Genomic DNA, 115,343 nt, shown 5'->3' on the forward strand with positions numbered 1-115,343 from the left:
CGCCGCCACCAGATGCAGCATCAGGTTATTGAGCAACTGGCAATCCTGCACGTTGAACGTGGGCGCAGTGGGCTGGCGGTAGAGCGTCAGGTGGTGGCTGAGGTGGGTTTGCGGGTCGATATGGATGACACATAGCAATTCACCTAGGCCGTGGCGTTGCGCTAGCCAGTTCAAGGCGCTGCCGCTGGCGGGGTCGCGCATATCGATAATTACTGCCTCGCCAGGCGAGGCATGCACCCGTGCAACGGTCACGTCCAGATGGCGGATTGACTGCCAGTCCGCCAGGTAGTCGGGCGGCAACTGGTAGAGGTAGCTGTTGTGCTCTTGCGGCAGACCGTTGATGACAGCCGAGCGCCCCCACCAGGCACTGTCGAAGGCCAGCAATTGGCTGACGCGTGCCAGGGCATGGCACTGGAAGTGTTCGATGTCCTGGTGTTGGGCCAAGCGTTGCAGGTCCAGGGTCAGGGTGCTGAAGGCCTGCAACAGGCCCGAGTAATCAAGACGGCTCATGGGTATTCCTCTGTGGGACTTTTTTTGTTGTTCTCGTCACAGGGTGAAGGCCGAAGTGTCGGGTTGACGGGGCAGGGCCTGAGCTGAGTATCGGCGCTGCGCATAGGGATCGCCATCGTTCAGATGCAGGATGGTGCTGGTTGGCTGGTAAGAAAACGCCCGACTCGTCAGCCAGGCGCTTAGCCTCTAAACTGGTCCGCCACTTGTCTTTCAAAGGATGAAATGCAATGCACCCACCTGAACCGTCTATCGTGATCCAGCGTTTTACCGAGGCCCACCTGGAGGGCGTCGCCTCGCTATACAACGAACCGGCTGTTTGCCGTCAGGTGCTGCAAATGCCTTTTCAGTCGGTTGAGATGTGGCGCAAGCGCCTGGTGATGGATAACGAGCGGCGCCTGCAACTGGTGGCGTTGCATGGCAGTGAGGTGATTGGCCAATTAGGGCTTGAGCAGTACCTGCGCGTACGCCAGAGCCACGTTGGTTCGTTGGGTATGGGCGTGGCGCCCGCCTGGCAGGGCAAGGGTGTCGGTTCGCGGCTGTTGGCGGCCGCGCTGGAGGTGGCCGACAACTGGATGAACCTGCGCCGTGTGGAGCTGACGGTCTACGCCGACAACGAGCCTGCGCACAACCTGTACCGCAAGTTCGGCTTCGAAGTGGAAGGGCGGCTGCGCGATTACGCCCTGCGCGACGGTATGTTTGTCGACACCCTGAGCATGGCGCGCCTGCGCACGTCGGCTTGATCCTGTAAAACTGTGGGAGCGGGCTTGCCCGCGAAGGCGGAGTGTCAGTCACTGAATCTTCAACTGAACCACCGCTATCGCAGGCAAGCCAGCTCCCACACGGCTCATGCATTGCCCACAGAGTCAGCGCCCGGTACAGATGCCCTGCAAGGCAAACCCCACCGCGGCCTGCGCGTGCAACGCGGTGGTGTCCAGCAGCGGCAGGGCGCTGTGTTCGGGCTGGATCAGCAGGCAGATTTCCGTGCAGCCAAGAATAATCGCCTGAGCGCCGCGTGCGGCGAGTGTCTGGATCGCCTGCTGATACACCTGGCGCGAGGCGTCGCTGATGACGCCCACGCACAACTCTTCATAGATGATTCGGTGCACCGCCTTGCGTTCATCCGCGTCTGGCACCAGCACGGTGAGCCCCTGGCCGGCGAGGCGCGATTTAAGGAAATCCTGCTCCATGGTGAACGCGGTACCCAACAAGCCCACCGTCAAGGTCCCGGCCTCCAGGGCCGCAGCCGCCGTGGCATCGGCAATATGCAGGAAGGGAATCGACACTGCCGCCTCAATGCGCGGTGCCACTAAATGCATGGTGTTGGTACACAGCACCACACAATCAGCCCCCCCGGCCTGCAAGCGTCGCGCGGCATCTTCCAGGATCAGCGCGGTATCGTCCCAACGCCCGGCATGCTGAGCCTGTTCCACCGGGCCGAAATCCACGCTGTACATCAACACTTGCGCCGACCGCAGCGGGCCGAGCTGGTCGCGCACACGCTGGTTGATAAGGCGGTAATACTCGGCGCTGGACTCCCAGCTCATGCCGCCGATAAGGCCGATGGTGTGCATGTGGTGCTCCGGACAAAAAGTGTGGCTTCACCTTACCCATTGAAGGCGGATGAGTCATACGCAGTTGCCAGCCAATTCACCGGAGCAGTTCAAATAACCTTGATCAACGATCACTTCTGATCAATACCCGGCGCTAAATTAAGGTGCGATGCCTCAACATTGGCTATACCTACCACTCGTTCTTACGATGATGCTCGCCAGGGAGTTCAATAATGAAATTAAGGCTAATGATCGGTACACTGTGCGTCGCTTCGCTCGGTATGGCCGGTTGCGCCAGCAAGGTGGTGCAACCGAATGAGTATTCAGGGTTTCTTTCCAACTACAGCCAGCTCAAGGAGGCCAAGTCACCCTCGGGGGCTGAGGTGATGCGCTGGGTTGATCCACAACTGGATTTGAACCGTTACACGGCGGTGTACATCGAGCCCACCCAGTTTTACCCCAAGCCCCAGGCCACTTCCCGCATTCCAGAGAGCACGTTGCGGGGAATCAACGACTATTACAACCAGGCGCTCAAGCGCGAGCTGGCTCAGTCATTGCCCGTGGCCAATGCCCCTGGCCCTGGAGTGATCGTGGTAAGGGCGGCGATTACCGCCGTGAGCAGCAAGACCGAGAGCCTCAAGCCTTATGAATTTATTCCCGTCGCCCTGGTGGCTGCGGCAGTGAGCACCGGCACCGGCATTCGCGACCAGGAGACCACCCTGGGCACCGAGGCGCAGTTTCTCGACGGCGCCACTCATAAAGTGCTGGCCCAAGTGGTGCGCAAAGGCACCGGCAAGCCGCTGGCTAATGACTCCCAAGTGATGAAGGCCGACGATGTGAAAAGCGTCATCGATGGTTGGGCGTCGGACCTGCACCAGTCCTACGTGAAGCTGAAAAAACACTGAGTCAAAAAAAGCACGGCGGGTCATCACCCGCCGTGCCTTTTTTTTCGCCGAGCTTATTTAAGCGGCGTCAACGCTGGTAGCTTCCACTGGCCGCCAGCGACTTCAGGCTTGGGCAGGTAAATGCGCAACACCGCGTAGAACGGGCCGGGCGGGGCCGGCAACCAGTTGCTCTGCTCAGCCTTGGGAGGTTCGTGGTGCTGCAGCGCCAGGGTCAAGCCACCATCGGCATCGAGCTTGAGGGTCGGCAGCATCTGCGAATTGATCAGGTAGCGCTTCTTGTGATTCGGCACCAGCAATTTGGTCTTTGCGTCATACATCGTCAGTGACCAGAACGCATCGGCCGGCGGCAGCTGGTCCTTGGCAAAATGCACGGTGTAGCTGTGGCGTGCACCATTAGCCGGCTTGCCCTCGCTGTCGATGACGTAGCTCAAGTGCGCGGCTTCATCACTGGAGTTGCCGAACATCCCCAGCTCGGCACCGGCGTAGCGGTACAGGTAGTTGTTTTGCAGGTGGTCGCGGCTGCCGTACAGGTCTGCGTCGGTCACTTGGTGGGTATCCACCTTGGCCTTCTTGAACGCGGCGAATTCGGCGCGGCCATCGGCGATGCCGTCCTCCAGGGCCTTGCGCTGCTCGGTAGTCAACTGCTTGACCTTGAACGGCGCGCCTGGGGCGATACCGATCTTGGCAAAGCGTGCCAGCAGATCTTTTTCGCTGTCCTGGGGCGCGGCGAAGGCCAGCATGAAGTTCAGGTAGTGAAACAGCTGCGGGCCTTCGGTCATGGTTGCCATCGGCTTGGGCCATTGGATCTTCGGCACAGTGGCAGGCGCGGGTTGCTTCACATAACTGCTCAGCGCCTGCACCTTGTAGCCGCTCTGGATCTGCTTGACCTTGCCCAGGTCTTTGTCATCAAACAGCTGCGTGCGGTAAAGGGCGTAGGCGATGTTGCTTTCGCTGTAGACCACACGGTCGATGTCCACCGGCTGCTGACCTTTCCAGTCTGGCCCGGCGATCATGTAGTGGCCGCCGTTATTGCCGGTACTGCGGGTACCCAGGTAGGCAAAATTCTGCGTATAGAGGTCGATCAACTGCACCGAGTAATAGCGCTTGTCTTCAATCTTGGGCAGGGTCAGCACCAGCGGCTCTCTACGCAGGTCCATCCACACGAACGAGTAGGGCGTGTCGACGTTGGGGGTGGTAACCGCGTTGTCCTTGGGGGTGAGCACCTGGGCGCCGTTGTCGATACGGTTAAACGGCGCCTTGAAGTGGGCACCGCCTTTATCAACGGCCTGGGTGTAGAGCGTCTTGTACATCTGCACCACCGGGAAGCCGTACAAGTAGGCTTCCTTGGCAATGGCCCTGGCTTCGCTGGGGCTTGCGGTGAAGTCAGCCCAGGCGCCGGAGCTCATGAGTATCCAGAGGCTCGCCAACAGCAGGCGCGTCGGTTTTCCAATCATGTTGTTGCGTCCTTCCTGAGTGCTATCTGAGAGCGTGGCGTGAAGGCGCTGAGTTTCCTGTTTTATTGGCCGGTCGTCACGTTAATCTCTGAAAAGGACGATGAGGAAGGGGCGTTAGAGCATGGATTTGACTTTGTCACGCAATTGATCAATGGAGAACGGCTTGCCAATCACCTGCATACCGGCGGGCACATCAATGTTTTCGGCATAGCCGCTGGCAAACAGGATAGGCAGGGTAGCGCGCAGTTCGCGGACTTTGGTTGCCAGTTGTTTGCCGTCCATGTCGGGCAGGCCGACGTCGGTCATCATCAGGTCGATGATCTGGTCGGTATTTTGCACCTGCGCCAGTGCTTCCCCAGCATCCGCGGCTTCGAGCACCGTGAACTCCAACTCTTCGAGGACATCGACGATCAGCATGCGCACGATGGCGTCGTCTTCGACTACAAGGATGGTGGAGGTGTGGGACATAGTGAACTTTCCTGAACAGTGAGAGCGCTGGGCTTAAAGGCAACTAGATTGTGAGTAATAACAATGCCAGCAAGTTCCGAAGCAATTGCTGGCATTGTGACCTTAGCGGCGCAAAAAGTCCCGTCCGCTTGCGTGCCGACTCACCAAGGTACCGGCGCCATGCGCTTGACCGCATCCGCTGCCAATCAACGCACAAACATAGCGTTGAGCGATGTTATTCGGGCAAACTTGCGGTTTTCCCGCATTTGGCCAAGGCATGCCCATGACACCCGCGTCGTCCGTCGATGAAAAAAGCTTTCGTACCCTGCTGAGCCGGAACGTGGCCCTGCCCTTGGGCGTGGGCGTGCTCAGCGCGGTGTTTTTCGTCTGCCTGATTACCTATTTGCTCTCGGTGATCCAGTGGGTGGAGCACACCGACCGCGTCATTAACAACCTCAATGAGACGTCCAAACTGACGGTTGACCTGGAAACAGGGATGCGCGGGTTCCTGATCACCGGTGACGAGCACTTCCTTGATCCGTACGAAGTGGCCAAGCCGCGGATCATTGCCGACCTGCGCAATCTGCAAGACCTGGTAGCCGACAATCCGCAGCAGGTTGACCGGCTCAAGCGCTTGGAAACCTTGCAGACCGAATGGAACACCTACGCGCAGTCGATGATTGAGCTGCAGCGCAACAGCGGTGATTACCGTGGCGCGGTCAAGGCGGGCCGGGGCAAGCGGCTCACTGATGAAATTCGCAAGGAATATGAGGACGCGGTGGCGATGGAACAACAGTTCCGTATCACCCGTAACGCAGAGGTTACCCGCACGACGGTGATCAGTGTCACGTTGTACCTGGCGTTTGTACTGGGGCTGAGTGGTTTTCTGGCCTACATCGGCAGGAAGAATTTAATTTCACTTTCAAAGAGTTACAGCGCAAACCTCGCGTCACAACAGAAGATTGCACGGCGCCTGGAGCAAACCGCCTGGCTGCGCAATGGCCAGACCGAGCTGGCCGAGCAAGTGCTGGGCCAACTGACCCTGAACATGCTGGGACGCAATATCCTGCAATTCTTCGCCCAGTACATGGGCTCTGCGGTCGCCGCGCTGTACGTGCGTGAAGAACACGGCGGCCTCAAGCGCGTGGCCACGTATGGTTTCTCCCGCGAGCAGGAACAGCAAGAACAGTCGATCTACAGCGACGAAGGCATCGTCGGGCAGGCCGCTCAGCTCAATCGTCTGATTCGCCTGGACGATGTGCCGGTGGATTACTTCAAGGTCAGTTCCGGTCTTGGCGAAGGGGCCACTCGCAGCATCCTGGTGATGCCGACCAGCGATGATGACCGTGTCAACGGCGTAGTCGAGCTGGGCTTCCTGCGCCCTCTGGATGAGCGTGATATCGAACTGCTGGAACTGATCGCCGGCAATATCGGCACCTCCATCGAAGCCGCGCGCTATCGCCAGCGCTTGCAGGAAGTGCTGGCCGAGACCCAGCAACTCAACGAAGAGCTGCAAGTGCAGCAGGAAGAGCTCAAGACCGCCAACGAAGAGCTCGAAGAGCAATCGCGCATCCTCAAGGAGTCCCAGGCTCACCTGGAAACCCAACAGGCTGAGCTTGAACAGACCAACGAGCAACTCGCCGAACAGACCCAGACCCTGGCCGAACAGCGCGACGCCATGGACCGCAAGAACATCGAGCTGAACCAGGCCCAGCTTGAGCTGGAAGACCGCGCCGATGAGTTGCAGCGCTCCAGCAAGTACAAATCCGAATTTCTTGCCAACATGTCCCATGAGCTGCGCACACCGCTCAACAGTTCGCTGATCCTGGCCAAACTGCTGGCGGATAACCCGCAGGAAAACCTCAGCGCCGAGCAGGTCAAGTTTGCCGAGTCGATCTATTCGGCCGGCAATGACTTGCTCAACCTGATCAACGACATCCTGGATATTTCCAAGGTCGAAGCCGGCAAGCTGGAAGTGCGCCCGGAAAACGCCAGCGTCGAGCGCCTGGTGGATGGCCTGCGTGGCATGTTCGAGCCGCTGGCAATGGACCGCAAACTGGGCTTCCAGGTGGACGTGCAACAAGGCTCGCCAACCCTGCTGTTTACTGATCGCCAACGCCTGGAGCAGATCCTCAAGAACCTGTTGTCCAACGCCATCAAGTTCACTGAACAGGGCGAGGTCAGCCTGTCGGTGTCCCGCGCGCCGGGGGAGGGCATTGCCTTTACCGTGCGCGATTCCGGCATTGGTATCGCCCCGGATCAACAGGAAAGCATCTTCGAAGCTTTCCGCCAGGCCGACGGCACCACCAATCGCCGTTACGGCGGTACAGGCCTGGGCTTGTCGATTTCCCGTGACCTGGCCACCTTGCTGGGCGGCTATATCAGTGTGACCAGCGAACCGGGCAAAGGCAGTATTTTCACGCTCGTATTGCCTGAACAGTATGTAGAACGCGACGAGGCCGCGGCGCCGATCGAGCCACCGCGCCAAGTGGTGGTCGCGCCGGCACCAACGCCCGTCAAGGTATCGCCGCTGCCGGTGGCTGACGCCGAGTTGATCCCGCGCTTTGCCGATGACCGCGAAAAAGCGCCGTTCAGCACTCGCTGCATCCTGGTAGTGGAAGACGAGCCGAATTTTGCGCGCATTCTGTTCGATCTTGCCCACGAGCTGGGTTACCACTGCCTGGTCGCCCACGGTGCCGACGAGGGCTACAGCCTCGCCGAGCAATACATCCCCGACGCGATTCTGCTGGACATGCGCCTGCCCGACCACTCAGGACTGACTGTGCTGCAACGCCTCAAGGAACACGCCAACACGCGCCACATCCCGGTGCACGTGATCTCTGTGGAAGACCGTGTCGAAGCCGCCATGCACATGGGTGCCATCGGTTATGCGGTCAAGCCCACCACCCGCGAAGAGCTCAAGGACGTGTTCGCGCGCCTGGAAGCCAAGTTGACCCAGAAGGTCAAGCGCATCCTGCTGGTGGAAGACGATGACCTGCAGCGCGACAGCATTGCCCGCCTGATCGGCGACGATGACATCGAGATCACTGCCGTAGGCTTCGCCCAAGAGGCCCTCGACCTGTTGCGCACCACCATCTACGACTGCATGATCATCGACCTCAAGCTGCCGGACATGCTCGGCAACGAGCTGCTCAAGCGCATGGCCACCGAGGACATCTGCTCGTTCCCGCCGGTGATCGTCTACACCGGGCGCAACCTGACCCGGGACGAAGAGGCCGAACTGCGCAAGTATTCACGCTCGATCATCATCAAGGGGGCCCGCTCGCCCGAGCGTCTGCTGGATGAAGTCACGCTGTTTCTGCACAAAGTCGAATCCCAGTTGTCCCATGACCGCCAGAAGATGCTCAAGACCGCCCGCAGCCGCGACAAGGTGTTCGAGGGGCGCAAAATCCTCTTGGTGGACGACGACGTGCGCAATATCTTCGCCCTGACCAGCGCCCTGGAACACAAAGGTGCTGTGGTGGTGATCGGGCGTAACGGCCAAGAGGCTATCGATAAACTCAATGAAGTCGAAGATATCGACCTGGTGCTGATGGACGTGATGATGCCGGAGATGGACGGTTACGAGGCCACCGCCTTGATCCGCCAGGACCCACGCTGGAAAAAACTGCCAATCATTGCCGTGACGGCCAAGGCCATGAAGGACGATCAGGAGCGTTGCCTGGCAGCAGGCTCAAACGATTACCTGGCCAAGCCGATTGACCTGGACCGCCTGTTCTCACTGATTCGCGTATGGCTACCGAAGATGGAACGCATTTAAGTGGAGCAGTGTTTCTTGGATAAGAGTAGCGATATTGAGCTGCGCCTGTTGATCGAGGCGATTTACCTCAAGTACAGCTACGACTTTCGCGACTATTCGGGCGCGTCGGTCAAACGCCGTGTGGCCCATGCCTTGCGTCAGTTCGACTGCGCGACCATTTCCGCACTGCAAGAGCGCGTGTTGCACGACCCTGCGGCGTTCATGCAGTTGCTGCAATTCTTGACCATCCCGGTGAGCGAGATGTTTCGCGACCCGTCGCACTTCCTCGCGATTCGCCAGGAAGTCGTGCCGCTGCTCAAGACCTACCCGTCGATCAAGATCTGGATCGCCGGCTGCAGCACAGGCGAGGAGGTGTACTCCATGGCCATCCTGCTGCGTGAAGAAGGCTTGCTGGAACGCACCATCATCTACGCCACGGACATCAACCCGGCGTCGCTGGATAAAGCCAAGCAGGGCATCTTTTCCCTGGAGAACGTGCGCGCCTATACCGCCAATTATCAGCAGGCCGGCGGGCAACGTTCATTTGCCGACTACTACACAGCAGCTTACGATTACGCGATCTTTGACAAGACATTGCGCGAGAACGTGACCTTTGCCGATCACAGCCTGGCGACCGACAGCGTATTTTCAGAAACGCAATTAATTTCATGCCGTAACGTATTGATTTATTTCAATAAAAAATTGCAAGATCGAGCGTTTGGCTTGTTTCATGAGTCGCTGTGTCATCGCGGCTTTTTGGTGCTGGGCAGCAAGGAAACCCTGGATTTTTCCGCCTACAGCAAGCAATTCGAACCCTTGGTCAAGCAGGAACGGATCTACCGAAAATCATGAGCGACGCGCCGGACACCCCGATTTCGGGGATCGAAGCCATCGTCGTCGGCGCGTCCGCCGGCGGCGTCGAGGCGTTGCTGAGTATTTTCGGCCAGTTGCCCAGTACCTTCGGCCTGCCGATCATTGCCGTGCTGCACCTGCCGGACGAGCGCCGCAGCCAATTGGCGGAAGTCTTTGCCCGGCGCCTGAACATCCCGGTCAAGGAGGCAAGGGACAAAGAAGCGCTGGAGGCGGGCACCTTGTACTTTGCCGGGCCCGGTTATCACCTGTCGGTAGAGCAGGACCGCAGCCTGTCCCTGAGCCAGGAAGACCGGGTGCACCATTCCAGACCCGCCATCGACTACCTGTTTTCCTCGGCGGCCGATGTGTATGGGCCTCGCCTGCTCGCCATTTTGTTGACTGGCGCCAACCAGGACGGCGCAAGTGGGCTGGCCCACGTCAAGCAATCGGGTGGCATTACCATCGTGCAGGACCCACAAGAGGCACGCATTGCCGTCATGCCCCTGGCGGCCCTGGCCTTGCACACACCTGACCATATTCTTTCCTTGAGCCGAATCGGCTCATTGCTGGCTTCCCTGGAACCCTTCCCATGTTAAGTACTGTCCAGGCCAAACTGCTGATCGTCGACGATCTGCCGGAAAACCTGCTGGCCCTAGAGGCGCTGATCAAGCGTGAGGATCGCCAGGTCTTCAAGGCATTGAGTGCCGATGAGGCGTTGTCCCTGTTGCTGGAACATGAATTCGCCATGGCGATCCTCGACGTGCAGATGCCTGGCATGAACGGGTTCGAGCTGGCCGAACTGATGCGCGGCACCGAAAAGACCAAGAACATCCCCATCGTGTTCGTCAGCGCCGCCGGGCGCGAACTCAACTACGCCTTCAAGGGTTATGAGAGCGGCGCGGTGGACTTCCTGCATAAGCCCTTGGATATCCATGCGGTCAAGAGCAAGGTCAATGTGTTCGTCGACCTGTATCGCCAGAGCAAGGCGATGAAGCTGCAAGTCGAGGAACTGGAGCGTAGCCGCCGCGAGCAGGAACTGTTGCTCACGCGCCTGCAGGCCACTCAGGCCGAACTGGAACAAGCGGTGCGCATGCGTGACGACTTCATGTCGATTGTCGCCCACGAAGTGCGTACACCCCTGAACGGGCTGATTCTGGAGACCCAGTTGCGCAAGATGCACCTGGCCCGGGACAACGCCGCCGCGTTCACTCTGGACAAGATGCACGCCATGGTTGACCGCGATGAGCGCCAGATCAAAAGCCTGATCCGTCTGATCGAAGACATGCTTGACGTGTCACGCATCCGTACCGGCAAGCTGTCCATACGTCCGGCGCGTTTTGACCTGGCGCAGTTGGTGCGCAACCTCGTGCACAACTTCGAGCCACAGGTCGCCGCGGCTGAATCGTCGATGCAGTTGGTGGCAGACGAGCCTGTAGAGGGCCACTGGGATGAATTCCGTATCGAGCAGGTGATCACCAACCTGCTGACCAACGCCCTGCGCTACGGGGCTAAAAGCCCGGTGGATGTACGGGTGTATACCGAGCATGGCGAGGCGCGCGTGGAAGTGCGCGACCGTGGCATTGGTATCAGTGAAGACAACCAGAAGCGTATTTTCCAGCAGTTCGAACGGGTTTCCGCCAATCATGCCGCCGCCGGCCTGGGCCTGGGATTGTTTATTTCCGAGCAGATAGTAGCGGCCCATGGCGGCACCATCGAGGTGGAGAGCCAAATAGGCGAGGGCGCCTTGTTTCGTGTGTGCTTGCCCCTTGAGGCGACCGCGTGAAATCAATCGTCAGCTCGACGCAACCTCTGCGTGACTCCATGGTCGTAACTGCAGCAATTGACCGGACAAAGGCTTCCCATGAGTGAAGATGCACAAGATGTCGTACTGATCGTCGAGGACGACGAATCCATTATGTTTGTGCTGGGTGAGTACCTGGCAGGCTTGGGCTACCGGGTCTTGAAGGCGATCGACGGGGAGCAGGCCTTCGAAATCCTTGCGACCAAACCGCACCTGGACTTGATGGTCACCGATTACCGCCTGCCGGGTGGAATTTCCGGGGTGCAGATCGCTGAGCCGGCGCTCAAGCTGCGACCGGAACTGAAAGTGATCTTTATCAGCGGCTATCCGCAGGAAATTCTCGACTGCAACAGCCCGATCACGCGCAACGCGCCGATTTTGGCCAAGCCGTTTGATCTGGATACGCTGCAGGAGCATATCCAGCGTTTATTGGCGTGATGATTCAAACGAGACGCGCAAGTTTTGTGCGATAGCAAAAGTTCTTCTCGAACCACCGAGAAGAACCTTTTTGAGGTATTGCGCGTTTTTCCCGCTTGACGACATCCTTTATGCCGAAGGCACGAAATCCTTCAAGGGAAGACCAAACGGCTGTTTACTGACAGGGTCAAGGGCATACCATTTGCCGTTTTTCTGGGTGGCAGCGATTGCTGTTGTTGTCCCTTGCATGTTGGCGTTGCCTATTGTGGCGTTCTCAACGTTCCTGAAGATCTTTACAGGGTCATACTTGATTTTAAACGAAGGTTGATTATTCCGTCCGGGACCACTGGTCGCCAAGTAAGTTATACCTTCTTGCACGAAGCCTTGCGCAATACCCTTTGGATCGATAGGGTTGAGTGCGCCTATGGCGCCACGCACCAATCTTTTTGCGGTACTTCCAAACGCAGACGAGCCCGCTCTGGCACCAGCGCCAGCGGCCCGCACCGCCCCACCGGCGCCGGCAAGAAGAAAGCCAAAAACATCAAACGCCACATCGATGAGGCCCTCGCGCCAGTTTCCTGCGATAAAGTTTTTGACGGCGTTATAACCCGGAATAAGCCCTACTACAAAATCTTCGATTTTTTGCCAGAAAGGGACTTCACCATCGAATGCAGTGGTGCCCCGCAGTGACTCTGCGTTATCCCGAATACTGATTTTTTTTACCAAGGCGTCAGCGATGTACTGTGTCTTTTCGCTGGCGAAGCTGTTGGGCGCGTTGTTGACGTTGTCGTTTGACCGAGGCGCTAGGACATCTTCCTTGTAGTCGCCATCCGGGACGATAGGAATAAGGCTCCGTGTGCGGACCACACTGTCACCTACGGGAGGGAGGGGGCCGGTCGACTTGTCAGGTATGCCAGGGATGGTTGCGGGTGTTTTATCATTCAAATCCTCACGTTTGCGAATAATATTATTTGGCCCATCTATTTCATAAGTATGAATGCCTTTACGGCCGCTTGCATCTACAAACTCGCTTTGCACAATGATGCTGTGGGGCGAAGGTTCTAACCCTACTGGTGTGGTCGAAGCGCCAGAGTAGGTAACGTCAACTTCTCTGGATACAGTGATTTTCCCATGCTCAATTATATTTCGGTCTTCAACAGGGAGTTTGGAAATCAAGTTCTTGACTTGCGTTTGCGTGGCTCGTTCAAAGCGATCGAATAAAACAGAAAGCTGTGCTTCGAAGGTAGACACTACGAAGCTGTTTGTAAATTTTCGCAAGGCGATGGTGCTAAGGTCGATATCTTTATCGCTGGATGTATAGCTATCCAAAGCGACATCCTTATGGTGTCGCTCCGCGTTAATCAATATATCTACCAATGAGTAGGGCCCTGGAAATTCCAAAAAGCCAGAGTCCTTTGGTGTCAGCACTTTTCGTTTGATTTGCTCTTCCGACAAGTGCGGATTTTGCTCTTTGATGCTGGCCACTGCCATTTCATGCAGCACAGGGAACGGCGTCGCAAACGTCTTGGAAGACTCATTCAACTGATGCATCTGCTCATTGAATGCAGCGCGCACCTTTGCCATATCTTCTTCTGAGTATTGATCTGTGCTGCTCCTGGTCAGCACACCATTGTAAACGCCCCAGTCTTTCAGGGCGTCCGTTTGAGCCTGCTGCTCAACCAGTTTGTCTGCCAGCGTTATTGGCGCCAGTTCATGTCGCATCATGACTTGGGCATACGTCATTCGGCTGGTCGAGCCAGGAGCCTCAGCCTCTATACGGGCTACTGCCGTAACGAAACTGACCCAAGAGTGGGTGCCCTTGGTCAATGTTTCGGGTATGTCTTTGACCAGGAGTTCCGGAGCCTTGCGGGCCAATAGAACTTCCATGGCCAGCACGCCGTTGTAATGGTTCGTCACTCCGGTTTCGCGCAAGTGATCAGACAACGTTGCGTATATGTCTTGGGCGTTCATTCCGGAGAGGTTCATGTTGGCGAGGTCGAAGCCTGCAACTTTAGTCCTGTTCGAATCGGGTGAAGTTGCGTTGATGCTGAGGGGGTCCAACGAGTCGTAGAGCGCTGTCAACATCCAATCAGCGATCACGTTAGGCGATGCAATTTCGCCAAATTCGCGCTCCGCCGCAAGGGCGAATTTTTTAACATTGGGAAACTCCAGGACGTTGTCAATGCCGCGGCTACGATCTTCCAGAAAGCTTGCACCGAAATTCTGTCGATATTCAACCCCGCGAGTCAAATAGGCGAGCAGGGTGTTTTCTGGCTGACCTTCCAAAAACTTACTGGTCATGGCGGCAAGTGCACGCCGATCATCATTGCTCATCGGCGTTGGCCATGAGTGCGCCCCACCTAGATTGCCATGCGCCGGTTTTTCAATGGGAGGGCTTGCCAACGACTGCGCAATGTTCTTTAACTCCGACGCATTAGTTGGAAGTACTATGCCATGCCCTACGAGGTAGTCGCGCAGTGTCACCGCCACATCCGGTTTCAGATTGTGGTCCCGGAAGTAGGAAGAGGTGGGATCTATCTCAACTGGCGTATCCAGAACATTTTGCAACCGTTGCTTAATGGTTAGCTGGAGCTTTTCGATAGTTTCTTCGTAACCAGATCTTTTTTGCCAGAATTGGAGCTCGGCCTCCAGGTCCTCAAGGTCCTTAGCTTTTTCGTTTACGACGTTTGATATTACCCCAATCACGGCATTTCGATTGTTCAGATCCCCCAACTCCGACACTTGATTATTCAGGTATTGCTGGGGAGGGAAATTAAACCTCTCATTGTAGGTGTCAGAATCCGGATCCTGCAGTTTATCAAGTAGCTGCTGGATGGATGCCTGTCGCTGAGAAGGCGATAGTATGCGGTCGGAGGGCACGGCATGACCATGAAACCGTGCGATGTCTGCGATCGTTGCGGTGGTCGCGGTGGATGCGGTATCGAAACTTACGACATTGCCGGGGCCTGCCAGCGTTTTGGCAACACTCATGAGCAGGGGCCAACCCGTAAAGCTGTGAATATCCAAGGATTTGGCGGTGGGCGTGGGCGGTGAAAAGTCGAAGGGGTTTCGCTGTTTGGCCCCCGTGGTCGTGACGTCGAGGGTACCGCTGTCGACATTGATAGTAAGCGGCTTTGATAGGTCTACATCATTCTGCTTGGCCCAGTCCTTGAACGCAGGGCTTCCAAGTAGTTTAAGCATCAGCGCACGCGTCTGCCCTAAGGACGAATTCCACGGGATTCTGTCAACTTCAACTTCGCGATAGTCTTGATTGTCACCCAACAAATCTCGCAACGTACCACCGTATATGCTGGCTAACCACTGATCCTTATCTTGCAGAGAGGTTTGTCTTGTTCCCGGAAGCTCTGTCGCGACCTCGAGGCGGGCAGATTGCGGTTGTGGAACGGCGTTTGCCAGTTGGGGCGTATAAAGCTCGGAAAAGCGTGAATTGGAAATGGCAGTCATCAGAAATATTCCTGGTCGATGTGGGTAGTGCGTTATTCGCCAACGTATGTGGAAAAAAACTCACATCGATTCCATCTGCTGCCTGCTAAACCGTGACGACTTATTGCCACATGTGGCCGCTCTACGCCTGGATCATCTCCCGCACCTTGGCCGTCAACAAATCAAACGTAAAAGGCTTGGTGATCAGTTGCATCCCCGGGTCCAGGAAGCCACCCCGCACCGCGGCGTGCTCGGCGTATCCGGTAATAAACAATACTTTGAGTTCCGGACGAATCTGCCGGCCGATTTCCGCTAGTTGTCGGCCGTTCATTCCCGGCAAACCGACGTCGCTGATCATCAGGTCGATGCGCTGTTCGGATTCAATGATCGGCACCGCCGCATTCGCGTCCCCAGCCTCGATAAACCCGTAACCCAGTTCTTTGAGCACCGCGCTGACCAACACCCGAACTGCGGGATCATCCTCGACGATCAAAACCGTTTCCCCTGCATTGGCAAACGGCAGCAATGTCGGGTTGAGCGGCTCCTGAGCTTGGGGCTCACCGATAAAGCGCGGCAGGAACAAACTGACCGTCGTACCTTTGCCGACTTCGCTGTGGATGGTCACATGCCCACGAGACTGGCGAGCGAAGCCGTAGATCATCGACAGCCCAAGACCGGTGCCTTGGCCGATGGGTTTGGTGGTAAAAAACGGATCGAACACGCGATCCATCAGTTGTTGCGGTATGCCGCAACCGTTGTCGCTGACACTCAGTTCTACGTAGTCGCCCGGGGTCAAGGTGCCGTAGGCGGCGGTAAAGACACTGTCGAGGTGACGATTGGTGGTCTCCACGGTCAGCGTGCCACCCGTGGGCATGGCGTCGCGCGCGTTGATCACCAGGTTGAGCAGGGCGCTTTCGAGCTGGTTCGGGTCGGCCTCGGCCGTCCACAAGGCGTCGCTCAGGCGCATGTCCAGGTTGATACTTTCGTTGATGCTGCGTTGCAATAATTCGCCCATGGACGTGACCAACTGGTTGATCTGCACAGGCTTGGAGTCCAGTGATTGTCGACGGGAGAACGCCAACAGTCGATGGGTGAGGCTCGCCGCGCGGTTGGCCGAGGTCACGTCCAGGTCGATCAGGCTGTCCAGGTCATCCAGTTTGCCCCGGGACACACGTCGGCGTAGCAGTTCCAGGCTACCGATAATGCCGGTAAGCATATTGTTGAAGTCATGGGCGATACCCCCGGTCAACTGGCCAACGGCTTCCATTTTCTGCGATTGACGCAGGGCTTCTTCATTGTGACGCAGTTGGGCGGTGCGTTCCTCCACTTGCTGCTCAAGCGTTTCCAAAGTGCGCTGGAGACGCAACTCACTCTCGCTCAAGTCAATCAACCGGTCCCGCGCTTCGTACTGGCGCCGTCGACCGCGCAGGGCCGCGCTCACCAGACTGATCAAGGTGATGGGATGGAACGGCCGCTCCAGAAACGTGACGTTGCCCAGCAAGCCGCTCAGCCGCGTCGAGCCGTTCTGCTCTTTGCCGCCATGCTGGGTCATCAGCACGATAGGCAGGTCGGACCAGGCCGGTTGCTGATGCAACAGCTCGAGTAACGGCTCAAGGTCGACGCCACGCAGTGCCTCAGCCGCAATGATGAGCAGCTTGCGTCAGCTCTTCGCACAGAGCGGCCAGGCTGTTGGCGACAATCCCGCTGTAACCGGCTTCGTTAAGCATCATCAGCGCCAATGAGCCATCGCGGCCCATGGGCGCCAGCACGATGGCACGCTCGTAGACGGGAGACAGGGCCGGCACTAGCCCTCATCCTTGAGCAGAGGGGAGCCGGCACCCATATAGGTTGGAATGCCCCGCAGCACACCCTGGAAGTTATCCAGGGGTACACCTACCGTCATACCGCGGCTGCCGATGCGATATTCACGAATGGTCGACTCGTGGGAGCCCGTTCTTTTTTTGATGACCGAAATGGCCCGGCGAACTTTACCCAGGGCCTCGAAATAACGCAGCAAGATCACGGTGTCGGCCAGGTAAGTGATGTCGACCGGCGTCTGCATGTCGCCGACCAGGCCGTGCTGGGCCACCGTCATGAAGGTGGCTGCACCACGGCGGTTAAGGTATAGCAGCAGTTCATGCATATGCAGGATCAGCGCGTTTTCTTCGGGCATGGCCGCCTGGTAGCCGTTGATACTGTCGATGACCACGGTCTTGATACCGCGCTCATCCACGCAGCGGCGAACCCGGTGGGAAAATTCGCCGGGGGAGAGTTCGGCCGCGTCGACCTGTTCGATCAGCAGGTTTCCGGTGTCCCGTAAGGCGGCGAGGTCGATGCCCATGTTCTTCATGCGCTCGAACAGCAGGCCCAGCTCTTCATCGAAGATGAACAGCGCAGCCTTTTCGCCACGGGCCACGGCGGCGGCAGCGAAGATCATCGAGATCAAAGACTTGCCGGTACCGGCCGGGCCGAGAATCAGGCTGCTGGAGCCGGTCTCGATCCCCCCGCCGAGCAGAGAATCCAACTCCTCGATACCGCTGCTCAAGGTTTGACGGTTGTAACCGCCGCGATGTTCGGCCGCCACCAGGCGCGGGAATACGTGAATGCCGTCGCCCATGATGGTGAAGTCGTGGAAGCCGCCACGGTATTTCTGGCCCCGGTACTTGACCACACGGATACGCCGACGCTCGGCGCCATAGTTGGGCGTCAGCTCCTCCAGGCGAATCACCCCGTGCGCAACGCTGTGCACGGTCTTATCCAGGGATTCGGTGGTCAAGTCATCCAGCAGTAACACGGTGGCGTCATAACGCACGAAGTAGTGCTTGATCGCCAGGATCTGCCGGCGATAGCGCAACGAGCTTTGCGCCAGAAGGCGGATCTCAGACAGGCTGTCGACCACCACGCGGGTCGGCTTGACCCGCTCTACCACTTCAAAGATCTGGCGGGTGGCTTCACCCAGCTCCAGGTCGGAGGAGTACAGCAGGCTTTGCTGGTGATCGGCGTTGAGCAGGCTTTCCGGTGGGGTCAGCTCGAAGATATGAATATGTTCATCCAAGTCCCAGCCGTGGGATTTGGCACCCTGGCGCAGTTCGTGCTCGGTTTCGGACAGGGTGATATATAAGCAACGTTCGCCGTTCTGCGCACCGGCCCGCAGAAAATGCAGGGCCACGGTGGTTTTACCGGTGCCGGGTTCGCCTTCGAGCAAAAACACGTGGCTTCGCGATAGCCCCCCGGCAAGAATGTCATCAAGACCTTCGACGCCGGTGGCCGCCTTTTCACTCAACAGCTGTTTGGATGTACTCAAGAAGTGCCCTCAGGTCACGTACAAGTAGAGGGGCACGCCGACTGGGACGCGCCATATTCACTTGACCGTAGTGGCCACTAGCGGTTCAACGTTTTGGATGAATTGTACGAAGAGAGGTCGCTTTACACGTTTTTGCGGTGCTGAGCTGATCGCCTATCAGAGGCCCTGTTGTAGCGCCGGATCATCCGGGTTCTGTTGCTCCAGTTGGGCGAGCAGCACCTGAACGTTCTGCAACTGCCCGGTCTCTTTCCAGTAATTGACCAGCAACACGCGGGCTTTGCGATTGGCGGGATGCCGCTGGACGATTTCTTCCAACTGGCGCTGGGCCGCCTCTACTTCGTCCTGGGCGTGCAGGGTGGTGGCCAGGTCATAGCGATAATCCGGGTTGTCCGGCGCAAGCTCCACCGCCTTGGACAGGCCGAGCAGGGCGTAGGGGCGCTCGCCATGGTGCAACAGCCACATGCCCAAGGCATGTTGCAGGTAGGCCGACTCCGGATGCGCCGCCAGTTGCCGGGCCAGCAGTTGGCGCGACTCGTCGGTCTTGCCTTGCTTGTCCAGCAGTTCGATTTGCGATACCACCGCTTGCAGGTTGTCCGGCTGCAAGCGCATTGCCTGCTCCAGGGCGTTTTGCGCCTCCGGCAGCAGGGCGCTGTGGATGTACAGGCGCGCCAATTGAATCCAGCCTTCAGCGGTTTCGGGCCGGGCCTTGAGCGTTGTCACGAATTCATCGAGCACCTGCTGCAGTGGGCCAAAGTACAAACCCAGTGTATCGGGCGACAGGCCCAGCAAGGCGTTGGCGGCGGCAAAGCGCACCGATTGTTCCGGATCGTCCAGCACCGGGCCGAGCAGTAAGGTGCGCTGGCCAGTGGGCACCAGGCCGACGATGCTGTGAATAGCGGCTTCGCGCACCAGCGCCGACTCATTGGCGAGGTCTTTATCGGCCAGCTTCAGCGCCTGGGGGCTGGGGTAATTGGGCAGCTCAGCATGCAAGGCGGCGCGGCGCTCGGGCGACAGGTCCGGCCGGCCCAACTGTTGGTACAACACACGTGCGGCGCCGGGCTCGCCGTTATGCGCCTGCTTCAAGGCCTTGGAATAGCCATGGGCGATGGCTGGGGGTACGGCCACTGCAGGGGTGCGGGAGAAAAACCAGGTGATCAGTACGATCAACAACAGGGCGCACAGGCCGATGATGGAGTAACGGCGTGACTTTGACATGCAGGCGTCCGAAAGCTTGGGCAGCAAAGTTCCAAGCTTCGGTCAGTGCGAGGCGAGTGTCAAACCCGCGTCAGGTCAGCACGTAGTCCGCTGGCTCCAACGCTGGCGGCAGGTTGACTTCACCAAGGGCGGCGAGGATCTCGCGCTCCAATGTCCGCAGGATAGCATCACACGGCAAGTCGTTTTCGTCGAAGCCGAAGGGGTCTTCCAATTCGTCGCCAATCGCATCCAGGCCAAAGAAGGTGTAGCTGACAATCGCGGTGAACACTGGCGTCAACCAGCCAAGTGGCTCGGCCATGGCGAATGGCAGCAAGATGCAGAACAGGTAAATGGTGCGGTGCAACAGCAGGGTGTAGGGAAAGGGCAGTGGCGTGGTCTTGATGCGCTCGCATGCCGCCTGCACCTGGCTCAGGCTGACTAGCCGGGCTTCCAGTTGGGTGTAGCGCCATTCGCTGATCACGCCCTGTTGTGCCAGGACCGAAAAGCGCGCACCGACCGTTTGCAGCACGCTGTCCGGCAAGTTGGGGTGGCCCACTGGCATGATGATCCAAGGGTGTATCGCCCGGGCTTGATCTTCATGGCGCAAATGCGCGACCAAGCCATGGGCAAAACCGCACAGGCCGCGCAGCAGGCCAGCACGCTCGGCGGTGTCCCCCAGCACCTGGGTCTCGCGAATCAGCGAGCGCACGTCAATGACCATTTGCCCCAGTTGCTTGCGGCCCTCCCACCAACGGTCGTAGCAGGCGTTGTTGCGAAAACTCATGAAAATCGACAGTGACAGGCCCAACAAGGTGAAGGGCGTAGCGTTGACCTTGGAAAAATAGGTGGGGTGCAGGGTTTCCACCAGCACGATGACCGAGGCCAACAGCGTGACCAGCAGGCTGCGCCAGGCAATGCGCTTGGCAATGGAGCCTTTGAGGGAGAACAGGATACCCAGGACGTTGGGTTTAGGGCGAACGATCATGGAGGGCTTCTGTGGCGTGCAGGCGGTCAGATTAGAAGCTGCTATGCATCGCGTCCAATCACTTGGATCGACCGCCTGATCAGTCGACTCAATGACTAACGTGGGAGCCGGGCAGTACATAACCCTGTGGGAGCTGGCTTGCCTGCGAAAGCGGTGGTGCAGTGACAGCTGTGGTGACTGACCCACCGCCTTCGCGGGCCAGCCCGCTCCCACCGAAAAGCGAAAAAGCCCCCCGCGTTTCGCTACGGACTGGCCAAACCAGTCAGCCAAGTTGAAAGCTTTGACCATTGCCGCTGCGCCGCTCTGGAGCGACTATTTCAGCGCTTTTCTCGAGTTGAAAACGTCCTGAAAATAAAAACACAGAAGGATAGGAAGCGATGCGTGAGTATTTGGCTGCCACCACCGAGTTTGATTACCAGCACACCGTCGACGCCGCACTGGCCGGCAACCTGCAAGCGCTCAATGCCTGCGTGGAATGCTGTGACCGTCACGCGTTGCCGGGGCGCATCGCGTTGTTCTGGGAGGGCAAGGACGGACGCAGCGCCACGTCAACCTTTACCGAACTGCAAGAGCAGGCCGCGCGTTTCGCCAACTTCCTCTTGGCCCAGGGCGTCAAGCGCGGTGACAAGGTGGCGGGCCTGTTGCCCCGTACTGCCGAATTGTTGGTGGTCGTGCTGGCGACGTGGCGCATCGGCGCGGTCTATCAGCCGCTGTTTACCGCGTTCGGACCCAAGGCAATTGAACATCGCTTGAACAGCTCGGGCGCAGCGCTGGTGGTCACCGATGCAGTGAACCGTCCCAAGCTGGCGGAAGTCGCCGACTGCCCGACCATCGTCACGGTCGCCGGAGCCAAGGGCGAAGGTATCGTGCGGGGCGACTACAGCTTCTGGGCCGAACTGCCCAGCTACTCTTCTCACTGCGAGCCGGTGCTGCTGGGCGCAGAGGAGCCGTTCCTGCTGATGTTCACCTCCGGCACCACCGGCCCGTCCAAGGCGCTGTCGGTACCGCTCAAGGCCATCGTCGCGTTCCAGGGCTACATGCGCGACGCCGTGGACTTGCGCCCCGAGGACGCATTCTGGAACGTTGCCGACCCTGGCTGGGCCTATGGCATCTATTTCGGCGTGACCGGGCCGTTGTCCATGGGGCACCCGATCACCTTCTACGATGGCCCGTTCACCCTGGAAAGCACCTGCCGGGTCATCAATAAATACGCGATCACCAACCTGACCGGTTCGCCCACGGCGTATCGGCTGTTGATTGCCGGTGGCGAACAGTTCGCCGGTTCGATCAAGGGCAAGCTGCGCATCGTCAGCAGCGCCGGTGAGCCTTTGAACCCGGAGGTGATCCGCTGGTTCGCCGACCACCTGGGCGTGACCATCCACGACCATTACGGCCAGACCGAGCTGGGCATGGTGCTGTGCAATCACCATGGTTTGGCGCATCCGGTGCACGTGGGCTCGGCGGGTTTTGCCTCGCCAGGGCATCGCATCGTGGTGCTGGATGACAACCATCAGGAGCTGCCAGCCGGCCAACCCGGCATCCTGGCCATCGACCGCGAGCAATCGCCTATGTGCTGGTTTGCCGGGTACGACGGCGTGAAAACCAAGGCGTTCGTCGGCAAGTACTACCTCAGCGGCGATACCGTGGAGCTGAACCCGGACGGCAGCATCAGCTTTGTCGGACGCAGCGACGACGTGATCACTACATCCGGCTACCGCGTGGGCCCCTTCGACGTGGAAAGCGCGTTGGTCGAACACCCGGCGGTGGTCGAGGCTGCCGTGGTCGGCAAGCCTTGCCCGGAGCGCACTGAGCTGGTCAAAGCCTTTGTGGTGATCAGCGAGCAATACCGCGCCACCCCGGAGCTGGCTGAAGAGCTGCGCCTGCATGTGCGCCAGCGCCTGGCCGCCCATGCGTACCCGCGGGAAATCGAATTTGTCAGCGACTTGCCCAAGACCCCGAGCGGCAAGCTGCAACGCTTTATTTTGCGCAATCAGGAAATAGCCAAGGCCCAGGCGGCCGTGGCTTGACCCTTTTAAAAGGAAACAACGATGCAGATTGAAAACAAGGTATTCCTGGTCAGCGGCGGCGCGTCGGGCCTCGGCGCGGCCACGGCCGAAATGCTGGTCGCCGCGGGTGCCAAGGTGATGCTGGTGGACTTGAACGCCGACGCCGTGACTGCCAAGGCCAAGCAACTGGGCGACAATGCCCGCAGCGCCGTGGCGGACATCAGCCAGGAAGCCGCTGCAGAAGCGGCCGTGACGGCGGCGGTCGAGGCCTTTGGGGGCTTGCACGGTCTGGTCAACTGCGCGGGTGTCGTGCGTGGCGAGAAGATCCTCGGCAAGAACGGCCCGCACGGCCTGGCGAGCTTTGCCCAGGTCATCAACGTCAACCTGATCGGCAGTTTCAACCTGCTGCGCCTGGCCGCTGCGGCGATCGCTGAAACCGAGGCGAATGCCGACGGCGAGCGGGGCATCATCATTAATACCGCCTCGGTGGCGGCATTCGATGGGCAGATCGGCCAGGCTGCGTACGCCGCGTCCAAGGGCGCGATCGCCAGCCTCACCTTGCCTGCCGCGCGGGAACTGGCGCGCTTTGGTATCCGGGTGATGACCATTGCACCCGGCATTTTCGAAACCCCGATGATGGCCGGCATGACCGACGAAGTCCGCAACTCCCTGACTGCCGGCGTGCCGTTCCCGCCACGCCTGGGCAAACCCGCCGAATATGCCGCGCTGGTACGCCACATCATTGAAAACAGCATGCTTAATGGTGAGGTGATCCGTCTCGACGGTGCCTTGCGCATGGCCGCCAAATAAGGAGCAATGGCTATGAACGATCCAATTGTTATTGTCAGCGCCGTGCGCACGCCCATGGGCGGGTTCCAGGGCGACCTCAAAAGCCTGACCGCGCCGCAACTGGGCGCAGCCGCCATTCGTGCGGCGGTCGAGCGTGCCGGTATCGCCACCGATGCCGTCGACGAAGTGCTGTTTGGCTGTGTACTGCCCGCCGGGCTTGGGCAAGCGCCTGCTCGCCAGGCTGCCTTGGGCGCCGGGCTGGACAAGGGCACGCGCTGCACCACCCTCAACAAAATGTGCGGTTCCGGCATGGAAGCGACGATTCTGGCCCACGATTCGCTGCGCGCTGGCAGTGTCGATGTAGTGATCGCTGGCGGCATGGAAAGCATGTCCAACGCCCCGTACCTGCTGGACCGTGCGCGCAGCGGCTACCGCATGGGCCACGGCAAGGTGCTGGACCATATGTTCCTCGACGGCCTTGAAGATGCCTACGACAAGGGGCGCCTGATGGGCACCTTTGCCGAGGACTGCGCCGAGCACAATGGTTTTACCCGTGAAGCTCAGGACGCGTTTGCCATCGCTTCCCTGACCCGCGCACAAGAGGCTATCACCCACGGCAGCTTTGCCAGTGAAATCGTCCCGGTGCAGGTCACCGTGGGCAAAGAACAAAAAACCATTCTGCACGATGAGCAACCGCCGAAAGCCAGGCTGGACAAGATTGCCAGCCTGAAACCGGCGTTCCGTGACGGCGGTACAGTGACAGCAGCCAACTCCAGCTCGATCTCCGATGGCGCCGCGGCGTTGTTGCTGATGCGTGAGTCCGAGGCGCTCAAGCGCGGCCTCAAGCCGTTAGCAGTGATCCACGGGCACGCCGCGTTTGCCGATGAGCCTGGGCTGTTTCCGGTGGCGCCGGTGGGGGCGATTCGCAAACTGATGAGCAAGACCGGCTGGAGCCTCGACGAGGTGGACCTGTTCGAAATCAACGAGGCCTTCGCCGTGGTCAGCCTGGTGACCATGAGCAAGCTGGAGATTCCCCATGACAAGGTCAACGTGCATGGTGGTGCCTGTGCATTGGGCCACCCCATTGGTGCCTCCGGCGCACGCATCCTGGTGACGTTGCTCGCGGCCCTGCGCCAGAAGGGCCTCAAGCGTGGCGTCGCCGCTATCTGCATTGGCGGCGGTGAAGCCACGGCCATGGCCGTTGAATGCTTGTATTGAGGATGACCTATGTTGCCCAATGACGAACAACTGCAGATCAGCGACGCCGCCCGGCAATTTGCCCAGGAACGTTTGAAACCCTTCGCCGCCGAGTGGGACCGCGAGCATCGTTTTCCCAAGGAGGCCATTGCGCAAATGGCCGAACTGGGCTTTTTCGGCATGCTGGTCCCGGAACAGTGGGGCGGTTGCGACACTGGCTACCTGGCCTACGCCATGGCCCTGGAAGAAATCGCCGCCGGCGACGGTGCCTGCTCCACGATCATGAGCGTGCACAACTCGGTGGGTTGTGTGCCGATCCTCAAGTTTGGCAATGACCAGCAGAAAGAGCAGTTCCTCACGCCCCTGGCCAGTGGCGCCATGCTCGGTGCCTTCGCGCTGACCGAACCCCAGGCAGGCTCCGATGCCAGCAGCCTGAAAACCCGGGCGCGCCTTGAAGGCGACCACTATGTACTCAACGGCTGCAAACAGTTCATCACCTCCGGGCAAAACGCCGGGATCGTGATTGTGTTTGCGGTCACCGACCCCGCCGCAGGCAAGCGTGGGATCAGCGCGTTTATCGTGCCCACCGATTCGCCCGGTTATACCGTGGCACGGGTGGAAGACAAGCTGGGGCAGCATGCCTCGGACACTTGCCAGATCCTGTTTGAAGACGTGAAAGTACCGGTGGCCAACCGTCTGGGCGAGGAGGGCGAGGGCTACAAAATCGCCTTGGCCAACCTGGAAGGTGGCCGCGTGGGCATCGCCTCCCAGTCGGTGGGCATGGCCCGTGCCGCCTTCGAAGCGGCCCGCGACTATGCCCGTGAGCGTGAAAGCTTTGGCAAGCCGTTGGTCGAACACCAGGCCGTGGCCTTTCGCCTGGCCGACATGGCCACCCAGATCGCCGTCGCCCGGCAGATGGTGCATTACGCCGCCGCCCTGCGTGACAGTGGCAAGCCGGCGCTGGTGGAAGCGTCCATGGCCAAGCTGTTTGCGTCCGAAATGGCCGAGAAAGTCTGCTCGGCCGCCTTGCAAACCCTGGGCGGTTACGGTTACCTGAACGACTTTCCCCTGGAGCGGATCTACCGCGATGTGCGGGTCTGCCAGATCTACGAAGGCACCAGCGATATTCAACGCATGGTCATCTCACGCAATCTTTAAGGAGCCGATACATGAGTTACGAAACCATCCTGCTTGACGTCCAGGGCCGTGTGGGGCTGATCACGCTTAACCGCCCCAACGCCCTGAACGCTTTGAATGCACAACTGGTCAGTGAGCTGAACCAGGCGCTGGACAGCCTGGAAGCCAACCCTGAAATTGGCTGCATCGTGCTGACTGGCTCGAAAAAAGCCTTCGCGGCCGGTGCCGACATCAAGGAAATGGCCGAGCTGACCTACCCGCAGATCTACATGGACGACTTGTTCAGCGACAGCGACCGCGTGGCCAACCGCCGCAAGCCGATCATCGCCGCCGTGAATGGCTTCGCCCTGGGCGGCGGCTGCGAACTGGCCTTGATGTGCGACTTTATCCTCGCCGGCGACACTGCCAAGTTCGGCCAGCCGGAAATCAACCTGGGCGTGCTGCCAGGCATGGGCGGCACCCAGCGCCTGACCCGTGCAGTGGGCAAGGCCAAGGCCATGGAGATGTGCCTGACCGGGCGTTTTATCGACGCGGTAGAGGCCGAGCGCTGCGGGATCGTGGCGCGCATCGTGCCCGCCGATGAATTGCTGGAAGAAGCGCTGAAAGTGGCCGCCCTGATCGCCGGTAAATCCGTACCGATCAGCATGATGGTCAAGGAAAGCGTGAACCGTGCGTTTGAAGTCAGCCTGTCCGAAGGCGTGCGCTTTGAGCGCCGGGTGTTCCATGCGGCGTTCGCGACCCAGGACCAGAAAGAAGGCATGACCGCGTTTGTGGCCAAGCGGGCGCCGCAATTCAAGGATAAGTAACCCCTGCCAAACGCCGCAAAGCAAAGGTGGGAGCTGGCATGCCTGCGATGGCATCGCCTCGGTTTAACTGATGTACCGAGGTGTCTGCATCGCAGGCAAGCCAGCTCCCACAGGGCTTTGGGTCATGCCCATCAGAGCTGGTAGTTTTTCAACTCCCTGGCAATCACCATCCGCTGAATCTCGCTGGTGCCTTCGTAAATCTGCGTGATCCGTGCGTCCCGGTAGTAACGCTCCACCGGGTAATCCTCCAGATACCCATACCCTCCATGAATCTGCATTGCCTTGGAGCAGACCCGCTCGGCCATTTCCGAGGCGAACAGCTTGGCCTGGGAGGCTTCGGACAAGCACGGTTTGCCGGCGGTGCGCAGGCGCGCGGCGTGGAGGATCAGCAGGCGCGCAGCGTTGAGCTGGGTTTGCATGTCGGCCAGCAGGTTGGCCACGCTCTGGTGTTCGATGATTGCCTTGTCGAACTGCACCCGATCACGGGCGTAGGCCAGCGCGGCTTCAAACGCGGCGCGGGCGATGCCCAGGGCCTGGGCGGCGATACCAATGCGGCCGCCTTCCAGGTTGGAGAGGGCGATGGCCAGCCCCTTGCCGCGCTCACCCAGCAGGTTGGCTTCGGGAACCTTGCATTGGTTGAGGGTGACGGCGCAGGTGTCTGACGCACGAATGCCCATCTTGTGCTCGGTGCGGTCGACCACGAAACCTGGGGTGTCGGTCGGCACCAGGAACGCCGAAATGCCTTTCTTGCCCAGTTCCGGGTCGGTCACGGCGAACACGATGGCCAATTTGGCGCGCTTGCCGTTGCTGACGAACTGTTTGGCGCCATTGATGACCCATTGGCCATCACGCAGTTCGGCGCGTGTGCGCAGGTTATGGGCTTCGGAGCCGGCCTGGGGCTCGGTCAGGCAGAAGCAACCGATGGCCTGGCCGCTGGCGAGTTCGGCCAGCCAGGTGTGTTTCTGTTCGGTGGTGCCGTAGTTGAGGATCGGCCCGCAACCGACTGAATTATGGATGCTCATCAAGGCGCCAGTGGCGCCGTCACCGGCGGATATTTCCTCCACGGCCAGGGCGTAGGCCACGTAATCGACATAGGTGCCACCCCATTCTTCCGGGACCACCATGCCCAGCAGGCCCAGCTCCCCCATCTTCGCCACCAGGGCGTCGTCGATCCAGCCGGCTTTTTCCCAGGCTTGGGCGTAGGGGGCGATTTCGCCACGGGCAAAATCCCGCGCCATGTCGCGGATCATCACTTGTTCTTCAGTGTATTCAAGATCTTGCATGGCTTATTTCTCAATCTGCGCGAAGTCGCGGAAGAAGCTCTCCACATGGCTGGCATCCAGCGCATGGAGGGTGGGCGGGCTCCACTTCGGCGTCTTGTCCTTGTCGATGATCAGGGCGCGAACCCCTTCGATCAAGTCGCCGCGCTCGAACCATTGGCGGTCCAGGTGCAGTTCGAGGGCAAAGCAGTGTTCCAGTGGCAGGTGGCGGCCACGGCGCAGCATCTCCAGGGTCACGGCCATGGCCAGGGGCGAGCGGGTCTGCATGAGGTTGGCGGTGGTCAGCGCCCAGTCATGGCTATCGGCCACGGTGACTTGTTGCAGTTGCTCGACGATGCTGGGCACGTCCGGCAACCCGAAAAAGTGGTCAATGGCCGGGCGCAAGGCCTCCAGCGGGGCGTCGGGCAATTGCTGCACGGCCAGCCTGGCAAGTGCGCCTTGCAAGTCCTTGAGGGGAGACTCGCTCCATTGCAGACGGTCGAGCTTCTGATCCAGTTCAACCAGTTTGGCGCTGTCGATATACCAGTCCGCCAGCCCGCAATACAAGGCATCCGCCGCGCGGATTTGCACGCCGGTCACCCCAAGGTAGGTGCCCAGTTCGCCAGGAATACGCGAGAGGAAATAACTGCCTCCCACATCCGGGAAGTACCCGATGGCCACTTCCGGCATTGCCAGGCGGCTGCGTTCGGTGACCACCCGCAGGTCCGCGCCTTGCACCAGGCCCATGCCACCGCCGAGTACGAAGCCGTCCATCAACGCCAGTACGGGTTTACGGTAATGGTGGATGGCAAGGTCGAGGGCATATTCCTCGACGAAGAAATCCTGGTGCAGGGTGTCGCCTTGCTTGAAGCTGTCGTACAGCGAACGGATGTCGCCACCGGCGCAAAAGGCCTTCTCACCGGCGCCGCGCAGGACGATGGCATAGACCTCAGGGTCGTCGGCCCAGACCTGCAAGTGCGCGGCCAATTGGCGGACCATGTTCAGGGTGATGGCGTTAAGGCCTGCGGGGCGGTTGAGGGTGAGGTGGCCGATATGGTTACGCACCTGTGCCAGAACTGCATCCTGCTGGATCTCGGCGTGGCTTGCTTGGGATGAAACCTGAGCAGTCATCTCTAACTCCCTGCTTTTATTGTTCTTTATCAAGACGTTCGCGGGCGAACTCTCTCGTGATCGTACCAGTGCAAATTTGCCTCGTACAACTTGGAATCATGCAGGTCGTTGTTGCATTTATGCAGTGTCGCTCAAACCACCCGGCTGGCCAGAACCTCACCGATACTGCGACGCCGGGCATGGCCCTCGGCGGCGTGGATCAGTTGTTCAAGCTCTGTCGGTTCGACATCGTAGAACTGCTCCATCTCGGCCAACGCTAGCTTGAGGTCGGCTGCCGTGATGCTCGGCTCGCTCACGGCGGTGGCAGTGCCCAGGATAACCGGGGCAGGCTCGGCAAGCCCCTTGGGATAACGCGTGCGCGTGGCATTGTTATAGGCCAGCGCGCAGGCGAGCAGGGCGCCGGCCCCTAGCATCACCGGCGCAAGCTCGTACCAGCCGAGGCCGACCGATGCCGGATCGGCCAGCACCAGGGTCATGGCCAGGCCGCCGGCCGGCGGGTGCAGGCAGCGCAGCCAGCAGATGAGGATCACCGTCATGCCTGCCGCCAGGCAGGCGCTGCCCAAGGTGCGCCCCAGGACGCGGGCGACCAGCAACGCGACGACGCCTGCACACAGGTAACTGCCGATTATCGACCAGGGTTGGGCCAGCGCCCCCGACGACACGGCAAACAGCAATACGGCCGATGCGCCAAGAGGGCCGAGCAGGTGCAGGGCCACCTCCATGCCGAACACCTGGGCACAGGCCCAGACACTGAACAGCGTGCCCAGGGCCATGCCGATGGCTGCACGGCTCCATTCGGCGGGACGGGTGTTGATTGCAGCGGGTAACCAGCGAGCGAGCATTGAAAGACGGTCCATAAACAGCGGGCGAAAAAAAAGGCCTGCCTGGTTTCCCGGAACAGCCCTTTGAAGGTTCCAACATTGGGGGAAGGAACCTGCGCAGTGTGCCGCGCTTGATCTGGTGGCGCCACTGCATATTAATGAACATTGAATGCAAAATAAATGCAGTTAACCGGCTTCGCCATAGGTTATCTGCCCGGTGGACGCGGATGCAGCGGGGTTGATTTTGCCCAGCACGCGACTATGGGTTTCTTCGTTGAACAGGCGCGCTTGCAAGTCTTCGCGCAGCCTGGGGTCGTCGGCCAACGGCCCCTTTAACGCCACCAGTGCGTCACGCAATGCCATCAAACGATCCAGCCTGGGTAAGGGTACGGTTAACAGGTCTTCTCGCACGGCATTGTCCTCTCAATGAAGTAAGCCATCGCGCGCGGGCAGCCTACAACGTCCTTGTTGTGAAGTGCCCTGACCCAAGCGTTTCAGGGCAGTCCTGACGATCGGGTGGTAGATAGTAAGTGCACGTGGCAGCGAGTCTACAGTTGGGCTCCGAGCACCGGAAGGGAAAGTGCACCAGCCATTACGCAAACAAATGTAGGTGTTTTCTTGGTACCTATGATGAAAGTCGCCCACTCGTGGAGGGAGTGGGCGTTCTTCTTACAGTGCAGCCGGAAAAGCACTCAAGGCGTCGAGGCTTTTGCCAAATGCAGCAACACATAGGGGGTTTTGTCGAACGCTGCGGTAAGCGTTGGCGTGATTGAACGCAGGCGCGGATCGTCCAGCGCCTGGAAATCAGCCTGGCTCATGACCAGCCATGCCGGCGCCTGGACCGGTTTCAATTCGGCGGGCAATTGGGTAAACAGCGGAACCTTGTCGCAATCGAAGTTGACCATGAATTTGATGGCTTTCGCGTCTTTGCCCAGTGCGTGCAACACCAGCGGCGCCGGTTGCTGTTGAACCTGCGCCTTGACGGCGAGGCTGAATGTGCGGGTGTCATATACCTGACGCTCCAGGGGTTCAACCACCATGATGTAGGTGGTCCAGAGGGCGAGTACGGCGGCCAAGGCGGGACCGTAGGTGCGCAGCCGCGAGCGGAACAATGCCAGCAGGGCCAGCACCTGAAGCAAGCCAAGCACGACGCAGATCAGCTCAAGGTCGGCCAGCGGTTCCGGATAGCGCCGCCGCGCCACCACCAAGCCAATGGCCAACAGCGTTGGCAACAGCGTCCAGATGCCCAGCATCAAGGCGCGCAGCCACGCAAACAGTCGCCCTTGTGTGACCGCGAAGGGATACGCGGCAATGATCGCGGCCATCGGCAACATCGGCAGGATATAGCGCGCTTTCTTGGCTTGGGGCACCGACAGCCCCAGCATCACCAACACACCGGCTGCCGCGCAGTAGAGCACCAGCTTCAATGCCGGGTCCGGCGCACGTCGACCGCCCATCAGCACCGCCAGCAGCACCAACAACGCGATTGGATAGGCCAGGGCGTAGTTGCCCAGGGAGCTGGTGAAGTAATACAGCACGCCACCGGAACCTTCGCTGCCATCCATGCGCCCCAGGAACTGCATGCGAATCACGTCATGCATAAAATCTTCGCCGCCGCTGAGCTTGGCCAGCAGCAGCAACAGGCCGACACACGCCGCCAGCAGCGCCAGTGCCAGCAGGCCGAAGCTGAACAGTTGGCGCCACTGGCGGTTGATCAGGTAGTAGCTGCACAACACGCCCGTAGGGATCACCAGGCCGATCGGGCCACGGATGGCAAACCCCAGCAGCACCAGCAAAAACACCCAATGCAGGCGCTTGGCTGCGGCGAAATGATCATGGGCGTAGCCCAGGTAGAACACCGCCAACGCCACGGCGGCGAGCATCTGGTCGAGGGAGACTGCACGGGTTTCGCTGATGAACGTACTGCTGAGCAGCAGCATCGCAATACTCAGCAGGCCCCAACGTGGCGAGTAGGGTGCAGTGAGGCGATAGACCAGCACCACAATCAGCGCCGACGCGACCGCAGTGGGCAGCCACGCCGTCAGGCTGGTGACCTGGCCCAAGGGCACCGACAGCAGCCACGTCAACAGGGTCGACGTCGCCAGGTAATCGGCATACGGCTGACCATAGGTGGTGGGAAAGAAACTCGGCCCGTGACGCAGCATTTCCTGGGCAAACAGCACAAAGCGCGAATCAAAGCCGATGATCGCCTGGTGCCAGTTGCCGACGATAAACAGCACCAGCGCCAAGAGCCCAAGCCCCAGCGACTGGTGGCGGATCGTTGCGCGCTGCGCGGACGGTAAGGCGATGTTCACCTAGCAAGCGTCCTTGACCTGTTCCACCCAGTTTTGCTGGGGGATCGGCAACTCGCAGGAATCGCCGCGGCCGATGGGGAAGTATTTGAAGCCTTTGCGCGCCAGGCGCTCGCCGTCGTACAGGTTACGGCCGTCGAAGATCACCGGGGTTTTCAGGCGCTGGTGAATCAGGTCAAAGTCCGGCGCCTTGAATTGCTGCCATTCGGTGCACACGATCAACGCATCGGCGCCGCCCAAGGTGGATTCCGGGGTGCCCATCAGCATCAGGCGCGGGTCATCGCCGTAGATGCGTTGGGTTTCCTGCATGGCTTCAGGGTCAAAGGCGCGCACATTGGCGCCGGCAGCCCACAGCGCTTCCATCAGCACGCGGCTGGGGGCATCACGCATGTCATCGGTGTTGGGCTTGAAGGCCAGGCCCCACAGGGCAAACGTCTTGCCCTTGAGGTTGCCCTGGAAGAACGCGTTGATGCGCTCGAACAACTTGCTCTTCTGGCGCTGGTTGATGGCTTCCACGGCTTCGAGCAGGTCGCTGGAGCAGTTGGCCTGCTTGGCGCTGTGGATCAGGGCGCGCATGTCTTTGGGGAAGCACGAGCCGCCATAACCGCAGCCGGGGTAGATAAAGTGGTAGCCGATGCGTGAGTCGGCACCGATGCCCAGGCGCACCGACTCAATGTCGGCACCCAGGTGTTCAGCCAACTCGGCGATCTGGTTGATGAAGCTGATCTTGGTGGCCAGCATGCAGTTGGCGGCGTACTTGGTCAGTTCTGCGCTGCGCAGGTCCATGAAGATGATGCGGTCGTGGTTGCGGTTGAACGGTGCGTACAGGTCGCGCATCACGTCGCGCACCTCTTCACGCTCGCAGCCGATGATGATCCGGTCCGGGCGGCGGCAGTCGGCAACGGCGGAGCCTTCCTTGAGGAATTCCGGGTTGGAGACGATATCGAACTGCAGCTCACGGCCGGCGGCACGCAGGTTATTGAGGATGTGGTCACGCAACGTGTCGCCGGTGCCTACCGGTACGGTGGATTTCTCCACCAGGATCACCGGCGCCACGCGATGGCGGGCAACTGCATCACCCACCGACAGCACGTATTTCAAGTCGGCCGAACCGTCTTCATCCGACGGCGTGCCCACAGCAATAAACAATACTTCACCGTGCTCGACGGCGAGTTTTTCGTCGTGGGTAAAGCGCAGGCGTCCGCTTTCCAGGTTGTCCTTGACCATGGCTGCCAGGCCCGGCTCGAAGATGGTCACATGCCCCTTCTGCAGCGACTCGACTTTGTGCTTGTCAACGTCCATGCAAATGACATCGTGACCGACTTCGGCTAATACCGTGGCCTGAACCAGACCAACGTAACCACTACCAAATACACTGATTTTCATGGGGTATTCCTGGGACTTGAGGTGCTAGCACGACGAGAGTTGATAACCAGTACGCCGAGGATGACCAAGGCCACCCCCAGAGTTTTTGAAAGCGAAAAATCTTCGTTGAACACCGGCAGGCTGGCGGCCAGCAAATACACCAGCGCGTAACTGATGCTGAGCAGCGAATAGGCGCGGCCCAGGGGTAAGTGCTTCAGTGCGCCGAGCCAGCACAGCATCGACAGCGCATAGGCGATGATCGCCAGGATCACCACGCCCAGGGCGCCGAGGTCGATGCTGTTATCCGTGAAGGCAGCCAGCCATTGGGTGGGCAGCGGCAGGCGCGTCATGCTCCAGCGCATGCCCAATTGGGCGCCACTCACCAGGCCGACACTGCCCAGGGCCAGGGCGAAACCCCGCATGCGGCTCATACCTGGCGCCCCAGCAAGACCACGCCGGCAATCACCAGCCCCACACCCAGCCAATGACGGGCATCAATGGGTTCGTGAAACACAAAGCGCGCCATCAGCGTGACCAGCACAAAATTCAGGCTGAGCATGGGGTAGGCAATGCCGACTTCCAGGCGCTGCAACACCAGCAGCCACACCAGCAAGCCCACGCCTAGGCACACCAGCGCCGACCACAACCACGGCGAGCGCAGTTTCGGTACCCAGCCGTCCGGCACGCCGCGCCAGCTCTCCACGGCGAATTTTTGCGAGACCTGGCCCATGCAGGTGAGCAGGCAGGCCGTGAGCAGTAGCAGCAGGGTGATCATGGCGCGACCTGCGGGAAAATCAGGATCACGATCTTGCCTTGCGCATAACGCTTGCCGTCAGTAGGCAGCAGCGCGAGTTCTTCCTTTTCGCCGGTGCTATTGACGCGCATCACCACGCCCACCGCACCGGTACGACGGGTTTCGGCCATCCACGTCTGGATGCGGTTACGGTCGACCAGACGCGGGGCCGTGTCCTCGTAAGCCAGGCCGTACTTGACCTCACCCGAGGTGTTGTACAGCGTGATATCCGGGCGTTTGAGGCGCCAGGACAGCGCCGACGCGGCGCCCAGGTCGTTGCTCAGCAGGGCAACGCTGGGCTGCAACTCGTCGATGTGATCAATGATGAACTGGTCCGGGGTCTTGTTGTAAACCACCGAATGGGGCAACGCCGCAGGCACCAGCAGCACCAGAAATCCACTGCCGATCAGCGGCGTGGCCCACAATGCCAAGGGGCGTGCCGCTTGCAGCAGATTGACCACGATCCAGCCGAACAAAAAGATGAACACCAGCACCAGGCTGACGGTTTCCTCACCCGGTTCGTAGACCGGCTTCTTCAACTGGAACCAGCTGAGGGCCAGCAACACCAGCACACCCATCACCAGGTTCAACCAGCCATTGATGCGCAGCACACGGCCGCGACCTTGAGCCAGTTTGTCGCTCAGGGCCGAGCCCATCAGCAAGGCCAGGGGGAGCATGCACGGCATGATGTAGGAGGGCAGCTTGCCTTTAGCCAGGCTGAAAAAGGCCAGGGGCATCAACAGCCACAGTAGCAGGAACGCGGTTTTCGGCACGCGCCGCTGCAGCCAGGCCTGCTTGAGCGCGGACGGCAACAGCGCGACCCACGGCAGTGCGAACCCTACCAGCAGCGGCAGGTAATACCAGAAGGGTTCGGCGTGCTGGGCGTCTTCACCGGCAAAGCGTTGGATGTGCTCGTGCCAGAAAAAGAAATGCCAGTAGTCCGGCTCTTGCAGGTGCACAGCCAACGCCCACGGCACGCTGACAGCAATCGCCACCACCACGGCAACAGGGCCAAATTTGCACAACTCGACAAAACGTTTTTGCCAGACGGCGTAGGGCAGGGCGACCAGTACCGGCAGCAACCAGGCCAGAAAGCCCTTGGTCATGAAGCCCATGCCGCATGCCAGGCCCAGCAAGGCCCAGGACCACAAGCGCGCACGCCGCGTGGTGCTGTCGAAACAGAACCACAAGGCCACGCCCGTCAGGTTGACCCAGAAGGTGAACTGCGGGTCCAGGTTGGCATAGCCGCCCAGCGCGGCCACGCTGACGAAGCTCATGTAGAGCAACGTGCTGACCAGGCTTTTTTGCGGATCATTCCACAACCGACGAGAGACCAGGTACACCAGCAAAATGCTCAAACCGGTGCTCAACGCCGAGGCAAACCGCACGCCGAACAGGTTCTGCCCGAAGATCGCCTGGCCCAGCGCGATCATCCAATAGCCTGCGGCGGGCTTTTCGAAGTAGCGAATGCCCATGAAGTGCGGCGCGGCCCACTTGCCGGTCAGCAGCATCTCCTGGCTGATTTGCGCATAGCGGGTCTCATCGGGAATCCACAGGCCATGGGTGGCCAACGGCAGCAGGTAGAACACGGCGAACGCCAGCAGGAGCAGGGGCAAAGCCCAGCGGCGGATCATGCCTGCTGCACTCCCAGCCAACCCTCGCGGCCGCTCAATGCGCCGCGCACCAGCTGTTGCTGGGGCAGGGTGGTCACATCCGCGGGCAACAGCTCGCCCAAGGGTTTGAACTCGATGCCGCGCTGCCCGGCCTGGGCGAGCAACTGGCGAAAATCATTGGCCATCAGAATCCCTTCTACTTCCGCGTGGATCGTGTAGACGTTCAGCTTTGACGCGTTGAACCGATCAAGAATGAAGCGGTTGAAATCGTTGGCAGCCACCGCCGGCCCGACGACTTCGTCGAAGGTCGGCAGGTCTACCGGAATTTGTGGGGTGCCCGCGCTGCCATCGGCCAGGGTTGGTCGAAACAGACTGGAGCCCCGGCAATCGCTGTTGTAGCGAAAGTTGAAGCCTTGCTTGGCTTGCACCACACGCTCATCGGCACGCCAGCCGGCGGCCGCTGAACAGTCGATGCGCTCGCCGAGAATGTCGCTCAAGGTGTCTACGCCGCGTCGAATCTGCTCGACCAGTTGTGCCTCGCTCCAACGCCCGGTGTTGGCCTGCCAGCCATGGTGGTCCCAGGCGTGCAGGCCGACTTCATGCCCGGCCGCCTTGGCCTGGCGCATCAAATGCCCCAGGTCTCGGCCAATCGGCTTGCCTGGCCAGGCAGTGCCGGCCAACAAGATGTCCCAGCCATACAGGCCGGCCGCGTTGGAGCGCAGCATCTTCCACAAAAACTGCGGGCGGATCAGGCGCCACAAGTGACGCCCCATGTTGTCCGGCCCTACACTGAAGAAGAACGTCGCCTTGACCCCGGCTTCGGCCAGGGAGTCGAGCAACCGTGGCACACCTTCACGGGTGCCGCGGTAGGTGTCGACGTCGATGCGAAGACCTGCCTGCATTACTTTTTATCCGCAATTTCAAGCATGGCTTCACGCAGGAAGAAATCGAGCGTGTTGCCGATGGTTTCGCTCATCTCTACGCTCGGCTCCCAGTTCAGCAGGCGCTTGGCGTTGTCGATGCTCGGCTTGCGGTGCGCCACGTCCTGGTAGCCCGTGCCGTAGAACGCCTTGCTCTCGACGTCGCGGAAACCAGCGAACGGCGGGAAGTTGTGGCGCAGCGGGTGGGCCTCGAACTGACGCAGCAGCTCTTCGCCCAACTGGCGGATGCTGGCTTCGTTTTCGGGGTTGCCGATGTTGATGATCTGCCCGTCGCAGACGCCATTGTCGTTATCAATGATGCGCGCCAGGGCTTCGATGCCGTCGGCAATGTCGGTGAAGCAACGCTTCTGCTCACCGCCGTCGAACAGACGGATCGGCGTGCCTTCCACCAGGTTCAGGATCAGCTGGGTAATGGCGCGGGAGCTGCCGATACGCGCCGAGTCCAGGCGGTCCAGGCGCGGGCCCATCCAGTTGAATGGCCGGAACAGGGTGAACTTCAGGCCCTTGTCGCCGTAGGCCCAGATCACGCGGTCCAGCAGTTGCTTGGAGACGGAGTAGATCCAGCGTTGCTTGTTGACCGGGCCCACTACCAGGTTGGAGGTGTCTTCGTCGAAATACTGGTCTTGGCACATGCCATAGACTTCGGAGGTCGACGGGAAAATCACGCGCTTGTTGTACTTGACGCAGTAGCGCACCAGCTTGAGGTTTTCTTCGAAGTCCAGTTCGAATACGCGCAGCGGGTTACGGGTGTATTCGATCGGCGTGGCGATGGCCACCAGCGGCAGCACCACGTCGCATTTCTTGATGTGGTACTCGATCCACTCGGTGTGGATGCTGATGTCGCCTTCCACGTAATGGAAGTTCGGGTGGCTGCGCAGGCGCTCGATGGCGTCGGAGCCGATGTCCAGGCCATAGACTTCGTAGCGGTCGTCACGCAGCAGGCGCTCGGACAAGTGGTTACCGATAAAACCGTTCACGCCCAGGATCAGCACACGGGTACGGCGCGGCTTGCGACCCGACTCGGCGCCGCGTAGCACGGAGCCATCCACCAGGCCCAGTTCATCGGCCAGGGACGGGCCGGCCAGGTACAGGCCGTTTTCGTTGCGCTGGCCGAACTTGACCACCAGGGAATCTTCACCGCAGGCAATGCGCAGCGGGTTGACGCTGATTACACGGCCAGGCGCCAGACCTTCGTTGCCCTTGACCACGTCGGCTTGCCACACGATCAGCTTGTGCTCGCCCACGGCGCAGAAGGCGCCCGGGTACGGCTGGGTCACTGCGCGTACCAGGTTGAACAGTTGCTCGGCAGGTTTTTTCCAGTCCAGCTTGCCATCGGCGGCGGTGCGACGACCGAAGTAGGTGGCTTTGCTGTCATCCTGGGCGGTTTCGATCAGCTTGCCCTGGGCCAGCTGTGGCAGGGCATCACGCAGCAGCGCCGTGGCCGCCTCACGCAGCTTGGCGTGCAGGCTCAGGCCGGTATCGGTGCGCTCGATGGTGACTTTCTGCTGGGCCAGGATGGCGCCGGCATCGGCACGCTTGACCATGCGATGCAGGGTCACACCGGTTTCGGTTTCGCCGTTGACCAGCACCCAGTTGGCCGGGGCGCGGCCACGGTATTTAGGCAGCAACGAGCCGTGCAGGTTGAACGCGCCTTTGCGGGCGGTGGCCAACAGCGGCTCGCTCAGCAGGTTGCGGTAGTAGAACGAGAAGATGTACTCCGGGTTCAGCTTGGCGATGCGTTCGATCCACAGCGGGTGGTTGGCGTCTTCCGGTGCATGCACCGGGATGCCATTGCGGGCGCAGAGTTGGGCGACGGAACCGTAGAAGTTGTTTTCCTTGGGGTCATCGGCATGGGTGAACACGGCGGCAATGTCGTAACCGGCGCTGAGCAGCGCTTCAATGCCTGCGCAGCCAATATCGTGGTAGGCGAATACAACAGCTTTTGAACTCATGACTGGACCTGATCCGAAGAAGAAGTAGAAGTATGGGAAGACACCAGGCCGTCGACCACGACGACTGGAGCCGGTGCTGCCGGTTGGTTGCGCAGCACTTTTTCAATAAAGAAGCGTGGGCGGGCGCGGACATCGCTGTACATGCGGCCCAGGTATTCGCCCAAAAGACCCATGCCGATGAACTGGCCACCGGTGAACACAAACAGCACCGCAAACAGCACGAACAGGCCATCGCCAGCCCAGTCGGCGCCGAAGGCCAGGCGCATGACGATCAGGGCAAAGGCAAACAGCACGCCCAGCGCCGCGAGGCTGAAGCCGACGATGGACAGCAGGCGCAAGGGCGTGGTGGTCATGCAGGTCAGCAGGTCGAACATCAGGCTGATCAGGCGCATGGCGCTGTATTTGGATTCGCCGTGCTCACGTTCGGCGTGGTGCACCAGGATTTCCGTGGTGTGGCGGGCAAAGCCGTTAGCCAGGATCGGGATGAACGTGCTGCGCTCACGGCAGGCGAGCATGGCGTCGACGATGGTGCGGCGGTAGGCGCGCAACATGCAGCCGTAGTCGGTCATGGCCACGCCGGTAGAGCGCTGCACGGCAAGGTTGATCAAGCGCGAGGGCCAGCGGCGGAAGGCCGAGTCCTGGCGGTTATTACGCACGGTGGCGACCACGTCGTAGCCCAGGGCGGCTTGCTCGACCAGGCGCGGGATTTCTTCCGGCGGGTTCTGCAGGTCGGCGTCAAGGGTGATCACCACTTCGCCACGGCACTGTTCAAAGCCGGCCATGATCGCCGCGTGCTGGCCGTAGTTGCGGTTAAGGATCACCGCCACCACATTGCTGCCGTCTTCGGCGGCGGCGTCTTCGAGCAGTTGGGCCGAATTGTCGCGGCTACCGTCATCCACCAGGATGATTTCGTATTCGTAAGCCAATTGCTTGCAGGCTGCCGTGGTGCGGCGCAGCAACTCAGGCAGGCTTTCTTGTTCGTTGTAGACCGGGATAACGATCGACACGCAATGAATAGGGTAGGGTTTCAAAGATTCATGACCTCGGGCTAAAGCGACTTCAAGCGTGAAAACAGCAGCGTTCATTGGGCAAAACTACAGCCCGCAGGATACAAAACGGGGCTAAAGATGATGCGTTTTCAATAGGTTAGTCGATAATCCACGGATTGCTCTCAAGTGTTGCCTACAAGGTTAAGCGCAAAAATGTGCAACGAATATGAAAGGCGGATGAAAAACTCGTTTATTTGACAGGCAGACAGCTAGGGTTCAGCTAAGTAATCAAGGCGTTACATGTAGGCCTCACAGGGCGATATCGGAGCTTCGTGCAAGACGCTTGGTTCAATCTGAGCGAGGCGATCAGCCCAATGTTTGCCCTTCAACAATCTTCTCTGCATTGGCGCTCAAGTGCCGGTAAAGTAAGCCCTCTCTTGCCAGGGTACTCGGATGAATAGCGTGCAGCTTTTACGCGGCCAGTTGCGGCCAGCGCTGATGGGATTGTTGATGACGGTGGCCTGTGTCACCAGCGTGCGGGCTGATCAGGGCGTCGCGCTGACCCCACTGGACCAGGTGCCGGACGGGGTGGAAGTGCGCGGCAAGCAGGTCGCCGCCTATACCTGGGATGACCGCCAAGGCAAAAACCTGCTGGTACTCGCCGAGCAAGTCGGTGAGCGCGATGACGATGGTACCCAGTCGGCCTTTGTCTACGCGGCGCAATACGTGCTGGGAGGCGAGCGCCCCAAGCGCGTGTGGATGCTGTACGACGATGTACAGCACTGCGAATTCGACGCCGGGCTGCGCTTTGACCGGGCTGCCACCAAGGTCACCGACCTGCTGGGCGACGGCAATACCCAGGCTACAGTCGGTTATTCGCGGGCCTGCACCAGTGATGTCAGCCCCAACGAATTCAAGCTGATCATGCATGCCGGCAAGTCCGAGAAGTATCGTCTGCGTGGCCTCGACCGCGTGGGCGCAAGTTGGTGGGATGAGGACGCGGGCGCCTTGCGCGGTATGCCACTGCCTACTGACTGCAGCGTCGTAGCGCAGCAAGCGTTGGTGAGCCAGTACAAGGAGCAGGGCACCGAACTGCCCCTGCCAGGCTGCTATGGCGACGAGAAGGACTTTGCCAAAGCGCCGGACAGTTACCTCGCTTTTATGCGCCAGCAGTGGTTCGCGCTGATGCAGCAACAGGACGCCGACTGGAGCCAGTCCCAGGCCCAGCCCCAGGCAGCCAGTGAGGACGACGATACAGCCCCGTGATTTTGTGCCAGGGCCGCTCCTGGGTTAGACTCGGCCTTCGCCAACCCACTAAATACATCGACTAATCAAATAGTTGGTCGATGTATTTAATCCAAAGGCTGATCTACCTTGACCGAGTCCATTCGCAACCCGCTGACCCTTTACCTCACCCGCCTGGCGCCTTCCAGCCAGTTGACCATGCGCTACGTGCTGCAGGATGCCGCCGACCGCCTGGGTTTCGAAGATCTCAACCTCGAAGAGATTGACTGGCACCTGCTGCAGCCCGAACACGTCATCGCACTGGTGGCTGCCTTGCGCGAGGACGGCTTAGCGCCGAACACTTCGTCGCTGTATGTGAATGCGGTGCGCGGGGTCATGAATGAAGCGTGGCGCATGAGCTTGATCAGCCAGGACCACCTGTTGAAGATGCGCTCGGTCAAGGCCACGCCCGGTACGCGCCTGGGCCAGGGCCGCAATCTGCGCCGCACCTTGATCCGCGAGATGCTCGACGTCTGCGCCGCCGACCCTCGGCCTCAGGGCCTGCGGGATGCCGCAGTGATCGGTCTGTTATATGGCTCGGGCATGCGCAAGTCGGAGTCGGTGAACCTGGACCTGGCACAGATCAACTTTGACGAGCGCAGCTTGCGCGTGATCGGCAAGGGCAACAAAGAGCTGGTCAAGTACGCGCCGGACTGGGCGTTTGCCAAGCTGCAGGCCTGGCTGGCGTTCCGCCGCGAGCACCTCAAGGAAGGCGAGCAGGACGACAGCTTCTTGTTCAACCGTATCCGGCGAGGCAGCCATATCACCCGGGAACGCATCACCAAGCATGCGATTTACTACATCGCGCGCCAGCGCGGCGATCAAGTGGGGGTCAAGATCATGCCCCATGATTTCCGTCGTTCGTTTATCACGCGGGTGATCGAGGAGCATGATTTGTCGATTGCGCAGAAACTGGCGCATCACACCAATATCCAGACCACCGCCAGCTATGACGTGCGTGACGACAATGAGCGGCGGCGGGCGGTGGATCGATTTGATTTGTAGGCTTGTGGATACACCACGATTCAAATGTGGGAGCTGGCTTGCCTGCGAAGAGGGCCTCACAGGCAACCAGAATGTTGAATCTGCCTGCTCCTCTGCTCAGGAGGAAGGCGGGACGCTTGGAACCAGGTGAGCCGGCAAGCGCCGCAACGTCCACAAGGTGGTCAGCATCGCGGCAAGCGCACACAGCGCAATGCCGATCAACATCGGCGCCGGTGTATGGTCGGCAAAGATCCCCACCAAGGTCATCGCCACAGCCGCCGTGACCATCTGGATCGCGCCCAGCAGTGCAGACGCAGAACCCGCCACCGCACCATGATCCTCCAGCGACAGTACCCCGGCCGCCGGCAATAGCAGGCCAAGAAAGCCAAAACCGATAAACAACAGCCCCATCATCAAGCCCAGGCTGTCACCCCACAGTGTAGTAGCCGCCAGCAAGCTCATGACCGCCGCCACGCCCACCACCGACCAGCGAATCAACGGCGCCAGGCCAAAGCGGGCGCTGAGGCGGGCGGTCAATTGGCTCATGGCAAAAAACGAAGCCGCGTTGAACGCAAAGCACAGGCTGAACTGGGTCGGTGTCAGGCCAAAAAATTCGATGTACACGAAGGGCGCGCTGCCGATGAACACGAAAAAGGTGGCCAGGCCAAACCCGCACACCACCGACAAACCCGTAAAGACCGGGTCGCGGAGGAGGGCGCCATAACTGCCGAACGCCTGGCCCAGTGTCTTGCCCAGGCGGCGCTCGGCCGGGTGGGTTTCTGGCAGTTGTACGGCGGTCATCACCAGACACAGCACGGCCACCACCGCCAACACGGCAAACACTTCGCGCCAGCTCCAGATCGAAATCACCAGGCTACCGGCCAGCGGCGCGAGGATCGGCGAAACACTCATCACCAGCATCAACAAAGCCATCAGACGCGCCGCTTCATGGCCGGTATACAGGTCACGGACAATCGCCCGTGGGATCACCATGCCCGCACAGGCACCGAACGCTTGTATGGCTCGAAAGCCGATCAGCACTTCGATAGTCGGGGCCAGTGCGCAGCCGACGCTGCCAATGGCAAAGATCACCAAACCTGCATAAATCGGAGGTTTACGCCCGAACACGTCGCTGAGTGGGCCGTAGAACAACTGGCACACGCCGATAATCATGAAGAACACCGTCAAACTCATCTGCACGGCCGCCGGCGAGGCCTGGAGGCTGGCGCCCAGGGTCGGCAGCGCCGGCAGGTAGATGTCGATGGCAAACGGGCCGACGGCGGTGATCAAGCCCAGCAACAGGGCGAGGCGGGCGATACGTTGAGGCATTTGGCAGATCCAGGTAGAGCAACGGACGGTCAGCTTAAGGGAACCGCGCAGATCCGCAAACTTAGGCTTCACTAACAAGCAACAGCTGCCGATACAGCTAGCAACGACACTGAAACGGTTGGGCTCCCAACCGGCGGTCCTGGCACGGGGTACCACTATGACGATCAAATTACGCTTGGTGCTGTTGATTGCGACCGGGTTGCTCACCGCTCTGATCATGAGCCTGGCTGGCTACCTGGGCAATACGCGGATGGCCGATGCGGTACAGGACAACGACGTCAGCATGACGGTACTGCGCAACCACATGGAAGCCGACATGATGCACGACGCCCTGCGTGCGGATGTACTGTCGGCGATGTTGGTCGGGCTGGGCAAAAGCACCAGTACGGCGGCCGAGGTCAACAGCTCGATCAAGGAGCATGCCGAGCACTTTCGCGAGGTGCTGGCGGACAATCTCAAGCTGCCGTTGGACGCCTCGATCAAGGCCAGCCTGGAAAAAATCAAACCCAGCCTGGACACCTACATCAGTGCCGGCGAGCGCATCGTCGCGCTGGCCCTGGAGAATCCAGAGGCCGCACGAGGCGAACTGCAGACCTTCAATGCCGCGTTCAGCCAGTTGGAAGAACAAATGGCGGCGTTGAGCGAACTGATCGAAAACAATACCCAACTCACCAGCACCGGTACCCGGCAAACCATCAGTAACGCTAACTGGACCTTGATTATCGTATTGGGGGCGAGCCTGCTATTGCTGCTTGCGCAAGGACGTTGGGTGACCCTGAGCATCATGGGGCCGTTGCGCACCGCCAGCCGTATTGCCCAGAGCATTGCCCATGGCAACCTGAGCGAGCCGATTGCCGAACCCAAGAACCAGGACGAAGCCAGTGCACTGATTCGCAGCCTGGCGACGATGCAGCGGGATTTGCGCGGCATGATCGAAGTGGTTCGCAGCAACGCCCATGGCGTCAATGGCATGAGCGAGCGCCTCAGCCAGGGTTGCCATGAAGTGGCAGGCAGCAGCCAGCAACAAAGCGTCGCCGCCAGCACCATGGCCGCCGCCGCGAGCGAAATGACCGCCAGCATCGAAGAAATCACCCGTCACGCCCAACGTGCCCTGGACATGGCCAGCCAGGCTGAAACCCTGGCCAAGGACGGCGGCCGGGTTATCCACCAGGTGGTCAGCGACATGGATGGCATCGCCCGTTCTGCCCAACAGTCAGCCCAAGTGATCCGCACGCTGGACAAGGAGTCCGAGGCGATCTACAGCATTATCCAGGTGATCAAGGGGATTGCCGACCAGACCAACCTGCTGGCCCTGAACGCCGCCATCGAAGCCGCCCGCGCCGGTGAACAAGGGCGCGGCTTTGCGGTCGTGGCCGACGAAGTGCGCAGCCTGGCCGGACGCACCAGCGCCTCCACCCAGGAAATAGCCAGCATGGTCGGGAGTATCCAGCAGAACACCCGTGAAGCGGTGATCAGCATGGAGGAGGGCGTTGCCCAAGTGGACAAGGGCATGGCGGTGACTGCCGAGGTGGAGCGCGCCATTCGCGAGATCCTCCAGGCTACGCTGAGTACCACTGAATTGGTCAACGATATTTCACGCACGATTAGTGAGCAGAGCCTGGCCAGTAATGAGATCGCTCATCAGGTGGAGAGAATTGCGGGGATGTCGGAAAGTAACAGTCGGGTGATTGGCGAGACGGCGTCGACGACGGATGAATTGTCGAGTTTGGCGGGGAAGCTTTCGCAGTCGGTGGATCGGTTTAGGCTTTGATCTGGGGCAACAGCTTATAACTCAACTAAATAGTCATTTAGTTTAGTTATGCACAAACGCTATTAAAAAGGAGGAGGGTAGCTCAGCAGATGAACTCGGGGTAGCTCATCCTTGCTCGTTATCTTCCAAATTTGAACGCTATCTCTCAAGGATTTGAAATTAGCACCCAGTGAAATCACGTGTAGTCGGTAACAAGTCACGTCGTTTATGGGCTGCAACCATCAAGCGTGTGGATGGTTGAATTGATCCTACGCACGAACTGCCGTCAGGATTATCGTGCCGTTAGGTTTTACTTCCAGATCGAGTGTGTCGCCGCAGGCCAACTTGATGGCCGACAGGAGATCGTCAGTCAGCGGTATGATCAAATCGCCAGTGCCATCAGCTGCATCCTGGCATTTTACTTTCCAGCGTATTTTTAGCCTTAGGTTTCGGGTTTATTATTTTCTCCAGGTGGTCAGATGACAGAGGCAATTTATGATTATGACCCAGCAGACTCGCTGGTTGATTCAGAGGCCGTAGCTGTATTTTTGGCTGATGCACACGACACCGGTGATGCAGCTTTCATTGCCGAGGCTATGGCCGTTGTTGCACGCGCCAAGATTCGTATCGAGGCAGATGGCCAAGCCCAGGATTCATCGTTCTGAACCTGTGTTGCTAGTAGCAACACCTGAGCGCTGATCACCAGGTGAAATGTAGCCTCCAGAGCTCCCCAGCTCCGCATAGGACGGTTCGCATAATGTATATTATGTTAAATGAAGTGTTATGCCTTATAGGTTCATGAGCTACGTAAGTCACTGATTCGACTGTGACCCCCACTGATTTATCGGAAACGTGGACGACTTAATCGGAAAGCATTCCACGCCAACCAGTTAGGTTGCACAACTGACGTACTATCTCAACCCGGCTACGCCTTTTCTGTCAGTACTAAATTGGAAAAAACCGCTCTGTAGCCCCTGATTTTTGGTGCCCACCGCCTGCGACCAAATCTCTCCTTGGTGTGCCGCGTGACGAAAGTAAATTGGAAAATGGAACTCAGCCATACTGGCCCCAGCGCAAATCCTTGTTCTCAATGAACTTATTCTCGCGCAAATATTAAAGCTGCTCCTGTACTCTGGGCGATTGACGAAAGTTAATCGGACAAAAATTCGTCTGCACGGCTGACGCCGCCCAGATGTTTGCTTTCATAGCACCTGCTGTATAGATTCAGATGCTGAGATCTCTAAGGCTCAAGGCTGTTAGCCGTTCGCAATGGCCGGCCTACATTTGGATGCATATATGGTTCTGATGTTTCATGGACTGCTGACGCAGCCTGACTCGCATGCCGAGGGCTCCAGCGAACGGTCTTGTGCAGAAAAAGAGCTGGTGCGTATTTACCTCCAAAGTCTTCCGTCGGCTTTACGTGCTCAGGAAAGCTATGCGTTGATGACTGATTATGCGCTGGCCACCAGGGCTCAGCCCGCTCAGGCGCGCTGGGATCAATCAGTTTTAGAAAAGTTTTTGCTTTGGAGCTTCATTGTTAAAACGAAGCCCCTGGCGGAACTAAATAATAGCGATGTGCAAGATTTTTTGAGCTTCTGCAATACCCCTCCTGAGTCATGGATATCAAAGAGCAACGATAGATTCGTAAAAGAATTTGGCCTTCTAAAAGCCAACCCAGAATGGCGTCCATTTCACTCTCCCTTATGCGAGCATGGGGTCAGGTGGGTTATTAACCGATTTTTTAGTTTTAACTCTGAAGCCATCGGCCTTGTCATTTGTCCTGCTAGTAGACCCGAAACTCCTCATGTGAATACATGCAGTTGCACTGATGCAGAGCCGTTGTGCTGCGAATACCTTGATGCGTTAAAAGAAATCACGAACGGAAAGAAAGGACTAGAGCTCGGCTTGTTTATGTTCGCCACCTCGTTTTATCTTAAAGTACCCTTGAGGGATTGCCTTAACTATTTAACTTTCGATTGCTTTGATTTTTCGGACAAAACCAATGGAAGATTCAAAGTCAACACAGGTAACGGATCTATTTCCGGAAGAGTCCCTGAACATTATATGGAATATTTTTTGCGCTGGAGACAGATTTCCCAACTGCTGCCCTACCCTACACCTGATGAAATGCAACCATTGTTTCATCGGCGAGCAAAAAATTACCCGACAGCTTATCTTCCAAAAATTGACGTAAATGGTTTGCTTCCCACGAAACTCTTAAGAGCTTTTAATGAGGGTTGCGCACGGTGTCGTAAGCCGGAAGGTCAACTCCTGAGTAGTTTTGATAGAAGCAAAAAATACAGAAATAAAGTCGCTAATAAACAGGAGGCTTTTTCTACTATTGAACGGCTCCACCAAGAGTCTAATAACATTAACCATGACACCTCTGCTACTGCAGTCCCTTTATACCTTGTAAAAGAAGGAGTCACGGCGCAATTGCCTGAAAAAGTAATAACTCACTTTTTAACCTCCTTTAATCCAGCTAGCAGTAAGGAGATTTGCTCGGCTGGAGCGTCACTGTTTTGTTTGTTTGTTCGGGGGGAGCCGAACTATCTGAATCTTCGCGCGTTTGAAAAGCTTACTCTTTGGTCGATCCTGGTAGCTGGTAAGAGCCCGGCAGATCTAGATGCGTCAGATGCTAAATCGTTCTATCTATTCTGCTTGAATCCTCCAGCGCAGTGGATCAGCACGAGGATATATTCCCGATCAAGCATATTGTGGCGGCCGTTTCTTAAGCTTCGGCCGGGCAAAGCTAACAATGTGCCTCGCGCCGGCATGATCGTGAGATGGTGCAATGCTTGCTACATCCAGCTGGTGCAGGCTGGTATTTTGCGCTCAAACCCATTTCAACGTTTAAACAAATATATTAACTAAAAAGCCAATGGGTATGGACTGTTTTGCGCAGTAGCAAGTAATGCCAGTGATCTTGCTCGCATGCCGCCCCTCTTGGTAATGGGCAGCTGTTCTGACTGCCCTCCCCGGCGTCATTAAGGTACAGCAGTTGGTTGCGCACAGAGCATTTCGCTGTCCTAGGCACCTCACCACATCTGCTGCCTACCCAGCCCTTGGTAGTCCCTAAAACGACAAAAGCGCCGCACTATTGTAGCGACTCGCCCAAGGCACCGGTTTTAGGAAGCTGGTACTAGATCAATGTCTGGTTGAAGGTCGGCGCAAAATCTGTGTCCTGCGCGCATGATCGCTACGGCTCGGACAGTGAGCGGTACCACTCAGCATAGGGCGTGTTAATAGCCTTGTGGCGGTTGTAGTCTGGACTGCCGTCGCTCCACCATACCGGGCCCCTCTCCCTAGTGCCCATTTCGCCTGATCTACTTCTGATCGAGCGGTGCGCATCTGGTCTGCATGATTTGTTGCCCTCGCTTCTTTGACGGCTCTGCGCGCCTCCATCAGCATCTGCACCAGCTGCCGGCGCTGGTATCAGCTAGCGCGGGATTGCTTGAGCTAATACATCAGAGACACCACCGACGGCTCACAAGCTGCACAGGAGAGATATACGGAGCGAGGTGAATGTAATGAGTCTTCATAAGTCCTTTTGAGTACATTTGTACTCCATCACTATTCCGGTCACCAAGTCCCTAACAACCTCCACTCGTGACTAGGGCAAGCATGCACGTGGAGCGCTTTGTTCGCGATCACGTATCGCGGTGAAGCCAGACGCAGGAGCTCCTGAGGGCTGGGCACGGCTGTTGTGAACCAAGCCCCGACTGCGTCTGGGTCTTGGCACTCCGGGCTTACATCCTTGTGGTTGCGCACTCCGCTTGCCTCATGGCTTCGATTCATGAGTGCCCGGGCAGACATCATGCGCCGTGTTGCGACGAAGCTTGCTCCATGGGCATCATGAAATTAAACAACAACAATAAAGGCAGCCCCTATGATCTCCCCAATCGCCACCGTATTCGCCTTCATCCCGCAGCAAACTGGTGCCTCGAAAGCTCCCCAATGTAGCGACAAGCTGGACAGCCAAGTGGTATCGATCTTCCAGGCGATTGGTATTTCCTATTCGATCCTGGACAGAATGATTGCCCACGACGCCAGCTGTGCGGATGCGGCTGCGGAATTCTTTGTGACAACGCTTATGAAGGACGGTTGGTCATGGAACACATCGCACCGGTTAGTGACAGAGACAGACTGGCAGCAACGGATGTATCGAGCATGGAGCGTTTTGAGCACCGAGAACCGCGGAATCGCAGCGGCGCTAGACTATGAGGTGTACCAGAACTATTGGCCAAATCTGGAGTTTTGCGCGGATGGGTTTGAAGGGAAGATGGAGAGTTGGATAGCCGGGGCTTGAAGGCGCCGCACGCTAGATCGTTTGCCCAGTCATCTGCCACTGACAAGGCACTTTGGAAAATACGAGCCCCCTACTCTCCTGAGCGCTCAAGCCTCGGTCGAGCAAGCTCATGACCGGGGAAGTGCTCAGTCCAGGTGCCCCCCCCCCGGCTCGAAAATGATCGGATACCAGTCACGGAAAGCCTGCACGCATGATCACATTCAACACTAGGCAGGCCACCCAAGCGGTGGATGCTCCCCCCGCACTAGAGCCAACGCTTTGGTGCAGCCGGGAAAAACTAAGCCATAGCTTAGATTCTCTAGTCAACTGTGACAAAACCGCAAAAAATAAGGTAAATCTTAGTTTTCAGCTTCTGATCGTAGGCAGTGGGTTGCCTGACAGAATGCGTACAAGGCTCTCCCAGCACTCAACATTTGCTCGGTCGCGGTGAGCCCTTCAAGACCGCAGCTTGAGTCCAGGGCCTAATCGACGCATTCCCCACCTACCCTCGCTTGCGAAGTATGCGCTTGGCCGTTGGCTCATTTCTGACGATGAGCAGCTCGGAGTCCAAGACTGTGCGCGAAATAAATGCAAGCGTGCGAAGCGTAGGCTGGGCATCGATTGCCCGCGCGACCTCATCTGGGTTGACCGACTTGTGCCCGATCAGGCGCCGGCTTCTGCTTTTACGGAGCGCGTCGACGATCAGTTGGCCAAGTTGGCGAATCCCGCTCTCATCCAGATCCCGGGTGGCTCGTTGATCCCGGGAGGTACCTAGAAGATCACTCATCATGTGGGTTTTGACTCGCGATGGGTCATCCGAACACAGGTAGGCCACAGGATGGCTATTGAACACAACGTAGTGCTCATCATCGTCAGGCAGCACGCCGATATCATTGGGGCGGAACCCGAAAGAGTTGTCGACGATTTGCTTCGACAGGTAATGCGTATTGAGCTCGGCGCTTAGATGGAACGCAGGGGCCACGTAGTAGACTTCACTGCCCGTGCTTTCGAGCTCCAGTAGCAAATCATGCTGCGCGGAATGCCGTAACGCATGGAGGTGCCAACGGTAGTAGGCGCCCCCCATCAGCGTATATTCCTTGCAGTTTGTGCGCTCCAAGCGATGGCTCAGCTTGAACTGCAGAAACAGTGGCGATCCGAAAGGAATCTTCACGTCGTAGCCGCCACCCGGTTTTCCCTCCTTCTGCAGTGAAGGAAACTCAGGGGCAGCCACTACATGAGTGCTAGGCGCTGTGATCAGCTCGTTGGTGAAGGCGAAGCCGTAGGAAAATTCTGACATCTCGGGTTTCATTATTGCTGCGTCCTTGCTGTTGGTCATTCATGGCAAAGCATCGGGCTTTAATGTCTGCATAGTGGCGGTCGGTGACTAAGGGGCAGGTGCTGACGCTGCAAGCTCCAGAATTGACCAGCCAGCTTTCTCAAGCGCAACCCTGCGCTTTACACCAGTAGCGCCCTCCCCCAATGAACTCTGCCGTATGGCCAAGCACAACATGTGCGACGGACGGGTCATCCCGACGTACATCAGCATCATGTCTTTCTTCGCTGTTTCCTGGGGCCTCTTGGTAGCTGCTTTTTTTCCCTCAAGACATGGCATGAGTTTCTGGATGAAGTGACTGCCCCTGAAGGTCTCCAGGATTATCGTCGCGGCGTGTGTCTTACCCTTTTCCGAGTGAATGGATGACATCCGGATGTCGACGCCGGCAGAGACATCCTGGAACCTGTAGGTGTTTACAAGGGAACCCCCTGTTTCTCCGGCTTCGGTGGCAACGGGAGCGGGCTCATAAGCAAGGTATTGGCGCCCCAGGAGTTCAGCTGCCACACCCTCAGAATCATAGAGCGCGGCAGCCAGTACCATGAGTTTCGGTGCGATGACCTTGACCCAATCCTGCTGCGTGATTTCGGACGGCACAAACAGCATCTGCTGGAGACAATCGCGGTATTGAGCGAAGGCTTCGTGCTTAATCATGAATTTCTCATGCACAGCGGCTTGGTGCCGACCTCGGATCTGAACAAGGCTGCGAGGGAAAGCCAGCTCACCGAGGTTGATCAGACACGAGGCCAGTAGCTCAACGGCCGAGTTGGCCGTGGGCTCCTTCATCGCATAGCGGCGTGCTATATGTGCGCCCTCGGCGAACGTGCGGGGCTTAAACGACGTCTTAGTCGTGTCAGACCGATAGGATGGCCAATAATGCTCCAAGGCTTTCGGGTACTGGTTGGGTTTGAAGTTCTCAAGCCGATGCACGGCGCCGACGGCGAACACACCTTTTTCGCGGATATCTTCCGGCAGATGTTTCAGCACCAGCTTGCCGAATTCGTCCAGCACTCCGGTTGCATCCTCGTCCGGAAAGACGATGATCGTGTGCGGGATGGTGCTGGGTTCCCCTTCAGTCCGCAGCCCTTTCAAGCCATCCGTTATCGGGACATAGGCAAACGTGTTGGCAATCGATGCAATGGCCTGATCAAAGCGGAAGCTGCTGGCGATCTCCAACTGACGTTTTGGGTCAGGGAACGGATCTGATAGTGGTGTCTTCCTGTCGAAGATTTCCTGGTTTGGGTCGCCGACGCGGATGACCCGAACATCTGGATCATCGTGAGGAAAGACGCGTTGCAGTATGCCCGCCTGGTCAGGTTGGGTGTCCTGCATCTCATCGATCAACACGCACGGGAAGCGCAGACGCAATGCGCCGCACACGCCTGGTTCTTGGTCGAGTAAGGCGTGGCCCAGCACGAACACTTCATCGAAGCAGAAGTAACCTGCCTTGGCAGCGCCACCCAGCGATTTCACCACACTTTTGTAGGTGGCGGTGTGCGGTGCAAAGCCGATATTTTCATCCCCGAGTGGATGATCGAAATCGGCAGACCGGACTCGCAGGCTGTGGAGGCTTTTGTGCTTCATCTCAAAGGCCGTCTTTGCACCGAAGTGCTCGCTATCCGTCAGCTTTCTTCGGCGTGCCTTGTGCGTGAGGTCATCGTCAATGGCCAGCAGTGCAATCCCTTTCGAGCGCAGCCATGGCGAAGCCAAGAATCGTCCGGTGAAACCATGGATAGTGTCGATATAGTGAGGGAAGCGCAGCAGCCGTTGACCTACTTCCGTACCGCCGAGGCGTTTCTCGATCTCTTCCCTGGCCGCGTTGGTGTGTGAAAGCACGCAGATACCCTGCATACGGCTCTTCCAGTGACGAGCCAGGATGGCCAATTTCGCCACGACCAGCGTCGTCTTGCCGCTTCCCGGGCAAGCCGCTACATCGATGGTATCCATGGACTTCAAGAAATCACGACGAGGCTCGTCCAGCGTTTCCAGCCCCATAAGCTTGATGACCCAATCCACATCGGCATCAGTGATGGGGGCGACCAGTTGGCTAAGCTTCATTCGGCGACCTCATCCAGCGGATCAGCTGAGCCTGCCGGTGCTGCCGGCACCACGAGGTTGTGAGCTGGGCTAGAGGTTGTGGTCAGTGCGGCACCTCCGGTTGCGTACTCGATCGCGTGGACAACATAAGTGGGCAGCAGCCCACGCAGCGTCGTGGCGTCCAGGGTTTTGTTTTCAAACCGCTGGTCGATCAAATCGATCAGGTGCTGGGCTGCGATCGCTTTAGAAGCTCTTTTGAACAGTTTGTAGATCGCGGAACACCGAGCATCCTCGGTGGTATAGGTGGTCTGGATCTTGTCGAAAGCTGTCCGCGCCTTCTTCAGCAGCGTGATCTTGGTCTCCTTGCCTTCGTCGATCTTTTCCTCATTGATGGCAAGGTATGCGGCATGGTGGACTTCCTGCGAAAGACCCTTGAACGCTAGGTCGTACTCAAGCGTCCAGTGATCTGCAACGTATGTGCGCACGCATTGCCCGTCACTTTCTGCTCGCTTGTCGCGGTGCTCCTTGAGGCCTTTTTCAAGGTCAGGCGCAGTGGCACCGAAGTCTTTCATCGCGCGCCAGCGTCGATCGGATTTGTCTGGCCATACAGCCCCTTTTACTCCCTTCAGGCTCAAAATCTCGGGTGCACAGTCCGGCATCACGTCCATGTCTGTAATGCAGGCGGTAGGCACCGATATCTCCCCCTTAGAAGTGTCTTTCCGCTGCAGGATTTTCGAATACCGGCGCAGGCCGACGCCGCCCACGTTGATAATCGATACACCATGCTTGGTGAGATCTTTGCCAAGTCGCCGAGCGAGTGACGGCAGCAGAATGGCCTCGGCATCACCTTCTACGACCAGTAGCCCCTTCGCGAAGAACAGACCCGCTTTGGTAACGTCCAGGAAGCGGCTGAGGAAGCGATAGTCGTCAGGAGCAAGGCAGGTTTGTTCTTCCGCAAGGGAGAACGCTTGCTGCCGCTGCATCAGAACCAAGTTCTGCAACGGAATTTTGGAGCTTAGGTTGGGGCTGTGCGTGGTCAATATGACTTGAACCGGCCTCAAACCTGTAGCTGGCTGAGCCGCAGCCTCAAGAAACTCCATCAATTGGAGTTGGCGCTGAGGATGTAGGTGCGCTTCTGGCTCTTCGATGAGGAGCAACGGAAGTCCGTCGGGCTCTTTGCCGAGCAACAGTAGCTCACAGGCCATGAACAGCACGTTGTTCGAGCCCAGCCCATAAACGCCGCGGGCTTCACCTGTGGCGTGATCCAACAGCCCCAGCTCCAAACGCTCTAGGATCTGTTTGAGTTTGGCGGGATCCGTTCCCGCCTCCCCGAAACCAATGCGACTTGTCAGTGGCTGACCAGCAAGGGAGAGCGGACGCAGGTAGGTGTCGTTGATTTCTTTCTGCGCGGAGACGATGGCGCCGTGGCTGTTCACCAGGTGGCGAAGATAGTCGCCCATGCCTGCAATGCTGAGGGCCTCAGCGTCAGCAAGGTCAGCTGGAAGCGCTGCAGGATCAAAGGCGCTGCCGGCGTCAATGTTCGGGAAACTACTGAGTACCTGAGACAGGCGGGAGTTTCTACCCGGCGACATCTCTCGTTCTGCGTCGCGTAGCGGTTTCAGGTACGCGGTGGCCAGTAGTTGCCGTACACCCACGTCCAACGACGGGCCTTCTCCGTTTTCACCCGAGCGAACCGAGATGTCGACCCATTTACGGGTGGAGGCGGAGGCAACGATGCGGCGAGCCGACCAGTGAACGTATAGCCTCCCAACGCCACCCTTGTAGGTCACATACTCAGCGAAAGCGCCGAGTTCCGCGGGGCTCAGTCCTTCCAGCGTACACCTGAGGGTGATGGCTTCCGCCTGGGTGCCATCGTTGGCGATGTGAAAGTCCTCGATCTGTAGCCTGAGATACTCAGCATCACGTGTCTGCAGAACGTAGCGAATCGCATCGATGACTGCCGTTTTGCCCGCGTCGTTTTCACCTACGAGGGCTGTCACGCCTTCGTTGAACTGGATGTTCAACGCATGACCGCCTTGGCCGAACTGGCGGAAGTTTTCGATTTTCAAAGCCGAAAGGTACACAGCGCTACCCTCACCTGATTCAGTGGCAGGGAGAGGGTCGCTGAGCGTCAACCTGACCGATGCTATCCCTCCCTGGATGCGCTAGCTATATGCCATGAAAAAGCCATTGATGCTAGACGATTCATCCGGTTGCTGCCGGATCGTGATAATTCGGCATACTCGCGTGGGCGTATAGCCGCTGCGAGTATCAGTGCGGCACAAATTGATGGCGGCGTAGCCCGCGCAAGACGTCAAGGTTCATTTACGATGCTGTCGGCCCAAGCCGGTCGCGAACAGGCCGAAAGCATCAATACGCACAGGAGCTTTTCGTTTGGCAGCAAAAACACTAACAGCCCGCGAGGCCTATCAAATCCTGCGAGACATTGCCCAAGGGGTTCGCACCATGCGCCGCATTGGCCAGCAGTCGTGGGCTGAGATCTGCTGTGGCTTGATGACTGTCGAGGCCGACGGCTGGGTGTTCACGTTCTACAACGATTGCGACACCCTCGATTACTGCGACAGACTGCTAAAGCCCCGAGGGACGTGCTTACGTTTTCGACTCGCTGCAGTCGTACAGTACCGACCCTGTGGAGCTGTTGAGCACTAGGGAGCAGGTCACGTTAGAAAAGTTGCTGAGAGACGCCTAGACGCCCCGCACTCAGCATAGATCGAGAAGGAACTAACCTCACCCAGGGCGACTCAGGAGGCGCACGGCCAATTCGCCCGATGGGCATATGGAGGTTTACATCATCAGGGTGTGGCTGGCTTGGCAGCCCTGAGCCGAATCAGGCTCGACATCTGACACGCCTCTAGAGCGCTGTTCGCTGACAATCAGGCGACAAACCCGTGATCCAAGCGCCTGATTAACTCGATAGCCATGTCCGTCTCCAGCCTGGTCGTGACCATAGCGGCAGGAGCTTTGCCGCCAAATGCTTTTACCGGACGTGACATCCAGTGCATGGCTGCGTCGATATCGCCGCTATACAAACGCTTCGCTGCGTCGAGCACTTCTAAATAACGGGCCTGTTGATCGGGGGGCAAAGTGCTCATGAGTACGCTCCTTCTGCGGTCTGATCCTAGACTACACCATCGCCATCCGCTCACTGTCTCCCCCTTATAGGCGAGCCTGGTGTCAGTTTCAGGCGTGCCTATTACTACGATCCCGGCATGTGGTTACGGTGGCCTGAGGCTGGCGTCTCAGGAAATGTGTAAACCAGTTTTTTGACGTGTAAAGCGGGGTGATTTACACATCAAAAAATTGGTTTACACACCGGGTCGAGGGCGGTTTCAAGCTAGATCTTCACTTCTCTCCCGGATTCCCTCCCCTTATCCCACTGCGTATCAGCACGCATTGACTCAAGCCCACAACACCATGGTTTTGTCATTCGCATGCTCGCTGCAATTGCTCAGCAAACAGAGGCAGATAAAGCTCAGACTCGGCTGTTTGCCACCAAACCTTGTTCTCATCCTTGTCGGTGAAGGCCAGCAGATCGTGCGCCAGAAAGACCTCAAAGCCCGCCCTGGCGACCTTATCTTCGGCGGTGAACGCGTAAAGCCCGACTTGGGAAAGTAGCTTTTTGACGATCAGCGGCAGCAACCAGGCGGAGAAAATGAGATGGTTATGGCGAGGCCAGATGCTTCCCTTCTCACCATTTGCGAGGCCATGAGCTGCGGCGTTACGAGCGGCACAGAAATCGTGAACCCAGGCGTCGAGCGGGCGATTTACGTGCTTGTCCCAGTGCTTGCACCACCACTGTTCGTCCTGGCTCCCTTTATGCCAGATGGGCTGGTTCGGTAGCTCGTCGAAGTGTTCGTTGATGGCCCTGCGGAAGGCAGCTTTGTCATGCGGAACGTCAAGCAGTGTGTCTATAGCGACCCGCATCAGGATCAGTTCGGATCGTTCATCTATGGATGGCGCATCGGTATTGGCTCTGAGGAAGGAAACGACCGCCTCGTCGATACGTTCCTTAAGTTCCCCAACAGGTAGCCTGAGTAGTGCTTCAAGCAACGGGATGTCGAGCGTAATCCGCGAGCTGTTGTCGACGTGGTACGGCCGAATGAACTTCAGCCCTCCCCTATCCATCCTGATAATGAATGGGCATGAAGCGCACAGGAGAGGATGATCATGACTGGGCTTACGCGGGAAAACCCTACGACCATTGCCTACGTAGTGAAATGCTATCTGAGCAACGCGATCAGTACGCTGGAGCTACAAACGTGGGCGGCTGATGTTGCAGGATCAGGGGCAGCGCATCCCGACTACTTACTAGATCTGACTACTTTTGACGCTCCGCGCTTCCACGTTTATGAAGCCTTGGGTTTTAGCCCTAGCCGAACATTTTCAGCCGAAGAAAACGATGCGATTTATGGCATTGCATACCTCCGTGACCGCGAGGTATATGAATCCGTAGATAAGGCCCGAGCGTTACAGGCCTTGCATCAAAACCCGAGTGTTCGTACGTAATTTGCAGCCGTTTTTCCGTTCCTGCTTCGCGGGTAAACCCGCTCCCACAGCGTTCTTGCCAGCCTCGAAAATGAGCAAGAGCAGCTCTTTCGCAATGGTCATTAACGGTCAGTCGCGAATGGCTGCTAACGCCCCATTGCGGACATTCATCCCAAGGCTGTGGGTTCACAGTTTGCCCAGGATTCGGGGCGCTCGTTATGACGTTTTCAACGTGAGCGCGCAACCGTCCTCACAGAGTGCTTTGACTCGACCGTGCTTTACTGCGTTGACAAGAGCAGAATGCATCCACTAAGAATGGTATCATCGGGCCTACTTGTATGTTTGCTTCTTTAGTTTTTGGCGCCCCTCTGCCTTCAGCCCCAACTGACAGCAACAGCGGCGGGTCAAATCTACAGACAGACTGCACCAACAATTAAAGTATCTGGCTAGGTAGCCGAAAACTGCTTAAGCACCACGGATTGGAATCTCTCATGAGCATGTTCGACGACGTCATTGAAGCAATTCTCTCGCCTTTCACAATTATAACTGACGCTTGGGACAAGATCGTAATCAAGATTGCGGGGAAGCGAATCGCCGTGCTTGGAGCTAGGGGTGCAGGAAAAAGCACTTTGCTACATTTTCTGAGCACTGGCACCCTCAATACAGTGAATGCCCAAACAGTTTCGACTGAGAGAGTTGCGTCCAATCGACTTTCTTTGCAAGATTTAAAATTCGAACTCAAAGCAACGCTTGACGTCCCTGGTGGCGCAGATGCTAAAGAGGATTGGCATAGGCTATACAACACAGCTGACTACGCCCTGTACCTAATCAAAGCCTCTTCTATTGATGTTAGTCGCGTCCAGCGAGACCTAGGGCTTGCTGAAGTGTGGCATAAAGCGCTGAAGGATAGCGGCAAGAAGGCACCGATTCTTATAGTGATAGTCACTCACATGGATAAAATTGATGGCTATCTTACTGCCAGTTCTGCCGTCAAGGGAGACTTTAGAGATAACTTCATAAGGGTGCAGCTTGAGGCCGGGCTTTCTAAGCTAAATACACGACCAAAAGTAATCCTCGGATCATTTGATGTCGACTCCAGAATGAAGTCGACAGTTCAGCATTTAATCCAGGTAATGGGGTCTATATGAAAGCTCTAGCGTTTTACGCACAGGCGCTCGACAATAGGTCTAGCGACACTATGCTCAACGAAAACAGCGAGATAATTTCGGTCTCAGAACAGAGGCAGAAAACCTTGTCGAAGATATCCCATGTGACTGCAGACGGGAAACTAGCAGCCTCTGGAGATGGATGGAAAATATTCCATCTTAAAAATTATTTCGTAGCGCAGATAATAACATCCGAAAGTGATTCGCTCGGAAGAGCCGCACCGATAGTGTGTTTGATTGATAGTCAAAATAATCATGACGATTTTGATGTTGATGTTCAAATGAAAACTTTTCTATCTCGAGTAAACCGGACAGTCGATGCACCAAGACTAGATGAGCTTCTCCAGAATCTGCGAATTCACCAAAAAAAAAGATCTCAACGCGATTCTTTGGCAGGAACCACGAGATGGATCCAAGAAATAATCAGCTGGATAGTTAGATTCATTCGTAGTCGCCACTAGTAAACGAGAGTAAAAATCTGAATGTCATTGTTTCCAGAAAATCACTCCAAGCGCAGAGCGATCTTAGTCCTTAACGAGTCAGATATCGAGCACTGTCGCTACGACCTGCCACCAGATGAGCGGAGTTTTCTATATAGTGAGGAAGCGTTTGTTTTGCCGACCTCCGCGCTATCTTCAAAAGAAGAATGCCCTGCCTTAACTAACATCCTTGATTCTGATCAGGTAAGGCATGGCAATATACTTATCCAAAGCCCTTACGATAGAGACGTATATGCTGAACTATCGGAGGCTAAAGAAGTATTTTCAATGGAAAAAATGCGTCACTTTACTAGGCTTTGCCAGATTCTAGGCGCGTCAAAGGTGCAGATCAAGCAAGTGGACATTACAAAAGAAGGGGCCACCTCCACTCTCAATCTAGAAGGCCGCACTACTCTAGCGACAGCCGAAGTATCTTTTGAAAGCTCAATTTCAAAAGTTCTAAAAAACGTATTTTCAATTAGCAGTAGCTATTCCGGCGGACAACCTGACATTGTAGGGGCAGAGCAGTACCTTCGTAAAAACCTGCTTTGGAATGACTCTGTGCTACGTGGGCTTGTCGATCAGCGCGGGCATCAAAGCAACCAAATAAAGGATCAAAATATTTGTATCAACCTGACACGTGAAGCCAACAAAAGCCTGAGCGTGGCCGCAAAGTTAAATTTACCAATAAAAAATATTGGAATTCAGGCAAACTATAGAGAGGTTGCTAGCGCCTCTGAAGAGTTAAGCTTAACAATGAACGTGGTTTTTTAATGCCGCACTTACTTCTGAGACAGTTTGTTGGTCGCCCTGGCTCGCTAGCGGTTAACCCTTCCTACGTTTCGTAAACAGCCATCCTCCTCAGTTTTATACGGTTGTCAGCTGATAGCCGAGTGCCCCCCACCAAGGATAGCGTTGGGTCGATATCAGCCGATCACGACTGACCGCTTCGGGTCGGAAGCGGGCGCCTCACAAGGCAGCCTCCCTCTTGCCCCTCAGTTGCTGCCGTTGCGTTTCAGGGTCATCTTGAATGAGAACTTTCCATTCACATCGGGCTTGTCGTCAGTGGTAGTGACTTTGCCATTGGCGCCGCCATCGATCGAAAGCGCGTAGTCCTTATGCATGACCATTGCCGCCAATCCAAGCACGCCGACGGTGGCAAGCGCAGCAACGGCAACCGCAGCTGCGCCGCCACTGATACCGGTAGCACCTACCGCACCCGCAGCAGCTCCGAAGGCCACCAGACCGCTTGCTCCGGCAACACCACCAGAAATAGCCCCCACCGGGTTCCAGAAGCTGGCCGCGGCTACCCCTGCTCCGCCTGCTATCAATGCAAGCTTCGTGTACGTCACGGACTTGATCACACGTACCGCCAAAGCAAGCTTGCGATCGGTGATTACGATGCTGTCTGCCTTGTCGTTCAGGGCGCTTTTCAGCTCTTTAGCATTCCCTACGAATCGCGTACTGCTCACTTCGGTAGTCCTTGGAAATAATGGTCAAAGGTGGCAACGGTGCATCATTTTACGGCAAAAGGCTATCATCCTCTTGGAGCACCGATCCAAGGCTGCCAACGGCCAAGAGCGGACAATCTATGGACGCGGCAAGGGCGTACCTAAATTTCGTACCACACTTGATAAGGCGTCATATGGAACTGATTCTGCTTCCGAAAAAATCCGAGAATCTCAGCCTCGATGGAATTTACCACCGCGCACTGAGCCGCTCGAAAGAGCTATACATCGTAAGTGCTTACCTTACCGAGTGGGGTATTAAAGAGTCGCTTGGCGACCAATGTGAGTCTTTCCTTTTCATCGTCGGAAAAGATTTTGGCATCACCCGCAAGAGCGCCTGTCGGGCCGTCATGGAATGGCTCCCAGCCGACCGCCATCAAGAGTTCATGGTAGCGGAGTCGATCAATGGCTTTCATCCGAAGGCCATGTTCTGGCGTGAGCACGATGGAAAGTGCTACGCGCTGCTTGGATCCTCCAACTTGACCAAGGCAGCATTCTCCACGAACTTCGAGGCCAACGGTTTTGCCTGCATATCTGACGAGCAGTTTCAACTGGCGTCTGAGTGGATCGAAAGAGTTTTCGAAGTGAGCGTGACCCTGAATGAAACTTGGCTTGATAGGTATCAGGAGGCTCGCCAACCTGCGAACGCGGGTGGCTCGAAAGCGGATGACCCCAAAGAAACCCAAGAGGCATATCACCTGCCACTGCCGGCGATACGCAAGCTCAAAGGTTATAAGCCGTACCTCACTCGGCGGCGCGACCAGATGAAAGCTTTTAGAAGGAATAAGACCAATTTGGTGTCGCTGATTCGTAGTACAAGCAAGGCCAGGATCTGGAACCAGACTCGAATTGATGATTTCTACAACAACCTCTGTGCATTGTGGTACATGGGGGAACAGGGAAGTCGCTTTCAAGGCAAAGGGTGGGAGCGTACGGGTCGTAATAGCGACTTTCGCGAATTTTCAAAAAGCCTTATTCGGGTGCTCGACGCCCCGTTCGCAGGTCGTGACCGAGTAGTGATTCAGGAGATAAATCGCCTCACGTCAATTGGATTGACAACTAGAGGCGCGTTGTTCTCCGAGATGCTCTGTCAGTTTTTCCCGAAACACTACTACGTATTAAATCGCCCAATACGAGGCTGGTTTGAAGGTCTGGACATTACGTTCCCAAGAGGTCTCAGCAATGGAGAGCGCTACGTCGATTGTGCTCGTCTTCTCCGTGCGGCTCTGAAGCGGGCAGATGGCTACCCAGCAGCAAATCTGGCCGAGCTCGATTGCATCATCTGGTTCGCTAGCACCCTGGATGGTTGAAAGGGCTCGACATCTGCCTGCAACCTGATAGCAGCTCACGGCCGATATCTTCGATGCCGAAGGGCTGCAATGGGTCGATTTCTGCCGGTCAAGACGTACCCTTGTGCTGGTCAATGCACTAGCCCACGCAAATGACCAGCTTTGTACAGCTGGTAATCGATGGCAGCTGATAGAAATGGCCGGCCTTAAGACGAAGGCGTTAGATTTCTGTCGCCGATCGCTTGTGAGCTGCCCCACACGACCGTAGCTGGAACTCAGGGTCTAAAGGCATAAGCCTCGCAAACGATCCTCGCTCACTCTCCAGATATTTCAATGAACGCCTGGACGAGCGGCTTAGAAATCGTGAACCCAGGCGACGCTGTATGGTGGTCGCTAAGCTGCTACCTTCAACGGTCAGGCTAGAGCCATCCGTTCTCAGATGTCATGGATGAAGGCCTGGTAGTTGCGATGATGACGTCGTCCTCTGGTGTCACCGTTGCCAGGTACCCCTCAGATTTCATCGCGCCCACCAACCTCTGGTTTGACTCAGTGTTTCTTACCTTAATCTTCTTGACCTTCGCGCTCACGGTTTTGAAGTCCTCATCGTCGAGCAACCCAAGAGCTGCAGCAACGTCCGGCCACTTCATCCCAGCCAGACATTGTGTCAGCATTTCAGAGCGCTGTTCCGGGGTGAGGCTTGCGTTGCGAACCAGATGTCGCAGCACAGGCGTCAGCGAATCAGCAAACCTTTCGCCAGATTGGTTGGCAAGCATAGATACACGGCCGAGCTCTGGAACCGCATCCGGTTTGCTTTCAATCGTCTCCAGGCTAAGCCCTGACCACATCTGAATTTTCTGTGTGAGTGGCAACGCTTTGCTTTTGCTCAGCGTGAGCATCGAGTCGAGTTGGAGCGAGCCGATATCGATCTCGGCTTTTGCTAGATCCCACCGTTCAACCAGGTACTGGCCTTCGAGGTGTGGGCAAGTACTCAATACGATGTCCCTGACCTCCGAGCTGTATGGAAGGAATGATGAGGCCACCAGCATGACCCAGCGGCCCGCAGGTAAGACCGCTTTGATCATTGATAGATCTTGGAGCACGACTCCATCGAGCAATACCTTGAGCACGTCATTACTGATGCTGGGTGAGCTCAGAAGATACTGTTGCAGCGCCCAGTCTGCGCTCGTTGAATGCCACAGCGTTCCCTTGAGAGACCCTGCATTCCGAGCGATGAAGGCGGTGAACACCGTTGTAGGTTCCGATCCGATTTCTTCGCCCGAAACGTGGTCGTCTGGCGCAATGAGTTTCTCAAAAAAGATCCACACAGCGTCAGCTTTGGCCACCAGGCGATCACTTCCAAGTGCCTTTGCCCAAAGATGTCTCGGGGCGTCATTGAGTGTGTGCAAGTCACAGGTCGTGTGATCGAAGAGTCGATTTGTCAGGTCGTCATCTGCGTCCAGTTCTGCTAGTAAACTGGCCAAAGAATCGCTTGATTCATCCAGGACAGCAGACTGACCTAGCAATGCGCTACCAAGTTCGTCGGCGTGAGATAGCAGATAGTCACCGAGCCCATTGATGCCCAAAGCCTGCAGTCTACGCAGAGACACGATGCCCACATCTGCAGGTTCGGATTTGGCGTCTTGAGAATGCTGCCCAGCTTCCGACTTCGCGCATATCAGCGATAGCATTCGCAGGTTGATCTTGATGCAGCGCCAGTCGATCAGCCTTTCGAGGTCTGCGAGACTCATCATATGGCCCAGTGAGGCAAACTGGACTGGGTAAGCCCTGAGCCACGCCCAAGCTCCCACATCGCTCTCTAATCCTGGCATCAGTTGTGAAGCATCCTCCAGCCAATCGATCGTAGGAACCAGATTCGTTGAAGCGTCACCGGCCAGGGTCTTGAAGTCGGATTCTGATAGGTTGTCGGCGATTACTTTGACGAGGGACTGACGAGCCTCGCTTCCTTCAAACACGCCGCCAGCGTCCCCCGTGTCCCTGGCGTCGAAAAGGCTCTGAAACAGTTTGGGTTCTAGGCGGTACACGGCGCGGATAAATTCAGCCGCTTCTGTTCGGTTCAAAAGATCGCGTACGGCGACGGCCATTCGTTCGGGGTGTTCGTTGAGGCCGCTCTTAAGTATGTGGCTTAGCTGGTCATCTGCTGAGTTAGTGGCGAACGAGGTTGGTCGGGCGCTGAGACAGGCGATCAAGTCGACGATGATCCCTCTACCCTCGTCCAGCTCGTCGCTCTTAAGCTTCTCCAGCACGGTACTCGGGCTATCGACAGGCGTGGATACCTCAGGCAGCACACCACGCCTCAGCGAAAGGATCAGATCTTTGTCACCAGGTGTCAGCGAACCTTGATAGAAATAACCAAGGTAGTCCGTGTAGTCGGCGTCGAGGAAACCGTGCAGCATCAGATAGCTCACGACGTTCAAGCCTGGAAGTTTGTTTCTTACGACCTCCCCATAGCTTTTTTTGACGGCAGTACTGAAGGACATCCGGATGACCTGATCCGATTCCCTCTGCACCGCTGCAATTTCGTCCGCGATTGTGCCAAGTCGCCGCCCTAGCAAAGCATGACGCCGCTCATAAGACGTAGCGTTGAGCACTTCAGTCATTGAAACGCCACTAGCTGAGCGATTAAACATCTGACTGTACTGATTCAGGGCAACGGTTGACAGCTGAATGGCTTGATTTTTCAGTGAGTCGAATACCTCTTCGGTTACAAATTGCTGTGCCGTGTAATAGGTTCCACCGATTTGAACGTGGGTGGCTATCTCAGTGCCGGTCAAACGAAGGATCGTGAACCAAACGTAAGCCCTCAGCTCAGCGACATTGTTGGCCAGTTCGAAGACCCGGTCATCTCGCTCACGCCGCAAGTCATCAAGTCGCTTGGCATTGGCGCTGTTCTCCTGGGTTTTCCAGGCAGCCAGTCCCTTGATGACGCCATAAATCGCCCCTCGGCGTTTTACCAGGTCGGCGTACGCGCCGGGATGCAGATTTCGAATGGCGACAATCGCAAACAGCTTGTCTGGCTCTAGGCGTAAGCCGCTGGCAAGGATATTTGAAAACATATCGAATTCATTGACGATATTTTTCACCAGCCGGAGGTCGTCGATGTAGTAGCAGACTGTCTCCACCAGTCGACGGTCGAGATGTTCGCCCAAGGGTTTCGATTTGAAGGTTCGATGGTTCAGCAGCTCCATCATCTTTTCTTGGGAGTTTTCCGAGTTGATGACGGGGATCACTGGGACGATGAGGTCAAAAAACTTAGTTTTCTCGCCGACGACGAACATTTCATCGCGCAGCGCGTAGACGAAATAGACGGGGCGTTTCACCTGAGGTGATTGCTTTATAATGAAATTGATTTCTCGCAACCGGGTGAAGACGTCATGGATGCCGAACCGGTCAAGATCCTCAATGATCACCACGTCAATGCTGCTGCGTTCAAAGCAGTAAATGATCTCATCGATATTTTTGTGCAGGACGGAGCCATGGTGGGTGGTCTCCAGTTTCCCGCCTTTGAGCGTCAACCCATCGATACTGAACAGCGAACACAGCCTCAGACACGTGTGTAGCAGGAATATGCACCCTAACACGGCGATCCCGACGGCCAGCGGGCTCGGGATCAACAGCAGCCATTCCATGAGCCAAGTCGGTTCGATCTTCGGCAGCTTTTCTGCCACAGGAACGTAAAGTCTCAGCGCTGCCAAAATGAGGGCGCCATAGCAGAGCGTTTTCCACCAGATCTTCAGGCCGGAAGCCTGATCTATCCTCTTAAGGCGAGTCTTGGGAAGCGTCTTTGCCGGGACGGCGTACAGGAGCTGCTGGACGATCGTCTCCTCGATCCGAGCAACGAGATCGGATTCAGCCTTGTTTGCCTCGGATTTAGATTCTTGCCCTGCTTTGGTGGAGGATTCGGAGGGCCGAGAAGATTCCGAGGCCACGTCGTTATCGCTAACAAGCTCAGACGCTCCTGAGATTTCGTTATCCTTGCCGAAGGTAGCCAACGAAACAAACGCATAGACAAACTCTGGGTGGCGGTGGACGAAGGTGCGAAGCACGCTGCTCTTCCCTGCCCCGTACTCCCCCGTAATAGCGATGTTCCTGACTTGATCGTTCCTCAGACCGTTCAATAACTCACGCTCATACCGCTGTATCTTCCCAGGCTCAATGAGCACAGGGGTTAGCGGCTGGAACAGATTTTCATGAGTAGGTGTGGCCAAGAACGCATATGCGGCCTTATAAGCAGCGACGACCGCGCAAGGGTATCGCTTCAGGGAGGCCAGCTTGCGGCGAATCTCGTTGTTCCAGACGATATAGGCATGTAATGCCCGGTGATAAATGGCGCGCAAGCGAATGAACATCCGTGTCTCCAAGCAGGCTGGCGGCTACCAGGCATTCATCTCCCGAAGACTGAATGATCGATCTTGGGTCTGAGCGGGAAGGTGAACTTCCGGTGAGCCTGATACGAGGATTGGGATGATAGCTCACGGCCATCTTCGCCTGCGAACCCTTTGTTCACCAGGCAAGAGCTAGGCGCTAGCTTACTTCTGCACGATCCGCATGCATGATCAGGCCGGGAGAGGATTAATCAGGCTGAAAAGAACGTTATTTGGGCCGGCCTAGCCGGTGCTGCCGGATCGAGAATCTTGGGAGCTTGGACGTTGTGTGCATATGGAGTGTCGGTGAGCAGCTAGTCGTCAACAGAAGATTCCCATAAGCATGCGCGGTGAATGACTTGTTGCCCGCGCATATACTCGCCGCACTACCTATAGGGGTAACAAATGTCCAGACTCGCAGAATTCCGTGCGTTGGAGCAACAACTCGCAGCACAGTTGGCCGAACTCGAGGCCCTCAAAAACCATGATGGCCTGAAGCGCGAAATCGAGTTTGAAAAAAAGCTCCGCGCCCTTCTTTCTGAGTACGGATATAGCTTGCGTAATGTTGTGGCCATTCTTGACCCGCAATCTGCTACTCGACGCGCGCCAGCCGTTGTGGCTGAAAAAAGTACCCGCAAACCTCGCCAGACTAAGGTTTACAAGAACCCCCACTCAGGTGAGCTCGTGGAGACCAAGGGTGGTAACCACAAGACCCTTAAAGAGTGGAAAAGCCAGTACGGTGCTGACGAGGTCGAAAGCTGGTTAGCTAAGTAAATCTTCCCGCGCAAAAATAAGGGGCCTTCCAAGGGCTCCTTTTTTCTTACCAAGAAAATTGGATGTCTCCCCAAGCTGCTTTACACCCCGACTACCCCGCGTCCCCGCCCTGCCCTCCCTAAGGCCACCGCACCAACTCCAGCTCCTTGAGCCGGATGGCCATCGCCGAATCCGAGACACCGAATTGCTGGGCCAGCGAAACTAGGTGCTGGTTGTTGAACCGGGTGCATCGCGCCAGCGCCAGCTCACGTTCTCCCGACTCTTTCGGGGAGTAGAGAAGCCGATCCGGATTGTTGGGGTCGAGGTGATAGGCAATCACGTCACTGAAGCGCAATTGCCCCTTGCAACAGAACATGAACTCGAACCGTTCCCTCACCAGCTTCTGAGGCATGAGGAAGCAGGCGGCGAAGCGATCGGCTTGTCTCTCTGCAGGTGCACGTGGTGTTTGCAGATGACTGCCGTCAAAAGCGCGGTCGCGGTGCATGATAGTGTCTTCGTGGAGCACAAGATGGCCGATCTCATGCGCGCCGGTGAAGAGCTGGACTTTGTCACCAAACTCAGTCGCGACGGCGATCTTGTTCGATTGACGGTCAATCAGGCCCGCGATACGAGTACCGGTGTTGTGCCGATTGAAATGGGTGTCTCCCAGGGTGGGATGCTCATGGTAGTCGTAGCCGCAGACCATGGCAGCGATCCGGGGGCTGCGCATCATCATAGGCGGAATATCTTGATCTGGCCACAGGTAACGGCGATCACGGTAAATCTGCATGAGCAGATCGGTCGCTGCTTTCTCGATATGGGCTTCGTTCATGGCAAAACACCAGATGTAGGCTCTCAAGAACAATTTAGCCCAATATGTAGTGCTTTCAATATGTGCCTAACCCAATATATAGGTTTTGCCGATGAACGGTATGGCTGGTAATGGCCCGCTAAACTCCGATGGGTTCCGAGATCCCTTATAAGATCCGAGCTCTCGTTAGGAACCAGCCACGCTATCGAAACCCATGGTATTTCCTGTCCTGCGACCAAGGAACATAGTGGACTGGGTCGATCTCGGTGCTGAAGCGGACTCCCTGGATTTTGTGAATCACAATGCATTCTCGAGCTAGACGCAGGCTTGGCTCCGGCGGAGGTACCAGAGGGACGTACCGGGAGGATTGATCTGAGTCTTTAGGTTCCGCTTCCCAGTACTCTGGGTAATACACCAACCTATCTTCATCCGGCTCCCAGAGACTCACATACTCAGCCTTTTGTGTGTCCTCAAGCCTTTCTACCCCACTGGCCTTGTTGAAAAGAATGACGTTCTGCCCCGGTGACGTATCCTGTTGCACCTGCACAGAGGGAAATAAGATACCGTCGAGATTCAGCTTTTCATGGGTTGCTAGGAAATCGGCAATTGCTTGCGTGATCAGATACCCGCTTTCCGCCGAGTCCGGCATAACTGGCATCGTCAGCTGGCGCTGTAAGTCTTTCAGAAACGCGCAGCGTTCGGTGAGGCTCCTGCGAGTTGGATTGAAGTAGCTCAACCCCCGATGCGGACGCATTGAAGCCAGGTCGTTCAGGTTGAGAAGCCTCAGAGGCCGGATTACGTCGAACCGCGCGGTAACTACGATGCTGCCAACCGGAGGGCGCACCTCCGCAATTGCCGTGTGGTCATCTGTTGCGCCGTAAAAAACCGAAATTCCCTTGGCGTTCATTCGGCCAGGAGATCCCTTGCCTCCTGGTACCGGGCCGAGATGCTTTTCAGGGTGAGTCAGCGCTTCCTCCATGCTCTGCTCATCCTGAAACACCCTACCCCGTTGGAATGAGGAGATTTGAAAACCTTGGCCTGCGATCACAATGGCTGACCGGTCATCCTTCGAGCGCAAATCTTCAATGCCGTCGAAGACCATGGTCAGGATTGATCCCACCAAGGGATTTGCCAATCGGGATTCAAACTGCAGACTGTGCTCCATTTTGCGCCAACCTTTAGTCAACTCGGACGAAGCCTCTGTTTCCTCTTCGAAATAAGGATCGTCATCATGTGGGCAGCTCCAAGAGTCGAGCAGGCGCTCATGGATGTCAGAAAGCAGGGTCTCATCGGAACCCAGCATGCGCTCCAGCACGTCGTACAGACTTTCACCGATCGGTGGGTAACCATGATGAATCACTGAATTCGGTTGCTGAACTTCACGGAACGAGGCGTGGATTGCCGTTTCGCAGAGTTCCACCAGCTCATCCATGTCCATGACTGGGAGCTCTCCGTCGCAGTAGTCACACTCGCTGATATCGTTCTCCGAAGCATGATCCTGCAGGAAGGTTTCGGTAAGGCAATTGGTACACACCACTTGACGCATCACTTGCTCCTTTGCTGCATTACACGGCGGCTATCTACTTCTAGGCGAAGGCCTCTCGCTGATTTAAGCATTCACCCATCGGGTGCCGCCCTGCCAATGGTTAGGAGCTGCCATCTCTACTGAAGGTCAGCTCCTCAACGGCCCCAAGTCAATCGCCAGGCAGCGAAGGTCAGCAACCTGTGCAACCATGGTGTCGCTGGCCTCGTGATAGGTGAAGGTGCCCAGGAAATAGAACGTGAAGTACCTTACCAGCCGTGCCTGATCGAGAATTTCGTTCACATAGCGCCTTGATCGGTGCTGAGTCATGACCTCATCAGAGACCTGGAGAGAGGCATCTTTGTCCGCAACCTTGTCATAGAAGTTGAATACGAAGCCGGCCCCTTCACGCGGCTCAATCCGCCCACCGCCGTTGTAGACGTATCCTGCAGTGTCAGGCCTGGCCCAAGCCACCTTCTTGAAGTACGAACGCAACGGTATTTCACCACGCCCTGTCACGTTGATCGTTACCTCGGGAAAGAGGTCTTTCAAGGCTTCGCGTGTGTCGTGGTAGTAATCCACTAGCTCACGCAGGTCACCGCTTCGGTGCTTCCGATCGGATCGGGTGCCTTCTGCGCCGCCACCGCCCAGTCGACGAATAGCTCCTGCCTCGTCCTCGTCGCCTAGTGCGGCTCGAGGTGGACGTACCACGGGTTGTTCTGGCTGTGTCGGGGGAACAAAGATATCGATTACCGAAGTGAGTTGGCGTTTTGCCAAGCGTGTGCGGGTCTGTAACTCCGTCTCTCCGGGCAACGGCGCATCGCCACCTTCGTCCTCATCTGGCAGCATCCACTCGCAGTCCGCATGATGGTCATAGTGCTCGTTGTCTTTGTAATGCGGAGATTTGACGCGCGCTTTTTCGGTCGGGTGGATGTAGTAATTGACGGCTGTGATTTTTGGCACCACCTTGAGCGCCCTGCATTCCGGTGATGAGCACTGGAACAGAAAACGGCTACGTGGCTGGTTTTGGTTGAAATAGGCCTGATGAGCACCGCCAATGGTTAATTCTTTGGCCAAATCCACACAGTATGCCCGGGTGATCCTTCGCTTCGTTCGCATCGGCAGTCTCAACGCAAAAGCTCGAGACTAACTCGCCCGGGTTGGAGCGCCAAGGCCCGAGCTAGAGTTATCAGCTAATACCTTGGTCGAAGACGGTGTCACCGAAAAGGTGGCGTTGGTCGAGGGTTTGGTCTGTTTGCTGACCAAACCCTCGCCTGGGGTTCGCAGGTTAAGAGGCGACTTTTTCCGGTTCGCCAACCACGGCCGGGTCGCCTTCTTCCGTAGTGAGCGGATCCTCAGCAGCGGCTTCATGGTTTGACGCTGGCTGGGCCCAGTACACCATTGCTACCCATCTCAACATGAACCACCAGGCGTAAACGGCGTCCGCCGAATAAAAGTCGTTATCGTCCATCAACCCGTGCGCGAACGTGTTACGCAGGTTTGGCCCAAATGCACTACAAAACAGGGCTTTCATCTCAAATACGGTGTCGACGCCGAACACTTCATCAACACCCTCGACATCCAGAAGCGTGCTAAGGCCATTTTCGTTTTCAATACCCTCCAAATCTGTGTTGGAGGTTTTCAGTCCGGCGACCTTCATGTGGAACCGGACTATATTTTCCAGTTGCGGGATCAGGAAGTGCACTGCCATGCCAAAGTCACCAACCATCCCCCAGTACAGCCCCTTGCCGACCATTAGCGCCCGTTCAGGTGGCACCAGGGCCGAGGCCTTGGCAAGATCAACCAGATTCAGCTCTTTGTAGCAGTGTTCCTGCTGCATAACGCCCAGCGCTGGAATCACGCCGCCGTGCACGGTGAGATTACGTGTGATAGCGTGGTTCTTGACCATCTCTGCCCAAATACGCTCCTCGTTATCCTGAGAGGACTCACCGGCTAATGACATAGGTTTGGTCTTGGCGATGACTCGTCCACCCTTGTCAAGATATGTCGCTCCACTGAGCGCGCTGACCAATCCTATGCGCAGTATCTTTAAGGCAGCCTGCCGAGCTCCGTCTTTCTTAGCAAAGGGGTACAGCGTGGCAAGCGCATGGAGTGCTTCACTCGGGGACTTACCCGTGACTTTTTCTAAGGCATCATTCACCAAGCCTGAGATATCAGTAGGCGGCGTCGAGATCACATGCATCATTCCCACCGTGCGATTGCCTGCGTCAGCGATGCGTTGAGGCAAGCGAACCAGTAACTCAGTCACGCCAAGCTGATCCCTGAATCTCTGCGGTACATTTCTGTAAATCTGTAACGCCTTCTCGAGATGGTTCAAGGCGATCAATGGCTGCACCCCATCTCCCTCCCCGCGCACCTCCGCCTCTGCCACCCAAGTATTGGCGAGGGCTGCCGTCATGCGTGCCGCCGAAGCTAGGTCTTTAGCCGCACGGTAAGCGTCCTTGCTCAACTCATAGCAGCGTCGAGCTCGCAAAATATTGCCTGTGCGCTCTGAATCTCGGCCTACTTCCTCCAACCTGGACGGCAGATCTGCTGCTTGGCTGTGAACCACACGGTGCTCCAGTACTAAAGCAGCGATTGGCGCCAGCATTGGGGATGGGGCATCGAACTCTTGGTCGAGTGCCTCGAATAAACGATTCGACAGTTGCTCTGTGATGTCCTTGCCAGGCCTCCCTATCCTCGGTGCCAGCGTTAACGCACGACTCCAGCAATCTGCCCCGCCGCGCCACCAGGTATCTTCATCCAAGGGAACTGTCTGATACCCTGCCAAAGCCGCTTGGGCATGCTTGATGTGGCGTCGTCCAGGAGTGATCCATAGGACTTCTGCAAGGCGTGCCTTGACGAGGCTGGTGCTGAGCTCATCGATCGCGGATTCGAGGAAGTCGAGCTCATCACCCGTTATATCGGTAAATGCCAGCGACCGTTTGTTTTCTAGAATCGCGAAAGGGCTAAAGAGCTCGTTCGGATTCGAGGGGTTGAGCATCATGGAGCAAAGATCGGACAGGAGCCAAAGCACCCGGGCCTGTGCGAATTCCTCAATGGCTAGCTTTGCTCGCGCTGCGTCAGCCAGAGCACGCCAAATGTCCTCGTAGTGAGCTGGCACGCCATTGAGCGCAGTGGCTAGATCAATGGCGTTTAGTGCATCCAGAGTCAGTGGTGTAGCTTCAGGGTAACGATAGAACTCTTTTAACACAGCGGATCCTCATGAGGCGGCGGCTTAGAGCGGCTCATGCGCTCGGAACGTCATCATAGTCGCTATTCTTGGATGCTGTGGCTTACGAACGCAGGCTATGCAGTGATCGCCATATGCGGTCACGGGCGGAGACATCGCCTCGCTCATTTAGCCTCTAGCAATACGACTTCAAGGAGGCCACACCATGCCCATCAGCTCCGTAGTGAATCGGCTGCGCCAGGCGAACCATGTGACTGTTTTCACCGGCGCCGGCGTATCAGCGGAGAGTGGCATCCCTACATTCCGTGATGCGCTGACTGGGTTATGGGAGCGATTTAATCCTGTCAAGTTGGCGACAGCGGAGGTCTACCGAGCGGATCCAGGCCTATGCTGGGGCTGGTAAGATGGCGCAGGTCGAAGGTGCTTCAGGCCGCGCCGAATGCGGCGCACCAAGCAATCGTTCAGCTTGCGAGTCTCGTCCCGAAAGCTGGAGCATGGGCTTTCAAGCCCAACTGTCGACAAGCTGATAGCCATCAGTGATGCGATGGGGGTGAGTCCTCTGACACTGTTCACATTGACGTTAAGCGTGAATAGCGGTCAGCCCATTGATGCCCTAGTGCAGCGACTCAAAGCTGACATTGCAGACCTCGAAACAAGGACGCACTAAAAAGCCTGGGCGTCTCATCGCTTCCAGATATACGCGCGACAAGGCCTGCTCCAGTCCGTCGGAACAAAGTTGCCAGCTGTTCATCTCAAGCCGAACTGTGCTTCGCTGAGTAGTGGAAGGAATCACCGCTTCGGGGTTAAAGCCCTAGATCAATCGAGAACAGGGTGTCTCTGAGTTCTGCAGGCACGGCTTGGTCATTTACGAGGCGTTTCAGCACGTGATAGCTCACATGAGACCGCAGTCGCTGCCGGACGGGGATGTAACTGCTATCCGTGCGCGGCAAACTCGCCTTAGGCGGGACGCGCTCAAGCACTGCGAAGGCTATGGCACCAACGTCTAGCTCGTAGATGCGAGTCAAGCTGTCCAGGCCAGGGCTTCTGCGATAGCTGATCACTGCATCAGTCACTATCGACGTGAGAGAATCGCGGTAATACGCCGCGGCGGAAATCCACACCTGCGCTTCCTGTTCAACCTTCAATGCCTGCTCTCATGGCTTTCATTCGGCGCGCAATATTCTGCTAAAGCGTGGTTGAGCGCCAGCACGCCAGTTGCACCTCGACCATCCCGGAGCCCTCGAACATGCACATTCAACTGGATCTGAACTACAACGATCGCGACGCGTTGCTGCGCCACTGCCAGGAGTTTGTTCCTGCAAGCGGGGACGCCCGCGAGGATGCCCGGCTGGCCGATTCCTTGGAAGCGCTAGCCGTTGCGCTGGAAGAAGCCCTGCTCATGAAGGATGAGTGAAATCCTGAAGCACTGACTCAGGAGGCTCAATCTGACGGGCTACTGGCGTGCAGTCATCACGCTCCACGGTCAGTCAATATCTGGCAAAAGCGAATGAATGAGCCAGTATTGAACGAAAGGCTCCAATCGTCGCGTGTAAACAGGTACTGACCAAGCGATCAGCGGGGCGCTAGCGACTCCTGGGATTACAGGAGCATCACCACTTGGATAGAGAAGCATACCGGAGAAATCTCCTGTGGCGGCTTGCCGACGCAGCGTCCAAGTGCGCGCGCAATCGTGTTGAGGGATTCGAGCTGCTCAGGCAGGCCAGCGCCTGCTTACACCGACTGCACCCTGACCATGTAGTAATGACGGCACAAGAGTTGGAAGCCAATTTTCGTGTCCACTGGAGACCTGGCTGCCAGATGATATTCGCGGGGAACTCACCGGTGTGCTCCTCGCCCCCTCCAATGCCCCTACGCTTATCGTTGAAGCAGGTCAAGATAAGCAGTGGTTACTCCTTCTCGGGTGTCCCCAACCACTGACTGCCTGTGAACATGTAAAGCGACGATCGAGTTTCGAAAAATCAAGACTGTGCGAGCTCCTCGCGCGTAATTAGATGTTCCCTAGAGCTTCGATATCTCAAGCCCTAAGCTTTCATTTGGAATGGTTGTCATCTCTAGCCCCGAGGCCCATCCAGACTGCGCAATGGTGCAGCTGCCACCGATAGATCCCACATTATCCAAGATGATGGGCATCACATTCTTTTTGATAACGTGTATGCGCTTCTTCAAGAAATCGTGAGGATTTTCCTTCCGTTCTTCACCGAACAGTACACCTGTTTTCTTTTTGACGGAAATCGGAGTGAAAAACTCAGGATCCTCCTCAATAGCATCCATGGCTTTAGGGATTACACTAGCGTCCCCAATGCAGACCAAGCTCCAGGGCAATACCGAAAAACGCTGTATGATAGGCAGGCCTTCCGCAAATTCTTTGCACTTAATTACTTGTGCACCTTTAGTTCTTCGATGCTTTACAGTTTGCTCCCCGAACAGGATTAGCTCTATATCCGGATTTTGCATTGCATTCTGGCAGAAATCCTGCGCGCACGATTTAACAATGCGCTCCAAAATATTTGCCAAGAAATTAATTGTGATTGGAATTAGCTCATCATCAGAAAAATTGTAATCATCCCAGTACGAGCCATTGCGAAGCCCCCTACCCTCGTCTTCTCGTTGGTACACCGTCGGTTTTCCATTGGTTTTGTCACGATCGAGCACCAGTTTGCGTGACACTATTGAAGTGAACGCATTGAAAATATTGGTTATAAGGGTATAGTTTCCGGCATAAGAAAAATAAAAATCCCCTCCGACATACTCAGAAAACCCGGTTACCCTGTGCATTGCTATCCTGGGGATTTTATAGGAAGCTTTAAACGGAAGAATTTTCTTGGTGTCTTCTACAACGCGCAGGTTGCCTCTACTGATTAGCCCATCCGAAATCGCAAAAAAACTGTTATTGGTATAGTGAAAAGCGACTATCGTCATAGCTGGCCTTTATCTGAATTGTTGATGAAGCTCGAAGATTCATACTAAATGAATTTGCAACCAGCAATTCCACTCATCCATCCGCTTTGGAGCTGCTGATTCTTTTTTCATAGAAAATTAATTATCTATCTTTACTTCCGTCTGCTATTAAGTTCCCATTGCCAACCGTTTCATTTGGTACGCGCGATGTCTTCAGATGAGCTTCTGCGATTTCGAGCCTTTCGAGCAAATCACCCTCCCGAAGCTTCGCTGCTGCGAGCTCGGAGTGGGCGTTACCGATCTCTTTAGCCATGGCTTCTAACTGCTCAACCAGCAGTTCTTTCGCTCCCTCGGCTCGCGCTGTCGCAGAATTGGCAATACCGATGTCACCACGCAGGGCTTCTACGTCCTCACGACGCTGTGAGGCTTCCTTGGCAAGCTGACGGTTCTCGGCAATGAAACGCTCGTTGTCCCGGATCAATCGGGAAATCTCCTCCTGCTTGACCATGAGCGTCTGCTGAAGGACGGTCAGCTCCTGCTGCATTTGATAGACCTGGGACTCATGGCGGCTCAAATCCTGGTCTCGCTGCTCCTTAACCGAAGCTCGATAGTGTTCGAGAGCCTCCCGGGCGTGCGCATGCTTTTGTTCCAAGGACTGGATCTGCGCATCCTTTTCACCAACCCGAACTTCCAAATCAGAGCAGCTCTGGCTGAGCCTGGCGTTGCGCGTGAGCTCGGCTTGCAGTGAGGAATGAGTCGTTTTGAGCTCCTCATCTTGCGTTTGCAGGGCTGCCTGCAATGTAGAGATCTTGTATTTCGCTTGCTCCAACTGACTTTGAAGTGTACCGACCTCCTGGTTCATCGCCTGGCGCTCTAGATCAAAGGAGGCCCGTTCATGTACCAGCGCCTCGTTCCCTTCCTCCAGCAAGCGCTCCAGCATTTTGCCCACGAGCTCACTCAACTCATCGCTGAGCCTTGAAGGAGATGCGGATGGGCGAGGGTCGTGAGCCTCTATTTCCTTCAAGTAGCGCTGAATTGTCGTCTTTGAGCCGGTATTTCCAAGCTCTATCCGAATCGCGTCAATGCTTGGATTCTGGCCTCGGGCAACCAGCGCTTCACGAGCTTTGCGCACAAGCGCCAGGTTAATACCGCCCCTAGCCATGATCCCTCCTGCGATTTCGTACTGCGTTACGTGTCATGTAATTACGTGCCACTTTAGCACACAGAAAATCGTTCAAGGCCCAAAATATTGGCAAGATATAATCAAGAGTTATAGCTTGCCAGTCTTAAAACCGGGGTAAAATCGCCTGAAAGGCGGTACAAAGTGCCAAGGCAAGCCACCGAAGGCTGAAACGGGGAGATGAAGTGGTCGATATGGTCAGCAAGGCAGATAGGTACTTGGAGGCGAGCGTTCGTCAGAACACCTCGAAGAGCTATGCGGCCGCCCTCTCCCATTTCGAAGTCACCTGGGGCGGCTTCCTGCCCACCACCACTGAATCCGTTGTGCGCTATATCGCGGAGTACGCCGACCAGTTGGCGCTGAGCACCCTGAAGCAACGCCTGGCTGCGCTCGCGAACTGGCACCAAAGCAACGGCTTCCCCGACCCCACCAAAGCCCCCAAGGTCAGGCAGTTGCTGAAGGGCATCCGGGCGGTACACCCCGTGCAACAGAAGCAAGCGGCTCCTCTGGCGTTACTGCACCTCGAAAAAGCAGTGGCACACCTGGAGGATGAGGTTGTTCAGGCAAAAGCCGCCGGCAACATGGGCGCCCTTCTAAAGGCGACCCGCGACATCGCTTTGCTCACAATCGGCTTTTGGAGGGGATTCCGCGGGGACGAACTGGCTAGGCTTACGATCGAGAACACGCACGCGGAGCGATACGTCGGGATCAGGTTCTATCTGGGGTCTTCCAAGGGAGACAGGCACAACACTGGCCGTGAGTACAAGACACCATCACTCAGCAAGCTGTGCCCGGTCGAGGCATACCTGAACTGGATCGAAGCTGCTGGCCTCACTCGTGGCGGGATCTTCAGGGGGATTGATCGCTGGGGCAACATCAGCGATCGCCCGCTTGCGGCCCACAGTTTGATTCCCCTGCTTCGCGATACCCTGAATCGGTGTGGCTTGCCGTCCGAGATCTACAGCGCTCACTCGATCCGGCGAGGATTTGCTACTTGGGCTGCGAGTTCTGGCTGGGATATCAAAACGCTGATGGAGTATGTGGGCTGGAGTGATATGAAGTCAGCGCTTCGCTATGTTGAGCCTGCGCAGCAGTTTGGTGGGCTCATTAGGAAGCTTGAAGGGTGATAAGGAGTTTGCAGCCACGGGCTTGCCCATATCCCACTGCACGGTTCGCTTCGATCTAATGACTGCCTATAGGAGTTCGCGTGCTGAAACTCGCGCCTGAAAAACGTAAAATTCTTCGTGAACTGTTGAAAGCTTACGATCAAAGGATGTGGTTTTTGGTTTCGTATGCTCAAGATGCTGAGCTACTTAAATACGACCCAGCGTATGCGACCACCAACGAAAGCATTCGGCAGCTTGGTGCAAAGGCCCTAAGAGAGCTTCGGGCTCATATATTGGCCCAAAACGTTGAGATCCCCGCCTTTGCAAAAGCAATAGAGGTAGGCGAGTTGAATCTGAAGAAAATAATCGCCCACCAACCGAGGAGTGACGTCCGGTGGCACCTCAACAATGCGCGCCACGAAGTGCTGAATGAAATGAGGAAGGATTGGGCGAATGTACGGATCAACATCCAATACATCCACCCGGATGCATGACCAAGCATTTCTAGGCTGGCAGGCAACATGTCCCGCGGTGATCAAGCCGCACCTTTCGCATCGAGACGAGCCGGTGAAAAACCTCCCCCTTACCGCGCTCAGCGATGAGATCTTTCAACCTATCCATGGGTGTCGAAATGGACAAAATGCTGTTCGTTGCCAACCATGCATTCGACTGCTTAGGCGCCAAGGCTGCCGGCATGCGCAGCGCATTCGTCGATCGCCGGAATCGCCCGTTCGGCGGCACGCCTCACCAACCAGACATCTGGGTCAAAGACATGTGTAGTGGTCTAATGAAACCGGACACCCATTTAGGCGAGAATGCTCGCCAGATCGAGGTGTCAGATGACCAAACAACGCCGTTCCTTTTCTGCTGAATTCAAGCGCGAGGCTGCCGACCTCGTACTCAAACAAAACTACAGCTACATCGAAGCCAGCCGTTCACTCGGCATCGGCGAATCGGCCCTGCGCCGCTGGGTTGATCAGGTTCAGCAGGAGCGCCAAGGCGTCACTCCACAGAGCAAAGCGCTGACTCCGGAACAGCAGAAAATCCAGGAGCTGGAAGCCCGGATTGCCCGTCTTGAACGGGAAAAATCGATATTAAAAAAGGCTACCGCGCTCTTGATGTCGGAAGATCACGAGCGTACGCGCTGATCAATCAGCTGAGCGTCCATGAGCCGATTGATTGGCTGTGCAAGGTGTTTGAAGTCACCCGTTCGTGCTACTACGCCCAGCGCCTTAGGCGCCGAACACCTGATGTCGAACGGCTTCGGTTGCGCAGCCGGGTGAGCGAGCTGTTCTCGCAAAGTCGCAGTGCTGCGGGCAGCCGCAGCATCCTGTCGCTGATGCGTGACGACGGTGAGTAGCTCGGTCGATTCAAAGTGCGCAGCCTGATGCGCGAGCTTGAACTCGTCAGTAAACAGCCCGGATCACATGCCTATAAACGAGCGACAGTTGAACGGTTGGATATCCCGAACATCTTGAATCGGGAGTTCGATGTTCCGGCACCCAACCAGGTGTGGTGCGGCGACATCACCTACATCTGGGCCCAGGGGAAATGGCATTACCTGGCTGTCGTGCTGGATCTTTGCACACGCCGGGTAGTGGGCTGGGCGTTGTCGGAAAAGCCGGACGCCGATCTGGTTATCAAGGCGCTGGATATGGCTTACGAGCAACGAGGCAAACCTCAAGGCCTGCTGTTTCACTCGGATCAAGGGTCACAGTATGCGAGTCGTCTATTTCGCCAGCGGCTGTGGCGTTATCGGATGCGCCAGAGCATGAGCCGGCGGGGAAATTGCTGGGACAACGCGCCAATGGAGCGCGTGTTTCGCAGCTTGAAAACGGAATGGATACCGACCACGGGTTACAGAACGGCTCAAGAAGCCCAGCGCGATATCAGTCACTTCTTGATGCATCAGTACAACTGGGTTCGACCCCATCAATTCAACGGTGGGTTGGCGCCAGCTCGGGCCGAAGAAAAACTTAACGTCGTGTCCGGGATTAGTTGACCACTACAATGATCACGTCGAACGAATCTTCAACCCTACCGCCGTAAGCAACGGGATCCGTCAGCGGGCCGATAGTCTTCAAGAACTCAAACTGTGAGCCAGGCCATCCGTGTGTCAGAAGCAGCGGCATCGCGTTGGGGTTTGGCGAGCGAACATGGATGAATTGAATATCCACGCCGTCGATAGTCGTGATGAATTCAGGCAGCGCATTGAGCTTCGCTTCGGCCTTGCGCCACTCATAGCCGCTGCCCCAATACTTCACCAGCGCCTGGACCTGGGCCAACTGCACGCCTTGGGAAACGTCGTTGACGGTCTCTTTGTCCGGCCAGCCGGTCGCCGCAATGCGCTTTTTCAGATCGGCCAATTGAGCTTCATCGACGTGAATTCGATAAGGTCTAATCGATTCGGGATGGGTCGAGGCCGAGCTGGCACCTGACGCATCGACGGCCGGGCCAGCAGCCCAGGCAGCACCGCTGCCGGCTATCAGGGCCAACCCCAAAGCGCCCATTCTCACGGAAGAAGCCAGACAATGGCGCCAGGTGAAACCGAACGTAGCTGCAGGCATTTTGAATTTCCTATAAGTCATTGGTCGACAACGTCGCGAAACGCGCAGGGATAACCGCGAGTTAAATGAGTCATCCATTGGAAAAGGTTTGCGCCTTCTCGATGGGTCCATTTAAAGCCCCGCGGGTATCCCGTATGTGTCATCAACCGACTTAAAGGAATCGCTGTGTATCTATCCAAAGCGCAGATACAAAACGATACAAACCGACCACTCGCTCATAAAAAAGCCAATGCCCCGACTTGTCGGGGCATTGGCTTTTCTGGGACCTGGAAAACATAAGGGCTTTTCAGCCCATCAAGCTCGGCAAAGGGCACCGCGTCGATTGCCAGGCAGCATGACTTGGCTACCCAAGGAACAGGCAGTTCCCCCGCTCCACTTCACGCCCTTCCACGCCTGCAAGAAACTGCAGAAATTTGCCCCTGATTCTGGTTAGCGTTCACCATCGTTTCTACCGCGTTAGCAATCTTATTGAAGCTACTGCTGTTCAGCGACCAAGCAATCTCTTCAGCACCAGTAGAGCAACAGCCCCGATTGCCAGTGCCGCAACCGGTTTTTCTTTGACGAATGTAGAAACGCTGTCCAGTGCGTCACCATAGGTTTGCGTCAGTTGACCCGCAGCCTGGCGTCCAGCGCCCTCAGCTTCCAACTTCGAATCACCAAAAAGCTTCCCGACTGCGCTCTGCGCTTTGCCGGCAACCTTTTCTACAACGCCTTCTACCTGTTCGCTCTTCATGATTAACCAAACCTTCGTGTGTGATTGGGTAACCCAGGAAAAACCTGGGCTTGAGGCAACGTGCAAAGCGTTAGGTGGACAGGCTTAGTGATTAGTTCAAAGTTGATGAAGCTCACTTGGTCCAGATCAACCGATAAGTCTTCTTCCCTGTAGCGGCATCGTGATAGGGGTTTTCGCCCGGGACCTCTCGCGTGCGCACGCACGGGCGTCCCTCGCAGTCAATAATGGCGGCGGCACCACCCTGGCGTTTCAACGCTTCTATGTTTTGCTCAAGCGCCGCTAACTCTCGTTGCCTTTGCGCTCTTCATCTTGAATTCGATCAAAGGACTTTATATATCTGCGAAACCACCCGCCTCATCGCCTCCTCAATCGTTCCTTCATTGCGACAGATCACCCACCCCTGCCCCACCGCCGCTCGTTCAAACGCCTCGGTACACACAACTTGCTCCTCCAGCTTAAACATCACCGTACTGCTCAGCCCGCGCCGTCGTGCTGCCGCCCGTGCCCAGGATATTTGCGCCGCGGTGACAACCCCCACATGCAGATCCGGCACTTGCACCTGTCGATCAATGTTCAGCTCAAGAATGTCTGCAAAGGGTATCAATCGACGAAACGCAGCATCAGACGGGTACCAGCGATCCATCAGGATGATGCTGTCAGGTGGCTGTGCGGCCAGTACGTGCTGGGTAATCCAGCTGCGGCTGTCAGCAAAGCGCTCACACACCTCAAGTTCCAGATCCCGGCTGGGGTCTCTGGCGAATTTGTTAACCAGCGCCATCGTTTGCGCTCGATAGGGATCGCTCTTGCGCTCGCACAGTCGGACGACCTTTTTATTGTCGGCCCTCAACGCTGTCGTAACGGCCTCCAACAGCGTGGTTTTGCCGGTACCCTTGGGCCCATCCAACGAAATAAACAGCGCCCGAGTCATACGAGCGCTGCGTCATCGTTAAGGTTGTACAGTTCCATGGGGCCTCTAGTTTGAGCGTTTGGGCAAATTGGACTTCATTATGGGGAACCCTATCGCCCAACGCGAGGCTGGGCTGGCCGCCGCGCCCTCCCCGCGTCGACGGTCAGTCATTCAGCATCCGGCTTTGCGGCACGCCAGCCTCGTAGCTCAACGCCCACGGCGCAATCAACCGCTGCGGGGTCTGGCAGGTTTTGCGTTTAAACACGAAGTTGCGGCATTTCTCGGCAAACTGCTGGCGATTTCCCACCATGTCGAATCGCATCTGTGCCAGTTCCTGCTCGCGACAGCGTTCAACTTGCTGAGTATCCAGCGTGGCTTTACGTGTGCGTGCATGAAGGTACTTATCATCGGTCAACGCACTGTCGGCCTGTTGCAAAAGCCACAAGCCAAATGCTTGTGGGCAACGCGGGCCGATGGCCTGAACCATGCCGTACTGCTGGGCCTGGATGGCGCTGATGGGCAGGCATTCTTCGGTAAGCTTATGCGCGATTTCGCTGCCCACGGCCCGTGGCAGGCTGTAGGTCCAGTATTCGGAGCCGTAGAGTCCCATGGTCTTGTAGTGCGGGTTGAGCACCACACCTTCGCGGGCCAATACAATGTCGGCGGCCAGCGCCAGCATCACGCCGCCTGCGCCTGCGCTGCCGGTCAGGCCGCTGATCACCAGTTGCCTGGCAGTGAGCAGCTCCAGGCACACATCGTCGATGGCTTGAATGTTGGCCCAGGCTTCCAGCCCCGGCACGTCGGCGGCCTGGATGACGTTTAGGTGCACCCCATTGGAAAAGCTGCCGCGCCCGCCCTTGATCAGCAACACTTGGGTATCTCGCGCCTTGGCCCAGCGCAACGCTGCGACCAGCCGCTGGCATTGTTCGGTGCTCATGGCGCCGTTGTAGAACTCGAACGTCAGTTCGCCGATGTGGCCGAACTCTTGGTAGCGAATGGGTTGATAGACCCGCTCGTTGAACGCCTGGCAGGCGATTGAACTGTCCAGCACCGGCACCCCGGCCAACTGCTCAGCCAGAACGTGCCGTGCCGGTCGCTTGAAGGTCTCTGGGCCTTTGGGTTTGAGCGAGCCGATCCACAGGCTGTGATCTCCAGCCGCCACCAACACAGCGTCGTCCTGTACCGCGAGTATTTCTCCGGGAGTGCCCTGGCGGGCGTCCAAGTGCGCGTCGTAGAGGTAATATTGCCCGCCCAACAGGCTGGCCAACACGCCGGGCTGGCCATCGGCAGCGTCGATGCTGCGCTTGATAAAGCCTGCGCAATCGAACCAACTGAAGGTGCGGTCGGCCTGGGTCATGTTCGGCTGCAAGCGTCCGATGACGCTGGGTTGGGTGTAATCGAGCGGTGTCGGGACGAAGCCTTTGGCGAATTTCGCCACTACATCACGGATGCAAACCATCGCGGCGTCGCTCACCAGGCCGTTGTACAGCTCGGATTTGCGCACCTGGGCGGGCATGTCGAACTCACAGGTGGACCAGATTGGCCCGGCGTCCATTTCCTCCACCGCTTGCAAGGCGGTGACGCCCCAACGGCGGGCCTGCTGGGTGATGGCCCAGTCCAGCGCACTGGCGCCACGGTCGCCGACGATGCCCGGATGGATGATCACCACCGGGCGTTGCGGATGGCTCCACAGTTGATGCGGCACACGGTCCTTCAAAAATGGGCAGATCACCAGGTCGGCGCCAGACGCCTCGACCTGCTGGCATACCGTGGCTTGATCGGTGAACACCACAACGCTGGGGTCGTGACCCGCTTGGCGCAGATCCAGCCAGGCCCGTTGGGTTAAACCGTTGAATGCCGATGATAACAACAGGATCTTCAGTGATCGCATGGCTGACTCTTCCTTGAGAATATGCGACCAGAGCAGCCCGTTGAGCCGTCCCTGGCCATCGATAAGCGCCCAAGGTTATAGAGCGAGCCAGCCTCCCCACCTGATCGAGATCAATAGATGAAAGCGGCTTATTTTTTCTGAATCACCGCGCAACCTACTCATCAAATGAACATGCCCTGCTCGGGTACGCCTTGTTAACCGTAACGGAGCCACGTTCATGTTCGAGAAACCGCATTACCTCATCAGTTTCATCCTCGACAACCAGCCACAAAGCCGCACGCTTGAGCACGATGCCGACACGCTGGACCCTCAATGGGCCGAGTCCCTGCTCAGGCAGCGCTTTGCAGAGCTCAAGGACGCGAAATTGAGCGACGTCCAGGTGCAAAAGCGCAACAAGCCCGCCGATGAAGGCCATGACATCCCAGGGCATTACCAGCAGCCGTGATCGCGTATCACAAAAGCGCTGACCGTTCACCAATCACTGAATATTCGGAGGACCTATGAACCCGACAACTCAAGGTTTGCCCTGCGCCTGCCCAGGCTGCACCTGCCAGGTGACCCATGACACGCGTCACCAGCGCAACGGCAAAGCCTACTGCAGCCAGGCATGCGCCGACTTGCACCCACAGGGTCAAGCGTGCCCCAGTGCCGATTGCCATTGCGAGTCGAATGTGAAGGTGCGAGACCGCTCCGTCAGCGATAGCCAGCTCGACGAGGCGATCGAAGAAACCTTTCCTGCAAGCGATCCCATATCGCCTTGATCATTCAGCCCCACTAGGAAAACGGGGGTTGCATCGTGGCTCTAGGGTCTAGCAGTTGACAGCCCCCGGCAAAACTCAACAACCTGCACGTCTCACCGCCCTGCCCTGAGGCTGCCCTTGGACTATTTCACCGCGCTCACCGCCTTCATCGAAGCCGCCGAAGGCAACAACTTCTCGCGTGCCGCCGAACGTTTGGGGATCAAGGCCTCAACGGTTTCACGCTATGTGAAGGACCTTGAGCAGGACCTGGGCATCGCGCTGTTCAACCGCTCCACACGCACGCTGCATCTGACCGAAGGCGGCCAGACCTTCCTGATACACGCACGCAGAGTATTGGATGAACTGGAAAACGCCAAGGCAGCCACGTCTGCGCTGAACCAGCATCCCCGGGGCGTGTTGAAACTCAACCTGCCACCGGCGTTTGCTCGCCATCACATCCTGCCGGCGTTGAATGACTTTCTGGCGCGCTACCCGCAGATCAGCGTGGAACTGGTGCTGGATAACAACAAGGTCAATTTGATTCATGCCGGCGTCGACTTGGCCATCCGCATTGGCGAGCTGGCCGATTCGACGCTCAAGGCACGCAAGCTCAGCGACGGCCACTACCGCTTGGTGGTCAGCCCGGCGTTTGGCACGCAACACCCTCCTCCGTCCACGCCCACGGACTTGGCCGGTGTGCCTGCGGTGCTGGGCACGGCGACCACCGGCGATATCAGTCTTGTATCCGCCGGCCGCGCGCTCCCGTTGCAGCATGACGGCGTGATTCGAATCAATGACCTGGATGCGCAACTCATCGCCGTGCGCCAAGGCTTGGGCTTTGGGCTGTTGCCGGACTGGCTGGTGGCGCGAAGTATCGAGGCCGGCGAGTTGGCAGTGTGGCTGCCCGAATGGCATATCCAGGGCGTGGAGCGGGCGTTTGCGGTGTGGTTTGTGTACCCGCCCAAGCGCATCGTATCGTCCAAGGTCCGGTGTTTTATCGACTTTATCGTTGAACGACTGGGCGAAACACCGGACTGGAAGTGACTCAACTGAAGCGGATATCCAGCGCACGCAAGTAGGTTTGCAGCCCCGCATCCTGAATCGGGATCAGGAACGCCTCGCTATCCGATTCATTAAAATGCGCATGCCAGTAACCGGGTGGTGTGACAAACGCCAGGCCGGGCGACCAGTCGACCCGCTGCGGGTTACGGATTTGCCCATCCGCGTCCAGCTCGGTGCCCACCAATGAATAACAGCCCTTGGGGCAATCAATAATGAAGTCCAGTGCAATCGACTGATGCCGATGGGGTTTCTGCACCGATCCCGCCGGCAGAATTCCGTACATGGCCCACAGCACGTGAGTCACCGTGCGCGTCTGCGGGAAATGACGGTTGCCCAGCAGGATGCTGATGCGGCTGCGATCCTGTGCCCTAGGATCATCGGCCGCTTCACGCAACTTCGCGTTGGCCAGCGCTGCTGGGTACAGGGTCGGCGCAAAGCGCTCGGCGCTGGGTGTCACCCCCAGGTAACGCAACAGTGGCTCATCATGCACGTAGTAAAGACGCGCATCCTCGCGGGCACTGAAGTGCGCCTGCTGTAATCCCGGCAGGGCAATAAAGCAGCCCTTGGACCATTGAATCTCATACTCCCCCTGAACCACGCTGCCCTGCCCGGCAATCACGTAGAACACCTGGGAAGTGGCGTTGGGTTGCAGGGTCTGTGTGTCACCACGGTTAAGGCGCATGAAGTTTGCACATAACCCGGGGCCGGTGGCGGGGCCTTCGCAGCCCAAAGCCTCGCTGAGGTCCAGCGGTACCACGCGGGAGGGGCCATTGTCATACAGCGAGGCGGGAAAGCTGTGGTAGGGAATGCGGGAAATCAGGTTGGCACTGATGGGGTTCGCCGCCTTGCTGTACTCGAAGTACTCGGCGTCCACTTGGTTGATATCCGTCAGTGCGGGGTCCAATTCACGGTTCATCAGGCTCACCTCAGTCTTGGGCTGGATCGCGCAGCGCGGTTGAAGCGCTGCACGGGGTGAGTGGACTATAGGCATTGCCCACTGGCGGATGAATGCCTGTGACGGCACAGCAGTTATGCGAAACGGGGCAGTTAACGCAACTGGAACCAGGTGGTTTTCAGTTGCGTGTACTTATCAAACGAATGCAGCGACAAATCGCGCCCGAACCCCGACTGCTTGCCGCCGCCAAACGGCACGGTCACATCCAGCGCATCAATGGTGTTGACCGACACGGTGCCGGCGTTCAGGGCACGGGCCACGCGATGCGCACGGTTCAGGTCATCACTCCACACCGAGGCCGCCAGGCCATAAAGGCTGTCGTTGGCTTGCTGAATGGCCTGTTCTTCGGTATCGAAAGCGCTCACCGCCAGCACAGGCCCAAACACCTCCTCCTGGGAAAGGCGCATGTCAGCGGTGACGTTGGCGAATATCGTCGGCTGGATGAAGTTTGAACAACCCTCAATGTTCAACTGTTGGCCGCCGGTCAACAGCGTGGCACCGTCTGCATGCGCCCGGCCGATGGCTTGCATGATGCGTGCGGTTTGCCCGCTGTCGACAATTGCACCGGCGGCGCTGGCGGGATTAAGTGGGTTGCCGGGCATCCAGGCGCGGGATTTATCGATCAGGCGCTCGATGAACTCGTCGTGGATGCAGCGTTGCACGTAGAGGCGCGAATTGGCCGAACACACCTCGCCCTGGTTGAAGAAAATCCCAAAGGCCGCCTTCTCCGCCGCCAGGTCCAGGTCCTGACAGTCTGCAAACACCAGGTTCGGGCTCTTGCCACCACACTCCAGCCACACCTGTTTGAGGTTGGACTGGGCGGCGTACTGCATGAAGTATTTGCCCACCTGGGTGGAGCCGGTAAACACCAGGCAATCAACGTCCGGGTGCAACCCCAGTGCCTTGCCGGCGCCCTCGCCCATACCTGGCACCACGTTTAGCACGCCTTCGGGGATGCCTGCCTCCAGCGCCAGTTGGGCCAGGCGCAGGGCGGAAAACGGCGATTGCTCAGCGGGCTTGAGCACCACGCTATTGCCGGCCGCCAAGGCGGGTGCCAGTTTCCAGGCGGCCATGTCCAGCGGAAAATTCCACGGCACCACCGCGGCAATCACACCCAGGGCTTCGCGGGTGATGGTCGCCAACGCGTTGTGGGCAGTCGGCGCGACCTGATCGTAGAGCTTGTCCAGGGCTTCGCCGTACCAGGCGAACACATGGGCCGCGCCGGGCACGTCGACGTTATAGGCGTCCATTACCGGCTTGCCCATGTTCAGGGAGTCCAGCAATGCGAGTTCTTCGCGGTGGGTCATCAACAGGTCGGCGAGTTTGATCAGGACTTTTTTGCGTTCGCCTGGAGGCATGCGCCGCCACGGGCCGTTGTCAAAGGCGCGGCGTGCGGAGCGCACTGCCAGGTCGACCTCCGCTGCACCGCAGGCGGCGACCTGCGCAAGGACTCGGTTAGTCGCCGGGTTGATGGTGTCGAAGGTCGCCCCGCAGAGTGCACCTACGGGATGGCCGTCGATCAGGGCGGTGCTGATGAAGGTTTGGCGAGCAGCGCGTTGCTGCCAATAGTCTAGGTTGAACATGTTGTATTCCTGAAGCGGGGTATGGATCCAACATCCTGGCCGGCCCTGAGGGCGCCATCGGGGGCAAGCCCCCTCCCACATGAGCCCAGGTGTGTCAGTTGTATAAGTGGGTGGCTATTTCGCTTATTCGGCCATGTGCAATTCCGGCATCCCCACCCGGAACCCTCGGGTGAGGCACAGCAAACACAGCAGCCCCAGGCCCATCCAGCCCAGGCCGATGGTGAACGACAGGCCCGACAGGCTCGTCCACAACCACAGCGTGCTGAGAAACCCCAGGCCTGGCAGGGCGGCGTACAGCAGATAGTTGCGTGTACCGCGCAGCTTCTGGTCGCCCAGGTAATGCTTGATCACGGCCAGGTTCACCGCCGAAAACGCGAACAGCGCGCCAAAGCTGATCATGTTGGCCACGGTGTCCAGGCTGATAAACAGCGCAATCAGCGAAAACAGGCTGACCAGCATGATCGCGTTGGCCGGGACGCGTTTTTTCGTCACCAGCTTGCCGAATACCCTGGGCAATGCGCCGTCGCGGCCCATGGCGAACAGCACCCGTGACACGCTGGCCTGGGAGACCATCGCGGAAGCGAAACAACCCGCCACGTAGGTGGCGGTAAATGCACTCACCAGCAGCTCACCGCCGACCCGACGCATCACATCCACCGAAGCCGCGTCGGGATCGGCGAAACTGTTCCATTCCGGGAAGACCATCTGGGCGCAATACGACACCACCAGAAACAGCAGCCCACCGATCAGCGACACCGCCATGATCGCCTGCGGAATGGTACGGCGCGGGTCCGGCGTCTCCTCGGCCATGGTCGATACCGCATCAAACCCCAGGAACGACAGGCACAGCACCGCCGCACCGGTCATGATCAGCGGCACACTGAAACCTTCATGGTAAAACGGCTTGAGCAGCGGCACCGGCTCGGCTTGCCCGCTGAGGTTGTGGATCGACAACGCCACGAACACCACGATGAACACCAGTTGGGCCACGATCAGCACCCAATTGACCCGGGTAATCGACTCGATACCCACCAGATTCAGCGCCGTCACCAGGGCAATGGAGCCCAATACCCATACGGCGGTGGGCACGGTAGGAAAGTATTCGGACAAGTAGATGCCGATCAGCAAATAGCTGAGCAGCGGCAGGAAGATGTAGTCCAGCAGCAAGGTCCAGCCGGCGATAAAGCCGAAGGAGGCGCCAAACGCCTTGCGCGTATAGGTGTAGACCGAGCCCGAATAGGGGTGCGCCTTGACCATGCACCCATAGCTGTAGGCCGTCAGCAGCATGGCAGCCAGGGTCAACAGGTAGGCGGTGGCCAGATGCCCTTTGGTCATCTGGGTGACCAGGCCGTAGGTGGTGAACACCGCCAGCGGCACCATATACGCCAGGCCGAACAGTACAAGCCCGACAAGGCCCAGGGGTTGTCGAAAGCGGCGCGATGAGGTCAGTTGGGTTGAGGTTTGATGGGCGGGAGTATCGGCTACGTTTGTTATTGTATTCATTGCTGACTCCTGGAAAGTGGAATGCAGGGCACCGCGGCGTTCGATCAAATCGACACCGTTGATGAGTCATCCATTGGGAGCGGTGGGCAGGCCGCTATGGGGCGCCCACCCTGTTCAACCGAGCGGCATGCAGGGGCTTAGCCCTTCACAGTTTTCCCGCGATCCGTGCGGTGCGGTCCACCGCGATGCGGGTTTTGTCGACCAGCTCATCAAGCTCCGCGCGGCTGGCCACCAGGGCCGGCGCCATGATCATACGGCCCAGGGTCGAGCGAATAATCACGCCTTCTTCGAAGCCAAACGTGCGGCATTGCCAGGCCAGGTCGTTTTCATTGGCAAAGCGTTTGCGCGTGCCCTTGTCCTCGACAAACTGCAAGGCTGCCAGCAGGCCGGTACCCTGGATCTCGCCGATCAGCGGGTGGTTACCAAAGACTTCATGCAGGAGCGTGTGCAAATACGGCCCGGTGTCGTCCTTCACCTGGCGCACGATCCCTTCGTCACGCAGCGCCTTGAGGTTGGCCAGGGCCACCGCCGCCGCAACCGGGTGCCCGGAATACGTCAGTCCATGGGCAAACACCCCGCCCCGCTCCACCAGGGCTTCGGCCATGCGCTTGCTCAATACCAAACCGCCCATGGGCAGGTAACCGGAGGTCAGGCCCTTGGCGATCGACAACGTGTCGGGTTCGAAGCCGAAATGCTGATGGGCAAACCATTCACCGGTACGGCCGAAACCGCCAATCACTTCATCAGCGCACAGCAGCACATCGTATTGGCGACAGATGCGCTGGATCTCTGGCCAGTAGCTTTCTGGGGGGAAAATCATGCCGCCGGCGCCCTGGAAAGGTTCAGCGATAAAACCGGCGACGTTTTGCGCGCCCAACTCCAGGATCTTTTCTTCCAGTTGTAGAGCGCAGCGCCTTCCGAACTCGGCCGGGGTCAACTCACCGCCCTGGGCGTACCAATAAGGCTCGTCAATGTGCGCGACGTCCGGGATCAAGCCGCCCATTTCATGCATGAATTTCATGCCGCCCAGGGCAGACGCCGCCAGGGTGGAGCCGTGATAGCCATTCCAGCGACCGATCATGATCTTCTTCTGCGGCTTGCCGAGCACTTGCCAGTAGCGGCGTACGGTGCGGATCAGCACCTCGTTGGCTTCGGAACCGGAGTTGGTGTAGATCACATGGCTGTAGTGCTTTGGCAACAGGCTGAACAGCAACTCGGACAGCTCGATCACCGCCGGATGGGTGGTGTGAAAGAACATGTTGTAGTACGCCAACTGATCCATCTGCGCAGCCGCCGCAGCGGTCAGGTCCTTGCGGCCATAACCCAGCTGCGTACACCACAGGCCCGACATCCCGTCCAGGTAACGCTTACCCTCGCTGTCCCACAGGTACAGGCCCTCACCGCGGACCATTACGCGTGGGCCTTCGGCATTCAGCGCCTTTTGATCCACAAAGGCATGGATATGGTGCGCCGCGTCCGAGGCCTGGTAGTCCTGGGTCTGGCGTTGCGGTTCAAAGGGTAGGTTCATGGCTTTTTCTCTTGTTGTGGGTGGTCATGCAGCCGGTCAACGGCTTTTGCTCATGTAGCGTTCGAGGGGGTCTTTGCTCAGCCCGCCCTGGGCCTCGGCCAACGAGTCGATAAACAGGGAAAACAGTTCCGATTGCGTGCCGATGTCGAGCTTGCTGTAGATGTGCTTGCGGTGGGACTTGATAGTGTCTTCGGAGACTCCGAGGCGCTCGGCCAGCGAACGTGTGGAGTGGCCGCGCAGGATCAACTGGGTGATCCGGCATTCGCGTTCGGTGAGCAGCGACGAGCCGAAGTTGTTGAGTGCCGAGTGAATACGCTGTTCCAACAGGCTTTCGAAGCGCGCGCCCTGAGTCTCCAGGCCGGCGAAGTGCTTGCCCAGCACCGCCAGTACCCAAGGTGCTATGCGCTTGAATTGCTCGGTGGTGGCCGCGTCGAGCTTTTGCGTAAAGGCCAGCGACACCGCCAGGCTCAAGCCGTTGCTCGCCTGCAGGATGTAGTTGAGCTCATCCTCCAGGTGCGAATGCCGGTAAAACGACTGGTAGTACTCGCTGTGCTCGAAGTGATCGGGGGCTACGTCGGCGAGGTCGTAGCAGCCGGAAGCCGCCCCCTCCACGCAGGCGCCGTAGAACGGGTCGAGCAAGTAAAACCCGGAGAGGTACTGGCGCACATTGCCCTGGGGCAGCCATGGCCCGTCCAGTTCGAACACTGCGCTGGGCATGCCGTCGTGGGGGTACAGGTACAAGGTCGTGGCCTGAATGGGGCGGATACACCCCAGGGCATCGAACAACGTGGCGGCAAACCCCGCGTGCCCGATGCTCTCGGTCACCCTGGCTATCTGTTCGAACCACTGGGCTGAAGACAGTCGATCATTATCCACTTCGAAGACTCGCCGTCATAACGGTTGGGTGCGACACCAGGTCACTGGCGCCGGGGACTGAAGTGATAGTCCCACACCCGCAAAGTCATCGAAATCACCCCTTAGGGTGAGGGGGTGCGCGCAAACCTCGGAATCGCCAAGCCCAGGCTTTCACGCAAGGTCGAGCCCTCGTAGGCCGTGCGATAAACACCGCGCTCCTGCAGCAAAGGGATCACCTCCTGAGTAAAACGATCAAATTGCCCAGGGTGCCCGATGTAGATATTGAACCCATCCACCGCCCGCGCCTGGAACCAATCCGCCAGTTTCTGCGCCACCGTGGCGGCGCTGCCCACGAACGCGCCTGGGCGCAATTGCCGGCCAAACTCGACGGCCTGGCGCAGGGTAAAGCCCTTTTCCCGGGCCTGGTCTGCGATGCGTTTGGCTGCGGTGAAAAAACTGCTGCGCGCGGCCTCCAGGCTCTCTTGCGGGAACGGCGCGTCCAGGTCGTATTGGCTGAAATCATGCCAACCAAAATTGCGCCCGAACTCCTTGAGCGCCAGCGCGAAACTGTGGTCGAGCTGATGATAGTGCTGCTCGATTTCCCGGGCATGGGCATCGGTGTCGCCCACGTAAATTTCCGCACCGGGCATGATCAGTACCTGTTCCGGATCGCGCCCCCGTTGTGCCGCCCTACCCTTGATATCCCGGTAAAACGCCTGGCCCTGCTCGATAGTGGCCGCATGGGTGAAGATCACATCGGCGGTGGCGGCGCCCAGGTCGCGGCCTTGTTCGGAGTCGCCAGCCTGGAATATCACCGGTTGGCCCTGGGGGGAACGCTGGATATTCAGCGGGCCCACCACCGAGAAGTGTTCGCCCTGGTGGTTCAGGCTGTGCAGCTTGCTCGGGTCGAGAAACTGCCCAGTGGCACGGTTGCGCACAAACGCATCATCTTCATAGGAGTTCCACAGCCCCTGCACCACCTGAACATGTTCGGCGGCACGCCCGTAGCGGGTGGCGTAGTCGTAGTGTTCGTCGCGGCTGTAATTGCCGGCGGTACCGGCATCGCCACTGGTCACCACGTTCCAGCCGGCGCGGCCTTTGCTGATCAGGTCCAGGGAGGCCAGGCGCCGGGCGACGTTATACGGCGAGTTATACGAGGTGGTCAGCGTACCGACCAGGCCGATATGCCGCGTGCTCACGGCCAGTGCCGACAGCAACGTCAGCGGCTCCAGGCGATTGAGGTAATGGGAGGGCGAGCCTTCGGTGATGAACTGGCTGTCGACGATGAACATCAGGTCGAACAGCGCCGCCTCGGCCTGGCGCGCTATCTCGATGTACCAATCGACGTTGACGCTGGCATCGGCCGGCAATTGCGGGTCAAGCCACAGGTTATGGCGGCCCGGCCCACCGCAGCCCATGGTCAGGGCGCCCAGTTTGAGCTGTCTTTTAGTCATTGCGCAGTAGTCCTTCAAGCGGTCAGGGCTGGGTGGTGACGACGGCGGGTTGCAAGGCGGCCGCGAATGAAGGGTCAAACAACGTGGCGGCCGAGTAAGACTTGACCAGACCCAGGCCGGCAAAAAAGTCCACGGTCTTTTGCGCCTCGATGGGCGCCTGAGGCGTCAGCGGCTCGACGGTGGTGCGTGCGCGGGCAAACCAGACGCGGGCGATGTCGGCATCAGCGCGGGTGCGCTTGGCCCAGGCATCGGCATACGCGTTGGCGTTGGCCGGGCTCTGGCGCGCCCAGTCGCGGGCTTTTTTCAGGCGCTGGAGAAAGTCACTGATGGGTTCACGCTTGGCCTCCACAGCACTGGCGTTGGCGGCAATGAAACTCTGGGCCGGGATCAAGTCTTCAGCGGTTGCCAGCACCCGCGCACCTTGGCGTTCCTGTTGCGTGACGTAGGGTTCCCAAGTGGCGATCACGTCAACGGCACCGCCTTCCAGCGCGTGGGAGGCGTCCAGGGCGCTGAGGTAACGCCATTGCAGCGAATCCCGCGCAACCCCGGCCTTGTCCAGCGCGGTCAGCAACAATTGCTGGCTCCAGGAGCCCTTCCAAATCGCGGCGCGTTTGCCTGCCAGATCGGCCAGGCTGCGGATCGACGAGTCTTTTTTTACCAGGATGGCTACGCCGTCGAGATTCTGCCGGCTGACGGCAATCACCTTGATCGGTGCACCCAAGGCGCCCAGGAACAACACCGGGGCATCCCCGAGCAGGCCCAGGTCCAGGCTGCCGACGTTGAGCGCTTCGGCCACTGGTGAGCCGGCCGTGAACTGTTTCCAGTCCAGCGTGTAGGGCAAGTCATCCAGCACCCCCGCCGCTTCCATCACGGCCTGGGCGTTGTAGCTCTGGTCGCCGACCACCAGGGTTTGCGCTTGCGCCGTCAGGCACAGAAATGAGGCGGCGAACCCGGCCGCCAGGATTTTGAGGTAACGCACGTTCGTCTCCAGATGCCGTGTGGGGCATGCAAGTCGATCCGCACGCACGGTCTCGGTTTAAAAGGTTATTGTTTATAGCTATGGGGTGTGAGGGCTATTTTTGCGGGCTGAAGGTAAGATGTAAAATACTGATTACGCATAACCTAATTCAATAAAAATGCGTATATCGCATCACGCTAGCGCGCAAATTCAATCCGGGCCATCAAGCCCGAACCACGCCGAAGGCGAAAGAACGGGTCGAATACACGCTCCAGGTCCGCTTCGGGAATCCCCGGCCCCTCGTCGCTGACCTCAGGCCGGCCCGGCATACAGCCCCGGCGCTCGTTAGCACGCCTGCTCAAACGTCATAATCACAGGGGCATCTGCGTGGTAATCTCCCGGCACCACGAATAGACATTGATCGTCACTTGACGATGACCAAAGCCAGGAAAGACCATGCCCAAGATTTCTCACTCAGCGCTACGCCGTAACTTCCGTGACCTGCTGGCAACGCCCCTGTGCGTTGAAACCGCCTCCGTATTCGACCCCATGTCTGCCCGCATCGCGGCCGACCTGGGGTTTGAAGTGGGAATCCTGGGCGGTTCAGTCGCCTCCCTGCAGGTGCTGGCGGCCCCCGATTTTGCGTTGATTACCCTGAGTGAGTTCGTCGAGCAAGCCACCCGCATCGGTCGTGTGGCCCAACTGCCATTCATCGCCGACGCCGACCACGGCTACGGCAACGCCTTGAACGTAATGCGCACCGTCGAAGAACTGGAACGCGCCGGCGTCGCGGCGCTGACCATCGAAGACACCCTCTTGCCCGCGCAATTCGGGCGTAAATCCACGGACCTGATTTCCGTCGAAGAAGGCATCGGCAAGGTCAAGGCCGCGCTGGAGGCACGTGTCGACCCGGCGCTGTCGATCATTGCGCGCACCAATGCCGGCGTGCTGCCCACCAGCGACGTGATTGCGCGGACCAAGGCCTACGAAAAGGCCGGTGCTGACGGCATCTGCATGGTCGGCGTCAAGGACTTCGACCACCTGGAGCAAATCGCGGAGAACCTCAGCGTTCCGCTGATGCTGGTGACCTACGGCAACCCGCAACTGCACGACAGCGAGCGCCTGGCCAGCCTGGGCGTGCGCATCGTGGTGGCCGGGCATGGCGCCTACTTCGCCGCGATCAAGGCCACTTACGACAGCCTGCGTGCCCAGCGCCAGCTGACCCACAGCACCTCGAACCTCAGTGCGACGGAGTTGACCCACACTTACACCTTGCCTGAGAGCTATGTGGCGTGGGCCGAAGAGTTCATGGATGTAAAAGAGTAATCAATCACTCACGGCTCAGCCGTTGGCGCATCCCTGCGCTGGCGGCCGGGCCGGGCTGTACCACGCACTGATCCATCGCCACCCACGCACCTTCCTCCGTCGCCATCATCGGCTGCACCGGCCGGCCCGTCTCGCGTTCCACCACCTCGACACTGATGCCCTCCTCGGCGTAATGCCGATTGCCCCACGCCACCAACGCCATCAGCACCATACGAAAGTCTTCGCCTCTGGCCGTCGGCACGTATTCGTAGCGTGGCGGCCGCTCGCTGTAGGCGCGGCGCTCCAGCATCCCCGCTTCTACCAAGCCATTAAGGCGGCGCGTCAGCATGTTGGGCGCGATGCCCAGGCTGCGCGAGAACTCGTCAAAACGGCGCAAGCCGTGCAAGGCGTCGCGCATGATCAGCATGCTCCACCACTCCCCTACCCGTTCAAGGCTACGGGCGATGGGGCATTCGGCACTGATGAGGGATTTGCGCTGCATAAGTATTCCTGTGTGCGAGTACAAACTTGTAGGACACCATGTTACTTTCATGATGATAGTGACGTCCATACGCTGTGTATCCTTCAAGCAACAGGAGTCGATTGAGCATGAGTAAACGTATCGTCGTGACGGGCATGGGCGCGCTTTCGCCGCTGGGGTCGAGCGTGGAATCCACTTGGCAGCGCTTGCTGGACGGCCAGTCGGGCATCCGCCGTTTGCCGCAAGAGTTGATCGGTGATCTGGCGGTCAGCATCGGCGGCCAGGTGCAAAGTGCGTTGCAAGACCCCGAAGCCGGTTTTGATCCTGATCGACTGTTGGCGGCCAAGGAACAGCGCAAGATGGACCGCTTTATCCTGTTCGCCCTGGCGGCGGCGGATGAAGCCCTGAAGCAGGCCAATTGGGCACCCAAAACACCTGAGGAGCAGGCGCGCACAGCGACCATCATCGCCTCCGGTGTCGGTGGTTTCCCGGCCATTGCCGATGCGGTGCGCACCACTGACAGCAAGGGCCCGCGTCGTCTGTCGCCCTTCACCATTCCATCGTTTCTGAGCAACATGGCCGCCGGGCATGTGTCGATCAACTATGGCTTGAAAGGCCCGCTGGGTGCGCCAGTAACCGCGTGTGCAGCCGGGGTTCAGGCCATCGGCGACGCAGCGCGAATGATCCGCGCCGGGGAAGTCGACGTCGCGGTATGCGGCGGTGCCGAAGCGGCGATTCATCGCGTCAGCCTGGCCGGTTTCGCCGCAGCGCGAGCGTTGTCCAGCGATTTCAATGCCACCCCGCAGCGCGCTTCGCGCCCCTTCGATCAGGCGCGCGACGGCTTTGTGATGGGCGAAGGCGCCGGCATTCTGGTAATTGAAGAACTGGAGCATGCCCTGGCGCGGGGCGCGCAGCCGATTGCCGAACTGGTGGGCTATGGCACCAGTGCAGACGCCTATCACATGACCGCAGGGCCTGAAGACGGTGACGGTGCGCGCCGGGCAATGACTCAAGCGTTGCGCCAGGCGGGCATCGAGGCATCGCAGGTGCAGTACCTGAATGCCCACGCGACCTCCACGCCTGTGGGCGACAAAGGCGAGCTGGCGGCGATCAGGACGGTATTCGGTACCGGCGGCAGCCCGGCGATCAGCTCGACAAAATCCGCCACCGGCCACTTGCTCGGTGCTGCGGGGGGCATCGAAGCCGTCTTTACCGTGCTTGCCCTGCGTGACCAGATCGCGCCAATGACACTCAACCTGGAAAACCCGGACGCCCTCGCCGACGGCCTGGACATGGTGCGCGATGAGGCGCGTCCCATGCCGATTGAATATGCGCTGTCCAATGGCTTCGGCTTTGGCGGCGTGAACGCCAGCGTACTGTTCCGACGCTGGATATAAGCCGGGGTTTGCCCCTGGGCTGAATTTCACCGACCATGGCGCCTTTCTGCTCCTGCCAACACGAGGTGCCCATGGCCAACCACGACCTGTCCTATACCCCTGACCCGGACGCCGATTCCATCTCCTCCGACGTGATCGGCTTCAACGGCATCCTGGTCTCCACCCAGATTCCCACCCATGCCGATGGCAGCCTGGAGCTGGGCGATATCACCCTGCAAAGCGAGTGCACCCTGCAAGCGCTGAAAGTTGCGCTGGAAAAAGCCGGCAGCTCCATGGACCGGGTCATGCACCTGACCATCTACCTCACCGACATGGCCGACCGCGCGGCGTTCAACGAGGTCTACAAGCGCTTTTTCGCCAAGCCCTGGCCAGTGCGGGCGGCAGTGGGCGTTGCCGCCTTGGCGGTAGAAGGTATGCGGGTGGAAGTGACGGCGATGGCTGCCAAGGCTTGAATCTGTGGCGCCGTTAGCGCCGATCTGATCGGAATGTCGAACGCGGTCAAAAAGGTGGGAGCTGGCTTGCCTGCGATAGCGGTAGTGAATGTTCAATCGCCATCGCAGGCAAGCCAGCTCCCACATTGGGGCTTCGTTGCGTTGAGTAATGCGTTCGCTTAACGGACTTGCATTAGACCCGACAGCCCTGCGGTAGATGCCGCCCAGGCATTTCACAGCTACAATGCCCGCCTCAACCGTGACAAGCCTGACTAAAAAAACTATGTCCTTGCCCAAGCATCACCTGGAATTGCTCAGCCCTGCCCGCGATGTCGCCATTGCGCGCGAGGCTATCCTGCACGGCGCCGACGCCGTTTACATCGGCGGGCCGAGCTTTGGCGCCCGCCATAATGCGTGTAACGAGGTGAGCGATATCGCCCAACTGGTGGAATTCGCCCGCCGTTACCACGCCCGCGTCTTCACCACCATCAACACCATTTTGCATGACAACGAGCTGGAGCCCGCGCGCAAGCTGATCCATCAGCTCTACGATGCCGGTGTGGATGCGCTGATCGTGCAAGACCTGGGCGTGATGGAGCTGGATATTCCGCCGATCGAGCTGCACGCCAGCACCCAGACCGACATCCGCACCCTGGGCCGGGCCAGGTTTCTCGACCAGGCCGGTTTCTCGCAGTTGGTACTGGCCCGCGAGTTGAACCTGCAAGAGATCCGCGCCATTGCCGACGAGACCGATGCCGCCATCGAGTTCTTTATCCACGGCGCCCTGTGCGTGGCGTTCTCCGGGCAGTGCAATATCTCCCACGCGCAAAATGGCCGCAGCGCCAACCGTGGCGATTGCTCCCAGGCCTGCCGCCTGCCCTACACCCTGAAAGATGACCAAGGCCGCGTGGTAGCCTTTGAAAAGCACCTGCTGTCGATGAAAGACAACAATCAGAGCGCCAACCTGCGCGCCCTGGTCGAAGCGGGTGTGCGTTCGTTCAAGATCGAAGGCCGCTACAAGGACATGGGTTATGTGAAGAACATCACCGCCTACTACCGCCAGCGCCTCGACGAGATCCTCGAAGACCGCCCGGACCTGGCCCGCGCTTCCAGCGGGCGTACCGCGCACTTCTTCCTGCCCGACCCGGAAAAAACCTTCCACCGTGGCAGCACCGATTACTTTGTCAGCGACCGCAAGATCGACATCGGCGCGTTTGACACCCCGACCTTTACCGGCCTGCCCGTGGGCACCGTGGAAAAAGCCGGCAAGCGCGACTTGCAGGTGGTCACCCATGAGCCGCTGTCCAACGGCGACGGCCTCAATGTGCTGATCAAGCGTGAAGTGGTGGGTTTTCGCGCCAACATCGCCGAGCCCAAGGGTGAGTTCGAGGAAGACGGTGAAAAGCGCTACCGCTACCGCGTCGAGCCCAACGAAATGCCGGCCGGCCTGCATCAACTGCGCCCCCATCACCCGCTCAATCGCAACCTGGACCACAACTGGCAACAGGCCCTGCTCAAGACCTCGGCCGAGCGCCGTATCGGCTTGTCATGGGTCGCACGCCTGCGTGAAGAGCAGCTGCAAATCACCGCGACCAGCGAAGAAGGCATCAGCGCCAGCGTCACCCTGCCCGGCCCGTTTGGCGTGGCCAACAAGCCGGAACAGGCGCTGGACACCCTGCGCGACCTGCTCGGCCAACTCGGCACCACCGAGTACCATGCCACCCGTATCGAACTGGATGCGCCACAGGCGTTCTTCATTCCCAATTCACAGCTCAAGGCCTTGCGCCGTGAAGTGATCGAAGCACTGACCGCCGCACGCGTCGCCGCGCATCCGCGGGGCGGGCGCAAGGCTGAAACCTCGCCCCCGCCGGTTTACCCTGAGGCGCACCTGTCGTTCCTGGCCAACGTCTACAACCAGAAGGCCCGGGACTTCTACCATCGTCACGGCGTGAAGCTGATCGATGCAGCCTTCGAAGCCCACGAAGAAACCGGCGAAGTGCCGGTGATGATCACCAAGCACTGCCTGCGTTTCTCGTTCAACCTGTGCCCTAAACAGGCCAAAGGAGTGACCGGGGTAAAGACCAAGGTGGCGCCGATGCAATTGATCCACGGTGACGAAGTACTGACCCTCAAGTTCGACTGCAAACCCTGCGAGATGCATGTGGTGGGCAAGATCAAGGGGCATATCCTCGGCCTGCCGCAGCCTGGCAGCGCGGTGGAGCATTTCAATCCGGAAAACCTCATCTATCAGGGCACGCACTAACCCTCATCTGTAGGAGCGAGCTTGCTCGCGAAAAGCTCGAGGACGCCGCGTTTCAACCCGATGCGCTGCGTCATCGTTAGCCTTCTTCGCGAGCAAGCTCGCGCCTACCGAGGTTGCGGGGCCACCACCAGCCCCGCTGCAACCCTGCCGCTGCCAACAGAATCGCCGCCACGCCCAGCCATTGCAGCCACCCCAGGCGATGCCCGAACGCAATCCAATCCACGAAGATCGCCGCAATCGGGTAGATGAACGACAGTGCGCCGGTAATGGCCGTCGGCAGTTTCTGGATCGCGCCATACAGCAGTACATACATCAAACCCGTGTGCACCACCCCCAAGGTGACCAAGGCCGCCCACGTCGTGGTGGATGCCGGCAGGCCATTCCAGGGCACCAGCGGCGCCAGCAATAGCGCGCCAGTGGCCACCTGGATCAAGGCCATCAAATGCGGCGGTACTTCCTTGAGGCGCTTGATGATCAACGCCGCGACCGCATACAAAAATGCCGCGCCCAGGGCCAGCGCGATGCCTACCAGGTAATCTCCTCCACCCGTTTGCTCGCCATGGGCGGTAACAATCGCCAACATGCCCAGGAACGCCACGCTCAACCACGCCAGTTTCTGCACGGTGATTTTTTCACCGAGAAACACCGCCGCCAGCATTACCAGAATAAACGGCTGCACGTTGTACACCGCGGTGCTGATCGCGATGGAGGCACGGGAGTAGGATTCGAACAGCAGCAACCAGTTGCCGACAATGGCCACACCGCTGAGCACGGCCAGCCCCAGTTTTGCCCAACTGAGCAGGTCCAGGCGCAGGTAACCCAGCCAGGCGCACACCAGCACCAGCGTCAGCGCACCGATCACGCAGCGCCAGAACACCACCTCGATCACCGACACGCCAGACACCAGCACAAACCAGCCAATGCTGCCCGAGATCAGCATGGCGGCGACCATTTCCCACGACCCGCGACGGATGGATGAATCCATGATTGAGGCTCCTCAAGTGAGGCTCCAGTATGGCAATCTGTCGGCGACGGCTACAGCGACTAAAAAAGGCAAAAGCCCGAAATCACCTTTTCTTATTAGGCACAGACTATGATCGACACCATCGACCAGCAATTGATCGCCGCTTTGATGGACGACTCGCGGTTGTCCCTCAAGGCCCTGGCAGGCATCACCGGGCTGTCGTCACCCAGCGTCAGCGAACGTCTGCGGCGCCTGGAAGAACGCGGCGTGCTGACCCACTACACCGTCGACATCGACCCCAAACACTTCGGTTACCTGCTGCAAGCCATCGTGCGCATCCGCCCCCTGCCCGGCAAACTGCAGGAAGTGGAGCGCCAGATCCAGGCGATCCCTGAGTTCACCGAATGCGACAAGGTCACCGGCGAGGACTGCTTTATCGCCCGCCTGCATGTGCGCACCATGGATCAGTTGGACAGCCTGCTGGACCGGATCAATGGGTATGCCGAAACCAATACTGCGATTGTGAAGAAAACCCCGGTGAAACGGCGCTTGCCGCCGCTGGGGGCTCGCTGAGGTGTCATGCCAAGGGAGTGTCATGACCAAACACAGTCAAATGTGGGAGCGGGCTTGCTCGCGAATACAGGGTGTCAGTCACCGACTCTGTTGACGGGTATACCGCATTCACGGGCAAGTCCGCTCCCACAGAATGCCACTTCAACCCGGTGATTGTTTGAACCCGCACTTGGCCACCGCCCTCCAACCTGAATGAACCACGGCCGGGTGCACGCACTATGACTTTCATTCTATGGTTGGCCGTATTGGGCGCGGTGCTGCTCACCCTCGCCCTCACGTCCTCCTACCTGCGCTGGATGCCGGTCACCACTTCGGCGGTGTGCCTGTTGCTCGGCATCGCCATCGGCCCCCTCGGTGTGGACCTGCTGCACCTGGACATCAAGGGGTCGGCGCGCTGGATGGAGCACCTGACCGAAGTGGCAGTGCTGTTTTCGCTGTTTGTCAGCGGCCTTAAATTGCGCCTGCCGCTCAAGCATCGCACCTGGCGCATCGCCTTCGGCCTGGCCGGCCCGGTCATGCTGTTGACCATCCTCGGCACCGGGCTGTTGCTGCATTACCTGCTTGATCTGTCGTGGGGGGTGTCTTTGTTGGTGGGCGCGATCCTGGCGCCGACCGATCCGGTGCTGGCGGGTCTGGTTCAGGTCAACAATGCCCAGGACTACGACGCGCTGCGCTTCGGTCTGTCAGGCGAAGCGGGGCTGAACGATGGCAGCGCCTTTCCGTTTGTGATCTTCGGCTTGCTGTTCATGCAACACGGCGGCTTCGATGGCGACTGGGTCGGCGGTTGGGTGCTGAAAAACCTGGTATGGGCGGTGCCGGTCGGGCTATTGATCGGCTACTGGATGGGCCGAGGTATCGGCCGTGTGACGTTGCGCCTGCGCCTGATCAATGCCGACAGCACCCTCTCGCCCAATGATTACCTGACACTGGCATTGATCGCCCTTGCCTATGTGACCGCCGAAGCCGTGGGCGGCTATGGCTTCCTGTCGGTATTCGCGGCGGGCCTGGGGTTGCGTCAGGCCGAGGTGAAGTCCACCGGCAACGCCCAGACACCCGCCGAGCACCTGGCGCAACCGGTGGTGGGCCACCTCGAAATCGAGCCCGAGCAAGCCTTGCACGGCGACGTCAGCCAGTTGAAGGACACCCAGATCGCGGCAGGCGTGATGATGGGTGACATGCTGGCCTTCGGCAGCCTGGTGGAGCGGGCCATGGAGGTGTTCCTGGTGACCGTCTTGGGCATCGTGCTGGTCAGCCACTGGGAGTGGGCCGCGTTGGCGGTGGCGCCGTTACTGTTCTGTGTGATTCGCCCCGCCAGTGTATTCGCCATGCCTTGGGGCCGCCTGCTGGACAATCGCCAACGCAGCCTGGTCAGTTGGTTCGGCATCCGTGGGATCGGCAGCATTTACTACCTGTTCTATGCGCTCAACCACGGTCTGGTGGGCACCAGCAGTGCGGTGGCGGTCAACCTGACGTTGTCGGTCATCGCATTGAGCATCCTGGCCCATGGCCTGACTACCCAGCCCATGCTGGCATGGTATGAGCGTCAGGCTGCGCAAAAAAATTGAATCCTGCACCACGCCGGGGTTTCAAACAGCCAAGACCCACACTGCGAGTCAGCTAATGAAAAAGATCGCCCAACGATTGCTTGAGGAACGCCAACGCCTGGGATATTCGCAGCAATACCTGGCGCAGGCAGGCGGCGTGACCACACGCGAGCAACGTCAATATGAACTGGGCGAAGACCTGCCCCATGCCAACTACCTGGCAGCTTTGGCCGAGCATGGGGTGGATGTGGTGTATGTGATCACTGGCAAGCGCAGCACGGTGGTCAATATCAGCCGCGATCAGGCGCAGACGCTGATCGATAACCGCGTGGTGGGCCAGGAGGTGTCGCTGGACGGCGGGGCCGAGGAAGACGTCTACTTCAAGCTCAGCAATCCCTCGGGCCCGCCGCCGGATCAGTCCTGATTTTCAGTGTTGCCAACGTCCGCCGCTTCATCCAGGTCGTTCAGCGGCACCTCGGCATCGTCCATCAACGAACCCGGGTCTTCGTTGCCGGGGTCGTTGAGTTCATCGTCCAGTTCTTTTGACATGTGCATTTCCTCTAACCGCCTTGGGTATCGATATCGGCATCGGTTTCAGGCTTGTGCTCGCGCTCGGGCTTGAAGTCTGGACTGTAGTCGTTTTCCTTGGCCTTCGGGTCGCTGGCAGGCGCTGGGTCCTTGGGCGCATCGGCGGCGGTGCCAGGGGCAGGCTCGCCGCCGTCGATGGCGGGGTCGTTGCGATTGTGGGTCTGGGGATCTTTAGGCTGGGGCATGAGGCACCTCTTTGCAGGCCGGTGAAAAATCTGAACCGCATAGAGCTAAGGCGTCACGGCCACGGCTGAAGTTCCGTTCGCGTGGTCAGCGCAGTGGATTGTCCACCTGGATATAGAACGCATAGATGCCCAACACCAGCCAGAACACCATGAACAACCACGGCGCACGCATGGAAAACAACAACGACTTGCGATAGCCCTTGTGGCTCGACTCCACTTCGGAAAACAGGGGCGACTCATCGTAGGCCATGCCCATCACTGGCTCGCTGCGCAGCAATTCGCTTTGCTTGTAGTGCCAGTGGTCGATGATTTCATACGCCGCACGGATACCGGGCCAGGCATTCAGCGAACTGAGAATACCCAGCGAAACCAGGAAGATCGGCACCACCAGCGTGAACAGCTTGCCCCATTCCGGGTTGAGGTTGCCCATGCCGGAGACAAAGGCAATCACCAGGAAGGATTGCGCGGTCAGGTAGGCGTCGGTGCGGTTGGCCAGGATGCTGGTTTCGTACTGGATCTCGCGCCGGTAAAAGTCGAGGCGGTCCTTGGGCGAGCCGAATATCTTTGCGTTGTGTTCGCTGTGGTCGTTCAGGGCCGCTTCCGGAGTGTGGGGGGAGATGATTCTGGACACGACGGTGCTCCACAAGGTGACGAAACTTCTTAGAAGAATCGGGGCTCGATGAAGTTCAAGTGGGTTGGCGCACCAATCTGAAACACGCCGCGCCCCATTGTGGTGAGCCCCCTCCTGTGGCGAGCGAGCTTGCTCGCGCTGGAGTGCGCAGCGCTCCCGCTTTTATTGGGGCCGCTGCGCAGCCCGGCGCGAGCAAGCTCGCTCGCCACAGGTTATTGATGCCTAGTTCGCATTCCGGCACAGGCATTGCTTTATCCATTCACCACCCGGAAAACAGGAGCATGCGTTACCCCCCGACCCAGAGCCGCCCCCATAAGAAAGTAAGGACCAGGTCTGTTGGCACCTTCAGCCACGGGCTCATAAAAACATGCGTTTTTTTAAGCGGCAGTGCCACCCAAAGCCACACTGGGCACTGACAAGGTACTGGAATGGCTCGATCTTTCTTTGATGAAATGAATGACGCAAACGGCGTATGCCGTGCGCATTATCAGGACTTCTCTCGCTGGCTGGCCCACACGCCGCCGGAACTGCTGGCCCAGCGTCGCCGTGAAGCGGATTTGCTGTTCCATCGCGCCGGGATCACCTTCACCCTGTATGGCGACGAGCAAGACACCGAACGCCTGATCCCCTTCGACATCATTCCCCGCAGCATCCCCGCCAGTGAGTGGAGCCTGATCGAACGCGGCTGTATCCAACGGGTCAACGCGCTGAACCTGTTTTTGGCCGACATCTACCACGACCAGCGCATTATCAAGGCCGGGATCATTCCCGCCGATCAGGTCCTGGGCAATGAGGGCTATCAGAAAGCCATGGTCGGTCTCGACCTGCACCGCGGCATCTATTCGCACATCTCGGGCGTCGACCTGGTGCGCGACGGCGACGGTACCTACTACGTGCTGGAAGACAACCTGCGCACCCCCAGCGGCGTGAGCTACATGCTCGAAGACCGCAAGATGATGATGCGCCTGTTCCCGGAAGTGTTCGCCAAGCAGCGCATTGCCCCGGTGGACCACTACCCCAACCTCTTGCTCAAGACCCTCAAGAGCGCCAGCCGCCTCGATAACCCGAATGTGGTGGTGTTGACCCCTGGGCGCTTCAACAGCGCTTTCTTCGAACACGCCTTCCTTGCCCGGGAAATGGGCGTGGAGCTGGTGGAAGGCGCCGACCTGTTCGTGCAGGACCTCAAGGTGTTCATGCGCACCACCGACGGCCCCAAGGCCGTGGACGTGATCTACCGACGCATCGACGACGCTTTCCTCGACCCCCAGGCGTTCAATCCCGAGTCGATGCTCGGCGTGCCGGGGCTGGTGGCGGCTTACTGCGCCGGCAATGTGGTGCTGGCCAATGCCATCGGCACCGGGGTGGCTGACGACAAGTCGATCTACCCCTACGTACCCGCGATGATCCGCTTCTACCTGGACGAGGAACCGGTCCTGCAGAACGTGCCGACCTTCCAATGCCGCAAGCCCGATGAGCTGTCCCATGTGCTGGCCAACCTCGAGCAGTTGGTGGTCAAGGAAACCCAGGGCTCCGGCGGCTACGGCATGCTGGTGGGCCCGGCGTCGACGGCCGCCGAGATCGAAGACTTCCGCCAGCGCATCAAGGCCCGCCCCCATGCCTATATCGCCCAACCCACCTTGAGCCTGTCCACCTGCCCGACCTTTGTCGAAAACGGCATCGCGCCCCGGCACATCGACTTGCGACCCTTCGTGCTCTCGGGCAAGGAAACCCGCCTGGTGCCCGGTGGCTTGACCCGCGTGGCGCTGAAGGAAGGCTCGCTGGTCGTCAACTCGTCGCAAGGCGGTGGAACCAAGGACACCTGGGTGGTGGAGGGCTGAGTATGCTGAGTAGAACAGCTGCAGATCTGTATTGGATGTCGCGTTACCTGGAGCGCGCCGAGAACCTGGCACGCATGCTGGAAGTCAGTTATTCGTTGTCCTTGATGCCCCAGGCCGGGCGCAGCGATGGCCTGGATGAACTGGCGATGTCGTTGCTCAGCAGCGGCACCCTGGACAGCTACCTGGAGCGGCACCAGACCCTGGATGCCGAACGCATGTTGCACTTCTTTGCGCTCGACGCGCAAAACCCCGCGAGCATCTACAACTGCCTGCGTGCCGCCCGAGGCAATGCCCATGCGGTACGCGGGCGCATCACCGCCGACATGTGGGAAAACCTCAACGCCACCTGGCTGGAAATGCGCAGTATCGCCGCCGGCGGCCTGGCACGGCATGGCATCAGCCACTTCTGTGATTGGGTCAAGCAACGCTCGCACCTGTTTCGGGGCGCGACCTCGGGCACCATCATGCGCAATGACGCCTACCGCTTCATTCGCCTGGGCACCTTTGTCGAACGTGCTGACAACACCTTGCGCCTGCTGGATGCGCGCTATGAGATGTTCGGCGAGGAGTCGGAAGAAGTCAGCGACGTATCGGCACGCGGTTATTACCAGTGGAGCGCCCTGCTGCGCGCGTTGTCGTCGTTCGAGGCCTATACCGAGCTGTATCCGAATGCCTTGAATGCACGCTCGGTGTCAGAGTTGCTGCTGTTGCGCAGCGATGTGCCGCGTTCGCTGCATGCCTGCATCGAGGAGTTGAGCCATATCCTGGCCGACCTGCCCGGCAGTTACGGGCGCACGGCGCAACGCCTGGCGGCGGAGTTCGAGGCGCGGCTGCGGTACACGGGGATTGATGAGATTCTGGAAGATGGGCTGCACACTCGGCTGACAGAATTCATCGACACCGTGCGTGAGTTGGCCCGGGAGATACAGAGCTCCTACCTGGAAGTGGTGTAGCCCAAACCTGTAGGAGCGAGCTTGCTCGCTCCTACAGGGGCTTGATCGCCCACCAACGCGGCAACAACTGCTGCACCCGCGATTCGCTAAAACGGTCATCGATCAGCATCACCACCCCGCGATCCTGCTGGCTGCGGATCACCCTCCCCGCCGCCTGCACAACTTTCTGAATACCGGGATACAGGTAGGTGTAGTCATACCCCGCGCCGAAAACAGCGCCCATACGTGCCTTGATCTGCTCATTCACCGGGTTGAGCTGCGGTAAACCCAGGGTGGCGATAAACGCACCGATCAGGCGCGCTCCGGGCAGGTCGATACCTTCGCCAAACGCACCGCCCAGCACCGCAAAGCCAATGCCCTGGCTGTGGTGGGTGAACTGCTCCAAAAAGGCTTGGCGCTCGGCCTCGGCCATGCCCCGCGCCTGCAACCACAACGCAATCTGCGGGTGCCGTTCGGCCATTAACTGGGCCACCTGTTGCAGGTAATCGAAGCTTGAGAAAAACGCCAGGTAGTTACCCGGTTGCGCAGCGAATTGCCGCGCGAGCAGTTCCACGATAGGTTCCAGCGACGCCTGGCGATGCACAAACCGCGTAGAGATGCGGTCAACGATGCTGACCTGCAATTGCTCGGCCTTGAACGGTGATGCCACATCAACCCAGGCGGTATCCGCCGGCAGGCCCAGCAAGTCCGCGTAATAATGGCGCGGGCTCAAGGTCGCGGAAAACAGCACACTGCTGCGCGCGGCGGTCAGCCTGGGCCGGATGAACTCGGCCGGCACCACGTTGCGCAGGCACAGAGTCGAGCTATTGCGCTTGCCGCTGAACGAGCGCTTGGTGATATCGAAGATAAAGTGCTCATTGAACAGCTCGGCCACTTTGGCCCATTGCAGCGCGTCGAAGTAGAAGGCTTGCAGGTCACCGCTGAGGGCTTCGGGGTGGTCGTTGAAGTAGTCGCCCATGGCGCTGGTGCACAGGCTCAGGGCCTGGAGCAGTTTGTCAGGTTTGGCGGCGTACGCCTGATACGGTGCGAGTTGGTCCTTGTGCAAGGCATTCCACTCACGGTTCAAGCGCTGCAAGGGTTTGTTCAGGGGCTCGGGCGCGTTATCGCGCAAGGTCTTGAGACTGTACTGGTCCAGGCTGGCGCTGTACATCGAGCGCGCGCGTTCGACCAGGTTGTGCGCCTCGTCCACCAGCACCGCGACACGCCACTGGTTGAGCTGGGCCAGGCCGAACAGCATGGCGCCAAAGTCGAAGTAATAGTTGTAGTCGGCGACGATCAGGTCGCTCCAGCGCGCCATTTCCTGGCTCAGGTAGTACGGGCATACCTGATGGGCCAGCGCCACGTGGCGCAGACTTTTTTGATCGAGCAGGCGCACCTTGGACGCGGCCTGGCGGGCGGCAGGCAGGCGGTCGTAAAAGCCCTTGGCCAATGGGCAGGAATCGCCGTGGCAGGCTTTGTCCAAGTGTTCGCACGCCTTGTCCCGGGCCACCAGTTCAAGCACACGCAGTGACAGCTCGGGGCTGCTGTCGTACAGCACCTGGGCGGCATCCAGCGCCAGCTTGCGCCCGGGCGTCTTGGCGGTGAGGAAGAACAGCTTGTCCAGTTGCTGCGGCGCCAGGGCCTTGAGCAGCGGGAAGATGGTGCCGATGGTCTTGCCAATACCCGTGGGCGCCTGGGCCATCAGGCACCGGCCCGTAGTCACCGCTTTGTAGACCGACTCGGCCAAGTCGCGCTGCCCGGTACGGAAGTCGACATGGGGAAACGCCAGGCTCTGCGCGCCAGCGTTGCGTGCCGCACGGTGCTGCATCTCCTGCCGGGCCCAGTCCAGGAACAGCGCGCATTGCTGATTGAAGAACTGCTCAAGGTCGGGTGCATCGAACCGCTGGTTCAGCACGGTTTCGCCTTCGCCGACGATGTCGAAGTACACCAGCGCCAGGTCGATATGATCGAGCCCGAGTTTCTGGCACATCAGCCAGCCATACACCTTGACCTGGGCCCAGTGCAGTTGCCGATGGTTGGCGGGCTGGGCAGCGAGGTCGCCACGGTAGGTTTTGACTTCTTCCAGGCGGTTGGCGTCCGGGTCGTAGCCGTCCGCCCTGCCCCGCACCTTGAGCTGCTGGTAATCGCCCTCCAGGGTGACCTCGTGCTGATAGTGCGCGCTGCGCCGGGATGCCACCGTGCGATGGCCGACGATGCCTTCCTGGGCGCTGGGCGACGGCGTAAAGCGCAGGTCGAGGTCACCGACCTTGGCCGTGAACTCACACAGCGCCCGCACGGCCACGCTGTAACTCAAGCGGGTTGCTCCGCCCAACGCACGTAGCAGACGGTGACCGGCATCTGGTACTCGCCGCAGAACGCCAGCCAACGCAACTGGTTGTCTTGCAGGCGGTCGCCGGGCCCCTTGACCTCGATCATGCGATAGGTGTTTTGCGCCGGCCAGAACTGGATGAGGTCCGGCATCCCGGCCCGGTTGGCACGGATATCCTGCAACAGGCGCGTGAACCAATGGCGCAAATGCTCGGCGGGCAGGCAGGCCAGGGCTTGCTCCAGCAGGTCTTCGCTCAGCAGGTTCCAGAACACAAAGGGCGACTGGATGCCCCATTTATCCACGTAGCGTTGGCGGATGCTTGCCTTGTAGCGACCGTCCTTCAATTGCGCAAAGCACGCGGCAAACAAGGCTTCTCGGCGTTGATAAAAGTCCTCGCTGTGCAGGTCCGCCGGCCCGCGCTGGAACGGGTGGAAGAACGCCCCCGGCAGCGGCGCAAAAATCGCCTCCCAGCACAGCAAGCCAAACAGCGAATTGATCAGGCCATTCTCGACGTAATGCACCGGTGCATCCGGTTCGCTCAAGTGCGCCAGCACACAGGATTCCACCGACAGCAGCGGTTCCTGCACCAGCGAAAGGTCCAGGCGTGCCACCGCTTGGGGCTTGGCCCTGGGCAGCGCCGGCCCGCCGAGTTTGCGCCGCAGGCGCGGCACTACGCGAAGCAGGTGTTGGTGTTCCGCTGCGCTGTGTGGCGCCTGTTGCGCCTCGGTCGCCAGGGCCATGGCTTGGGCGTAATCCTCCTGACGTTCCAGTACGCGGATCAGCCGCGCTCGCGCGCCGGGATGAGTGCAATTGCGGTAGATCTGTTCGGCCAGTGCCAGCTCGGCGCACCGTTCGCAATACTGGCCGATCTGGAACAGCAGCTTGGCACGACGCTTTTCCAGCCACGGGTTGTCGGTACACAACGTGGCGACCTGCGCCAACACCGTATCCAGTGCCTCACCGGCTTCAAAGGCTTGCTGGCACTGGTGCAGGAATAAAAACCCATGCACGTCGTCACGGCTGCGTAAACCACGAGACTCGGCGCAGAACTCGACTTTTTCATAGGTATAGATGCCCAGATCTGCCAACACGAATTCCGACCAGTCCTGGTGCAGGTTGCCGAAGAACATCAGGCGCAGGCGATCACACAACTCCATCACTGTCAGGCTATACAGCACATCGTCCACGTCGGGACACCACTGGGTAAAGCTGCGCGGTTCGGTAAATTGCGCCGCCAAGGGTTCAAGCCAGTCGGCCTTGTTGCCCTTGGGTTGGTCGATCCAGGGCCTGAAGGCGCCGAGCAATTCACTTTTTTGCAGCAGGGCGAACAGGGTGGCAAACGGCAGCGGGCTTTGATCCTCCACCCACCCCAACTCACGCAGTGGCCCCGCCGCCGCATGAGGGCAACCGATTTCCAGGTAATGGAGCTTGGTGGCGCGAAAATGCACGCCCTTGCGCATCACCATCCGCACCAACAACGCCTGGGACGCCAGAGGCAACCTGTCAAATTGCTGAATGAAATGCTGTTCGTGCGCATCGAGCAAATCGGCATAGCGCTGCCCCAACCAAACCAGCACTTGGCGGAAGTTATGCAGGTAATACAAGGGGTCTTCGAGGGGGTTGGCCATGGCGCAGAGCAATCAAATACTGGTTATGCATACAGAGTGCCGGGGCAAAGCGGTTGTTGCAATCAGTAATAGATAAATGGCGCCTGCAACTTTTTGCAAAAAAACAATCTGATGAGGGGGTTGATCAAGTAATATTTATGGCCGCGCAGCCAGACGCTGCGGGACTTTTCAGGGTTAAAGGTAAGGGTTATGAACATGAAGAATTTGGGTCTGCCACTGGTTGCACTCACTTTTCTGGTATTGGCCGGTTGCTCCACGCAAACCGTGGTGACCTTGCAGAACGGCACGCAGTATTTGACCAAGGACACGCCCAACGCCAAGACCGCCGACGGCTTCTACGAGTTCACCGATATTGCCGGCAAGCGTATTCGTATCAAGGCCGATGATGTGGCCACGGTGCGTAAGGAAAAGTGATCTTCTAGCAACACCCCATCAAATGTGGGAGCTGGCTTGCCTGCGATAGCGATTTGTCAGTCACCGCATGGCTGTCTTGACCGCCGCCATCGCAGGCAAGCCAGCTCCCACACCGAATACGTTAGCTGATGACTATCCCCTCCCCCGACAGACTGCTCACACCCACCAGCGTCACCGAATCCGTACCAAAGCTAATGACGGTATCCGCGCCCACCACCTTGACGTGGTCGCGGTAATCGGTGCTGCCCGCCACGTCGTTGAACACCAGCTTGTCCGTCGTCTGGTAGCCAATCACCCGGTCATTGCCAAACTGCCCGCTAAACAAAAACGTGTTATGCCCGCTGCTGTCACGGATGGTGTCATTGCCCTTGCCACCTTCGATAAAGTCCGCGCCCCTGCCGCCTTTGATCAAGTCGTCGCCGTCACTGCCAATGATGAAGGTATTGCCCTTGTGCGCCTCGGCATTGCGGTTGAGGTCTTGCACCCAGGTGGTGGCCCGTGCCGGATCGGACAGGCTGGCGACGATCACCGTCGAGTCGCGGGTCATCTGTTCGTAGAAGCCCGAGTCGAGGATGCGGGTCATGCCGTCGCCGTAACCGGTGGGCAAGTGCGAGACCCAGGTGGGCAGGTTGAGGATGGAAAATGGCAGCAGGTTCCACAGGGATGAAGCGTAGTGGTCGTTGAAGCTGACGATGTTGTCGGTGCTCGACTCGTGGGGCTTGTCGTGCACGCCCAGGGACGACAGGTTGAATGACGAGCCATCCAGGGCGCGGAACACCGGGTCGTTTTCATAGCCGACGTTAAGCACCTTGTCGCCGGCGCTCTGGGTCGGCGATGCGTAGGCCACGTAGTTGGAGTCCTTATAGAACCCCGACCAGCTGTTGTCGCTCAAGTCGGCCATGCTGTTGACCGCGAGGCCCCCAAGGCTGTGGCCGCTGACCACCACGTCATTGCCGCCCAAGCCCTGGGCACTGGCGTAGTCCGCCACGTTTTTGAGCAAGCCGCCAAAGGCTTCGCCCGCGTAGTTCTTGGCATAGTCCTTGGGCCCGAAGGCGGCGAGCAGGTCGCTGATCACATCGCCGATGGAGTCGGTGATCACACTTTCCCGAGGCCCCGAAGTGCCGCGAAAACTGATGCCGAGCTCCAGCAGCTTGCCCGCGTCATCGTACTTGCCCAGCACCTCGGCCTGCGCCGTGCCGTAGCCGAATTTTTCGCCAAAGAAGGTGCCGCGTTCATCAACCTTGCCGCTGTAGCCCAGGGTACTGGCGCTGATAGGCTTCCAGCCGGCTGCTTGCACCGCCTCCAGGGCGGCTTTTTCCGAGTCGGGGTTCCAGGGGATGCCGGGGATGACCCCTTGGGCATTGCTGCCGCCAATCAGCGCGCTGACCAGGGTGGCAGGCAAGCCCAGCCCGAGGCCGTTGTTCTGGTAACCGACGGCAAAGCCGTTATCCAGGTTGTGGTAGGAATACAGCGTGATCGCCATGGCATCGGCGAACAACGCCTTGGAGTCCTCGGTACCGAGGTTTTTATAGTCAAAGATACCCATTGGTAGTGCCTCTCTGTTGTTGGATTTGTAGAGAAAGCCAAAACACCTGTTATCCGTTACCACCTGTAGGAGCGAGCTTGTGTGGCGAGGCAGCTTGCTCCCTCGCCACAACCCACTGCATCTGGCCTTTAGAACGCCCAGTCCAGGCTCAAGCCGACGCCGTGCACCTTCTCCTTGCTGGCCAGCAGGCCGTTGTAATCGAAGTTCACCCGCGCATCCTTGCTCAATGCCAGGCTGACCCGTGCTCCGACCAACGCGGCATCGCGCACCATTGGCGCACTTTCCACCGTGAACGACGGGCCGCCCGAGGCAAACGCCAGGTGCTGCTCCGAATCGGTGCTGCTCAGGTTGTGCTGCCAGCCCAGGGTGCCGGAGACTTCCAGTTGCTGATGGTCGTTGATATTGAAGGTCTTCAAGGCACGCATACCCAGGGTGCTGAGCACCAGGTCACGGCTGTCGTCGCCACTTCTCAGCGCGGCGGCGTCGCCCTTCTCTTTGAAGCTGTCAGTGTCCAGGTGCACGTAGGCCAGATTGGCGAACGGCTCCAGGGCCAGCGGTTGCAGGTTGATACGGTACGCCGCCTCCGTGAATACCTGGGTGCTGTGGGCATCGACCTTGGCTTTTTGCTTGCCGCTGACGTCGCCGTATTGCAGGTCGCGTTTGACATCGGCGCGGTGCCAGCTGTAGGTCGCGCCGCCACTCAGGCGCCAGGCGCCGATTTCATGCCCGGCATAGGCGCCGAAATGATAGCTGTCGACCGAGGCGCGGCTGTGGGTGCCGCTGCCCATGTTCAGCGACGTGTCGCTGTAGCCGGCCACCAGGCCGATGCGTGTGGCCTCATCGAGGGCGCCGTCCACACCGGCGAGCATGCCGCCGATAGAGGTGGTGTAGCCCGCCGTGTCGTTGCGGCTGTCGGTCTTGCCCCATGCACCCAGTGCCTTGACCCACACGTTGCCACGGCTGTCGATGGCTTGGCTGGTAGCGCCCATCTCGCCATTGCGCAGGCGTTCGCCCACCGCTTCGCGTACGTAGCGGCTGTCATTGACCAGTGCGGTTTCCAGCGCCGGGTATACCTCCCCGCTCAGTTGCTGGAACGCGCCTTGAGCCGAAGCGGCGGTGGGTGCCAGCAGCAAGCTTTCATACACGCCATTGCCTGCGCCCAATTGCTCGGCGGCGGCGGCCACGGCGCGCTGGTTCGGCGTAGCCGCCACGCTGGCGAAGCTGTTAGTGCGTGCCACATCCAGCTGCACACCGTTGGCGGCGTAGTTCAAGGTGCCGCCGACAAACAGGTAATTGGGCACCACTGCCGCGAAGCTACCGGTGACGCCGCCTGCCGCTTGCAGGATGTTGTACTGACGGCCGATCAGGCTTTGGGCCTGGGTGGCGCTCAGCAAGGTCGGGCTGTTTTCCAGGGCAAGAGTCACGGTGCCGCCGTTGAGGGTGGCCGTGCCGCCGGCGACGATGCGATCGCTGCTGGTGGGCGACAGTTCTACCGCGTAGGTCGAACCCGGTTCAAAGTTGACGTTGCCCGCCACGTTCAAGGTGCCGATGGAATTGCCCGGCGCCACGGTGCCGCCGCTTTTCGCGCTCAGCGAACCGATACGCCCCGAACCACCGACCACACCGCTCTGGCTGACGGTAACGTCGGAGGTGACCGAACCGTTGATTGCCAGCAAGCCCTGGTTGACCAGCGTCGGCCCGCTGTAAGTATTGGCGCCGGTGAGCACCAAGGTACCGATGCCTTGCTTGGTCAGGCCGCCATGGCCCGAGATGTCGTTGCTCCACACATCCCGCCCGCAGTGCAGGTCATCGCACACACGCTGGGTGGGTTTGCCGGCATCCACCACCGCGCCGACACCCGGCAGGTCCGCGACGAACTGGCCGCTGCCGTAGGCGCCGTCGATACGGAACTCGGCCGGGATATCCTCAGCGGTGATAAACATCCCGGGGCCGTTGACCGCCTTGCCCAGGTTGATCATGCCCCAGCCATACAGCGAATCGATGCCCG

Annotated in this window: 93 protein-coding genes and 8 pseudogenes (2 of these 101 only partly in view); 44 read left to right on the forward strand and 57 right to left on the reverse strand. The window is 58.4% G+C overall.

What is annotated here, in order from left to right:
* On the reverse strand, positions 1–510 hold the 5' portion of the coding sequence (locus JMV15_RS08280; protein ID WP_073452454.1) for a helix-turn-helix transcriptional regulator. The gene continues 462 nt to the left of window position 1, outside the view; only the first 510 of its 972 coding nucleotides appear in the window; it begins with the start codon at positions 508–510; the stop codon falls past the left edge of the window.
* Positions 511–737: 227 nt separating this feature from the next.
* Here JMV15_RS08280 and JMV15_RS08285 point away from each other — a divergent pair, with 227 nt between their 5' ends.
* A complete protein-coding gene (locus JMV15_RS08285; protein WP_014718491.1) occupies positions 738–1,250 on the forward strand; it encodes a GNAT family N-acetyltransferase in 513 nt (170 codons plus the stop codon).
* A gap of 123 nt (positions 1,251–1,373) precedes the next feature.
* Here the strand turns inward: JMV15_RS08285 and JMV15_RS08290 are convergent, their stop codons facing one another.
* Positions 1,374–2,081, reverse strand: a complete 708-nt coding sequence (locus JMV15_RS08290) for an aspartate/glutamate racemase family protein (protein WP_019817064.1) — start codon at positions 2,079–2,081, stop codon at positions 1,374–1,376.
* Positions 2,082–2,293: 212 nt separating this feature from the next.
* Between JMV15_RS08290 and JMV15_RS08295 the strand changes: the two genes are divergently transcribed.
* Positions 2,294–2,965, forward strand: coding sequence for a DUF3313 domain-containing protein (locus tag JMV15_RS08295; protein WP_014718489.1), 672 nt, complete (start codon positions 2,294–2,296; stop codon positions 2,963–2,965).
* A 53-nt stretch (positions 2,966–3,018) separates the two neighbouring features.
* Here the strand turns inward: JMV15_RS08295 and JMV15_RS08300 are convergent, their stop codons facing one another.
* Both JMV15_RS08300 and JMV15_RS08305 read right to left on the reverse strand, forming a co-directional pair.
* A complete protein-coding gene (locus tag JMV15_RS08300; RefSeq protein ID WP_020302770.1) occupies positions 3,019–4,419 on the reverse strand; it encodes a DUF1254 domain-containing protein in 1,401 nt (466 codons plus the stop codon).
* Positions 4,420–4,533: 114 nt separating this feature from the next.
* Positions 4,534–4,887, reverse strand: a complete 354-nt coding sequence (locus JMV15_RS08305; protein ID WP_014718487.1) for a response regulator — start codon at positions 4,885–4,887, stop codon at positions 4,534–4,536.
* A gap of 262 nt (positions 4,888–5,149) precedes the next feature.
* On the opposite strand from JMV15_RS08305, the gene JMV15_RS08310 reads away from it, so the two are divergent.
* From JMV15_RS08310 to JMV15_RS08330, 5 genes are all read left to right on the forward strand, one after another.
* Positions 5,150–8,647 carry a response regulator gene (locus JMV15_RS08310; protein ID WP_014718486.1) on the forward strand — a complete coding sequence of 1,166 codons (3,498 nt, stop codon included), beginning with the start codon at positions 5,150–5,152 and terminating at the stop codon, positions 8,645–8,647.
* Positions 8,648–9,478, forward strand: a complete 831-nt coding sequence (locus tag JMV15_RS08315; protein WP_019817062.1) for a CheR family methyltransferase — start codon at positions 8,648–8,650, stop codon at positions 9,476–9,478.
* Positions 9,475–10,074: a chemotaxis protein CheB gene (locus tag JMV15_RS08320; protein WP_020302772.1), complete on the forward strand. Its 600-nt coding sequence runs from the start codon at positions 9,475–9,477 to the stop codon at positions 10,072–10,074. Before JMV15_RS08315 ends, JMV15_RS08320 begins: the two co-directional genes overlap by 4 nt.
* On the forward strand, positions 10,068–11,261 hold the full coding sequence (locus JMV15_RS08325) for a hybrid sensor histidine kinase/response regulator (RefSeq protein WP_020302773.1): 1,194 nt from the start codon (positions 10,068–10,070) through the stop codon (positions 11,259–11,261). Before JMV15_RS08320 ends, JMV15_RS08325 begins: the two co-directional genes overlap by 7 nt.
* A 78-nt stretch (positions 11,262–11,339) precedes the next feature.
* Entirely contained in the window at positions 11,340–11,717 is a 378-nt protein-coding gene (locus JMV15_RS08330; protein ID WP_005788286.1) for a response regulator, read from the forward strand.
* A gap of 108 nt (positions 11,718–11,825) precedes the next feature.
* Here the strand turns inward: JMV15_RS08330 and JMV15_RS08335 are convergent, their stop codons facing one another.
* The 5 genes and pseudogenes from JMV15_RS08335 to JMV15_RS08355 all read right to left on the reverse strand — a co-directional run bounded on the left by JMV15_RS08335 (position 11,826) and on the right by JMV15_RS08355 (position 20,623).
* Positions 11,826–15,161 carry a hypothetical protein gene (locus JMV15_RS08335; RefSeq protein ID WP_038450167.1) on the reverse strand — a complete coding sequence of 1,112 codons (3,336 nt, stop codon included), beginning with the start codon at positions 15,159–15,161 and terminating at the stop codon, positions 11,826–11,828.
* 121 nt (positions 15,162–15,282) lie between these two features.
* A pseudogene (locus JMV15_RS08340) lies at positions 15,283–16,945 on the reverse strand (ATP-binding protein).
* Positions 16,945–18,444, reverse strand: coding sequence for an ATPase domain-containing protein (locus JMV15_RS08345; RefSeq protein WP_014718480.1), 1,500 nt, complete (start codon positions 18,442–18,444; stop codon positions 16,945–16,947). Before JMV15_RS08345 ends, JMV15_RS08340 begins: the two are co-directional and overlap by 1 nt.
* Positions 18,445–18,600: 156 nt before the next feature.
* The gene (locus JMV15_RS08350; protein WP_201491347.1) at positions 18,601–19,659 is read right to left on the reverse strand and encodes a tetratricopeptide repeat protein; all 1,059 of its coding nucleotides are present in this window, start codon (positions 19,657–19,659) and stop codon (positions 18,601–18,603) included.
* Positions 19,660–19,729: 70 nt separating this feature from the next.
* Positions 19,730–20,623 (reverse strand): bestrophin family protein, encoded by an 894-nt coding sequence (locus JMV15_RS08355; protein ID WP_038450163.1) that lies wholly within the window; start codon positions 20,621–20,623, stop codon positions 19,730–19,732.
* A 377-nt stretch (positions 20,624–21,000) separates the two neighbouring features.
* Between JMV15_RS08355 and JMV15_RS08360 the strand changes: the two genes are divergently transcribed.
* From JMV15_RS08360 to JMV15_RS08380, 5 genes are read left to right on the forward strand one after another with little or no spacing between them, the layout of a single operon-like run.
* Positions 21,001–22,650, forward strand: a complete 1,650-nt coding sequence (locus JMV15_RS08360; RefSeq protein WP_014718478.1) for an AMP-binding protein — start codon at positions 21,001–21,003, stop codon at positions 22,648–22,650.
* A 21-nt stretch (positions 22,651–22,671) separates the two neighbouring features.
* Complete coding sequence (locus JMV15_RS08365) at positions 22,672–23,439, forward strand: SDR family NAD(P)-dependent oxidoreductase (RefSeq protein WP_019817059.1); 768 nt, start codon at positions 22,672–22,674, stop codon at positions 23,437–23,439.
* Between the two features lie 12 nt (positions 23,440–23,451).
* Positions 23,452–24,636 carry an acetyl-CoA C-acyltransferase gene (locus tag JMV15_RS08370; RefSeq protein WP_014718476.1) on the forward strand — a complete coding sequence of 395 codons (1,185 nt, stop codon included), beginning with the start codon at positions 23,452–23,454 and terminating at the stop codon, positions 24,634–24,636.
* A 9-nt stretch (positions 24,637–24,645) separates the two neighbouring features.
* Complete coding sequence (locus JMV15_RS08375; RefSeq protein WP_019817058.1) at positions 24,646–25,773, forward strand: acyl-CoA dehydrogenase; 1,128 nt, start codon at positions 24,646–24,648, stop codon at positions 25,771–25,773.
* An 11-nt stretch (positions 25,774–25,784) separates the two neighbouring features.
* On the forward strand, positions 25,785–26,558 hold the full coding sequence (locus tag JMV15_RS08380; protein WP_038450161.1) for an enoyl-CoA hydratase: 774 nt from the start codon (positions 25,785–25,787) through the stop codon (positions 26,556–26,558).
* 131 nt (positions 26,559–26,689) lie between these two features.
* Here JMV15_RS08380 and JMV15_RS08385 read toward each other — a convergent pair whose 3' ends face one another.
* From JMV15_RS08385 to arnC, 12 genes are all read right to left on the reverse strand, one after another.
* Complete coding sequence (locus JMV15_RS08385) at positions 26,690–27,841, reverse strand: acyl-CoA dehydrogenase family protein (RefSeq protein ID WP_014718473.1); 1,152 nt, start codon at positions 27,839–27,841, stop codon at positions 26,690–26,692.
* A gap of 3 nt (positions 27,842–27,844) precedes the next feature.
* Positions 27,845–28,948 (reverse strand): enoyl-CoA hydratase/isomerase family protein, encoded by a 1,104-nt coding sequence (locus tag JMV15_RS08390; RefSeq protein WP_038450159.1) that lies wholly within the window; start codon positions 28,946–28,948, stop codon positions 27,845–27,847.
* A gap of 131 nt (positions 28,949–29,079) precedes the next feature.
* On the reverse strand, positions 29,080–29,790 hold the full coding sequence (locus JMV15_RS08395) for an HPP family protein (protein ID WP_019817055.1): 711 nt from the start codon (positions 29,788–29,790) through the stop codon (positions 29,080–29,082).
* 165 nt (positions 29,791–29,955) lie between these two features.
* Positions 29,956–30,144, reverse strand: coding sequence for a type VI secretion system contractile sheath small subunit (locus JMV15_RS08400; protein ID WP_256200704.1), 189 nt, complete (start codon positions 30,142–30,144; stop codon positions 29,956–29,958).
* A 317-nt stretch (positions 30,145–30,461) separates the two neighbouring features.
* Positions 30,462–32,084, reverse strand: coding sequence for an ArnT family glycosyltransferase (locus JMV15_RS08405; RefSeq protein WP_038450158.1), 1,623 nt, complete (start codon positions 32,082–32,084; stop codon positions 30,462–30,464).
* The gene (locus JMV15_RS08410; RefSeq protein WP_014718468.1) at positions 32,085–33,467 is read right to left on the reverse strand and encodes a UDP-glucose dehydrogenase family protein; all 1,383 of its coding nucleotides are present in this window, start codon (positions 33,465–33,467) and stop codon (positions 32,085–32,087) included. It lies immediately after the preceding gene.
* Positions 33,464–33,877, reverse strand: coding sequence for a 4-amino-4-deoxy-L-arabinose-phosphoundecaprenol flippase subunit ArnF (arnF, locus tag JMV15_RS08415; RefSeq protein WP_014718467.1), 414 nt, complete (start codon positions 33,875–33,877; stop codon positions 33,464–33,466). Before arnF ends, JMV15_RS08410 begins: the two co-directional genes overlap by 4 nt.
* Positions 33,874–34,221, reverse strand: coding sequence for a 4-amino-4-deoxy-L-arabinose-phosphoundecaprenol flippase subunit ArnE (gene arnE, locus JMV15_RS08420; protein ID WP_038450156.1), 348 nt, complete (start codon positions 34,219–34,221; stop codon positions 33,874–33,876). The genes arnF and arnE overlap by 4 nt, the downstream gene beginning before the upstream one ends.
* Positions 34,218–35,873, reverse strand: a complete 1,656-nt coding sequence (arnT, locus tag JMV15_RS08425) for a lipid IV(A) 4-amino-4-deoxy-L-arabinosyltransferase (protein ID WP_038450154.1) — start codon at positions 35,871–35,873, stop codon at positions 34,218–34,220. Before arnT ends, arnE begins: the two co-directional genes overlap by 4 nt.
* Entirely contained in the window at positions 35,870–36,754 is an 885-nt protein-coding gene (arnD, locus tag JMV15_RS08430) for a 4-deoxy-4-formamido-L-arabinose-phosphoundecaprenol deformylase (protein WP_038450152.1), read from the reverse strand. The genes arnT and arnD overlap by 4 nt, the downstream gene beginning before the upstream one ends.
* A complete protein-coding gene (gene arnA, locus JMV15_RS08435; RefSeq protein ID WP_038450150.1) occupies positions 36,754–38,745 on the reverse strand; it encodes a bifunctional UDP-4-amino-4-deoxy-L-arabinose formyltransferase/UDP-glucuronic acid oxidase ArnA in 1,992 nt (663 codons plus the stop codon). The genes arnD and arnA overlap by 1 nt, the downstream gene beginning before the upstream one ends.
* A complete protein-coding gene (gene arnC / locus JMV15_RS08440; protein ID WP_003191219.1) occupies positions 38,742–39,776 on the reverse strand; it encodes an undecaprenyl-phosphate 4-deoxy-4-formamido-L-arabinose transferase in 1,035 nt (344 codons plus the stop codon). The genes arnA and arnC overlap by 4 nt, the downstream gene beginning before the upstream one ends.
* Positions 39,777–40,187: 411 nt before the next feature.
* Here arnC and JMV15_RS08445 point away from each other — a divergent pair, with 411 nt between their 5' ends.
* Positions 40,188–41,000 carry a M949_RS01915 family surface polysaccharide biosynthesis protein gene (locus JMV15_RS08445; RefSeq protein WP_032902545.1) on the forward strand — a complete coding sequence of 271 codons (813 nt, stop codon included), beginning with the start codon at positions 40,188–40,190 and terminating at the stop codon, positions 40,998–41,000.
* A 108-nt stretch (positions 41,001–41,108) separates the two neighbouring features.
* Entirely contained in the window at positions 41,109–42,023 is a 915-nt protein-coding gene (locus tag JMV15_RS08450; protein WP_019817050.1) for a site-specific integrase, read from the forward strand.
* A 96-nt stretch (positions 42,024–42,119) separates the two neighbouring features.
* Here JMV15_RS08450 and JMV15_RS08455 read toward each other — a convergent pair whose 3' ends face one another.
* Entirely contained in the window at positions 42,120–43,331 is a 1,212-nt protein-coding gene (locus tag JMV15_RS08455) for a multidrug effflux MFS transporter (RefSeq protein WP_038450148.1), read from the reverse strand.
* A gap of 157 nt (positions 43,332–43,488) precedes the next feature.
* Here JMV15_RS08455 and JMV15_RS28665 point away from each other — a divergent pair.
* From JMV15_RS28665 to JMV15_RS08470, 4 genes and pseudogenes are all read left to right on the forward strand, one after another.
* Positions 43,489–44,244 (forward strand): annotated as a pseudogene (locus JMV15_RS28665) (MCP four helix bundle domain-containing protein); the annotation flags it as partial.
* Between the two features lie 132 nt (positions 44,245–44,376).
* A complete protein-coding gene (locus tag JMV15_RS28670; RefSeq protein WP_370712708.1) occupies positions 44,377–45,102 on the forward strand; it encodes a methyl-accepting chemotaxis protein in 726 nt (241 codons plus the stop codon).
* Positions 45,103–45,560: 458 nt separating this feature from the next.
* The gene (locus JMV15_RS08465; protein ID WP_019817047.1) at positions 45,561–45,746 is read left to right on the forward strand and encodes a helix-turn-helix domain-containing protein; all 186 of its coding nucleotides are present in this window, start codon (positions 45,561–45,563) and stop codon (positions 45,744–45,746) included.
* Positions 45,747–46,377: 631 nt separating this feature from the next.
* Entirely contained in the window at positions 46,378–47,955 is a 1,578-nt protein-coding gene (locus JMV15_RS08470; RefSeq protein ID WP_155766216.1) for a hypothetical protein, read from the forward strand.
* A 325-nt stretch (positions 47,956–48,280) separates the two neighbouring features.
* Here the strand turns inward: JMV15_RS08470 and JMV15_RS28280 are convergent.
* Positions 48,281–48,545: pseudogene (locus JMV15_RS28280) on the reverse strand (hypothetical protein).
* A gap of 425 nt (positions 48,546–48,970) precedes the next feature.
* Here JMV15_RS28280 and JMV15_RS08475 point away from each other — a divergent pair.
* A complete protein-coding gene (locus JMV15_RS08475) occupies positions 48,971–49,390 on the forward strand; it encodes a hypothetical protein (RefSeq protein WP_069868489.1) in 420 nt (139 codons plus the stop codon).
* 481 nt (positions 49,391–49,871) lie between these two features.
* On the opposite strand, the gene JMV15_RS08480 is transcribed toward JMV15_RS08475, so the two are convergent.
* From JMV15_RS08480 to JMV15_RS08490, 3 genes are all read right to left on the reverse strand, one after another.
* Positions 49,872–50,678, reverse strand: a complete 807-nt coding sequence (locus tag JMV15_RS08480) for a hypothetical protein (RefSeq protein WP_008372988.1) — start codon at positions 50,676–50,678, stop codon at positions 49,872–49,874.
* A 75-nt stretch (positions 50,679–50,753) separates the two neighbouring features.
* Complete coding sequence (locus tag JMV15_RS08485; RefSeq protein WP_053256018.1) at positions 50,754–52,757, reverse strand: UvrD-helicase domain-containing protein; 2,004 nt, start codon at positions 52,755–52,757, stop codon at positions 50,754–50,756.
* Entirely contained in the window at positions 52,754–54,820 is a 2,067-nt protein-coding gene (locus JMV15_RS08490; RefSeq protein ID WP_053256019.1) for an ATP-dependent nuclease, read from the reverse strand. The genes JMV15_RS08485 and JMV15_RS08490 overlap by 4 nt, the downstream gene beginning before the upstream one ends.
* A 310-nt stretch (positions 54,821–55,130) precedes the next feature.
* Here JMV15_RS08490 and JMV15_RS28285 point away from each other — a divergent pair.
* A pseudogene (locus JMV15_RS28285) lies at positions 55,131–55,446 on the forward strand (DUF7693 family protein).
* A gap of 184 nt (positions 55,447–55,630) precedes the next feature.
* Here the strand turns inward: JMV15_RS28285 and JMV15_RS08495 are convergent.
* Together JMV15_RS08495 and JMV15_RS08500 are read right to left on the reverse strand one after the other, a co-directional pair.
* The gene (locus JMV15_RS08495; RefSeq protein WP_008373002.1) at positions 55,631–55,849 is read right to left on the reverse strand and encodes an antitoxin Xre/MbcA/ParS toxin-binding domain-containing protein; all 219 of its coding nucleotides are present in this window, start codon (positions 55,847–55,849) and stop codon (positions 55,631–55,633) included.
* Positions 55,850–56,180: 331 nt separating this feature from the next.
* Complete coding sequence (locus tag JMV15_RS08500) at positions 56,181–56,807, reverse strand: hypothetical protein (RefSeq protein WP_231125709.1); 627 nt, start codon at positions 56,805–56,807, stop codon at positions 56,181–56,183.
* Between the two features lie 117 nt (positions 56,808–56,924).
* Between JMV15_RS08500 and JMV15_RS08505 the strand changes: the two genes are divergently transcribed.
* From JMV15_RS08505 to JMV15_RS08515, 3 genes are all read left to right on the forward strand, one after another.
* Complete coding sequence (locus JMV15_RS08505; protein ID WP_147283338.1) at positions 56,925–57,263, forward strand: hypothetical protein; 339 nt, start codon at positions 56,925–56,927, stop codon at positions 57,261–57,263.
* A gap of 470 nt (positions 57,264–57,733) precedes the next feature.
* Positions 57,734–58,390 (forward strand): ADP-ribosylation factor-like protein, encoded by a 657-nt coding sequence (locus tag JMV15_RS08510; protein WP_069868485.1) that lies wholly within the window; start codon positions 57,734–57,736, stop codon positions 58,388–58,390.
* 500 nt (positions 58,391–58,890) lie between these two features.
* Entirely contained in the window at positions 58,891–59,661 is a 771-nt protein-coding gene (locus tag JMV15_RS08515) for a hypothetical protein (RefSeq protein WP_155766215.1), read from the forward strand.
* 221 nt (positions 59,662–59,882) lie between these two features.
* Here the strand turns inward: JMV15_RS08515 and JMV15_RS08520 are convergent, their stop codons facing one another.
* Positions 59,883–60,359 (reverse strand): hypothetical protein, encoded by a 477-nt coding sequence (locus tag JMV15_RS08520; protein WP_069868481.1) that lies wholly within the window; start codon positions 60,357–60,359, stop codon positions 59,883–59,885.
* A 173-nt stretch (positions 60,360–60,532) separates the two neighbouring features.
* Here JMV15_RS08520 and JMV15_RS08525 point away from each other — a divergent pair, with 173 nt between their 5' ends.
* Entirely contained in the window at positions 60,533–61,705 is a 1,173-nt protein-coding gene (locus JMV15_RS08525) for a phospholipase D family protein (protein WP_131696325.1), read from the forward strand.
* 398 nt (positions 61,706–62,103) lie between these two features.
* Here the strand turns inward: JMV15_RS08525 and JMV15_RS08530 are convergent, their stop codons facing one another.
* Complete coding sequence (locus JMV15_RS08530) at positions 62,104–66,051, reverse strand: YobI family P-loop NTPase (protein ID WP_069868477.1); 3,948 nt, start codon at positions 66,049–66,051, stop codon at positions 62,104–62,106.
* A 420-nt stretch (positions 66,052–66,471) separates the two neighbouring features.
* Between JMV15_RS08530 and JMV15_RS08535 the strand changes: the two genes are divergently transcribed.
* The gene (locus JMV15_RS08535; protein ID WP_069868475.1) at positions 66,472–66,840 is read left to right on the forward strand and encodes a histone-like nucleoid-structuring protein, MvaT/MvaU family; all 369 of its coding nucleotides are present in this window, start codon (positions 66,472–66,474) and stop codon (positions 66,838–66,840) included.
* A gap of 118 nt (positions 66,841–66,958) precedes the next feature.
* Here JMV15_RS08535 and JMV15_RS08540 read toward each other — a convergent pair whose 3' ends face one another.
* From JMV15_RS08540 to JMV15_RS08555, 4 genes are all read right to left on the reverse strand, one after another.
* Positions 66,959–67,651 carry an ImmA/IrrE family metallo-endopeptidase gene (locus JMV15_RS08540; protein WP_069868473.1) on the reverse strand — a complete coding sequence of 231 codons (693 nt, stop codon included), beginning with the start codon at positions 67,649–67,651 and terminating at the stop codon, positions 66,959–66,961.
* Positions 67,652–67,832: 181 nt separating this feature from the next.
* Positions 67,833–69,176 (reverse strand): RES family NAD+ phosphorylase, encoded by a 1,344-nt coding sequence (locus tag JMV15_RS08545; RefSeq protein ID WP_069868471.1) that lies wholly within the window; start codon positions 69,174–69,176, stop codon positions 67,833–67,835.
* A gap of 126 nt (positions 69,177–69,302) precedes the next feature.
* Positions 69,303–70,235, reverse strand: a complete 933-nt coding sequence (locus JMV15_RS08550) for a hypothetical protein (RefSeq protein WP_147283336.1) — start codon at positions 70,233–70,235, stop codon at positions 69,303–69,305.
* Positions 70,236–70,440: 205 nt separating this feature from the next.
* Entirely contained in the window at positions 70,441–72,366 is a 1,926-nt protein-coding gene (locus JMV15_RS08555; protein ID WP_069868467.1) for a DUF4209 domain-containing protein, read from the reverse strand.
* Positions 72,367–72,550: 184 nt separating this feature from the next.
* On the opposite strand from JMV15_RS08555, the pseudogene JMV15_RS08560 reads away from it, so the two are divergent.
* Positions 72,551–72,831 (forward strand): annotated as a pseudogene (locus JMV15_RS08560) (SIR2 family NAD-dependent protein deacylase); the annotation flags it as partial.
* 760 nt (positions 72,832–73,591) lie between these two features.
* A complete protein-coding gene (locus tag JMV15_RS08565) occupies positions 73,592–73,759 on the forward strand; it encodes a hypothetical protein (protein WP_163012249.1) in 168 nt (55 codons plus the stop codon).
* A gap of 605 nt (positions 73,760–74,364) precedes the next feature.
* Here JMV15_RS08565 and JMV15_RS08570 read toward each other — a convergent pair.
* Positions 74,365–75,285, reverse strand: a complete 921-nt coding sequence (locus tag JMV15_RS08570; RefSeq protein ID WP_063313929.1) for a hypothetical protein — start codon at positions 75,283–75,285, stop codon at positions 74,365–74,367.
* A gap of 121 nt (positions 75,286–75,406) precedes the next feature.
* Positions 75,407–76,426 carry a DNA-binding protein gene (locus tag JMV15_RS08575; RefSeq protein ID WP_063313928.1) on the reverse strand — a complete coding sequence of 340 codons (1,020 nt, stop codon included), beginning with the start codon at positions 76,424–76,426 and terminating at the stop codon, positions 75,407–75,409.
* A gap of 212 nt (positions 76,427–76,638) precedes the next feature.
* On the opposite strand from JMV15_RS08575, the gene JMV15_RS08580 reads away from it, so the two are divergent.
* From JMV15_RS08580 to JMV15_RS08595, 4 genes and pseudogenes are all read left to right on the forward strand, one after another.
* Positions 76,639–77,571, forward strand: a complete 933-nt coding sequence (locus tag JMV15_RS08580) for a tyrosine-type recombinase/integrase (protein ID WP_038450108.1) — start codon at positions 76,639–76,641, stop codon at positions 77,569–77,571.
* Positions 77,572–77,651: 80 nt separating this feature from the next.
* Complete coding sequence (locus JMV15_RS08585; protein WP_038450105.1) at positions 77,652–78,044, forward strand: hypothetical protein; 393 nt, start codon at positions 77,652–77,654, stop codon at positions 78,042–78,044.
* A gap of 137 nt (positions 78,045–78,181) precedes the next feature.
* Entirely contained in the window at positions 78,182–78,421 is a 240-nt protein-coding gene (locus tag JMV15_RS28290; RefSeq protein ID WP_231125708.1) for an HAD family hydrolase, read from the forward strand.
* A pseudogene (locus tag JMV15_RS08595) lies at positions 78,390–79,552 on the forward strand (IS3 family transposase). Before JMV15_RS28290 ends, JMV15_RS08595 begins: the two are co-directional and overlap by 32 nt.
* A 7-nt stretch (positions 79,553–79,559) precedes the next feature.
* Here the strand turns inward: JMV15_RS08595 and JMV15_RS08600 are convergent.
* The 4 genes and pseudogenes from JMV15_RS08600 to JMV15_RS08615 form a co-directional block, all read right to left on the reverse strand.
* Positions 79,560–80,117: pseudogene (locus tag JMV15_RS08600) on the reverse strand (epoxide hydrolase N-terminal domain-containing protein); the annotation flags it as partial.
* A gap of 484 nt (positions 80,118–80,601) precedes the next feature.
* A complete protein-coding gene (locus tag JMV15_RS08605) occupies positions 80,602–80,850 on the reverse strand; it encodes a CsbD family protein (protein WP_014718439.1) in 249 nt (82 codons plus the stop codon).
* Positions 80,851–81,169: 319 nt separating this feature from the next.
* Positions 81,170–81,778, reverse strand: coding sequence for a dTMP kinase (locus JMV15_RS08610; protein ID WP_014718438.1), 609 nt, complete (start codon positions 81,776–81,778; stop codon positions 81,170–81,172).
* A 142-nt stretch (positions 81,779–81,920) separates the two neighbouring features.
* Positions 81,921–83,648: a hydrogenase maturation protein gene (locus tag JMV15_RS08615; protein WP_020301502.1), complete on the reverse strand. Its 1,728-nt coding sequence runs from the start codon at positions 83,646–83,648 to the stop codon at positions 81,921–81,923.
* A gap of 217 nt (positions 83,649–83,865) precedes the next feature.
* Between JMV15_RS08615 and JMV15_RS08620 the strand changes: the two genes are divergently transcribed.
* The 3 genes from JMV15_RS08620 (at position 83,866) to JMV15_RS08630 (ending at position 85,432) form a co-directional block, all read left to right on the forward strand.
* The gene (locus JMV15_RS08620; RefSeq protein ID WP_003191203.1) at positions 83,866–84,093 is read left to right on the forward strand and encodes a hypothetical protein; all 228 of its coding nucleotides are present in this window, start codon (positions 83,866–83,868) and stop codon (positions 84,091–84,093) included.
* Positions 84,094–84,148: 55 nt separating this feature from the next.
* Positions 84,149–84,409, forward strand: a complete 261-nt coding sequence (locus tag JMV15_RS08625) for a metallothionein (RefSeq protein ID WP_014718436.1) — start codon at positions 84,149–84,151, stop codon at positions 84,407–84,409.
* 117 nt (positions 84,410–84,526) lie between these two features.
* Positions 84,527–85,432, forward strand: a complete 906-nt coding sequence (locus JMV15_RS08630) for a LysR family transcriptional regulator (protein ID WP_201491348.1) — start codon at positions 84,527–84,529, stop codon at positions 85,430–85,432.
* 1 nt (position 85,433) lies between these two features.
* On the opposite strand, the gene JMV15_RS08635 is transcribed toward JMV15_RS08630, so the two are convergent.
* The 8 genes and pseudogenes from JMV15_RS08635 to JMV15_RS08670 all read right to left on the reverse strand — a co-directional run.
* A complete protein-coding gene (locus JMV15_RS08635) occupies positions 85,434–86,366 on the reverse strand; it encodes a cupin domain-containing protein (RefSeq protein ID WP_201491349.1) in 933 nt (310 codons plus the stop codon).
* Between the two features lie 131 nt (positions 86,367–86,497).
* Positions 86,498–87,988, reverse strand: a complete 1,491-nt coding sequence (locus JMV15_RS08640; protein WP_201491350.1) for an aldehyde dehydrogenase — start codon at positions 87,986–87,988, stop codon at positions 86,498–86,500.
* Between the two features lie 123 nt (positions 87,989–88,111).
* Positions 88,112–89,491, reverse strand: a complete 1,380-nt coding sequence (locus tag JMV15_RS08645; RefSeq protein ID WP_014718432.1) for an APC family permease — start codon at positions 89,489–89,491, stop codon at positions 88,112–88,114.
* A gap of 145 nt (positions 89,492–89,636) precedes the next feature.
* Positions 89,637–91,019 carry an aspartate aminotransferase family protein gene (locus JMV15_RS08650; protein ID WP_014718431.1) on the reverse strand — a complete coding sequence of 461 codons (1,383 nt, stop codon included), beginning with the start codon at positions 91,017–91,019 and terminating at the stop codon, positions 89,637–89,639.
* Between the two features lie 36 nt (positions 91,020–91,055).
* Complete coding sequence (locus JMV15_RS08655; RefSeq protein WP_032873985.1) at positions 91,056–91,895, reverse strand: helix-turn-helix transcriptional regulator; 840 nt, start codon at positions 91,893–91,895, stop codon at positions 91,056–91,058.
* 101 nt (positions 91,896–91,996) lie between these two features.
* A complete protein-coding gene (locus JMV15_RS08660) occupies positions 91,997–93,328 on the reverse strand; it encodes an LLM class flavin-dependent oxidoreductase (RefSeq protein WP_019820069.1) in 1,332 nt (443 codons plus the stop codon).
* Positions 93,329–93,350: 22 nt separating this feature from the next.
* Complete coding sequence (locus JMV15_RS08665) at positions 93,351–94,307, reverse strand: ABC transporter substrate-binding protein (RefSeq protein ID WP_019820070.1); 957 nt, start codon at positions 94,305–94,307, stop codon at positions 93,351–93,353.
* Positions 94,308–94,483: 176 nt separating this feature from the next.
* Positions 94,484–94,600, reverse strand: a pseudogene (locus JMV15_RS08670) (ATP-binding protein); the annotation flags it as partial.
* Positions 94,601–94,742: 142 nt separating this feature from the next.
* Here JMV15_RS08670 and JMV15_RS08675 point away from each other — a divergent pair.
* Complete coding sequence (locus JMV15_RS08675; RefSeq protein ID WP_014718426.1) at positions 94,743–95,612, forward strand: isocitrate lyase/PEP mutase family protein; 870 nt, start codon at positions 94,743–94,745, stop codon at positions 95,610–95,612.
* 4 nt (positions 95,613–95,616) lie between these two features.
* On the opposite strand, the gene JMV15_RS08680 is transcribed toward JMV15_RS08675, so the two are convergent.
* A complete protein-coding gene (locus tag JMV15_RS08680; RefSeq protein ID WP_032873990.1) occupies positions 95,617–96,093 on the reverse strand; it encodes a winged helix-turn-helix transcriptional regulator in 477 nt (158 codons plus the stop codon).
* A 107-nt stretch (positions 96,094–96,200) separates the two neighbouring features.
* On the opposite strand from JMV15_RS08680, the gene fabF reads away from it, so the two are divergent.
* From fabF to JMV15_RS08695, 3 genes are all read left to right on the forward strand, one after another.
* Positions 96,201–97,469 (forward strand): beta-ketoacyl-ACP synthase II, encoded by a 1,269-nt coding sequence (gene fabF / locus JMV15_RS08685; protein ID WP_201491351.1) that lies wholly within the window; start codon positions 96,201–96,203, stop codon positions 97,467–97,469.
* Positions 97,470–97,540: 71 nt separating this feature from the next.
* A complete protein-coding gene (locus JMV15_RS08690) occupies positions 97,541–97,921 on the forward strand; it encodes a RidA family protein (RefSeq protein WP_014718423.1) in 381 nt (126 codons plus the stop codon).
* 262 nt (positions 97,922–98,183) lie between these two features.
* Positions 98,184–100,163, forward strand: a complete 1,980-nt coding sequence (locus JMV15_RS08695; protein ID WP_019820074.1) for a peptidase U32 family protein — start codon at positions 98,184–98,186, stop codon at positions 100,161–100,163.
* Between the two features lie 76 nt (positions 100,164–100,239).
* Here JMV15_RS08695 and JMV15_RS08700 read toward each other — a convergent pair whose 3' ends face one another.
* On the reverse strand, positions 100,240–101,148 hold the full coding sequence (locus tag JMV15_RS08700) for a DMT family transporter (protein ID WP_032903427.1): 909 nt from the start codon (positions 101,146–101,148) through the stop codon (positions 100,240–100,242).
* Between the two features lie 108 nt (positions 101,149–101,256).
* On the opposite strand from JMV15_RS08700, the gene JMV15_RS08705 reads away from it, so the two are divergent.
* The 3 genes from JMV15_RS08705 to JMV15_RS08715 all read left to right on the forward strand — a co-directional run bounded on the left by JMV15_RS08705 (position 101,257) and on the right by JMV15_RS08715 (position 103,668).
* Complete coding sequence (locus tag JMV15_RS08705) at positions 101,257–101,700, forward strand: Lrp/AsnC family transcriptional regulator (RefSeq protein ID WP_014718420.1); 444 nt, start codon at positions 101,257–101,259, stop codon at positions 101,698–101,700.
* A 218-nt stretch (positions 101,701–101,918) separates the two neighbouring features.
* The gene (locus JMV15_RS08710; RefSeq protein WP_038450084.1) at positions 101,919–103,265 is read left to right on the forward strand and encodes a cation:proton antiporter; all 1,347 of its coding nucleotides are present in this window, start codon (positions 101,919–101,921) and stop codon (positions 103,263–103,265) included.
* Between the two features lie 55 nt (positions 103,266–103,320).
* On the forward strand, positions 103,321–103,668 hold the full coding sequence (locus tag JMV15_RS08715) for a helix-turn-helix domain-containing protein (protein WP_014718418.1): 348 nt from the start codon (positions 103,321–103,323) through the stop codon (positions 103,666–103,668).
* On the opposite strand, the gene JMV15_RS28570 is transcribed toward JMV15_RS08715, so the two are convergent.
* The 3 genes from JMV15_RS28570 to JMV15_RS08725 form a co-directional block, all read right to left on the reverse strand.
* Positions 103,659–103,793, reverse strand: a complete 135-nt coding sequence (locus tag JMV15_RS28570; RefSeq protein ID WP_014718417.1) for a hypothetical protein — start codon at positions 103,791–103,793, stop codon at positions 103,659–103,661. The genes JMV15_RS08715 and JMV15_RS28570 overlap by 10 nt on opposite strands.
* 11 nt (positions 103,794–103,804) lie before the next feature.
* The gene (locus tag JMV15_RS08720; RefSeq protein ID WP_038450081.1) at positions 103,805–104,017 is read right to left on the reverse strand and encodes a hypothetical protein; all 213 of its coding nucleotides are present in this window, start codon (positions 104,015–104,017) and stop codon (positions 103,805–103,807) included.
* Positions 104,018–104,102: 85 nt separating this feature from the next.
* Entirely contained in the window at positions 104,103–104,648 is a 546-nt protein-coding gene (locus tag JMV15_RS08725) for a hypothetical protein (protein WP_014718415.1), read from the reverse strand.
* A gap of 428 nt (positions 104,649–105,076) precedes the next feature.
* On the opposite strand from JMV15_RS08725, the gene JMV15_RS08730 reads away from it, so the two are divergent.
* Both JMV15_RS08730 and JMV15_RS08735 read left to right on the forward strand, forming a co-directional pair.
* Positions 105,077–106,486 carry a circularly permuted type 2 ATP-grasp protein gene (locus JMV15_RS08730; protein WP_014718414.1) on the forward strand — a complete coding sequence of 470 codons (1,410 nt, stop codon included), beginning with the start codon at positions 105,077–105,079 and terminating at the stop codon, positions 106,484–106,486.
* A gap of 2 nt (positions 106,487–106,488) precedes the next feature.
* Positions 106,489–107,439: an alpha-E domain-containing protein gene (locus JMV15_RS08735; RefSeq protein WP_014718413.1), complete on the forward strand. Its 951-nt coding sequence runs from the start codon at positions 106,489–106,491 to the stop codon at positions 107,437–107,439.
* 31 nt (positions 107,440–107,470) lie between these two features.
* Here JMV15_RS08735 and JMV15_RS08740 read toward each other — a convergent pair whose 3' ends face one another.
* Together JMV15_RS08740 and JMV15_RS08745 are read right to left on the reverse strand one after the other, a co-directional pair.
* Positions 107,471–109,732 (reverse strand): ATP-dependent DNA helicase, encoded by a 2,262-nt coding sequence (locus JMV15_RS08740; protein ID WP_038450078.1) that lies wholly within the window; start codon positions 109,730–109,732, stop codon positions 107,471–107,473.
* Positions 109,729–111,375 (reverse strand): VRR-NUC domain-containing protein, encoded by a 1,647-nt coding sequence (locus JMV15_RS08745; RefSeq protein WP_038450077.1) that lies wholly within the window; start codon positions 111,373–111,375, stop codon positions 109,729–109,731. The genes JMV15_RS08740 and JMV15_RS08745 overlap by 4 nt, the downstream gene beginning before the upstream one ends.
* A gap of 189 nt (positions 111,376–111,564) precedes the next feature.
* On the opposite strand from JMV15_RS08745, the gene JMV15_RS08750 reads away from it, so the two are divergent.
* Positions 111,565–111,789: a YgdI/YgdR family lipoprotein gene (locus tag JMV15_RS08750; RefSeq protein ID WP_003191162.1), complete on the forward strand. Its 225-nt coding sequence runs from the start codon at positions 111,565–111,567 to the stop codon at positions 111,787–111,789.
* 121 nt (positions 111,790–111,910) lie between these two features.
* Here the strand turns inward: JMV15_RS08750 and JMV15_RS08755 are convergent, their stop codons facing one another.
* Together JMV15_RS08755 and JMV15_RS08760 are read right to left on the reverse strand one after the other, a co-directional pair.
* Entirely contained in the window at positions 111,911–113,335 is a 1,425-nt protein-coding gene (locus JMV15_RS08755; RefSeq protein WP_038450074.1) for a polyurethane esterase, read from the reverse strand.
* A 128-nt stretch (positions 113,336–113,463) separates the two neighbouring features.
* A protein-coding gene (locus tag JMV15_RS08760; protein ID WP_038450072.1) for an autotransporter outer membrane beta-barrel domain-containing protein crosses the window boundary here: on the reverse strand, positions 113,464–115,343 show its 3' portion. The gene runs 1,228 nt beyond the window's last position; the window shows 1,880 of its 3,108 coding nt (coding positions 1,229–3,108); the start codon falls outside the window, past its right edge; the stop codon is at positions 113,464–113,466.

The sequence above is a fragment of the Pseudomonas paracarnis genome (assembly GCF_904063055.1).
GTDB lineage: Bacteria > Pseudomonadota > Gammaproteobacteria > Pseudomonadales > Pseudomonadaceae > Aquipseudomonas > Aquipseudomonas paracarnis.

Coding starts and splice junctions, on each gene's coding strand:
- JMV15_RS08310 (WP_014718486.1), top strand. CDS start 5,150: ATGACACCCGCGTCGTCCGTCGATGAAAAAAGCTTTCGTACCCTGCTG.
- JMV15_RS08510 (WP_069868485.1), top strand. CDS start 57,734: ATGAGCATGTTCGACGACGTCATTGAAGCAATTCTCTCGCCTTTCACA.
- JMV15_RS08300 (WP_020302770.1), bottom strand. CDS start 4,419: ATGATTGGAAAACCGACGCGCCTGCTGTTGGCGAGCCTCTGGATACTC.
- arnF (WP_014718467.1), bottom strand. CDS start 33,877: ATGAGCCGCATGCGGGGTTTCGCCCTGGCCCTGGGCAGTGTCGGCCTG.
- JMV15_RS08375 (WP_019817058.1), top strand. CDS start 24,646: ATGTTGCCCAATGACGAACAACTGCAGATCAGCGACGCCGCCCGGCAA.
- JMV15_RS08365 (WP_019817059.1), top strand. CDS start 22,672: ATGCAGATTGAAAACAAGGTATTCCTGGTCAGCGGCGGCGCGTCGGGC.
- JMV15_RS08690 (WP_014718423.1), top strand. CDS start 97,541: ATGGCCAACCACGACCTGTCCTATACCCCTGACCCGGACGCCGATTCC.
- JMV15_RS08610 (WP_014718438.1), bottom strand. CDS start 81,778: ATGACTCGGGCGCTGTTTATTTCGTTGGATGGGCCCAAGGGTACCGGC.
- JMV15_RS08580 (WP_038450108.1), top strand. CDS start 76,639: ATGGTCAGCAAGGCAGATAGGTACTTGGAGGCGAGCGTTCGTCAGAAC.
- JMV15_RS08305 (WP_014718487.1), bottom strand. CDS start 4,887: ATGTCCCACACCTCCACCATCCTTGTAGTCGAAGACGACGCCATCGTG.
- JMV15_RS08465 (WP_019817047.1), top strand. CDS start 45,561: ATGACAGAGGCAATTTATGATTATGACCCAGCAGACTCGCTGGTTGAT.
- JMV15_RS08720 (WP_038450081.1), bottom strand. CDS start 104,017: ATGCCCCAGCCTAAAGATCCCCAGACCCACAATCGCAACGACCCCGCC.
- JMV15_RS08570 (WP_063313929.1), bottom strand. CDS start 75,285: ATGACGATAGTCGCTTTTCACTATACCAATAACAGTTTTTTTGCGATT.
- JMV15_RS08700 (WP_032903427.1), bottom strand. CDS start 101,148: ATGGATTCATCCATCCGTCGCGGGTCGTGGGAAATGGTCGCCGCCATG.
- JMV15_RS08680 (WP_032873990.1), bottom strand. CDS start 96,093: ATGCAGCGCAAATCCCTCATCAGTGCCGAATGCCCCATCGCCCGTAGC.
- JMV15_RS08295 (WP_014718489.1), top strand. CDS start 2,294: ATGAAATTAAGGCTAATGATCGGTACACTGTGCGTCGCTTCGCTCGGT.
- JMV15_RS08605 (WP_014718439.1), bottom strand. CDS start 80,850: ATGAAGAGCGAACAGGTAGAAGGCGTTGTAGAAAAGGTTGCCGGCAAA.
- JMV15_RS08730 (WP_014718414.1), top strand. CDS start 105,077: ATGGCTCGATCTTTCTTTGATGAAATGAATGACGCAAACGGCGTATGC.
- JMV15_RS08545 (WP_069868471.1), bottom strand. CDS start 69,176: ATGCGTCAAGTGGTGTGTACCAATTGCCTTACCGAAACCTTCCTGCAG.
- JMV15_RS08640 (WP_201491350.1), bottom strand. CDS start 87,988: ATGTTCAACCTAGACTATTGGCAGCAACGCGCTGCTCGCCAAACCTTC.
- JMV15_RS08650 (WP_014718431.1), bottom strand. CDS start 91,019: ATGAACCTACCCTTTGAACCGCAACGCCAGACCCAGGACTACCAGGCC.
- JMV15_RS08525 (WP_131696325.1), top strand. CDS start 60,533: ATGGAACTGATTCTGCTTCCGAAAAAATCCGAGAATCTCAGCCTCGAT.
- JMV15_RS08620 (WP_003191203.1), top strand. CDS start 83,866: ATGTTCGAGAAACCGCATTACCTCATCAGTTTCATCCTCGACAACCAG.
- fabF (WP_201491351.1), top strand. CDS start 96,201: ATGAGTAAACGTATCGTCGTGACGGGCATGGGCGCGCTTTCGCCGCTG.
- JMV15_RS08540 (WP_069868473.1), bottom strand. CDS start 67,651: ATGAACGAAGCCCATATCGAGAAAGCAGCGACCGATCTGCTCATGCAG.
- JMV15_RS08515 (WP_155766215.1), top strand. CDS start 58,891: ATGTCATTGTTTCCAGAAAATCACTCCAAGCGCAGAGCGATCTTAGTC.
- JMV15_RS08285 (WP_014718491.1), top strand. CDS start 738: ATGCACCCACCTGAACCGTCTATCGTGATCCAGCGTTTTACCGAGGCC.
- JMV15_RS08455 (WP_038450148.1), bottom strand. CDS start 43,331: ATGCCTCAACGTATCGCCCGCCTCGCCCTGTTGCTGGGCTTGATCACC.
- JMV15_RS08475 (WP_069868489.1), top strand. CDS start 48,971: ATGATCTCCCCAATCGCCACCGTATTCGCCTTCATCCCGCAGCAAACT.
- JMV15_RS08750 (WP_003191162.1), top strand. CDS start 111,565: ATGAACATGAAGAATTTGGGTCTGCCACTGGTTGCACTCACTTTTCTG.
- JMV15_RS08735 (WP_014718413.1), top strand. CDS start 106,489: ATGCTGAGTAGAACAGCTGCAGATCTGTATTGGATGTCGCGTTACCTG.
- JMV15_RS08535 (WP_069868475.1), top strand. CDS start 66,472: ATGTCCAGACTCGCAGAATTCCGTGCGTTGGAGCAACAACTCGCAGCA.
- JMV15_RS08385 (WP_014718473.1), bottom strand. CDS start 27,841: ATGCAAGATCTTGAATACACTGAAGAACAAGTGATGATCCGCGACATG.
- JMV15_RS08410 (WP_014718468.1), bottom strand. CDS start 33,467: ATGAAAATCAGTGTATTTGGTAGTGGTTACGTTGGTCTGGTTCAGGCC.
- JMV15_RS08615 (WP_020301502.1), bottom strand. CDS start 83,648: ATGCGATCACTGAAGATCCTGTTGTTATCATCGGCATTCAACGGTTTA.
- JMV15_RS08355 (WP_038450163.1), bottom strand. CDS start 20,623: ATGATCGTTCGCCCTAAACCCAACGTCCTGGGTATCCTGTTCTCCCTC.
- JMV15_RS08745 (WP_038450077.1), bottom strand. CDS start 111,375: ATGGCCAACCCCCTCGAAGACCCCTTGTATTACCTGCATAACTTCCGC.
- JMV15_RS08390 (WP_038450159.1), bottom strand. CDS start 28,948: ATGACTGCTCAGGTTTCATCCCAAGCAAGCCACGCCGAGATCCAGCAG.
- JMV15_RS08320 (WP_020302772.1), top strand. CDS start 9,475: ATGAGCGACGCGCCGGACACCCCGATTTCGGGGATCGAAGCCATCGTC.
- JMV15_RS08360 (WP_014718478.1), top strand. CDS start 21,001: ATGCGTGAGTATTTGGCTGCCACCACCGAGTTTGATTACCAGCACACC.
- JMV15_RS08635 (WP_201491349.1), bottom strand. CDS start 86,366: ATGAACCGTGAATTGGACCCCGCACTGACGGATATCAACCAAGTGGAC.
- JMV15_RS08325 (WP_020302773.1), top strand. CDS start 10,068: ATGTTAAGTACTGTCCAGGCCAAACTGCTGATCGTCGACGATCTGCCG.
- JMV15_RS08505 (WP_147283338.1), top strand. CDS start 56,925: ATGACTGGGCTTACGCGGGAAAACCCTACGACCATTGCCTACGTAGTG.
- JMV15_RS28290 (WP_231125708.1), top strand. CDS start 78,182: ATGGACAAAATGCTGTTCGTTGCCAACCATGCATTCGACTGCTTAGGC.
- JMV15_RS08290 (WP_019817064.1), bottom strand. CDS start 2,081: ATGCACACCATCGGCCTTATCGGCGGCATGAGCTGGGAGTCCAGCGCC.
- JMV15_RS08660 (WP_019820069.1), bottom strand. CDS start 93,328: ATGACTAAAAGACAGCTCAAACTGGGCGCCCTGACCATGGGCTGCGGT.
- JMV15_RS08695 (WP_019820074.1), top strand. CDS start 98,184: ATGTCCTTGCCCAAGCATCACCTGGAATTGCTCAGCCCTGCCCGCGAT.
- JMV15_RS08675 (WP_014718426.1), top strand. CDS start 94,743: ATGCCCAAGATTTCTCACTCAGCGCTACGCCGTAACTTCCGTGACCTG.
- JMV15_RS08575 (WP_063313928.1), bottom strand. CDS start 76,426: ATGGCTAGGGGCGGTATTAACCTGGCGCTTGTGCGCAAAGCTCGTGAA.
- arnA (WP_038450150.1), bottom strand. CDS start 38,745: ATGAGTTCAAAAGCTGTTGTATTCGCCTACCACGATATTGGCTGCGCA.
- arnD (WP_038450152.1), bottom strand. CDS start 36,754: ATGCAGGCAGGTCTTCGCATCGACGTCGACACCTACCGCGGCACCCGT.
- JMV15_RS08565 (WP_163012249.1), top strand. CDS start 73,592: ATGCACATTCAACTGGATCTGAACTACAACGATCGCGACGCGTTGCTG.
- JMV15_RS08755 (WP_038450074.1), bottom strand. CDS start 113,335: ATGGGTATCTTTGACTATAAAAACCTCGGTACCGAGGACTCCAAGGCG.
- JMV15_RS08625 (WP_014718436.1), top strand. CDS start 84,149: ATGAACCCGACAACTCAAGGTTTGCCCTGCGCCTGCCCAGGCTGCACC.
- JMV15_RS08380 (WP_038450161.1), top strand. CDS start 25,785: ATGAGTTACGAAACCATCCTGCTTGACGTCCAGGGCCGTGTGGGGCTG.
- JMV15_RS08715 (WP_014718418.1), top strand. CDS start 103,321: ATGAAAAAGATCGCCCAACGATTGCTTGAGGAACGCCAACGCCTGGGA.
- JMV15_RS08470 (WP_155766216.1), top strand. CDS start 46,378: ATGGTTCTGATGTTTCATGGACTGCTGACGCAGCCTGACTCGCATGCC.
- JMV15_RS28570 (WP_014718417.1), bottom strand. CDS start 103,793: ATGTCAAAAGAACTGGACGATGAACTCAACGACCCCGGCAACGAAGAC.
- JMV15_RS08395 (WP_019817055.1), bottom strand. CDS start 29,790: ATGCTCGCTCGCTGGTTACCCGCTGCAATCAACACCCGTCCCGCCGAA.
- JMV15_RS08530 (WP_069868477.1), bottom strand. CDS start 66,051: ATGTTCATTCGCTTGCGCGCCATTTATCACCGGGCATTACATGCCTAT.
- JMV15_RS08445 (WP_032902545.1), top strand. CDS start 40,188: ATGAATAGCGTGCAGCTTTTACGCGGCCAGTTGCGGCCAGCGCTGATG.
- JMV15_RS08330 (WP_005788286.1), top strand. CDS start 11,340: ATGAGTGAAGATGCACAAGATGTCGTACTGATCGTCGAGGACGACGAA.
- JMV15_RS08480 (WP_008372988.1), bottom strand. CDS start 50,678: ATGAAACCCGAGATGTCAGAATTTTCCTACGGCTTCGCCTTCACCAAC.
- arnT (WP_038450154.1), bottom strand. CDS start 35,873: ATGATCCGCCGCTGGGCTTTGCCCCTGCTCCTGCTGGCGTTCGCCGTG.
- JMV15_RS08350 (WP_201491347.1), bottom strand. CDS start 19,659: ATGTCAAAGTCACGCCGTTACTCCATCATCGGCCTGTGCGCCCTGTTG.
- JMV15_RS08335 (WP_038450167.1), bottom strand. CDS start 15,161: ATGACTGCCATTTCCAATTCACGCTTTTCCGAGCTTTATACGCCCCAA.
- JMV15_RS08495 (WP_008373002.1), bottom strand. CDS start 55,849: ATGAGCACTTTGCCCCCCGATCAACAGGCCCGTTATTTAGAAGTGCTC.
- JMV15_RS08370 (WP_014718476.1), top strand. CDS start 23,452: ATGAACGATCCAATTGTTATTGTCAGCGCCGTGCGCACGCCCATGGGC.
- JMV15_RS08705 (WP_014718420.1), top strand. CDS start 101,257: ATGATCGACACCATCGACCAGCAATTGATCGCCGCTTTGATGGACGAC.
- arnE (WP_038450156.1), bottom strand. CDS start 34,221: ATGATCACCCTGCTGCTACTGCTCACGGCCTGCCTGCTCACCTGCATG.
- JMV15_RS08485 (WP_053256018.1), bottom strand. CDS start 52,757: ATGAAGCTTAGCCAACTGGTCGCCCCCATCACTGATGCCGATGTGGAT.
- JMV15_RS28670 (WP_370712708.1), top strand. CDS start 44,377: ATGGCCGCCGCCGCGAGCGAAATGACCGCCAGCATCGAAGAAATCACC.
- JMV15_RS08710 (WP_038450084.1), top strand. CDS start 101,919: ATGACTTTCATTCTATGGTTGGCCGTATTGGGCGCGGTGCTGCTCACC.
- JMV15_RS08645 (WP_014718432.1), bottom strand. CDS start 89,491: ATGAATACAATAACAAACGTAGCCGATACTCCCGCCCATCAAACCTCA.